This window comes from Glutamicibacter sp. PAEs-4 (genome assembly GCF_051161755.1).
Lineage (GTDB): Bacteria > Actinomycetota > Actinomycetes > Actinomycetales > Micrococcaceae > Glutamicibacter > Glutamicibacter nicotianae.
In genome coordinates this window covers 3,317,060-3,432,070 of the sequence record NZ_CP195017.1, presented here as the reverse complement: position 1 = coordinate 3,432,070, position 115,011 = coordinate 3,317,060, and the positions used below count along the sequence as shown (strand labels likewise).

Annotated in this window: 96 protein-coding genes, 3 pseudogenes and 1 riboswitch; of the genes and pseudogenes, 53 read left to right on the top strand and 46 right to left on the bottom strand. The window is 62.5% G+C overall.

Annotated features, from left to right (window positions below; genetic code table 11):
* Positions 1 to 321: 321 nt before the first annotated feature.
* The 12 genes from ACR9WD_RS16135 to galE all read left to right on the top strand — a co-directional run bounded on the left by ACR9WD_RS16135 (position 322) and on the right by galE (position 16,155).
* A complete protein-coding gene (locus tag ACR9WD_RS16135) occupies positions 322 to 2,061 on the top strand; it encodes a hypothetical protein (RefSeq protein WP_434922434.1) in 1,740 nt (579 codons plus the stop codon).
* 532 nt (positions 2,062 to 2,593) lie between these two features.
* Positions 2,594 to 3,595, top strand: a complete 1,002-nt coding sequence (locus ACR9WD_RS16130) for a LacI family DNA-binding transcriptional regulator (RefSeq protein WP_434922433.1) — start codon at positions 2,594 to 2,596, stop codon at positions 3,593 to 3,595.
* Positions 3,596 to 3,758: 163 nt separating this feature from the next.
* On the top strand, positions 3,759 to 5,372 hold the full coding sequence (locus ACR9WD_RS16125) for a xylulokinase (RefSeq protein WP_434922432.1): 1,614 nt from the start codon (positions 3,759 to 3,761) through the stop codon (positions 5,370 to 5,372).
* A gap of 25 nt (positions 5,373 to 5,397) precedes the next feature.
* Positions 5,398 to 6,114, top strand: coding sequence for an L-ribulose-5-phosphate 4-epimerase (locus tag ACR9WD_RS16120; RefSeq protein ID WP_121867671.1), 717 nt, complete (start codon positions 5,398 to 5,400; stop codon positions 6,112 to 6,114).
* A 7-nt stretch (positions 6,115 to 6,121) separates the two neighbouring features.
* Positions 6,122 to 7,633 (top strand): L-arabinose isomerase, encoded by a 1,512-nt coding sequence (gene araA, locus ACR9WD_RS16115; RefSeq protein WP_434922431.1) that lies wholly within the window; start codon positions 6,122 to 6,124, stop codon positions 7,631 to 7,633.
* A gap of 176 nt (positions 7,634 to 7,809) precedes the next feature.
* Positions 7,810 to 8,979: a multiple monosaccharide ABC transporter substrate-binding protein gene (gene chvE, locus ACR9WD_RS16110; protein ID WP_052253952.1), complete on the top strand. Its 1,170-nt coding sequence runs from the start codon at positions 7,810 to 7,812 to the stop codon at positions 8,977 to 8,979.
* Positions 8,980 to 9,072: 93 nt separating this feature from the next.
* Entirely contained in the window at positions 9,073 to 10,611 is a 1,539-nt protein-coding gene (gene mmsA / locus ACR9WD_RS16105; protein ID WP_038992820.1) for a multiple monosaccharide ABC transporter ATP-binding protein, read from the top strand.
* A complete protein-coding gene (gene mmsB, locus ACR9WD_RS16100; protein WP_038992822.1) occupies positions 10,608 to 11,789 on the top strand; it encodes a multiple monosaccharide ABC transporter permease in 1,182 nt (393 codons plus the stop codon). Before mmsA ends, mmsB begins: the two co-directional genes overlap by 4 nt.
* A gap of 93 nt (positions 11,790 to 11,882) precedes the next feature.
* On the top strand, positions 11,883 to 12,827 hold the full coding sequence (locus ACR9WD_RS16095) for an aldose 1-epimerase family protein (RefSeq protein ID WP_434922430.1): 945 nt from the start codon (positions 11,883 to 11,885) through the stop codon (positions 12,825 to 12,827).
* A gap of 60 nt (positions 12,828 to 12,887) precedes the next feature.
* Entirely contained in the window at positions 12,888 to 14,003 is a 1,116-nt protein-coding gene (gene galT, locus ACR9WD_RS16090) for a galactose-1-phosphate uridylyltransferase (protein WP_434922429.1), read from the top strand.
* A complete protein-coding gene (galK, locus tag ACR9WD_RS16085) occupies positions 14,000 to 15,196 on the top strand; it encodes a galactokinase (protein WP_434922428.1) in 1,197 nt (398 codons plus the stop codon). Before galT ends, galK begins: the two co-directional genes overlap by 4 nt.
* Positions 15,193 to 16,155, top strand: a complete 963-nt coding sequence (gene galE / locus ACR9WD_RS16080) for a UDP-glucose 4-epimerase GalE (RefSeq protein ID WP_121867666.1) — start codon at positions 15,193 to 15,195, stop codon at positions 16,153 to 16,155. The genes galK and galE overlap by 4 nt, the downstream gene beginning before the upstream one ends.
* On the opposite strand, the gene ACR9WD_RS16075 is transcribed toward galE, so the two are convergent.
* Positions 16,156 to 17,184, bottom strand: coding sequence for a Gfo/Idh/MocA family protein (locus tag ACR9WD_RS16075; RefSeq protein ID WP_434922427.1), 1,029 nt, complete (start codon positions 17,182 to 17,184; stop codon positions 16,156 to 16,158).
* A 178-nt stretch (positions 17,185 to 17,362) separates the two neighbouring features.
* On the opposite strand from ACR9WD_RS16075, the gene ACR9WD_RS16070 reads away from it, so the two are divergent.
* Positions 17,363 to 18,238, top strand: coding sequence for an alpha/beta hydrolase family protein (locus tag ACR9WD_RS16070; protein ID WP_434922426.1), 876 nt, complete (start codon positions 17,363 to 17,365; stop codon positions 18,236 to 18,238).
* 13 nt (positions 18,239 to 18,251) lie between these two features.
* Here the strand turns inward: ACR9WD_RS16070 and ACR9WD_RS16065 are convergent, their stop codons facing one another.
* Positions 18,252 to 19,046, bottom strand: a complete 795-nt coding sequence (locus ACR9WD_RS16065; protein ID WP_121867663.1) for a carbon-nitrogen hydrolase family protein — start codon at positions 19,044 to 19,046, stop codon at positions 18,252 to 18,254.
* A 75-nt stretch (positions 19,047 to 19,121) separates the two neighbouring features.
* Positions 19,122 to 20,150, bottom strand: a complete 1,029-nt coding sequence (locus ACR9WD_RS16060) for an aldo/keto reductase (RefSeq protein WP_434922425.1) — start codon at positions 20,148 to 20,150, stop codon at positions 19,122 to 19,124.
* 194 nt (positions 20,151 to 20,344) lie between these two features.
* On the opposite strand from ACR9WD_RS16060, the gene ACR9WD_RS16055 reads away from it, so the two are divergent.
* Entirely contained in the window at positions 20,345 to 20,941 is a 597-nt protein-coding gene (locus ACR9WD_RS16055; RefSeq protein ID WP_434922424.1) for a TetR family transcriptional regulator, read from the top strand.
* A 161-nt stretch (positions 20,942 to 21,102) separates the two neighbouring features.
* On the opposite strand, the pseudogene ACR9WD_RS16050 reads toward ACR9WD_RS16055, so the two are convergent.
* Positions 21,103 to 21,657: pseudogene (locus ACR9WD_RS16050) on the bottom strand (dicarboxylate/amino acid:cation symporter); the annotation flags it as partial.
* A 425-nt stretch (positions 21,658 to 22,082) separates the two neighbouring features.
* Positions 22,083 to 23,336 carry an L-2-hydroxyglutarate oxidase gene (gene lhgO / locus ACR9WD_RS16045; RefSeq protein WP_434922423.1) on the bottom strand — a complete coding sequence of 418 codons (1,254 nt, stop codon included), beginning with the start codon at positions 23,334 to 23,336 and terminating at the stop codon, positions 22,083 to 22,085.
* Between the two features lie 57 nt (positions 23,337 to 23,393).
* Here lhgO and ACR9WD_RS16040 point away from each other — a divergent pair, with 57 nt between their 5' ends.
* Positions 23,394 to 24,122 carry a GntR family transcriptional regulator gene (locus ACR9WD_RS16040; protein ID WP_149597582.1) on the top strand — a complete coding sequence of 243 codons (729 nt, stop codon included), beginning with the start codon at positions 23,394 to 23,396 and terminating at the stop codon, positions 24,120 to 24,122.
* 14 nt (positions 24,123 to 24,136) lie between these two features.
* On the opposite strand, the gene ACR9WD_RS16035 is transcribed toward ACR9WD_RS16040, so the two are convergent.
* Positions 24,137 to 25,615 (bottom strand): NAD-dependent succinate-semialdehyde dehydrogenase, encoded by a 1,479-nt coding sequence (locus tag ACR9WD_RS16035; RefSeq protein ID WP_149597581.1) that lies wholly within the window; start codon positions 25,613 to 25,615, stop codon positions 24,137 to 24,139.
* Between the two features lie 92 nt (positions 25,616 to 25,707).
* Between ACR9WD_RS16035 and ACR9WD_RS16030 the strand changes: the two genes are divergently transcribed.
* The 4 genes and pseudogenes from ACR9WD_RS16030 (at position 25,708) to ACR9WD_RS16015 (ending at position 30,670) form a co-directional block, all read left to right on the top strand.
* Complete coding sequence (locus ACR9WD_RS16030) at positions 25,708 to 27,087, top strand: MFS transporter (protein WP_434922422.1); 1,380 nt, start codon at positions 25,708 to 25,710, stop codon at positions 27,085 to 27,087.
* A 93-nt stretch (positions 27,088 to 27,180) separates the two neighbouring features.
* Entirely contained in the window at positions 27,181 to 28,287 is a 1,107-nt protein-coding gene (locus ACR9WD_RS16025) for a zinc-binding dehydrogenase (protein ID WP_434922421.1), read from the top strand.
* A gap of 119 nt (positions 28,288 to 28,406) precedes the next feature.
* Positions 28,407 to 28,591 (top strand): annotated as a pseudogene (locus ACR9WD_RS16020) (transposase); the annotation flags it as partial.
* A 225-nt stretch (positions 28,592 to 28,816) separates the two neighbouring features.
* Entirely contained in the window at positions 28,817 to 30,670 is a 1,854-nt protein-coding gene (locus ACR9WD_RS16015; protein WP_434922420.1) for an ABC transporter ATP-binding protein, read from the top strand.
* Between the two features lie 22 nt (positions 30,671 to 30,692).
* Here ACR9WD_RS16015 and ACR9WD_RS16010 read toward each other — a convergent pair whose 3' ends face one another.
* Together ACR9WD_RS16010 and ACR9WD_RS16005 are read right to left on the bottom strand one after the other, a co-directional pair.
* Positions 30,693 to 32,414 carry a 3-ketosteroid-delta-1-dehydrogenase gene (locus tag ACR9WD_RS16010; RefSeq protein WP_434922419.1) on the bottom strand — a complete coding sequence of 574 codons (1,722 nt, stop codon included), beginning with the start codon at positions 32,412 to 32,414 and terminating at the stop codon, positions 30,693 to 30,695.
* 134 nt (positions 32,415 to 32,548) lie between these two features.
* Positions 32,549 to 33,322, bottom strand: a complete 774-nt coding sequence (locus tag ACR9WD_RS16005; RefSeq protein ID WP_073707131.1) for an IclR family transcriptional regulator — start codon at positions 33,320 to 33,322, stop codon at positions 32,549 to 32,551.
* 218 nt (positions 33,323 to 33,540) lie between these two features.
* Here ACR9WD_RS16005 and ACR9WD_RS16000 point away from each other — a divergent pair, with 218 nt between their 5' ends.
* From ACR9WD_RS16000 to ACR9WD_RS15985, 4 genes are all read left to right on the top strand, one after another.
* Positions 33,541 to 34,926, top strand: coding sequence for an NAD-dependent malic enzyme (locus ACR9WD_RS16000; RefSeq protein WP_073707130.1), 1,386 nt, complete (start codon positions 33,541 to 33,543; stop codon positions 34,924 to 34,926).
* An 80-nt stretch (positions 34,927 to 35,006) separates the two neighbouring features.
* Positions 35,007 to 36,638: a malate synthase A gene (gene aceB, locus ACR9WD_RS15995; protein ID WP_434922418.1), complete on the top strand. Its 1,632-nt coding sequence runs from the start codon at positions 35,007 to 35,009 to the stop codon at positions 36,636 to 36,638.
* On the top strand, positions 36,635 to 37,888 hold the full coding sequence (locus tag ACR9WD_RS15990) for a DUF6986 family protein (RefSeq protein ID WP_121867658.1): 1,254 nt from the start codon (positions 36,635 to 36,637) through the stop codon (positions 37,886 to 37,888). Before aceB ends, ACR9WD_RS15990 begins: the two co-directional genes overlap by 4 nt.
* Before the next feature lie 10 nt (positions 37,889 to 37,898).
* Complete coding sequence (locus ACR9WD_RS15985; protein WP_434922417.1) at positions 37,899 to 38,735, top strand: bifunctional allantoicase/(S)-ureidoglycine aminohydrolase; 837 nt, start codon at positions 37,899 to 37,901, stop codon at positions 38,733 to 38,735.
* Between the two features lie 868 nt (positions 38,736 to 39,603).
* Here ACR9WD_RS15985 and ACR9WD_RS15980 read toward each other — a convergent pair.
* The 7 genes and pseudogenes from ACR9WD_RS15980 to ACR9WD_RS15950 all read right to left on the bottom strand — a co-directional run bounded on the left by ACR9WD_RS15980 (position 39,604) and on the right by ACR9WD_RS15950 (position 45,019).
* Positions 39,604 to 40,019 (bottom strand): annotated as a pseudogene (locus ACR9WD_RS15980) (Wadjet anti-phage system protein JetD domain-containing protein).
* A gap of 70 nt (positions 40,020 to 40,089) precedes the next feature.
* Positions 40,090 to 40,344 (bottom strand): Txe/YoeB family addiction module toxin, encoded by a 255-nt coding sequence (locus tag ACR9WD_RS15975; protein WP_121867655.1) that lies wholly within the window; start codon positions 40,342 to 40,344, stop codon positions 40,090 to 40,092.
* Entirely contained in the window at positions 40,345 to 40,596 is a 252-nt protein-coding gene (locus ACR9WD_RS15970; RefSeq protein ID WP_038992858.1) for a type II toxin-antitoxin system Phd/YefM family antitoxin, read from the bottom strand.
* A 356-nt stretch (positions 40,597 to 40,952) separates the two neighbouring features.
* Positions 40,953 to 42,008 carry a CobW family GTP-binding protein gene (locus ACR9WD_RS15965; protein ID WP_434922416.1) on the bottom strand — a complete coding sequence of 352 codons (1,056 nt, stop codon included), beginning with the start codon at positions 42,006 to 42,008 and terminating at the stop codon, positions 40,953 to 40,955.
* Between the two features lie 136 nt (positions 42,009 to 42,144).
* Positions 42,145 to 43,359, bottom strand: coding sequence for an acyl-CoA dehydrogenase family protein (locus ACR9WD_RS15960; protein ID WP_073707123.1), 1,215 nt, complete (start codon positions 43,357 to 43,359; stop codon positions 42,145 to 42,147).
* A gap of 9 nt (positions 43,360 to 43,368) precedes the next feature.
* Positions 43,369 to 43,818 (bottom strand): acyl-CoA thioesterase, encoded by a 450-nt coding sequence (locus tag ACR9WD_RS15955; RefSeq protein ID WP_073707122.1) that lies wholly within the window; start codon positions 43,816 to 43,818, stop codon positions 43,369 to 43,371.
* The gene (locus ACR9WD_RS15950; protein ID WP_052253958.1) at positions 43,781 to 45,019 is read right to left on the bottom strand and encodes a CaiB/BaiF CoA transferase family protein; all 1,239 of its coding nucleotides are present in this window, start codon (positions 45,017 to 45,019) and stop codon (positions 43,781 to 43,783) included. Before ACR9WD_RS15950 ends, ACR9WD_RS15955 begins: the two co-directional genes overlap by 38 nt.
* 152 nt (positions 45,020 to 45,171) lie before the next feature.
* Between ACR9WD_RS15950 and ACR9WD_RS15945 the strand changes: the two genes are divergently transcribed.
* Entirely contained in the window at positions 45,172 to 46,083 is a 912-nt protein-coding gene (locus tag ACR9WD_RS15945; protein WP_038992864.1) for a LysR substrate-binding domain-containing protein, read from the top strand.
* Here the strand turns inward: ACR9WD_RS15945 and ACR9WD_RS15940 are convergent.
* The 5 genes from ACR9WD_RS15940 to ACR9WD_RS15920 all read right to left on the bottom strand — a co-directional run bounded on the left by ACR9WD_RS15940 (position 46,068) and on the right by ACR9WD_RS15920 (position 51,986).
* Positions 46,068 to 46,943: a 3-hydroxyacyl-CoA dehydrogenase family protein gene (locus tag ACR9WD_RS15940; RefSeq protein ID WP_038992866.1), complete on the bottom strand. Its 876-nt coding sequence runs from the start codon at positions 46,941 to 46,943 to the stop codon at positions 46,068 to 46,070. The genes ACR9WD_RS15945 and ACR9WD_RS15940 overlap by 16 nt on opposite strands.
* A gap of 10 nt (positions 46,944 to 46,953) precedes the next feature.
* Positions 46,954 to 47,754 carry an enoyl-CoA hydratase/isomerase family protein gene (locus tag ACR9WD_RS15935; RefSeq protein WP_073707121.1) on the bottom strand — a complete coding sequence of 267 codons (801 nt, stop codon included), beginning with the start codon at positions 47,752 to 47,754 and terminating at the stop codon, positions 46,954 to 46,956.
* A gap of 39 nt (positions 47,755 to 47,793) precedes the next feature.
* Positions 47,794 to 49,833 carry a TRAP transporter permease gene (locus ACR9WD_RS15930; RefSeq protein WP_244213526.1) on the bottom strand — a complete coding sequence of 680 codons (2,040 nt, stop codon included), beginning with the start codon at positions 49,831 to 49,833 and terminating at the stop codon, positions 47,794 to 47,796.
* A gap of 11 nt (positions 49,834 to 49,844) precedes the next feature.
* On the bottom strand, positions 49,845 to 51,029 hold the full coding sequence (locus tag ACR9WD_RS15925) for a TAXI family TRAP transporter solute-binding subunit (RefSeq protein WP_434922415.1): 1,185 nt from the start codon (positions 51,027 to 51,029) through the stop codon (positions 49,845 to 49,847).
* A gap of 258 nt (positions 51,030 to 51,287) precedes the next feature.
* The gene (locus ACR9WD_RS15920) at positions 51,288 to 51,986 is read right to left on the bottom strand and encodes a maleylpyruvate isomerase family mycothiol-dependent enzyme (protein WP_038992870.1); all 699 of its coding nucleotides are present in this window, start codon (positions 51,984 to 51,986) and stop codon (positions 51,288 to 51,290) included.
* A 204-nt stretch (positions 51,987 to 52,190) separates the two neighbouring features.
* On the opposite strand from ACR9WD_RS15920, the gene ACR9WD_RS15915 reads away from it, so the two are divergent.
* The gene (locus ACR9WD_RS15915) at positions 52,191 to 53,978 is read left to right on the top strand and encodes a plasmid pRiA4b ORF-3 family protein (RefSeq protein WP_434922414.1); all 1,788 of its coding nucleotides are present in this window, start codon (positions 52,191 to 52,193) and stop codon (positions 53,976 to 53,978) included.
* A 292-nt stretch (positions 53,979 to 54,270) separates the two neighbouring features.
* On the opposite strand, the gene ACR9WD_RS15910 is transcribed toward ACR9WD_RS15915, so the two are convergent.
* The 6 genes from ACR9WD_RS15910 to ACR9WD_RS15885 all read right to left on the bottom strand — a co-directional run bounded on the left by ACR9WD_RS15910 (position 54,271) and on the right by ACR9WD_RS15885 (position 59,874).
* Positions 54,271 to 54,732 carry a DUF3817 domain-containing protein gene (locus ACR9WD_RS15910; RefSeq protein WP_038992873.1) on the bottom strand — a complete coding sequence of 154 codons (462 nt, stop codon included), beginning with the start codon at positions 54,730 to 54,732 and terminating at the stop codon, positions 54,271 to 54,273.
* A 434-nt stretch (positions 54,733 to 55,166) separates the two neighbouring features.
* Positions 55,167 to 55,328, bottom strand: a complete 162-nt coding sequence (locus tag ACR9WD_RS15905) for a hypothetical protein (protein ID WP_434922413.1) — start codon at positions 55,326 to 55,328, stop codon at positions 55,167 to 55,169.
* 138 nt (positions 55,329 to 55,466) lie between these two features.
* A complete protein-coding gene (locus tag ACR9WD_RS15900) occupies positions 55,467 to 56,123 on the bottom strand; it encodes a class I SAM-dependent methyltransferase (protein WP_434922412.1) in 657 nt (218 codons plus the stop codon).
* Between the two features lie 102 nt (positions 56,124 to 56,225).
* The gene (locus ACR9WD_RS15895; protein ID WP_434922411.1) at positions 56,226 to 58,097 is read right to left on the bottom strand and encodes a cytochrome b/b6 domain-containing protein; all 1,872 of its coding nucleotides are present in this window, start codon (positions 58,095 to 58,097) and stop codon (positions 56,226 to 56,228) included.
* 5 nt (positions 58,098 to 58,102) lie between these two features.
* Entirely contained in the window at positions 58,103 to 59,083 is a 981-nt protein-coding gene (locus tag ACR9WD_RS15890) for an electron transfer flavoprotein subunit alpha/FixB family protein (protein WP_038992877.1), read from the bottom strand.
* Positions 59,084 to 59,097: 14 nt separating this feature from the next.
* Entirely contained in the window at positions 59,098 to 59,874 is a 777-nt protein-coding gene (locus ACR9WD_RS15885; protein WP_038992878.1) for an electron transfer flavoprotein subunit beta/FixA family protein, read from the bottom strand.
* A 401-nt stretch (positions 59,875 to 60,275) separates the two neighbouring features.
* Between ACR9WD_RS15885 and ACR9WD_RS15880 the strand changes: the two genes are divergently transcribed.
* Both ACR9WD_RS15880 and ACR9WD_RS15875 read left to right on the top strand, forming a co-directional pair.
* A complete protein-coding gene (locus tag ACR9WD_RS15880; protein WP_434922410.1) occupies positions 60,276 to 61,385 on the top strand; it encodes a hypothetical protein in 1,110 nt (369 codons plus the stop codon).
* 102 nt (positions 61,386 to 61,487) lie between these two features.
* Positions 61,488 to 61,916, top strand: coding sequence for a hypothetical protein (locus ACR9WD_RS15875; protein WP_190264237.1), 429 nt, complete (start codon positions 61,488 to 61,490; stop codon positions 61,914 to 61,916).
* Positions 61,917 to 61,931: 15 nt separating this feature from the next.
* Here the strand turns inward: ACR9WD_RS15875 and ACR9WD_RS15870 are convergent, their stop codons facing one another.
* The gene (locus ACR9WD_RS15870; RefSeq protein ID WP_073707117.1) at positions 61,932 to 62,357 is read right to left on the bottom strand and encodes a DUF1801 domain-containing protein; all 426 of its coding nucleotides are present in this window, start codon (positions 62,355 to 62,357) and stop codon (positions 61,932 to 61,934) included.
* A complete protein-coding gene (locus ACR9WD_RS15865; RefSeq protein ID WP_038992883.1) occupies positions 62,326 to 63,744 on the bottom strand; it encodes an MFS transporter in 1,419 nt (472 codons plus the stop codon). The genes ACR9WD_RS15870 and ACR9WD_RS15865 overlap by 32 nt, the downstream gene beginning before the upstream one ends.
* Positions 63,745 to 63,982: 238 nt before the next feature.
* On the opposite strand from ACR9WD_RS15865, the gene benA reads away from it, so the two are divergent.
* The 6 genes from benA to ACR9WD_RS15835 all read left to right on the top strand — a co-directional run bounded on the left by benA (position 63,983) and on the right by ACR9WD_RS15835 (position 72,614).
* A complete protein-coding gene (gene benA, locus ACR9WD_RS15860; protein WP_149597567.1) occupies positions 63,983 to 65,341 on the top strand; it encodes a benzoate 1,2-dioxygenase large subunit in 1,359 nt (452 codons plus the stop codon).
* An 18-nt stretch (positions 65,342 to 65,359) separates the two neighbouring features.
* Positions 65,360 to 65,890, top strand: a complete 531-nt coding sequence (gene benB, locus ACR9WD_RS15855; RefSeq protein WP_121867645.1) for a benzoate 1,2-dioxygenase small subunit — start codon at positions 65,360 to 65,362, stop codon at positions 65,888 to 65,890.
* A gap of 80 nt (positions 65,891 to 65,970) precedes the next feature.
* Complete coding sequence (gene benC / locus ACR9WD_RS15850; protein WP_434922409.1) at positions 65,971 to 67,527, top strand: benzoate 1,2-dioxygenase electron transfer component BenC; 1,557 nt, start codon at positions 65,971 to 65,973, stop codon at positions 67,525 to 67,527.
* On the top strand, positions 67,524 to 68,363 hold the full coding sequence (locus tag ACR9WD_RS15845) for a 1,6-dihydroxycyclohexa-2,4-diene-1-carboxylate dehydrogenase (protein ID WP_121867643.1): 840 nt from the start codon (positions 67,524 to 67,526) through the stop codon (positions 68,361 to 68,363). The genes benC and ACR9WD_RS15845 overlap by 4 nt, the downstream gene beginning before the upstream one ends.
* A 171-nt stretch (positions 68,364 to 68,534) precedes the next feature.
* On the top strand, positions 68,535 to 69,881 hold the full coding sequence (locus ACR9WD_RS15840) for an MFS transporter (protein WP_434922408.1): 1,347 nt from the start codon (positions 68,535 to 68,537) through the stop codon (positions 69,879 to 69,881).
* Positions 69,882 to 69,929: 48 nt separating this feature from the next.
* On the top strand, positions 69,930 to 72,614 hold the full coding sequence (locus tag ACR9WD_RS15835) for a LuxR C-terminal-related transcriptional regulator (RefSeq protein WP_434923220.1): 2,685 nt from the start codon (positions 69,930 to 69,932) through the stop codon (positions 72,612 to 72,614).
* A gap of 258 nt (positions 72,615 to 72,872) precedes the next feature.
* On the opposite strand, the gene ACR9WD_RS15830 is transcribed toward ACR9WD_RS15835, so the two are convergent.
* Positions 72,873 to 74,228 carry a DUF222 domain-containing protein gene (locus ACR9WD_RS15830; RefSeq protein ID WP_434922407.1) on the bottom strand — a complete coding sequence of 452 codons (1,356 nt, stop codon included), beginning with the start codon at positions 74,226 to 74,228 and terminating at the stop codon, positions 72,873 to 72,875.
* A 348-nt stretch (positions 74,229 to 74,576) separates the two neighbouring features.
* Positions 74,577 to 75,077 (bottom strand): hypothetical protein, encoded by a 501-nt coding sequence (locus ACR9WD_RS15825; RefSeq protein WP_434922406.1) that lies wholly within the window; start codon positions 75,075 to 75,077, stop codon positions 74,577 to 74,579.
* Between the two features lie 208 nt (positions 75,078 to 75,285).
* Between ACR9WD_RS15825 and ACR9WD_RS15820 the strand changes: the two genes are divergently transcribed.
* On the top strand, positions 75,286 to 75,627 hold the full coding sequence (locus ACR9WD_RS15820) for a DUF1801 domain-containing protein (protein WP_233125338.1): 342 nt from the start codon (positions 75,286 to 75,288) through the stop codon (positions 75,625 to 75,627).
* Between the two features lie 99 nt (positions 75,628 to 75,726).
* Here ACR9WD_RS15820 and catA read toward each other — a convergent pair whose 3' ends face one another.
* The 4 genes from catA to ACR9WD_RS15800 form a co-directional block, all read right to left on the bottom strand.
* A complete protein-coding gene (gene catA / locus ACR9WD_RS15815; RefSeq protein WP_254589240.1) occupies positions 75,727 to 76,584 on the bottom strand; it encodes a catechol 1,2-dioxygenase in 858 nt (285 codons plus the stop codon).
* Between the two features lie 193 nt (positions 76,585 to 76,777).
* On the bottom strand, positions 76,778 to 77,056 hold the full coding sequence (catC, locus tag ACR9WD_RS15810; protein WP_038992889.1) for a muconolactone Delta-isomerase: 279 nt from the start codon (positions 77,054 to 77,056) through the stop codon (positions 76,778 to 76,780).
* A gap of 11 nt (positions 77,057 to 77,067) precedes the next feature.
* Positions 77,068 to 78,189 (bottom strand): enolase C-terminal domain-like protein, encoded by a 1,122-nt coding sequence (locus ACR9WD_RS15805; protein ID WP_434922405.1) that lies wholly within the window; start codon positions 78,187 to 78,189, stop codon positions 77,068 to 77,070.
* Positions 78,170 to 79,081, bottom strand: a complete 912-nt coding sequence (locus tag ACR9WD_RS15800) for a LysR substrate-binding domain-containing protein (RefSeq protein WP_434922404.1) — start codon at positions 79,079 to 79,081, stop codon at positions 78,170 to 78,172. The genes ACR9WD_RS15805 and ACR9WD_RS15800 overlap by 20 nt, the downstream gene beginning before the upstream one ends.
* Before the next feature lie 725 nt (positions 79,082 to 79,806).
* Between ACR9WD_RS15800 and ACR9WD_RS15795 the strand changes: the two genes are divergently transcribed.
* The 3 genes from ACR9WD_RS15795 to ACR9WD_RS15785 all read left to right on the top strand — a co-directional run bounded on the left by ACR9WD_RS15795 (position 79,807) and on the right by ACR9WD_RS15785 (position 83,245).
* On the top strand, positions 79,807 to 81,420 hold the full coding sequence (locus tag ACR9WD_RS15795; protein ID WP_434922403.1) for an AMP-binding protein: 1,614 nt from the start codon (positions 79,807 to 79,809) through the stop codon (positions 81,418 to 81,420).
* Positions 81,421 to 81,587: 167 nt separating this feature from the next.
* On the top strand, positions 81,588 to 83,027 hold the full coding sequence (locus tag ACR9WD_RS15790) for a glycosyltransferase family 2 protein (protein ID WP_233125337.1): 1,440 nt from the start codon (positions 81,588 to 81,590) through the stop codon (positions 83,025 to 83,027).
* Positions 83,024 to 83,245 (top strand): hypothetical protein, encoded by a 222-nt coding sequence (locus ACR9WD_RS15785; protein WP_223308829.1) that lies wholly within the window; start codon positions 83,024 to 83,026, stop codon positions 83,243 to 83,245. The genes ACR9WD_RS15790 and ACR9WD_RS15785 overlap by 4 nt, the downstream gene beginning before the upstream one ends.
* Here ACR9WD_RS15785 and ACR9WD_RS15780 read toward each other — a convergent pair.
* Positions 83,207 to 83,902 carry an EAL domain-containing protein gene (locus ACR9WD_RS15780; protein ID WP_149597557.1) on the bottom strand — a complete coding sequence of 232 codons (696 nt, stop codon included), beginning with the start codon at positions 83,900 to 83,902 and terminating at the stop codon, positions 83,207 to 83,209. The genes ACR9WD_RS15785 and ACR9WD_RS15780 overlap by 39 nt on opposite strands.
* A gap of 130 nt (positions 83,903 to 84,032) precedes the next feature.
* Here ACR9WD_RS15780 and ACR9WD_RS15775 point away from each other — a divergent pair, with 130 nt between their 5' ends.
* Entirely contained in the window at positions 84,033 to 85,073 is a 1,041-nt protein-coding gene (locus ACR9WD_RS15775) for a GGDEF domain-containing protein (protein WP_190264225.1), read from the top strand.
* Between the two features lie 9 nt (positions 85,074 to 85,082).
* Here ACR9WD_RS15775 and ACR9WD_RS15770 read toward each other — a convergent pair whose 3' ends face one another.
* From ACR9WD_RS15770 to ACR9WD_RS15745, 6 genes are all read right to left on the bottom strand, one after another.
* Positions 85,083 to 86,573: a SulP family inorganic anion transporter gene (locus ACR9WD_RS15770; RefSeq protein WP_434922402.1), complete on the bottom strand. Its 1,491-nt coding sequence runs from the start codon at positions 86,571 to 86,573 to the stop codon at positions 85,083 to 85,085.
* A gap of 501 nt (positions 86,574 to 87,074) precedes the next feature.
* Positions 87,075 to 88,187, bottom strand: a complete 1,113-nt coding sequence (ald, locus tag ACR9WD_RS15765) for an alanine dehydrogenase (RefSeq protein WP_038992894.1) — start codon at positions 88,185 to 88,187, stop codon at positions 87,075 to 87,077.
* 62 nt (positions 88,188 to 88,249) lie between these two features.
* On the bottom strand, positions 88,250 to 89,740 hold the full coding sequence (locus tag ACR9WD_RS15760) for an NAD-dependent succinate-semialdehyde dehydrogenase (protein ID WP_198934359.1): 1,491 nt from the start codon (positions 89,738 to 89,740) through the stop codon (positions 88,250 to 88,252).
* A complete protein-coding gene (locus ACR9WD_RS15755; protein WP_073707102.1) occupies positions 89,737 to 91,041 on the bottom strand; it encodes an aspartate aminotransferase family protein in 1,305 nt (434 codons plus the stop codon). The genes ACR9WD_RS15760 and ACR9WD_RS15755 overlap by 4 nt, the downstream gene beginning before the upstream one ends.
* 106 nt (positions 91,042 to 91,147) lie before the next feature.
* On the bottom strand, positions 91,148 to 92,044 hold the full coding sequence (locus ACR9WD_RS15750; RefSeq protein WP_073707101.1) for a LysR family transcriptional regulator: 897 nt from the start codon (positions 92,042 to 92,044) through the stop codon (positions 91,148 to 91,150).
* A gap of 24 nt (positions 92,045 to 92,068) precedes the next feature.
* Positions 92,069 to 93,079, bottom strand: a complete 1,011-nt coding sequence (locus ACR9WD_RS15745) for a LysR family transcriptional regulator (protein WP_190264223.1) — start codon at positions 93,077 to 93,079, stop codon at positions 92,069 to 92,071.
* Positions 93,080 to 93,121: 42 nt separating this feature from the next.
* Here ACR9WD_RS15745 and ACR9WD_RS15740 point away from each other — a divergent pair, with 42 nt between their 5' ends.
* From ACR9WD_RS15740 to ACR9WD_RS15720, 5 genes are read left to right on the top strand one after another with little or no spacing between them, the layout of a single operon-like run.
* Positions 93,122 to 94,396 (top strand): M24 family metallopeptidase, encoded by a 1,275-nt coding sequence (locus ACR9WD_RS15740; RefSeq protein ID WP_073707099.1) that lies wholly within the window; start codon positions 93,122 to 93,124, stop codon positions 94,394 to 94,396.
* Positions 94,332 to 95,567 carry a PLP-dependent aminotransferase family protein gene (locus ACR9WD_RS15735; RefSeq protein ID WP_190264222.1) on the top strand — a complete coding sequence of 412 codons (1,236 nt, stop codon included), beginning with the start codon at positions 94,332 to 94,334 and terminating at the stop codon, positions 95,565 to 95,567. The genes ACR9WD_RS15740 and ACR9WD_RS15735 overlap by 65 nt, the downstream gene beginning before the upstream one ends.
* A 17-nt stretch (positions 95,568 to 95,584) precedes the next feature.
* Positions 95,585 to 96,787, top strand: a complete 1,203-nt coding sequence (locus tag ACR9WD_RS15730; protein ID WP_434922401.1) for a M20 family metallopeptidase — start codon at positions 95,585 to 95,587, stop codon at positions 96,785 to 96,787.
* Positions 96,768 to 98,264, top strand: a complete 1,497-nt coding sequence (locus ACR9WD_RS15725) for an MFS transporter (protein ID WP_434922400.1) — start codon at positions 96,768 to 96,770, stop codon at positions 98,262 to 98,264. The genes ACR9WD_RS15730 and ACR9WD_RS15725 overlap by 20 nt, the downstream gene beginning before the upstream one ends.
* Before the next feature lie 2 nt (positions 98,265 to 98,266).
* Positions 98,267 to 99,013 (top strand): SDR family NAD(P)-dependent oxidoreductase, encoded by a 747-nt coding sequence (locus tag ACR9WD_RS15720; RefSeq protein WP_223309005.1) that lies wholly within the window; start codon positions 98,267 to 98,269, stop codon positions 99,011 to 99,013.
* A 177-nt stretch (positions 99,014 to 99,190) separates the two neighbouring features.
* On the opposite strand, the gene ACR9WD_RS15715 is transcribed toward ACR9WD_RS15720, so the two are convergent.
* Positions 99,191 to 100,675: an MFS transporter gene (locus ACR9WD_RS15715; RefSeq protein ID WP_223308827.1), complete on the bottom strand. Its 1,485-nt coding sequence runs from the start codon at positions 100,673 to 100,675 to the stop codon at positions 99,191 to 99,193.
* A 34-nt stretch (positions 100,676 to 100,709) separates the two neighbouring features.
* Here ACR9WD_RS15715 and ACR9WD_RS15710 point away from each other — a divergent pair, with 34 nt between their 5' ends.
* Both ACR9WD_RS15710 and ACR9WD_RS15705 read left to right on the top strand, forming a co-directional pair.
* A complete protein-coding gene (locus ACR9WD_RS15710; RefSeq protein WP_190264219.1) occupies positions 100,710 to 101,168 on the top strand; it encodes a MarR family winged helix-turn-helix transcriptional regulator in 459 nt (152 codons plus the stop codon).
* A 254-nt stretch (positions 101,169 to 101,422) separates the two neighbouring features.
* Positions 101,423 to 102,601, top strand: coding sequence for a glycerate kinase (locus ACR9WD_RS15705; protein WP_190264218.1), 1,179 nt, complete (start codon positions 101,423 to 101,425; stop codon positions 102,599 to 102,601).
* Between the two features lie 15 nt (positions 102,602 to 102,616).
* On the opposite strand, the gene ACR9WD_RS15700 is transcribed toward ACR9WD_RS15705, so the two are convergent.
* Positions 102,617 to 103,465: an SDR family oxidoreductase gene (locus tag ACR9WD_RS15700; protein WP_190264217.1), complete on the bottom strand. Its 849-nt coding sequence runs from the start codon at positions 103,463 to 103,465 to the stop codon at positions 102,617 to 102,619.
* A gap of 184 nt (positions 103,466 to 103,649) precedes the next feature.
* Here ACR9WD_RS15700 and ACR9WD_RS15695 point away from each other — a divergent pair, with 184 nt between their 5' ends.
* The 3 genes from ACR9WD_RS15695 (at position 103,650) to ACR9WD_RS15685 (ending at position 107,318) form a co-directional block, all read left to right on the top strand.
* Positions 103,650 to 104,198 (top strand): hypothetical protein, encoded by a 549-nt coding sequence (locus tag ACR9WD_RS15695; protein ID WP_190264216.1) that lies wholly within the window; start codon positions 103,650 to 103,652, stop codon positions 104,196 to 104,198.
* 405 nt (positions 104,199 to 104,603) lie between these two features.
* Positions 104,604 to 105,665 carry a CdaR family transcriptional regulator gene (locus ACR9WD_RS15690; protein ID WP_190264215.1) on the top strand — a complete coding sequence of 354 codons (1,062 nt, stop codon included), beginning with the start codon at positions 104,604 to 104,606 and terminating at the stop codon, positions 105,663 to 105,665.
* Between the two features lie 291 nt (positions 105,666 to 105,956).
* Positions 105,957 to 107,318, top strand: a complete 1,362-nt coding sequence (locus ACR9WD_RS15685) for a GntP family permease (protein ID WP_190264214.1) — start codon at positions 105,957 to 105,959, stop codon at positions 107,316 to 107,318.
* 107 nt (positions 107,319 to 107,425) lie between these two features.
* Here the strand turns inward: ACR9WD_RS15685 and ACR9WD_RS15680 are convergent, their stop codons facing one another.
* The gene (locus ACR9WD_RS15680; protein ID WP_190264213.1) at positions 107,426 to 107,782 is read right to left on the bottom strand and encodes an SdpI family protein; all 357 of its coding nucleotides are present in this window, start codon (positions 107,780 to 107,782) and stop codon (positions 107,426 to 107,428) included.
* Positions 107,783 to 107,998: 216 nt separating this feature from the next.
* Positions 107,999 to 108,089: riboswitch (SAM riboswitch) on the top strand.
* A gap of 54 nt (positions 108,090 to 108,143) precedes the next feature.
* Here ACR9WD_RS15680 and ACR9WD_RS15675 point away from each other — a divergent pair.
* From ACR9WD_RS15675 to ACR9WD_RS15665, 3 genes are all read left to right on the top strand, one after another.
* A complete protein-coding gene (locus ACR9WD_RS15675) occupies positions 108,144 to 109,376 on the top strand; it encodes an acyl-CoA dehydrogenase family protein (RefSeq protein WP_434922399.1) in 1,233 nt (410 codons plus the stop codon).
* A gap of 25 nt (positions 109,377 to 109,401) precedes the next feature.
* Positions 109,402 to 110,631, top strand: coding sequence for an acyl-CoA dehydrogenase family protein (locus tag ACR9WD_RS15670; RefSeq protein WP_190264211.1), 1,230 nt, complete (start codon positions 109,402 to 109,404; stop codon positions 110,629 to 110,631).
* Between the two features lie 91 nt (positions 110,632 to 110,722).
* Complete coding sequence (locus tag ACR9WD_RS15665; protein WP_038993412.1) at positions 110,723 to 111,649, top strand: LysR family transcriptional regulator; 927 nt, start codon at positions 110,723 to 110,725, stop codon at positions 111,647 to 111,649.
* Positions 111,650 to 111,684: 35 nt separating this feature from the next.
* Here ACR9WD_RS15665 and ACR9WD_RS15660 read toward each other — a convergent pair whose 3' ends face one another.
* Together ACR9WD_RS15660 and ACR9WD_RS15655 are read right to left on the bottom strand one after the other, a co-directional pair.
* The gene (locus ACR9WD_RS15660) at positions 111,685 to 113,034 is read right to left on the bottom strand and encodes an MFS transporter (protein WP_073707086.1); all 1,350 of its coding nucleotides are present in this window, start codon (positions 113,032 to 113,034) and stop codon (positions 111,685 to 111,687) included.
* Positions 113,031 to 114,077, bottom strand: coding sequence for an MBL fold metallo-hydrolase (locus ACR9WD_RS15655; RefSeq protein ID WP_434922398.1), 1,047 nt, complete (start codon positions 114,075 to 114,077; stop codon positions 113,031 to 113,033). The genes ACR9WD_RS15660 and ACR9WD_RS15655 overlap by 4 nt, the downstream gene beginning before the upstream one ends.
* Before the next feature lie 149 nt (positions 114,078 to 114,226).
* Between ACR9WD_RS15655 and ACR9WD_RS15650 the strand changes: the two genes are divergently transcribed.
* Entirely contained in the window at positions 114,227 to 114,610 is a 384-nt protein-coding gene (locus tag ACR9WD_RS15650; protein WP_190264209.1) for a YidH family protein, read from the top strand.
* Positions 114,607 to 114,939 carry a DUF202 domain-containing protein gene (locus ACR9WD_RS15645; RefSeq protein ID WP_190264208.1) on the top strand — a complete coding sequence of 111 codons (333 nt, stop codon included), beginning with the start codon at positions 114,607 to 114,609 and terminating at the stop codon, positions 114,937 to 114,939. Before ACR9WD_RS15650 ends, ACR9WD_RS15645 begins: the two co-directional genes overlap by 4 nt.
* The last annotated feature ends 72 nt before the right edge of the window (positions 114,940 to 115,011 follow it).

Here is a 115,011-nt window from a genome sequence, read left to right as displayed (position 1 = left end):
CTGCATCGCCAGCCTGTGTTGGGATGGGACCACCTCCATTTAGTTGACACATGACCTGCGCCACGCGGCTAGCGTGAATACAGTTTCCTGTTCCCCAACCGGCACATGCTGGCCGCGTGGCTGCGGTTCAAAGTCCACGGGATGAATCATGGAGCCTGTCAGGTGGATGATGTAAGTCCCCACTTAATTGAAAGAAAGAGACTAGGAAAAACACGATATGACTATCCTGAAAGACCAGGCTACTAACAAACAGTAATACCCAATTTTCTAAGTGCAGGATAAAATTCGTCTCGATACTCGCGTCGTAGCATTTGAGGAAAATTGAAAACTAAATTATCTGCCCTAGTCCTCAGCGTTGCACTAGGGCTCGGCACGGTTGTCGTATTGCCGGCGCAAGCCAGCTTGGGGGACTGCACCGTCGAAGGCAGTAGCGCGGTTTGCACTGGGGTTGACCAGCGGTCGCTGCAAGGCAATAGTTCTATTACTGAATTGAGTTTGGTAAATGCGCCGATTAATCGCGATGTCCTGAAAAGTATGACCGCATTAAACCGCCTGGCGTATTACGGTCCGATTGATGTGGACTTGCGAGAATTCTTGAACGCACCAGCCTTAGAGCACTTGGAAGTCACGTTCGACACGAAGCCCATCCGTGTGCTGGCAGGTACTGAATTCAAGCTTCAAACTTTCAAAGGTTTCGACGGCGAACCTTTCAGCTTGGAAATCGGAGACTACTTTACGAGCGACGGATGGACAGATCCGCCAGTCAAGCAGGTGGGGTTTAATACTTTCGTTGCCCCCAGGGCAACGTATATTCGATTCTTGGATGGATACTACGAGGGCCAGCACAAGTCAGACGGACGCAGCCTGCAGTACAACATCCATGTCGGTGAACAATATCTTGTCTCTGCGTACGAAGAATTGTCATGGCTGGGTACGGGGAAGCTACAGGCTACCTATACCCCCTTCGGCGAAGCTTCAATCTTGAATCCGTCGGCAACAACGGTTCCCGTAGGTACTTGGGTGACTGTTGCAGGCAGCAAAACCTCCACCGGCTTCGCCATGAAAACCAAGTGCATTTGGAGCCGTGGCAGCACAATAGTCCAAAAATCAAAAAGTGGAGATTCGGACGGATGCGCTTACAAGCTGAGCAAAGCAGACTCCAGCAAAAAGCTCACAGTCAAAGCAACGCATCATGAGTACTGGGGCGAAACAGAATACTGGCAAAGCACCACGGAAACCTTCTCCAGAATTTTCACTGTCCAGGATCCAATCCTGTTAAAACTGGGGCGGATTGACTCGGCGCAGGTAGGGAAGAAGCTCACTGCTAAGGTCTCCAATGCGCCGTCAGGTGTAAAGTTCAAGTACCAGTGGCTTCGTGCAGGGGAGAGCATTAAGGGCGCCAACAAGTCCACTTACACGCCAACCACTGCGGATTTGGGCAAACGCCTCGCTTATTCGGTCACGGGTTCAAAATCTGGAATGTACCCGGTTGTCCATACCTCGTATGACACCTCCCGGGTCGCAAAGGGAAAATACACTGTCACTAAAGCGCCGCGTATCAGTGGCAAGGCAGTCTATGGACAAACACTGAAGGTCAATCCTGGCACCCGTTCCACCAAGCCGGGAAAGTTTAAGTACCAGTGGCTGCGTGATGGCAAGACCATCAAGAACGCTACGAAGACCACCTACAAACTGGGTCTGTCCGATATAGGCAGGAATATCAGCGTCCGAGTCACCGCCAGCGGTGCCGGATTTGCAACCCAGACAAGCACCACTGGTAAGACCAAGAAGGTAGCCAAGGCGAAGTTCACGGTAAAGAAGGGAGCATCCGTATCGGGCAAGATGAAGGTTGGCTCGAAACTGAAAGCCAAACCCGGTTCGTGGAGTCCGAAGCCCGAGAAATACAAATACCAGTGGTACCGTTCTGGCGCCCCGATCAGCAAGGCCACCAAGTCGGCATACAAGGTGACCTCGCGGGACCGGGGCAAGGTTGTCTACGTGAAGGTCACCGGAAGTAAGAAGGGCTACGCCTCGAAGACCTCAACTTCTTCGGTTAAGTAGCATCGTCAGCGACTGGCCGACAACTACTTGTTCACGTGGTTGTCGGCTTTTACACCCTGCCCGACTCAAGACGGACGATGTAACCTCATGACCAATACGGGGATGAAGTTGCCCGTACTTCGATGAACTATTGGCTACCTCCGAGCACAATCGAATGACGGCACTTTCGAATCATGTCCCACATACTTACTTTTTAAATGTGTGATGTCTCAAGACACCGGTGACACTTGTGTCTCAGGACATCGGTAACAGATCAGACCGGATCACTCTGTCTGCCAGGGTTGAGTGAGACCATCAATTCATAGCAAGTAAACCTTCCCCCTCCGGAAAAGCTGGGGGAGAACCCCCGCAATCTAGCGGATATGTTCCCGGGCAAAGATATATGTCCACCACGTCATATACCACCTCGATGGGTTCATAAGGCCCCGGATTACCCTGCGTGGCAGTAGCCAAACCGCCGGTTTTTGCAATAATGACCGTTGTGAACATTGCTCAGCCCGGTGAAGGGCACCCGAATAATAGGCCTCCGTCAATGGCGGATGTAGCGGCCGTGGCAGGGGTGTCGCACCAGACTGTGTCGCGAGTGCTCAACAACCACCCCAATGTCAGGTCCGGAACTCGCGACCAGGTCATGGAAGCAATCCGCAAACTGGGGTATCGCCGCAATCGAGCTGCCCGTGCTTTGGCGACATCGCACTCCAGCACCGTTGGGATTCTGACCGTCGGCAGCGAGTTCTTTGGACCGCAGTCCACTGTGCAGGCCATCGAAGCCGCGGCCCGCGCGCAAGGCTACTTCGTGAGCGTGACCGCATTGGATCGCTACGACGCTCACAGTGCAACCGAAGCCTTGAACCACCTGGTTGACCAAGGAGTTGACGGTGTGGTGATGGTCGCGCCGTTCGAAAAGGTCATTGACGCCCTGGATGATGCGGCGCTCAAGATCCCAGTGGTGGTTGTCGCCGCCCGCACCAGCGTTCCCGCCTCGGATCCGGCTCGCTACGTCTACGTTGACCAGCGCGAAGGCGCACGCCTGGCTACCGGACACCTCCTGGCTTTAGGCCATCGCAAAATCGCCCATGTCTCCGGGCCGACAGGCTGGTTCGATGCCACTGAGCGGCAAGTCGGCTGGCAGGAAAAAATGCTCGAAGCCAAGGCGCCGATTATAGAAGTGCCCGCCGAATCATGGCTGGCGCCCAGTGGCTACGAGGCGGGCAAGAGGCTGGTTGACTCGGTGCGCGTCGGGGAAGTGACGGCAGTCTTCGCCGCGAATGACTATCTTGCCACTGGCATCCTGCGCGCCTTCTGGGAAGCCGGGCTGGATGTGCCAACCGATGTGTCGGTGATCGGTTTCGACGATCTGCAGATTTCGAATTTCCTCATCCCATCGCTGACCACTGTTCGGCAGCCATTCAGGGACGTCGGGCATGCGGCACTCACGGAATTGCTCGAAGGCGACACCGCGGATAAATCTCCAAAGGTGATCGCTCCAACGCTGGTCATGCGGGCGAGCACGACCCCGCTGAAGTCCCAGTAATTCTGCTCTAGTTGCCCGCATCTCGACAGCGGGTGTTGCGCATCACGAAATGTTAGCGCTAACATTACTTCGAAGTTCCTGCCGGCAATATTCCGAATACCTCGGAGTGCTGCTGGCGATGCGAAGACGCTGCCCACAAGCTGGGCCTCAGGACGGAGAGTTCATGGCCATCGCGCCCCAGGATGCAACTGCTGCCCAGCTCATCACCAGCGGCCAAGCCGTGCTCGGCATCGAACTGGGCTCCACCAACATCAAGGCCAGCTTGATCGGCCCGGACTTCCAGCAGCTGGCCAGCGGAAGCCACCAGTGGGAGAACCAGTTCGAAGACCAGCTGTGGACCTACTCGCTGGATGCCATCCGCACCGGCCTGCAGCAGTGCTTCGCCGCCGTGCTTGCCGACTGCCGCCAGCGCTACGGCGTTGCGCCCAGCAGCTTCGCCTCGATGGGCGTCTCGGCCATGATGCACGGCTACCTGGCCTTTGGCCAAGACGGCGAACTGCTGGTTCCCTTCCGCACCTGGCGCAACACCAACACACGGGTGGCCGCCGAGCGGCTGACCGGAGCCTTCCGTGTCAACATCCCGCTGCGCTGGTCCGTTGCCCACTACTTCCAGGCCATGATCGATGGCGAGGAGCATGTGCCGCAGGTCCGGCACTTTACCACCTTGGCTGGCTATGTCCACACGCTGCTCACCGGCGAGAAGGTGCTGGGGATCGGTGATGCCTCGGGCATGTTCCCCATCGACACCGCGACCGGCACCTACGACGCCGCGATGCTCGACGCCTTCGACGAGATCTCAGCGTCCTACCAGGCCACATGCACCCTGGCCGAGCTGCTGCCGGCAGTCCTGCCAGCCGGCGCGGCGGCAGGAAACCTGAGCGAAGCCGGCGCCCGCCTGCTCGATCCCACCGGCCAGCTGCAGCCCGGCACCCCGTTCTGCCCGCCCGAAGGCGATGCCGGAACCGGTATGGTGGCCACCAACTCGGTGGCCGTGCGCACCGGCAACGTCTCGGCCGGCACCTCGATCTTCGCGATGCTGGTGCTGGAGCGGCCGCTGGCCGGAGTGCACCACGAAATCGATGTGGTCACCACCCCGGCCGGCGACAGCGTCGCCATGGTCCACTGCAATAACGGCGCAAGCGAGATCGGCGTCTGGGCCGCCGTGTTCGGCGAGTTCGCCAAGGCGCTGGGCGTGGATGCCTCCAGCGACCGTATCTTCGAGGCGCTGCTCGGCTCGGCGCTGGACGGCCAAGCCGATGGGGCGGGCCTGCTGGCCTATAACAACCTGTCCGGCGAGCCGGTCACCGGCCTGGAGCAAGGGCGGCCGCTGGTCATCCGCACCCCGGACTCCGCATTGACCCTGGCCAACCTGATGCGCGCCCAGGTCTACGGTATGTTCGCCACCCTGAGCCTGGGCATGAAGGTGCTGGCCGCGCAGGGCGTGCGGGTGGAAAAGCTCAATGCCCATGGCGGCATCTTCCGCACCGCCGGGGTGGCCCAGCGCTTCCTGGCCGCCGCGCTGGACACCGAAGTGAGCGTCTCGGAAACTGCTGGCCACGGCGGGCCGTGGGGCATCGCGGTGCTGGCAAGCTTCCGCCAGTTCATCGAAGCCAACCCGCAGGCCAGCTTGGATTCCTATCTGGACGAGCTGGTCTTCGCCGAGGCCAACACCAAGGACGCGGCCCCATTGCCTGAAGATGTGGTCGGCTACAACGCCTGGCTGCAGAACTATGAATCCGGATTGGCCATCCAGCGTGCGGCCATCGCCGCCCTTTAAGTTCCCAGCAGAAAGCCAAGAAAACATGAGTGAGCTCAAGTCGCTGGCGGATTATCCGCAATCGATGCAAGACGAGGTGGCCGCGGTCCGGCAGGCAGTTGCCAGCCTGCACGCCGAATTGCCGCGCTACGAGCTGGTGGTCTGGACCGCAGGCAACGTCTCCCAGCGCGTGCGCCATCCGCAGATCACCGATGGCAGCGCAGATCTGTTCGTGATCAAGCCGTCGGGGATTTCCTATGACGACTTGACGCCTGAATCGATGGTGGTGTGCACCATCGACGGCCAGCTGCTTGAGGGCGAGCATGCGCCGTCCTCGGACACCGCCGCCCATGCCTACACCTACGAGCACATGCCGGAGGTCGGCGGCGTGGTGCACACCCACTCCACCTACGCCACCGCGTGGGCAGCGCGCGGCGAGGAAATCCCCTGCGTGCTGACCATGATGGCCGACGAATTCGGCGGACCAATCCCGGTGGGCCCTTTCGCCATCATCGGCGACGACTCGATCGGCCGCGGCATTGTCTCCACGCTGCGCGAATCCCGCAGCCCCGCGGTGCTCATGGCCAACCATGGGCCATTCACCATCGGCAAGGATGCCCGGGCTGCAGTCAAGGCTGCGGTGATGTGCGAGGAAGTGGCCCGCACTGTGCATATCGCCCAGCAGCTCGGGGACCCGCAGCCCATCGACCCCGCGAAGATCGACTCGCTCTACGAGCGCTACCAGAACGTCTACGGACAGTAAGGACATCATGGCCAAGGCATATAACGACAAGGAAATCTGGTTCTTCACCGGCAGCCAGGACCTGTACGGCGAGGACACCCTGCAGCAGGTGGCGCAGCAGTCCACCGAGGTGGCGCAGGTGCTGGATGCGTCCGCCGATGTCCCGGCGAAGATCATCTGGAAGCCGGTGCTGAAGGACTCCGAGTCGATCCGCCGCGCGATGCTGGAAGCGAACTCGGATGAGAACGTGCTGGGCGTGATCACCTGGATGCACACCTTCAGCCCGGCGAAGATGTGGATCAATGGCCTGAAGGCCCTCCAGAAGCCGCTGCTGCACTTGCACACCCAGGCAAATGTCGAACTGCCCTGGGATTCGATCGACTTCGACTTCATGAACCTGAACCAGGCTGCGCACGGCGACCGCGAATACGCCTACCTGGCCACCCGCCTGGGCGCCGCGCGCACCACGGTGGTCGGCCACGTCTCCAATCCCGCGGTCACCCGCCGCGTGGGCACCTGGATCCGCGGCGCTGCCGGTTTCAACGCCGTGCAGAACCTGAAGCTGGTCCGCTTTGGCGACAACATGCGCAATGTCGCGGTGACCGAGGGCGACAAGACCGAAGCCGAGATCCGCTTCGGCGTTTCGGTGAACACCTGGGCTGTCAACGACCTGGTCGAGGCCGTGAAGACCGTGGCCGAAGCCGGCATCGATGCGCTGGTCGCCGAGTACGAGCGCGAGTACGACGTGGTTCCCGAACTGCGCGCCGGAGGCGCGCGCCACGGTTCGCTGCGCTATGCCGCTGCCCAGGAAATCGCGCTGGAAGCGTTCCTGTCCAGAGCCGGCGCCATGGCCTTCACCACCAACTTCGAGGATCTCGGCGGGCTCAAGCAGTTGCCTGGCCTGGCCGTGCAGCGCCTGATGGGCAAGGGCTACGGCTTCGGCGCCGAAGGCGACTGGAAGACCGCGGTGCTGGTGCGCGCCGCCAAGGTGATGGGCGAGGGCCTGCCGGGCGGAGCCTCGCTGATGGAGGACTACACCTACGACCTGACCCCCGGCAAGGAGCTGATCCTCGGTGCCCACATGCTCGAGGTCTGCCCGTCGCTGACCACCTCCAAGCCAAGGGTGGAAATCCACCCGCTGGGCATCGGCGGCCGCGAGGATCCGGTGCGCATGGTCTTCAGCGCGGACGCCGCCGAGGGCGCGGTGGTCGTGTCCATGGCCGATATGCGCGAGCGCTTCCGGCTGACCGCCAATGTGGTGGACGTGGTGACCCCGCCAGCTGACCTGCCGAACCTGCCGGTAGCCCGCGCGGTGTGGAGTCCGCGGCCTGATTTCAATATCTCTGCCGAGTCCTGGCTTGCTGCCGGCGGGGCGCACCACACGGTGATGTCCACCGCCGCAGGCATCGAGGCTTTCGAGATCTTCGCGGAGATCGCCGGTGCCGAACTGCTGGTCATCGACGAGGAGACCACACGCCGGAACTTCGCGCAGCAGATCCGCGTCAACCAGAGCTACTACCGCTTGGCGCAGGGCTTCTAGCAGCCAGGCGGGCCCCTTTAATGGGCCCTGCGTGCCCTGTGCTGGGAGCACAAGGCCACTGGGTAAGGAATCTTAATTTATTTTCATCAGAGGGTGGTCGAAGTCACTGTGTTAGCGCTAACATAGTGTGAGTCCAGTCTCATTCGCAGATATGGCAACCTTTCAAGGAGGAAAAGATGGCATGGAATAATTGGACCCGCAAAGCCGTGGCGACCATGGGATCGCTCGCACTGGTCGGCGCATTGGCAGCCTGCAGCGGCAGCGGCGCCGGAGGCGGAGCCGGGGCTGGCGGCGGGGAATCGACCGCCCCCGAGGACATCCAGGTGGGCGTCGCAATGCCAACCGAGACGTCCGAACGCTGGATTGCCGACGGTGAAGCGGTCAAGTCCCAGCTGGAAGAAGCCGGCTTCGAAGTCGACCTGCAGTTCGCGAATGACGACATCCCCACCCAGCAGCAGCAGATCGACCAGATGATCACCAAGGGCAGCGACATCCTGGTGGTCGCCTCCATCGACGGTACCGCGCTGTCCACCCAGCTGCAGGCCGCCGCGGACCAGAACATCCCGATCATCTCCTACGACCGCCTGATCAACGGCACCGAGAACGTCGACTTCTACGTCACCTTCGACAACTACAACGTCGGCGTCCAGCAGGCCACCTCGCTGCTGGCCGGCATGGGCCTGGCCGATGATCAAGGCAAGCGCACCGACAAGAAGGGCAAGTTCAACATCGAGCTCTTCGCCGGTTCGATCGACGACAACAACGCGCACTTCTTCTGGAAGGGCGCCATGGACACCCTCAAGCCATACCTCGATGACGGCACGCTGACGGTCAAGTCCGGCCAGACCAAGATCGAGCAGGCAGCCACCCTGCGCTGGAGCCAGGAAGAAGCCCAATCGCGCATGGAAGACCTGATCACCGCCCACTACCAGGGCGGCAAGACCAAGATCGACGGCATCCTCTCGCCATTCGACGGCATTTCCCGCGGCATCATCACCGCGCTGTCCAACGCCGGCTACGGCAAGTCCATCAAGGACGGCCTGCCGATCATCTCCGGCCAGGACGCCGAAATCGCCTCGGTGAAGCTGATCGACGACGGCGTGCAGTACGCAACCATCTTCAAGGACACCCGCAAGCTGGCCACCCAGGCTGTCGAGGCAGTGAAAGCCTACGCCGGCGGCGGCGAGCCGGAAGCCAACGACACCGAAAGCTACGACAACGGCAAGAAGGTCGTTCCCTCGTACCTGCTGAATTCGGACATCGTGGTCAAGGACAACATCACCTCGCTGCTGGTCGACTCCGGGTACTACACCGCCGAGGAAGTCAAGGCCGGACAGGCCAAGTAGCCGCGCAGGCAGCAACCGCGGTGGCGGGAGGGCAACCTGCGCTCCCGCCGCCGCGGTTCACCGCTCACAGCACACACCAAGGACGTCTGCACTATGGACACCACGATCCTGCACATGCAGGACATCACCAAGACTTTTCCCGGAGTCAAGGCGCTGGACGGCGTCAACCTATCGGTTCGCAAGGGCGAAATCCACGCCATCTGCGGAGAGAACGGCGCCGGAAAATCCACCCTCATGAAGGTGCTCTCCGGGGTCTACCCGCACGGCAGCTACGAGGGCAAGATCATTTTCGAGGGCGAGGAGCTCAAGGCCTCGAACATCAAGGATTCCGAGGCCCAGGGCATCGTGATCATCCACCAGGAGCTGGCCCTGGTGCCCTACCTCTCGGTGGCGGAGAACATCTTCCTCGGCAACGAGACCTCCCGTGGCGGCTTCATCGACTGGAACGAAACCAACCATCGCGCCGCCGACCTGCTGGCCCGCGTGGGCCTGCACGAGCAGCCGGTCACCCCGGTCGGCCAGCTCGGTGTCGGCAAGCAGCAGCTGGTGGAAATCGCCAAGGCGCTGAGCAAGAACGTGAAGCTGCTGATCCTGGACGAACCGACCGCCGCGCTGAACGACGACGACTCCGAGCACCTGCTGAACCTGCTGCGCGAACTGCGCGAGCAGGGCATCACCTCGATCATCATCTCGCACAAGCTCGGCGAGATCGAGGACATCGCCAACACCACCACCATCATCCGCGACGGCCAGTCCATCGAGGCCCTTGACATGGCCGACCCCGCCTCCAACCAGAACCGCATCATCCGCGGCATGGTCGGCCGCGAGCTCTCCGCCCGCTACCCGCAGCGCGAGCCGCAGATCGGCGACGTGGTCTTCGAGGTGCGCGACTGGTCGGTCCAGCATCCGGTCCAGCAGGACCGCACCGTGGTGGAGCACGCAAGCCTCGACGTGCGCGCCGGCGAAATCGTCGGCATTGCCGGGCTCATGGGCGCCGGTCGCACCGAACTGGCGATGAGCATCTTCGGCCACAGCTACGGCCGGAACATCACCGGCACCGTGCTGATGGGCGGCAAGCCGGTGGACACCTCCACGGTGGGCAAGGCCATTGGCGCCGGCATCGCCTACGTCTCGGAGGACCGCAAGAAGTTCGGGCTGAACCTCATCGAGGACATCCGCGTGAACACCACCGCGGCCGGACTGGGCAAGATCTCCTCGAAGGGCTTCGTGGACGGCAACAGGGAAATACAGATCGCCGAGCACTACCGCAAGTCCATGCGCATCAAGACCCCCAACGTCATGGCGAAGGTCGGCAACCTCTCGGGCGGCAACCAGCAGAAGGTCGTGCTGGGCAAGTGGCTGCACACCGCCCCCGAGCTGCTGATCCTCGACGAGCCCACCCGCGGCATCGACGTCGGAGCCAAATACGAGATCTACACGATCATCAACGAGCTGGCCGCGGCCGGCAAGGCAGTGCTGGTGATCTCCTCCGAACTGCCCGAGCTGCTGGGCATCTGCGACCGCATCTACACCCTGGCCTACGGCCGGATGACCGGCCAACTGCCGCGCAGCGAAGCCACCCAGGAACGCCTCATGGAACTCATGACCATCGAGAAGGAAAGCACCCGATGACCATCACAAACGAGCTGAAGGATATCTTCACCAAGAACTTGCGCACCTCGGGCATCTACATTGCCTTCGTGCTCATCGTGGTGCTGTTCACCATCCTGACCAACGGCCTGCTGCTCAGCCCGATCAACATCACCAACATCATCCTGCAGTACTCCTACGTGCTGATCCTCGCACTGGGAATGATCATCGTGATCGTGGCCGGGCACATCGACCTCTCGGTCGGGTCGCTGGTCGCCCTGACCGGCGCGGTCTCCGCGGTGCTGGTGATCAAGAACGACATGCCATGGTGGGCAGGCATGCTCGCCGGCATCGCGGTCGGCGGGCTGTGCGGTGTGTGGCAGGGTTTCTGGGTCGCGTACGTGGGCATTCCCGCGTTCATCGTGACGCTGGCCGGCATGCTGCTCTTCCGCGGCCTGACCTACGAAGTGCTCAACAACGTTTCGCTCTCGCCGTTCCCCGGCGAATACGGCCAGATCGCCGGCGGCTTCCTCAACGGCCTGCTCGGCGGCAACGGCTTCGACCTGTTCACCGTGATCATCGGCGTGATCGCCGTCGTGGGCCTGTTCTACTCGCAGTGGCGCAATCGCGCAGGCCGGGCAAAGTACGGCCAGAGTGTCGAGTCGATGGCCATGTTCCTGGCCAAGAACATCATTTCCGGCGCCATCATCCTCTGGTTCTTCTGGCAGATCGCCACCAGCCGCGGCATGCCGATCGTGCTGATCATCCTGGCCGCCCTGATCCTGGGCTACCACGTGCTGACCACCAAGACCGTCTTCGGCCGCCACGTCTACGCCATCGGCGGCAACCTCTCCGCCGCGAAGCTCTCGGGCGTGAACGTGAAGAAGATCAACATGTGGATCTTCATCAACATGGGCCTGCTTTCGGGCGTGGCCGGCGTGGTCTTCTCCTCGCGCTCCAACGGCGCCCAGCCGGGTGCCGGCAACATGTTCGAGCTGGATGCGATCGCCGCCTGCTTCATCGGCGGCGCCTCGACCACCGGCGGCGTGGGCCGGGTGACCGGCGCGATCGTCGGCGGCCTGGTGATGGCGGTGCTGTCCAACGGCATGCAGCTGATGGGCGTCGGCGCGTCCACCCAGCAGATCGTCAAGGGCGTGGTGCTGCTGCTGGCAGTGGCCTTCGACATCTACAACAAGCGCCGCGCAGGCGCCGGCAACTAGGCTGCGGCTTGCTGCCACGGCCCTCCCGCACGCGATGGCGGGAGGGCCCGCCCATGCCCGATGGTTTCCCAGCACAGCACGAAGGATGACGAAATGGATCGCCAATCAATGCCGCAGCAGGACACCTCCAACGGAACGGTGCTCACGCTGCAAGCCCACGGCTTCACCGCGCAGCTGGCCACGGTGGGTGCCACACTGGTGTCCCTGGACTACGGTGGCCGCCCGCTGGTGCGCGCCTTCGATCCGCGCGGTGAGCGCCCGGTGTTCTCCGGAGCGATCCTGGCTCCCTGGCCCAACCGGGTGATCGACGGGGCCTACCACTGGGAAGGCCAGGAGTTGCAGTTGCCGATCACCGAGCCTGAGCGCGGCCACGCGCTGCACGGCCTGGTGGCCGATACCAGCTTCGAGATCACCGGGCGCAGCGGCAGCTCCGCCCAGCTGCGCACCGTGATCGCGCCGAACCCCGGCTACCCCTATGAGGTGCAGCTGGTGATCGACTACCGGCTGGAAGCCGGCGGGCTGCGCACCATCGCCACCGCCACCAACCTCGGGCAGGGCACCGCGCCCTTCGCCTGGGGTTCGCACGCCTACCTGGTCGCACCGGGCAAGAAGGCGGATGAATGGACTTTCACCCTGCCAGCCGGCAAGGTGCAGCTCACCGACGGCGCGCGCCTGCTGCCGCAGGAGGTGGTTCAGGTGGCTGGCACCGAGCTGGATTTCCGCACCCCGAAGTCGATCGGGGACCTCTTCATCGATCATGCCTACACTTCCCTGGCCGCCGGCGCGGACGGCTTGTTCAGCGCATCGATCACCGACACCAAGGGCCTCGGGTCGCAGATTACCTGGGACGAAGCCTGCCCGTGGGTCCAGATCCACACGGCAGACCGCGATGACCCGGCGCTTGACCGCACCGGGCTGGCCATCGAGCCGATGACCTGCCCGCCCGGCGGCTTCAACTCCGGCCAAGACGTCATCGCGCTTACCCCGGGCGCCAGCTGCGAAGCCAGTTGGCTGATCGGCCCGGTCCAGCCGAGCTAACCCGCAGGCGCGCCCGCCGCGCCGCCTACCTATTTGCACCACCACTAGCCCATTGGAGAGATGGCCATGCCGCAAGGCTCCGCAGCATATGAAGCAGCCCACCGGGTGCACCACCTGGCCGATGGCCGCGAAGCGATCTTCTTCGCCGATGCCAACACTGCCGTGCCCGAACCGGTGGCCGACACCCGGCCGCTGGATCCGCGCGGGGAACCCGGCGAGCTGCGCTACGACCGGCTGACCGGAGACTGGGTGGCAGTCGCCGCCCACCGCCAGTCGCGCACCTACCTGCCGCCCAAGGAAGAATGCCCGCTATGCCCCAGCGCGCACGGGCGCATGAGCGAAATCCCCGCCGAGGACTTCAACGTGGTGGTCTTCGAGAACCGCTTCCCGTCGCTCGGCCCGGCACTGGGTTCGATTCTATCCGCCGCACCGGTGCAGGTTCCCGCCCCGGCCTACGGGCGCTGCGAAGTCGTGGTGTTCACCCCCGAGCACACCGGGTCCTTCGCCTCGCTGGATGACGCCCGCGCGCGCACCGTCATCGAAGCCTGGGCGCAGCGCACCGCCGCATTATCCGCGATGGAAGGCATCGAGCAGGTCTTCGTCTTCGAGAACCGCGGCCAGGATATCGGCGTGACCCTGCACCACCCGCATGGGCAGATCTACGCCTACCCGTACCTGACCCCGACCGCCGCCAAGATGGCCGGCCAGGCGGTGGCCCACCTGGCGAAGACCGGACGCCCCCTGATGCAAGACATCCTGGACTTCGAACGCACCGAAGGCTCGCGCATGGTGCGCCAGGGCGAGCACTTCTCCGTGTTCGTGCCCTACGCTGCCCGTTGGCCGCTGGAAGCCCATCTGGTGCCGCACCGCCACGTGCCGGATCTTGCCGCGCTCAATGAAGAGGAGAAAGCCGAACTGGCAGTGATGTACCGGGATCTGCTGCGCGGATTCGACGCGCTGTACGACACCCCCACACCCTATATTGCCGCCTGGCACCAGGCTCCGTTGGAACCGGAAGCCCGTGCGGCGGCACGGCTGCACCTGCAGCTGACCAGCCCGCGCCGGGCAGCTGGCAAATTGAAGTACCTGGCAGGCTCGGAAGCCGCCATGGGCGCCTTCATCAACGATGTCCCGGCCGAGCAGGCAGCCGCCCGGCTGCGCGAGGTCATGCCATGAGCCGCAGCGGCAGCGCGGAAACCGCGGCACGGGTCAACGCCCTGCGCGAAAAGTTCACCAAAGCCTACGGCCACCGGCCCGAAGGCATCTGGCGCGCCCCGGGACGGGTGAACCTGATTGGCGAGCATACCGACTACAACCTGGGCTATGTGCTGCCCTTCGCCATCGACAAGAACGCGCTGGTGGCCGTGCGCCGCAAGTCGCAGCTGGAGCCGGGCAGCCAGGTGCTGGACTTCGCCTCCACCTACGGGGCAGGCGACGAGCCGCCGATCACCTCGATCACCGTCGATGAGCTGGTGCCCCGGGCGGTGCCCGGCTGGGCTGCCTACCCGGCCGCCGTGCTGTGGGCATTGAACCAGCTCGATGGCGTGCAAATTGGCGGGCTGGAGCTGATGGTGGACTCGGATGTCCCGGTGGGCTCCGGCTTGTCCTCCTCGCATGCCCTGGAAGTGGCGACTGCCGTGGCGCTGGATGACCTCTACGGCCTTGGGTTGTCCAAGGTGCAGATGGCCCAGCTGACCCAGCGGGCCGAGAACGAATTCGTGGGCGCCCCGACCGGAATCATGGACCAGAGCGCCTCGCTGATGTCCCATGCGCAGCACGCGCTCTTCCTGGATTGCCGTTCCATGGAAACGCAGGCAGTGCCGTTGCCGTTGGCGCAGCACGACGCGGTGGTGCTGGTCATCGATACCCGCGTCGAGCATTCGCATGTGGATGGCGGCTATGCCGCCCGCCGTGCCAGCTGCGAGCAGGCCGCCGCGGCACTGGGGGTGGAATCCTTGCGGGAAGTGCACAGCGTCGCGGAATTGGAGGCCATCGCCGACCCGGTGGCCCGGCGCCGCGCCAAGCACATCGTGACCGAGAACCGGCGGGTGCTCGATGCCGTTGCCGCGTTGCGCGCCTCGGACCTGGGCGCGGTAGGCAAGCTGCTGTGCCAGTCCCACGAATCCATGCGCGACGACTACGAGATTTCCAGCGAGGAACTGGACGCCGCGGTGGAGGCCGCCATGACGGGCGGGGCGATCGGTGCCCGCATGACCGGTGGCGGTTTTGGCGGCAGCGCCATTGCCCTGGTCAAGCGCGAGCGGATCGAGCCGGTCAGCCAGGCCGTCCGCGAGGCCTTTGACCACGCCGGCTATGTCGAGCCGGCCATTTTCACCGTCATTGCAGATGAAGGAGCAGGCAGGGCATGAGTTGGCTAGTGACCGGCGGAGCCGGGTATATCGGATCCCACGTGGTGCGTTCGCTGCAGGCGGCGGGGTTCGAACCGGTCGTCGTGGACTCGATGTCCAGCGGAGTGCGCTCCTTCGTTCCCGAAGAAGTGCAGTTCTACCAGTTGAGCATCTTGCAGACCGAGAAGCTCGTGGAAATCATGAAGCGCCACGAGGTTACCGGGGTCATCCACCTGGCCGGCTACAAGTACGCCGGAGAATCGGTGAAGCACCCGCTGCTGGCCTTCGAGCAGAATGCCACCGGCACCGCGCACCTGCTCGATGCCATGGCAACCGCACGCGTGCACAATATGGTCTTCTCCTCCTCGGCGGCCGTCTACGGCACCCCGTCCGAGGATGTGGTCACCGAAGCCACCGGCACCTTCCCCGAATCCCCGTATGGACAGAGCAAGCTGGTGGGGGAGTGGCTGATCCGCGACCAGGCGGTGGCTACCGGGCTGAAGCACACCTCGCTGCGCTACTTCAACGTGGTTGGATCGGGCAGCGCTGAACTCTATGACGCGAGCCCGCACAACCTGTTCCCGCTGGTGTTCCAGGCGTTGAATGCCGGCAAAGCACCGAAGATCTTCGGCACCGATTACGACACCGAAGACGGCACCTGCGTGCGCGACTACGTGCATGTCGCGGATCTGGCGCTGGCGCATGTCCAGGCCGCCAGGAAGCTGGAGGCGGGCGAGGCGTTGGAGCCGGTCTACAACCTGGGTTCAGGTGATGGCGTCTCGGTGCGGCAGATCATGGACGCGGTCGCCGAGGTGACCGGCATCGGCTTCACCGCTATTGAGGAAGCCCGCCGTCCGGGCGATCCGGCGCGCATCGTTGCCGACGGCAAGCTGGCCGCCCGCGACCTGGACTGGAGGATGCGCCACAGCCTGGCGCAGATGGTGCACAGCGCCTGGGAGGCCTCGGCGCAGCGCCGCTGACTAGCCGGTGCGCAATTTGGCGGCGATCGCATCCATGGTCTGGGCAATCGCCAGCGACTCGTCCAGCGGCATGACCGGCGACTCGGTCAATCCATCGGCGATGCACCGGGCTACGTGGGCCGCTTCGAAGCCCAAGCCGGCAGCCGGCGAGGTTTCGGTGAACTCGCGGCTGTCGGCGATCCTGCCGTCGGCACTGCGCAGCACCAGCGCGGAACCGCAGCAAATCGGGCGCTGCAGCTCCAGGGTGCCTTCGGTGCCGGCAATCCACGCGCCCTGCGGCGAATCGGTTTCGATGCTGCTGAAGGCCGTTGCCGTGGAGCCGTCCTCATTGGCGAGCACCGCGGTGAAGGACGCATCGACACCGGTGGGGGCCATGCGTCCCGAAGCGTGCAGAAGCTGCTTGGCAGGGGAGACCATGGCGCTGAAGGCGATGGGATAGACGCCGACATCCAGAAGGGCCCCGCCGCCCAGTGCCGGATCGAAGATGCGCGAGCCGTAGTCGACCTCGAACCTGGCGCCGAAATCAGCCTGGATGGTGATCACCTGCCCGAGCATTCCGGACTCGATGACCTGCGACAGCACATTGCCGATCGGCAGGAACCGCGACCACATGGCTTCCATGGCGAACACCCCGGCAGCCCTGGCCGCCTCGATGATCCGGGAGGTTTGCCGGGCATCCAGGCTCATCGGCTTCTCCACCAGGACATGCTTGCCAGCGGCGATGGCCTTGAGCGCCAGTTCCGCGTGGCCGCTGTGCGGGACAGCGATATAGACGGCATCCACCGCAGGGTCGCTGAGCACCGCATCGTAGGAGCCGCAGGCCCGGGTTCGCCCATCCCCGTAGGTGCGTGCGAACTGCTCGGAGCGGGCCAAGGTGCGCGAACCGACGGCTCCGATCCTGCTGGAGGTCAAGTTGTTCAGCGACTGGGCAAACTGCGAGGCGATCCACCCCGGCCCGAGAATGCCCCAATTCAGCGCGGGAGCCGAGGATGGATGAGGCAGTGTGGATTCGGGCAAGGCTAGTGGCACGTCAGGCTCCGATGGCAGGCAAGATCAGATGGTTGTTTCTACCCTAAGCGGAGGATGGGCCTGGTGGAAGAGCTTTTGGGCTGTAACCAATTGGCCCGGATCGGGCTGGGCTGGCCGCGTGCTTCCCGAACCCGAAGAATCCATTTACTGATCAGTAACATCTGGCTAGGATGGCGGTATGCAGCTTCAGAGCATCACCAGCGAATCAGTGCGCATTCTCGTCACCGCCAAGGACAGCGTCCAGGCCACGGTGTTCAAGCCAGCAGGAGTCCCGAGAGGCGTGCTGGTGATTCATCCGGCTACCGCCACACCGCAACGCTTCTACCGAGCCTTTGCTGAACTGGCTACCCGTTCCGGCCTGCTTGCCGTGACCTACGACTATCGTGGCACCGGGCTGTCCGGTTCGCCTCGGGAGCTGCGCGGCATCCGGATGCGCGACTGGATCCAGCAGGACATCCCAGCCGCCGCGCGGTGGGCGGCCGAGAACTTTCCGGATCTTCCGCACTACGCCGTGGGCCACAGCGTCGGAGGGCATGGGCTGGTCCTGGATTACGGCACCGAAGCGCTGTCGGCAGCGGTCATCGTCGCCAGCCATGTGGCCGCTTCGCGAACCATCTCCCCGTGGCAGGAACGGGCGCGCGTCACCGCGATACTGAATATCGTGGGACCGGCGCTCAGCCGGAGCCTGGGCTACATGCCCGGGCAGAAACTCGGGTTGGGCGAGGACATCCCGACAGCTGCCTTGCTGGAGTGGAGCCGCTGGATCCGGAAACCCAACTACTTCTTCGATGACCCGAGCATGCAGGCCCGGACGCATGCAGCCCGAACCCGGATTCCCATCCTGGCCGTCGGCGCCAGCGACGACCTGTGGGCCTCGCCGCGGCAGATGGACCAGCTGACCGGGCACCTGGTCTCGGCCACGGTCCAGCGCCGGACCTGCACGCCAGATGAGCTCGGGGTGCCAGCCATCGGGCATCACGGGCTGATGCGGCGCGGGGTCGGGGAAGCCGCCTGGCCGGACATGCTGGACTGGCTGGAGGACCGGAAACGCTGAGCCCGCCGCCTGGCTACAGGTCGACCGCGTTGGCCAGCACCGGCAGCTGCTTGCGCGCGACTTCGACCTGATCGAGGTCCAGGTCCACGACCAGCAGTTCGGGCTCCGCGCCGGCCCGGGCGATTACACGGCCCAGCGGATCCACCGCAAGCGAGTGGCCGACGCCCAAAGGCGCCGTGCCGGTGACCGTGCGGCCAACGCTTTGCGGGTCAGCCTGGTCCACTGCCACCACGAACGTGGTTGAATCCAAGGCGCGAGCCTGTGCCAGCGTGGTCCACTGCTCGGTTTTGCCCTCGCCCTGGCCCCACGAAGCGCTGACAATGCAGATCAACGCGCCAGCCTGCGCATGGCGGGTGAACAAGCGCGGGAATCGCAAGTCGTAGCAGGTGGCCAGTCCGATGATCGCGCCCTCGTGCTCGAACTGCACCGGGGACTGGCCGGGTGTCACTGAATCCGACTCGGCATAGCCGAAAGCGTCGTAGAGATGGATCTTGTCGTAATGGGTATCAACCCCATCACCGGCGACCAGCAAGGTGTTGCGTACCCGTCCGCCCTCGCCGGGGGTGAACATGCCCGCGGCGATGGTGATGCCGATCTCCCGCGCCTGCTGGCGAATCAGCGTAGCCCAGGGGCCATCCAGAGCCTGCGCGTATTTGGCGAGATCATGGCCGAAAGACACCTGCATCGCCTCGGGAAAGACCACCAGCGTTGCCCCTGCCTCCTTCGCCTGGCGGGCATGATCGCGCACCGTCACCAGATTGCGCTGGGGATCAGCGGTGCTCAGCACCTGCGCCAAAGCGATTCTCATGGGATAGTCCTTTCCTGTGGCGAACGGGTGGCGATGCGCTACGCTCACGACTCTACGCAGTAGCGATCAGCGAAGCTACATCTGGGCCATCTGGACCTCTTCGCGGCCCTTGGACACCGACATCACGTCCTTCTGGCGCTCGCCGTCCACTTGGGCGGCCAAGGCATCCAGTGCCGACAGGGATTCCGCGGACAAGCGGACATCCAGTGCCTGCAGGTTGTCATCGAAGTGCGCGCTGAAGCGCGTTCCCGGTATCGGGGATACGGCCACATCGAGTGCCCGCGCCTTTTCATAGACCCAGGCCAGCGACACCTGGGCAGTGGAGATGTTCTCGCGTTCGGCCACATCATTGATGACTTGGCGCAGCGGCTGGTTGTGCTCCATGCGGGATGCCTCGAAGCGCGGGAAGTTGCGGCGGATGTCCCCGGCCTCCAGCTGTTCCAGTGAATCCACTTCTCCGGTGAAGTATCCGCGGCCCAGCGACGCGTAGGTCACCAGGCCCACGCCCAGGTCGCTGGCGGTGGGCAGCAGCCAGCGCTCGATGTCGCGGCTGAAAATTGAGTACTCCATCTGGATCGCGGAAATCGGATGCACCGCATGGGCTCGGCGCAACTCTTGGGAGGTCACCTCGGATAATCCGATGTGCCGGATTTTCCCCGTTTCGACCAGCTCCTTGTAGGCGCCGACCGTCTCCTCAATCGGGACCCGGGAATCCACGCGATGGTAGTAGTACAGGTCCACGTGGTCCACGCCGAGGCGCTGCAGGCTCTCGTCCATGCATTTCTTGATGAAGGCGGGGTCGCCGTTGGCGCGTGGATCTCCCGGGTTCTTCGGGCGGACGATACCCGCCTTGGTTGCCAGCGTGACTTCGTCCCGTCGGGTTTTCAGCACCTGGGACAGCAGGGCTTCGTTGTGCCCATCGCCGTAGATGTTGGCGGTATCCAGGAACGTCACGCCGCGATCAATGACGTGGTTCAGTGTGCGCAAGGATTCGGCATCGTCGGCCGCGCCGTAGGGCCCGCTCAGCGACATGCAGCCAAAACCCTGCGCAGTGGTTTCCAGTCCTTGGCCGAGGTCGATGCGGTTTGCGATCTGCTGTGCCATGCTTGTCCTCATCAGTAGTCGGTTTTTCTGTACCAGAGCCTAGCGAAGCGGAAACGGAATGGCCTCACGTTCGAGGAAATATTGAGCCCCGCGAACCGCAACCACCGCGACACACCCTAGCCAAATGTCTGATGACTTGGATAAAGAGACTGCGTCTCACTTTCGCGAATTGATCTCAGAGTAAGATTCTTGCCATGGGCAGCGTGGTTCGCGATCGGGTTCGCGAAAAGATGAAAGTGGAGTTGGCGGAACAGGCCTATGCCGTGTTCGCCGAACGCGGTGTAGAGAACGTCACCGTCCAGCAAGCTGCCCAAGCCGCCGGAATTTCCCGCGCAACGTTCTTCCGGTACTTCTCCTCGAAAGAGGATGCGGTGGTTACCGCGCTGCGTTCCATGACTGGGCACTTCGCCGATATAGCCCGCTCCATGACGTCGCAGCCGGGGGAGAGCTTGCTGGAGCTCTTGCGCCGCAGCTTCGAACCGGCAGTGGCGTTCGCTGAACAGGATCCGGTGACAATGATCAGCCGCATTGAATTGATCCGGAGCACCCCTGCGCTGCGGGCAAGCTGGCAGGAATCCCTGCGTGAGCAGCAGGCGGCGCTGGCCCAGGCGCTCTCGCCGTTCTGCGCGAACCAGCGGCTGGCCGAAACCGCCGCTTTGCTGGGCCTGTCCCTGTACGGCCATGCGCTCGACCGCTGGGTTGGCACCACCGGCAGCACGCTGCGCGAGATCCTTGATGAGGCTTTCGACTTCGCCGCGATGATCGATGACAACTGGGTGGTGAAGCACTAGGAACCGGTGCAAGCTATGGCAAACTACGCACAACAATGGCCGCGGACCAAAGCTGGCGAGTAGAACGGAGAGCGGCCGGCGTGCACTGGAACGATTCCAGTGCACGCCGGCCGTTTCGTGTTCAGGATTCCCGCAGTTTCCCTTGAAGCGTTCGGCTTGCCTCAGTTGCGCACCTCGGCACGTTCGTCATCGAAGTGGCTTTTTCGTGCGGCCGCTGCCGCCTCGGCTTCAGTTGCCGGACGCATATCGAACTTTGGCAGGGCATCCGGGGAAGAGCAGCCACCGAACTTCGGCGAAGGCTGGCCGCCGTTGGCTACGCGGTCCGCTTCCAGTTCTTCCCACTCCTCATCGCGTCCGAGCATGCGGGCAGGGTCCTCATTGGTGATTTCGCCGGCGAAAGCACGCTTCATCGCCTCTCGGTCGAACCGCCCTTCCCATTTGGCAACCACGAAGGTTGCTACGCAGTTGCCCAGCAGGTTCACGGCGACGCGCATCGAATCCATGATGCGGTCTGCGCCCAGCAGCAGGGCCACGCCGGCCACCGGGAAGATGCCCAGGGCCGCGGCGGTCGCCGACAACGCCAAGAACGAGGATCCGGGGACGCCTGCCATGCCCTTGGAGGCCAGCGGCAAGATGCCCAGCGCGGCGAGCTGCTGGCCGGAGCTGAGATTGTGCCCGAATGCCTGCGCCAGGAACAGCAACGAGAATACTTCATATTGCCTGGATGATCTCCCCTCACTCGTCGAAGTAGTCTTCCTGACTGCAAAGCAGTCCAAGCAATATGAAGCTGACGGCCAGCGATTACAACCAGAACGCATATCCAGCGGCTTACACTGTTTCGTTCGTTGTGTTTCCTCCCTCGCAAATAATTCATTAGAAACTAGCTCAGCCACTCCTCGACGTGTGAACCCGGTTCCTCGCCCCAAATACGTCAACCACTGATTCGTGGGTTGAACGTTGGCCAGGATACAAATCCTCCGGCGGAGTCGAATAGGGAAATAACTACTCTTTCTGGACTTGTTTTCGCTGGCTTCCGTGGCCGAGGAAGTGCGTCTCGTGAGCCAGCTACTAGATTCATGTTTGCGCTGTCTCCCCATCTGCCATGAGGTTGTTGAATAGAGCCGGTTATGGCTATCTTGCGTTATCGCCTGTTATCCGATCCCGGAGCGTGCTTGTTAACTTGTTTCAAGTTTTGCCCAAGATTTTCAACGAGATGCTCGGCGATTGCCAGTGAGGAGGTAGCTCCAGGAGAAGGTGCATTTCGTAGGACAGTAACTCGGTCCAAGTGCTCGATGACAAAATCGTCAACCAGATGCCCGTTCTCGTCCATTGCCTGCGCGCGTATTCCGCGTGTGATTGGCGTTGAAACTGCTCCTTCTAAATCTGGAGCGTAGGCTGCGGCACCTGCAAGAAATTTCTTGCGGGAAATCACGGCGCCGACTTCATGGATGGCTGCTTTGATGTTTCCGGAAGCAAATTTCCAGAAGGCTCGGCTGAATGCTACATCAAGTGTGTCTTTAATGCTGATGCGCCATCCATTGTAGTTCTCGCGTCCGAAGGAGAGGAACGCGTTGGGCCCGACCAGCATTTCTCCGTCCACACGTTTAGTCAGATGCACACCGAGGAATGGGTAATCAGGGTCGGGAACCGGGTATACCAATCCGTTCAAGATGTTGCGATGTTCCGGGGCGAGCTTCGAATACTGGCCGAAGAATGGAACTATCTTGGGGTAGGGAGATCCGCCTGCCAATTGAGCCATTCGGTCGGATTGCAGACCTGCGCATACGATCAGGTAGTCGAACTGGTGGGTGGCGCTCTGCCCGTCACGATCGACGGTTACGGTGCAGCGGTCCTCAAAATTAGAGATTCCCTTAACCTCGGTGTTCAATAGGAGATTTGCTCCGCCTGCCGTCACTTCCTCGATCAGTGCTCGGGTCACAGCTGCATAGTCGATGATCGCGGTGTGGGGCGAGTGCAGGGCGAGCCGGCCAACCGCATTTGGTTCAATTTTCCGCATCTCGTCTGGCCCGATGAGTGCCACATCGGGAACGCCGTTAGCCTTGGCCCGCTTGTAGATATCCCGGACCCGGTTCTCTTCTTCCTCAGTGAGGGCAACAACAAGCTTTCCGCACTCTTCGTAGGGAACGTCTCTGGAGATCGCGTAGTCTCGCAGCAGGTCAACACCACGTCGGCACAGGCGCGCCTTCAGACTTCCCGGCTGATAATATAAGCCTGCGTGCACAACACCGGAATTATGTCCGGTCTGGTGTGCTGCAACTTCGTTGGACTTCTCTATGATGGTGATCTGAGCACCAGGATGAACATGCGTCAGTTCTCGTGCCACCGCCGCTCCGATGATGCCTGCGCCCACGACGCCAAACGAATAGTTAGACATGGTATGTCTCTCCTTAGGAATTTTCTTTACTCTTACTTGAACTGGAACAATAGGTAAATGGAATCTGTTAACCGCAATGCCACACTGACTGAACAGGCTGTCGACTCGATCCGGTTGGAAATCATCAAGGGTTCCCTTATCCCTGGGCCGCTATATACAGGTTCAGAGGTAGCTCGGAAGCTCGGCGTTTCGCGTACCCCCGTCCGTGAAGCCCTGATGGAACTCGCGCGTCGTGGCATGGTACGTATTGAAGACAAAAGAGGATTCCGAGTCCTCAAAACCTCGCTAGATGCGTTGCTTCAGGTCTTTCAGGTCCGCATCATGCTTGAGGTTCCGTTGTCCCGACTGGCAACGCTTAATAAGAACGATTCTGCTTCGGCTGAATTCGAATCTGCAGTTGCACAATTTTTGACAGCTGCGGAATCTGGTGACCCTAACGCGGTGTTGCGTGCTGACAGGGACTTCCATCAAACGTTGCTGTCCGGTTCCGGGAACGAAAAAGCTTTAGTCATCCTTCAGGAACAACGCGATTTCGTGCTCAGTACGGGTGTAGGCACCGTTCCCACCTCCCGTTCGGCCATGGAATGCTTCAACGATCACGCCGATATCATCAGTGGATATCGAGAAGGTGATCCACAGGCGGTCGGTCGTGCGGTCTTCCGGCACATTGCCAATACGGCACAAGTTCTGATCCAACAGGAAACTCTGAACTGTCCCGAATTTGCGACGGCCGATGTTGAGCAATCTTTTGCTTGGTTGTCCACGCCTAGCGAGGGCGTCCTTTAGAACCGCAGTGCAGATCACATGCTCAGAGCGATGTACTTTTCAATCTGGTATTCCTTGATCCCGGCGTGACCTCCTTCCTTGCCGAACCCGGATGCCTTGATCCCTCCGAAAGGTGCGGCAGGATCGGCCACGACAGCGCGATTGACTGCGACCATTCCGCTGTCGAGTTTCTCAGCAGCCTTCAGAGCTTGACTTACATCGCGTGTGTAAACATAGGAGACCAATCCGAATGGCGTTTGGTTGGCAAGATCCAGCGCTGCTTCATCGCCTTCAACTTCATAGATGGAAGCGACTGGGCCAAAGATCTCACTGGTGGCGATCGCCGAGTCCGTTGAAGCGTTGGTTACCACAGTGGGATTGACGAAGAATCCTGGACCTTCGAAGGCGCCACCGCCAAAGAGGATTTCTGCGCCTTCCTCAACAGCCTTGCCAAGCAATTGCTGGACGCTATGACGCTGTTTTTCATCTACCAGCGGACCGATATTAACCGAGGCGTCAGTGCCAGATCCCACTTTGAGTTCTGCGACCTTGGCGACAAATCGTTCTTTGAAGGCAGCAGCCACAGACTTCTCAACAATGATGCGGTTGGCAGCGACGCAGACCTGACCGGCATTGCGGAATTTAGCGACCACTGCTCCCTCCGCGGCGGCATCCAAATCGGCATCGGAAAGAACAACAAATGGCCCATTGCCGCCTAGCTCCATTGAAGTGGCCATGACATTGTCAGCGGCTTGCTTCAGTAGAGTCACACCCACGGCAGTGGAGCCGGTGAAACTAACCTTCTTCAGTTCAGGGCGTGACATGAGAACCTTCGACTGCGCGGATGAGGAGCTAGTCGTTACAAGGTTGACCACACCCTGGGGCAGCCCCACTTCGTGCAGAACCTGTACGAACATATGGGTTACCAACGGAGTCAACGCTGCTGGCTTGATAATGATGGCGCATCCTGCGGCTAAAGCCGCCGCGGCCTTGCGAGCACCCATGAAGAGCGGGAAATTCCATGGTGTTACCAAGTAGGACGGACCAACTGGCTGATGGGTAGTGATGATCTTGAAATCACCAGTTGGTGACTCAGTGTAGGTTCCCTGTTGCTGGGTGACGACCTCCGAAAACCACTGAAAGTAGTCTGCCGAGATCTGAACCTCACCGCGCGCTTCGGCCAGCGGCTTGCCCATTTCAAGGGACATGACCCATGCAATTTCTTCCTTGCGTTCCTTGAGCAGTTCGTAAACGGAACGAAGGACGTTGGAACGGTGGCGTGCTGTGGTCTTACCCCAGGCGCCCTGAGCCGCTGTCGCCGCGGAAAGCGCCTCGAGGCTGTCTTCGGTGCCTGCATCTGCCACGGCCGCGATCACGGTTTCATCAGCGGGGTTCTGTACGGAAAAGACCTTACCTCCCTGCGCAGCCCGCCACTCTCCATTGATGTAAAGCCCTAGTGGGAGTTCGATTTCCCCTTCATTCCAAGATATTTTCTTCCAAATTTCGGTACTCATTTGCCACCCTCGTGTTTCTGAAATTAGGACATTTTCACATTAGTCCTGGCAATGCTTCTTGACATACATGTTACATGCAAGCAAGGATTGGTGTGATTCATAATACTTACCTGATGGCAATGTCACAGGAATTCGAGATGGAGCAAAGCATGTCCACCGTTGCACATTCGCATCTACCGCCGGCCAGGCGCGTCGCCGCGGCATCAATGATCGGCACCACAATCGAGTGGTACGACTACTACATTTTTGGCACCGCCGCAGTACTTGTGCTCAACGACCAATTCTTCCCTGCGCTTTCTCCTGCAGCAGGGACCTTGGCGGCGCTCGCAACATTCGCGGTAGCCTTTATCGCCCGTCCATTTGGCGGTATCATCTTCGGCCATTTCGGAGACAAGGTAAGCCGCAAGACTATTCTGGTGTGGTCATTGATGCTGATGGGCATGTCCACTTTCATTGTGGGTTTCCTGCCAAACTATGATGCCATCGGCATTTGGGCTCCTATTTTGCTGGTGCTGCTGCGCTTCCTCCAAGGCTTGGCAGTAGGCGGCGAATGGGGCGGTGCAGTACTCATGGCCTTAGAACACGCTCCGGAAAAGAAGAAGGCTTTCTACGCTTCGTGGACCCAGTCAGGCGTACCTGCGGCTCTGGTGCTTTCCTCCACCATCTTCTTGCTGATGCAGCAAATGGACGAGGCATCCTTCCATGCTTGGGGCTGGCGTGTACCGTTCTGGATCTCAGCACTGTTAATCGTCGTCGGGTTGTTCATTCGCCTGCGCATCACTGAATCACCTGAATTTCTCAAGATGAAGTCCGAGAAGCGTGAAGTCCGTGTTCCGCTGTTCGAGCTCATCCGCACCGCATGGTGGCCACTGATTCTAGGTACCTTGACGCTGGCATCGCCAAACATCATCTTCTACATCTCTTCCGTTTACCTGCTCAGCTACGGCCCAACCCACGTGGGACTAAACCGTGATTCTGTATTCATGGCGTTGATCATCGCTGCATTCATTCAAGTCTTCACTATTCCAATGGTTGCAATGCTTGCCGATCGATTGGGCAAGAAGAAGATTATGCTCGCTGGGGCCGCAATGGTCGCTCTGCTAATCTATCCAGTGTTCTGGCTTGTAAATACCGGCCAGCCCATGGCGGCCCTCGGCGCTATGATCATTGCCCTTCCTATCACCCACGCCACTGCCTATGCAGTCGTTGCAAGCTTCATCCCCGAACTGTTCCAGCCTGAGGTTCGCTTCACCGGCAGTTCGTTGGCCTACCAGATCGGCGGCATCATCACCTCTGCGCCAGCACCATTTATCGCCGAGTACCTAATGCAGAGCACCGGCTCCTCCATGGCCGTGGCCACCTACATCGCGGTGGCTGCCGCAGTCGGTTTCACTGCAATCGCCCTAAGCCGACCGGCAAAGAAGCGGATCGATCGCCCCGAAGCACGTGCATCTTCTAGCGTGACGCCATGACGACTCGGGCGAATTACTGCCACCCAAAAATCAATAACAGCCTTTTCTCTTTTGGGAAGAAGTCCGGGCAAAAACCACAACAGGAGTATTTCCATGCCTAAGTTAGCAGTATTGACAGAATTCAATACCTCGGTTGAATTACAAGAATTCCCAATGCCAGAGGTGGAACCAGGAGGTGCTCTGGTAGACGTAGCCCTTGGCGGAATCTGTGGCACCGATGTTCATCTTCGAACTGGTCATCTTTCCGTCCCGCTTCCAATAGCCATGGGTCATGAAGGCGTAGGGCGAATCCGTGCCCTAGGCAAAGGCTTAGACACCGATGTCGAAGGCGAGCCTCTTGCCGTAGGAGACCGCGTGGTATGGGCAAACAACATCCCCTGTGGCACTTGCTACGAATGCCTTGTCCTTAGAGAGCCGACCCTGTGCCAGAACCGTAAGATTTACGGGATCAATCGGACGGCCACAAACGAACCACACCTACAGGGCGGATGGGCAGAGACAATCTCTCTCGAAGCTGGAACAACTATCATCAAGTTACCCGATACGGTCAGCTTTGAAGAGGCCATTACCCTTGGGTGTGCCGGTCCAACGGCGATCCATGGGGTGGTCGAGAATCTCAGTATCGAGCCTGGTTCGGTCGTGGCAGTTCAGGGCGCAGGTCCTGTTGGGCTGGCCTCTGCCATGTACGCGAAAGCCATGGGCGCGGCCCAAGTTATTCTGCTCGGCGGCCCTTCCTCGCGTATCGAGGTCGCATTGAAGATCGGCGCGGCGGACGTCGCTATCGATATGGATACCTACCCGAGTGCTGAAGAACGTTTAGCCGCATTTCAAGAAATCGCACCTCGAGGCGCTGACATCGTTATCGAATGCGCGGGCGTTCCGTCTGCTGTAGCTGAAGCCATCGACTTGGCCCGACCGAACGCGCAGGTCTTGGTCCTCGGACAGTACACGGATCACGGTCCCACTGCGATCAACCCACATAAGATCACCAAGAAACAGCTAAAGATGTTCGGTTCCTGGGGCTTCTCTCCAGCCCACTACGTTAAGTACATCAAGTCCCTGCCCCATCTGGTGAAGAACCACGACTTAGCCTCGATTCTTTCCACCTACGATTTGGAGAAAGTTAATGACGCGCTCAATGACGTAGCATCTGGCCGGGTCACCAAAGCCGCACTTCGCCCACAAACCAGCACCGACTAACAAGGCCCAGTTACAACGTATTGGCTCTTCCTGATTTAGAGTGAAACCACCTAAACCGATGCCCCGGGGAGTGAGCTGTCATGATGTTGCGAGACACGCGTTCGTAGGAGAATGAGTGCATGTCCAAACGTCAGAAGTTCACTCCCCGGGGTTCCGTGCCGAAGCAGTCGAACTAGTGATTTCGTCCCAGAAGAGCTTGGTCGAGGTCGCAGCGTCTCTAGGCATCAACGAAGGAATCCTGGGCGACTGGGTCCGCGCTTACCGCACCGAGCACCCAGAAGCGGAAGTCGAGGAACGCGGACCTGAGTTCCTCACTTTCTACGCTGAGCACGCCAGCTCATGCACTGAGGGCGAGCTTGGAATTGCCAGGGGCTCCACGCGTGATCTTGCTGCCGCCGGCAAGGAGGTTCTTTCATGCAACCAGACCGGGACGTAAGCTTTGCCTACGTAGAGGCGGGGGGCGCTTACTGAGATCATTGGGTTCAAGCGTCCCACCGATTAACTCCAGCAGGATTGAGAGCACTCGCTAATGAGCATGGAAAGCGCCGCCTGGCATTCGCTATGGAAGCTGTCGGGAGACAAGGGCAAGGCCTACGCTCCCACCACGCCCAAGCGGGTGCTGAAATTTGCCGCTAGCTACAAGTCCCGCCTGCTGGTCTTCGTCATCTTCTCCATCCTGGCCGCCGTGCTGGCCGTGATCACCCCGGTGCTCGCGGGACGGGTGGTCGACGAGATTGTCGCGCAATCCGGCATCCGCACGATCGTCAACCTGGCGCTGCTCATGGCGGTGATTGCGATCCTGGACGCCGTGGTTTCAGTAGTCGTCCGCTGGTTCTCCTCGCGCCTGGGCGAGGGAATCATCTATGACCTGCGCACCGCGGTCTTCGACCACGTGCAGAAAATGCCGGTGGCGTTCTTCTCCCGCACCCGGACCGGTGCGCTGGTCAGCCGCTTGAACAACGACGTCATCGGTGCGCAGTCGGCCTTCGCCGGAACCCTGTCCGGACTGGTCTCCAATACCGTGGCGCTGGTGCTCACCGCGGGCGTCATGTTCACCACCTCGTGGCAAGTCACGCTGATCGCGCTGGTGCTGCTGCCGATCTTCCTGCTGCCCGCCCGCCACTTCGGCAAGTCCGTGGCCCTGCTGCGCCGCGAATCCGCGGAGCTGAACGCGACCATGGGCAACCAGATGACCGAGCGCTTCTCCGCACCCGGCGCCACCCTGATCAAGCTGTTCGGCCGGCCCAAGGACGAGTCCGAGCAGTTCGCGCTGCGCGCCGGCAAGGTGCGCGATATTGGCGTGAAGATGGCCATGCGCCAGTTCTACTTCGTCGCCGCGCTGACCCTGGTGGCTGCCCTGGCCCTCGCACTGGTCTACGGCCTGGGCGGAATGTACGCGGTGCGCGGCGACCTGGCAGCCGGCGACGTGGTGGTTTTGGGCATGCTGCTCACCCGCCTCTACACGCCGCTGACCGCCCTGGCCAACGCCCGCGTGGAAATCACCAGCGCGCTGGTCAGCTTCGACCGCGTCTTCGAGGTGCTGGACCTTCAGCCGCTGATTGCCGATGCGCCGAACGCCCGCCGGCTTGAGGCCGGCGCAGTGCCGGTGAAATTCAACCACGTGGACTTCTCCTACCCGAGCGCTGACAAGGTTTCGCTGGCCTCGCTGGAAGAAGTGGCAGTGCTTGACACCCGCGGCGGCGAAGAGGTCCTGCACGATATCGACTTCGAGATCCCCGCGGGACAGACCTTTGCGCTGGTAGGTTCATCCGGCGCCGGCAAATCCACCATCGCCTCGCTGCTTGCCCGCCTGTACGACGTGGACTCGGGCAGCATCGAACTGGCCGGCCAAGACATCCGCCAGCTCAAGCTGGACTCGCTGCGCTCGACGGTCTCCATGGTCACCCAGGATGGGCACCTGTTCCACGAGTCCATCCGCTCCAACCTGGCCTTGGCCCGTCCGGAAGCGACCGACGAGCAGATCTGGGAAGCGCTGGAGCGCGCCCGGCTCAAGCCGGTGATCGCCGCCCTGCCCGATGGCCTGGACACCGTGGTGGGGGAGCGCGGCTACCGGCTCTCCGGCGGCGAACGCCAGCGCATGACCATTGCCCGCCTGCTGCTGGCAGCTCCCCAGGTGGTCATCCTGGACGAGGCCACCGCCGCGCTTGACTCGTCCAACGAGGCCGCGGTGCAGGCGGCGCTGGGCGAAGCGCTGGAAAACCGCACCGCGCTGATCATCGCCCACCGCCTGTCGACCATCCGCTCGGCAGACCAGATCCTGGTCGTGGAGGGCGGGCGCATTCTTGAGCGCGGCACGCACAGCGAGCTGCTGGCATTGGGCGGGCGCTACAGCGAGCTGCACGCCACCCAGTTCGCGCAGTAGCCGCTCTCGGACGCGAAGAAGGCTAGGCGCTGGCGACCAGGTCGCGGGCCTTCTGCGCTGCATGGGTGGCGATGATGGTGCCGAAGACCAGGCCCTGCCCAATGGTGGCCCCGGCCCCCGGGTAGACGTTGCCGAAGATGTTCGCGGCGGTATTGCCCTGGGCGTAGAGCCCCTCGATGACCTCGCCGGAGGTGCCCAGCGCGCGGCCATGGGCATCGGTCATCACGCCGCCGCAGGTGCCCAGGTCCGAGAGCACGATCTTCACCGCGTAGTAGGCCTTGCCATCCAGTGCGCGCAGGTTCGGGTTCGGCTGCTGGGTCGGGTCGCCGTAGTAGCGGTCGTAGGCTGACTCGCCACGTCCGAACTGGTCGTCGATTCCGGTACCGGCACCCTCGTTGAATGCTTCCAGGGTCTGTTCCAGCACCTGTGCGGGAACATTGATCTTCTGCGCAAGCTGGCCGATGGACGAGGACTTGTTTGCTATCCCGGCCTTGTACCAGGACTCGGGAAGCGCCATCCGCGGGTAGCACTGCCCGGCGAAGATGTAGCTGTCGCGGTAGGCCTGGTCGAAGATCAGCCACATCGATCCCACGGGGTCGCCATCCGCTTCGCGACGCAGGATTTCCTGCCCGAAGCCCATGTAGTCGGTGGATTCGTTGATGAATCGGCGCCCTGACTGGTCCACCATGAATGATCCGGGCAGCGAACGCTCGGCCAGCAGGACCTTCGGCGAGGATCCGGGCTTGAGCGGGGCCACTGCCGGGAACCACCAGGACTGCTGCATGCTGGCCAGCTGGGCGTTGTGCTTTTGCGCCAACTGGATGGCGTCGCCGTGGTTGCCCTTGGCGCCCAGGCTCAGGTCCTCGATGAGCGACGGGCTCTGGTGCTCCTGGCGCATCGCCATATTGTGGTCGTAGCCGCCGGCTGCCAGCACCACGCCGTGCTTGGCGCGCACGCTCACCCGTTCGCCGCCCTGCTCCAGGACCGCTCCGGTGACCGCCGAACCGGTGAATTCGAGATCCACCAGCTTCGCTTCGGTCCAGACCGGGATGCCCGCATCCAGCGCCCCGGCGTACATGCCGCCGGCGATGGCCTGGCCGCCGGCGCTGTAGTTGCGGCCGATCAGCAGCCCTCCGGCACCCTGGATGAGGCGCTTGGCGATGCGCGGGAAGGCCTTGTGCGGGGCCTTGGCAATGAGGTTCATCCACTTGTAGTCCGCGCCGGTCACCGGCATCGGCATCGGGGCGGCCATGGTGGCTGGCTGGAAGCGGCCCAGCTGGCCGCCGAGCTTGTTCAGGTCGAAGGGGCGCGACTCGACCGAGCGGCCCGCGGCGCTGCCTCCCGGTTCTTCGGGATGGTAGTCGCTGTAGCCCTTGGCCCAGAAGAAGCTCAGCTGGGTCATGCGCTCGAGCATCTTCACGGTTTCGTCACCGTGCTGAAGGAAGGCCTTCCAGCGCTCGGCCGGGCCGGAGCCTTCCACCACGGATGCGATGTACTTCTCGCCGCGCTCCAGGGAGTCGACGGCGCCCTCGCGCTTGAGCACCGGGTTGGCGGGAATCCAGAAGGCGCCACCCGAGCGGGCGGTGGAGCCGCCCACGTATTTGGTCTTCTCGGCCACTGCAACGTCCAGGCCCAGTTCCTTCGCGGCCAACGCGGTGGCCAGCCCGGTGCCGGAGCCGATGACCAGCAGGTCGACTTCGTGCTGGTCGATGGTGACGGGTGCAAGAACGGTTTTCGATGCCATGTCGGACTCCTCTGCGCGATGCCGGGCCTCAGCCCTTTTGCCAGCCCACGCTAGCCGAGCAGCTGGTCGCGCAGGCGGTGCAGTCCCGCTGGCAGGGACAAGCGCAGTTCACCGAGGACGGAGGAACCGCCTGGCTAGTCGGCGGCGGCCACCAGCTGGCGGCCGAGCTCGCGGGCGGCTTCCTGCAATACCGGAACGGCCTTCTTCGTGAACTCATCGTCCACGCGGGTGACCGGGCCGGAGACCGAAATTGCCATCGGCGTGGGTGCGCCCGGAACCGGCACGGCGATGCAGCGGACGCCCAATTCCTGCTCTTCCTCGTCGACGGCGTAGCCACGCTCGCGGATCGCCTCGACATCGGTGAACAGCTTGCCCAGGGTGGTGATGGTATTGGCGGTCTTCGGCGGCATGCCCGCCTGCGAGACCAGGCGCTGCACGCGCTCGTCATCGAGCACCGAGAGCACGGCCTTGCCGACCCCGGAGTTGTGCAGCATGGCGCGGCGGCCTACTTCGGTGATCATGCGCATCGAGTGGGCTGACTGGACCTGGGCGATGTAGGTGACCATATCGCCATCGAGCACCGCGATATTCGCCGATTCGCCCAGCTTCGCGACCAGTTCCTTCAGGGCAGGAGAGGCCAGAGCGCCCAGCTGGCGGTTGGCGACCTCGCCGAGGCGGATCAGCCGCGGGCCCAGCGAGTAGCGGCGATTGGGCAGCTGGCGCACGTAGCCCACGCCCACCAGGGTGCGCAGCAATCGGTGGATGGTCGGCAATGGCAGGGGAGTATCGGCGGCCAGCTCGCTGAGCGCCGCTTCGCCGCCGGCCCGCGCGATGACTTCCAGGAGCTCAAAAGCGCGTTCGACGGACTGGACGCCGCCGGTGGTGGACTTGCTGGCAGTCTGCGTCATCTTTGCTCCTTGTGCAGGCAGTGGTTTTCGGAAACGGACTGCGCATTACTTCTACGATGCGAAATCCTTGTCCCAAGAATAGCGCAGAATCGGCCATTTCTTCCACGATCCGATATTAAGCCGTCAAAAAATCGTGCCCCGCGCCACAAAACACTCTTGCATTTTCATTTTGAGGATAATAGTATCCACTATACGGAAAACTTTTACAGGAGGATCAGATGGCAGCACCAAGCCCGGGATATTCACTCACCCTTCGCGTCCAGACGCCTGCGTCGATTACCGCGACCAGCGAACTGGCCGGCGCTGTCGGCTCGGCCGGTGCGCACATCACGGCCTTGGATGTCACCGAGTCGAACCACACCCACATGGTGGTGGACGTTTCCTGCAACACCACCGACGTGGCCCACGGCGAGACCGTGCGCGCTGCACTGGACAACCTCGACGGCGTGAGCGTGCGCAACGTCTCGGACCGCACCTTCCTGATGCACCTGGGCGGCAAGCTCTCGGTCACCCCCAAGGTGGCCCTGCGAAACCGCGACGACCTCTCCCGCGCCTACACCCCCGGTGTTGCCCGTGTCTGCATGGCCATCGCAGAGAACCCTGCCGATGCGCGCAACCTGACGGTCAAGCGCAACACCATCGCAGTGGTCACCGACGGCTCGGCAGTGCTGGGCCTGGGCAATATCGGCCCGGCCGCGGCCCTGCCGGTCATGGAAGGCAAGGCCGCGCTGTTCAAGCAGTTCGCCGATGTCGATGCCTGGCCGGTCTGCCTGGACACCCAGGACACCGACGAGATCGTGAAGATCGTCAAGGCGCTGGCCCCGGTCTACGGCGGTGTGAACCTCGAGGACATCGCCGCCCCGCGCTGCTTCGAGATCGAAGCGCGGCTGCGCGAGGAGCTGGACATCCCGGTCTTCCACGACGACCAGCACGGCACCGCAATTGTCACGCTGGCCGCATTGCTGAACGCGGTGAAAGTCGTGGACAAGAAGATCGAGGACCTGCGCATCGTGGTTTCCGGTGTCGGCGCGGCCGGCAACGCGATCATCCAGCTGCTCATGGCCCGCGGCGCAAAGAACATCATCGCCTGCGGACGCAACGGCGCGATCAGCCGCAACGAGAGCTACACCGATGCGCACCGCATCTGGCTCTCTCAGAACACCAACCCGGAGAACTTCACCGGCACCCTGAAGGAAGCCGTCGTTGGCGCAGATGTCTTCATCGGCGTCTCGGCCCCGAACGTGCTGGACGAAGCGGATATCGCCGCGATGAACGAGCGCGCCGTCGTCTTCGCCATGGCCAACCCGGATCCCGAGGTGGACCCGGAGATTGCAGGCCGCCACGCCGCAGTGGTCGCCACCGGGCGCAGCGACTTCCCGAACCAGATCAACAACGTCCTGGCATTCCCAGGTTTCTTCCGCGGGCTGCTGGATGCAGGCGTCACCGAGATCACCGACGCCATGCTCCTGGCCGCCGCGGATGCCATTGCCGCCCGCGTCAGCGAATCAGAGCTGAACCCAGGATTCATCATCCCGTCGGTATTCGACCCACAGGTCGCCTCCGATGTCGCACTGGCGGTGCAGGACGCAGCCGCTGCCAAGTAGGCGCTGCGCAGCAAGACCCAAGGGTGCATGTCAACGCACCCTTTCAATGGAACAGAGCACAAGAGGTTAAGGAACAACCCATGAGTATTGAAATCACCAGCATCCCCGATGTCGCCGATGCCCAGCAGATCCTCTCCGACGAGGCGCTGGCCTTCATCGAGAAGCTGCACCAGAAGTTCGCCGGCACCCGCGACGAGCTGCTCGCCGCCCGCGGCGTGCGCCGCGAGCAGTTCTCCGCCGCCAAGTCCATCGACTTCGACCCGGAGACCGAAGCCGTGCGCACCGGCGACTGGAAAGTCGCCGAAGCGCCCGAGGCGCTCAAGGACCGCCGCGTGGAGATCACCGGCCCGGCCTCCCCGGCCAAGATGGCGATCAACGCGCTGAACTCCGGCGCCAAGGTCTGGCTGGCAGACCTGGAAGATGCCTCGACCCCGAGCTGGTTCAACGTCATCGATGCGATTTCCAACCTCTCGGCCGCCGCCCGCGGCACCCTGGCCTTCACCGATGCGAAGACCGGCAAGTCCTACGCGCTGCGCACCGACGCCCCGCGCGCTGTCGTGGTGGTCCGCCCCCGCGGCTGGCACCTGCCGGAGAACAACGTGCTCATCGACGGCAAGCCGGCCGTGGGCGCGCTGGTGGACTTCGGCCTGCACTTCTTCCACAACGCGAAGATGCTCGCAGAATCCGGCCAGGGACCGTTCTACTACCTGCCGAAGATGGAGCACTACCTGGAATCGCGCCTGTGGAACGAGGTCTTCACCTTCGCCCAGGCCGAGCTGGGCATCGCCCACGGCACCGTGCGCGCCACCATGCTCATCGAGACCATTCCGGCCGCCTTCCAGATGGAAGAGTTCCTCTACGAGCTGCGCGAGCACGCCTCGGGCCTGAACGCAGGCCGCTGGGACTACCTCTTCTCCATCATCAAGACCTTCCGCGAAGCCGGCGAAGCGTTCATCATGCCCGACCGCTCGGCGGTGTCGATGACCGCGCCGATGATGCGCGCCTATACCGAGCTGCTGGTCAAGACCTGCCACAAGCGCGGGGCCTTCGCCATGGGCGGCATGGCCGCGTTCATCCCGAACCGCCGCGAACCCGAGGTCACCGCCGCCGCCTTCGAGAAGGTGCGCGCGGACAAGACCCGCGAGGCCAATGACGGATTCGACGGCTCCTGGGTGGCCCACCCGGACCTGGTCGAGCTGTGCAAGGAGATCTTCGACGCGAAGCTCGGCGAGAAGCCGAACCAGATCGATCGCCAGCGCCCAGAGGTCGAGGTCAGCGCAGCCCAGCTGCTGGACGTGGCCAGCGCCCCCGGCGATGTCACCGAGGCCGGCGTGCGCGCCAACCTCTACGTGGCCGTGGCCTACACTGCCGTGTGGCTGTCGGGCAACGGCGCGGTCGCCATCCACAACCTGATGGAAGACGCCGCCACCGCGGAGATCTCCCGCTCGCAGATCTGGCAGCAGATCCGCAACCAGGTGGTCGCCGCCGACACCGGCAACACCATCAGCGCGGAACTGGTGGCAGGCATTCTGGCCGAAGAGGTTGAACGCCTGCGCTCGGAGGTCGACAATGAAGAGCACTTCAATGCCTACTACCAGCCGGCCGCAGACCTGATCGCGAAACTGACCAGCGGCAAGGACGAGGACTTCGCAGACTTCCTCACCACCCCTGCCTACGAACTCTTGGAAAAGGAATACGTGACCAAGCCATGAGCAACACCTTCGATGAGTCCACGCTTGCCAGCGTAGAAGCCAAGCTGGCAGCCACCGACCGGTTGCTGGAAACCTCCTACCCGGGAGAAACCGGGGACCGCCAGCCGGTGCACACCGTATATGTCCCGGGGGACAAGTACAGCGCGGATCTGCCGGCAGCCTGGGGCGCCAACGCCCTGGCCGCTGCCGGCAACGCCGCGGGCCTGGCCCAGCTGGCAGCCACGCTGGACCTGGCCGAGCCCGAACGCCTGGGTGAACTGGTGGCAGCGAAGCTGGCAAGCGAACCCATCGAAGATCTGCGCCTCGATTTCGAGGACGGCTACGGCAACCGCACGGATGCCGAGGAGGACGCGGCAGTGCTTGCCGCGGCCGACTCGGTGTCCTCGTCGGTAGCCGCCGGCAAGGCCCCGGCCTGCATCGGCATCCGCTTCAAGTGCTTCGAGGCCCCCACCCGGGCCCGCGGCATCCGCACGCTGGACCTGTTCATCTCGCGCCTGGTCGCCAACGGCCCCCTGCCCGAGGGGCTGCGCCTGACGCTGCCGAAGGTCACCACCGTGGACCAGGTCCAGGCCATGGTCTTCCTGGCCGAGAAGCTGGAGGAAGCCCACGGCCTGGAGGCCGGACGCATCCGCTTCGAGGTCCAGGTGGAAACACCGCAGGTGATCATCGCCGCGGATGGCAGCCACCCGGTCGCCACCCTGATCCATGCCGGGAAGGGCAGGGTCTCCTCCCTGCACTACGGCACCTACGACTACTCCGCCTCGCTGGGCGTGGCCGCCGGCTACCAGTCAATGGAGCATCCGGTCGCCGACTTCGCCAAGGACGTCATGCAGGTGGCCGTGGCCGGCACCGGCGTGGAATTGTCCGATGGCTCCACCAACATCATCCCGGCAGGCGACCCGGAGAACATCGCGGCCGCCTGGGAACTGCACGCCCGGCTGGTCTCCCGCCACCTGGCCCGCGGCATCTACCAGGGCTGGGACATGCACGAGAACCAGCTGGCCACCCGCTACCTGGCCACCTTCGCGTTCTTCCGCGAGGGCCTGCAGGCCGCCGGCACCCGGCTGCGCAACTACGTCCACCAGATCAACTCGGCCATCATGGACGAGCCGGCCACCGCGCGTGCCCTGGCCCGCTACATCCACCGCGGGGTCGCCTGCGGTGCTGTCACCGCCGATGAGGTTACCGAATTGGCCCAGATCACCCTGCCCGAACTCGAAGCGATCGCGCTGAATCGCTCCCACGCCTAAGGACTGCACCATGACTGTTCCAGCCATCCAGAACTCCTCGTCGTACTTCTCGAAGTTCGGCGGCCACCCGCCGCAGAGCGACCTGCTCACCGACCGCGCCATCGTCACCGAGGCCTACACGGTCATCCCCAAGGGCGTGCTGCGCGACATCGTCACCAGCGTCTTCCCCGAGTGGACCAACACCCGCGCCTGGGTGCTGAACCGCCCGGTGGCCGGCGGGGCTACCACCTTCGCCCAGTCCATCGTGGAAGTCGCCCCCGGCGGCGGTGCCGAGAAGCCGGAACCGCAGGCCGAGGTGCAGGGATTCATCTTCGTGCTCACCGGCCAGCTGACCTTGGTCATCGAGGGCACCGAGCATGTGCTGGTGGACGGCGGCTTCGCCTACCTGCCGGCCGGCGCCACCTGGTCGGCACGCAATGACGGTACCGAGACCACCAGCTTCCACTGGCTGCGCAAGCGCTACGAAGTCCTGGCCGGCGTCGCGGCTCCGGGCCCGGTTGTGGGCAACGAACGCGACATCGAGCCTGGCCCGATGCCGGGCACCGATGGCAAGTGGCGCACCACTCGCATGCTGGATCCCGAGGATGTGGCCTTCGACTTCGGCGTGAACATCGTGACCTTTGAACCAGGTGCATCCATCCCGTTCGCTGAAACCCATGTCATGGAGCACGGCCTGTACGTGCTGGAAGGCAAGGGTGTGTACCGGATGAATGGCGACTGGGTCGAGGTCGAGGCCGGGGACTACATGTCCCTGCGCGCCTTCTGCCCGCAGGCTTGCTACGCCGGTGGGCCGGAGAACTTCCGCTACCTACTCTACAAGGACCAGAACCGCCAGATCGCGTTGTAAGCGTTCATTTCCAGAGACTGCCGGGGCCGCACCCCGCGCTGACCCGCCGACTATCGGCGCACCGTGTCCATTTCATGTTCCAGTGATGTTTCCTTTGCTCGGACATGGTGGGCTGACGGCCGGGTCGCGCGGGATGCGGCCTCCGGTTTTGGGTTCCTGGCTGTTGCCTGAGGACCAAACGATTATCAGGACCCATGCACCACAAATATCGGCAATATCGGTTGGCATCCGGGCAGGCGAGGGAAGCGCGAAATCAGCCAACGTTGGCTGTCTTGGGAGTGGGGGCTTATCTCTGCACCCGTGAGGAGCATGAAATCGTCCAACGTTGGACGATTCCAAAGTGGAGGTCATGCACGACAGGCGTGGGCAGCACTTTAGTTGTGTCCGCAGGAAAGACATGGATACGGGTTCGCCTTTCTGCCGGCAAATTCGGACTGGCGCTACGCTTCTGCTGAGATCATGTGTTGATGCTCCACAGGATCGATGACCTGACCCGAGCGTTCGCCAATGGACAGGGCAGCAGGATGAATCATTTGCGTGCCCGTAATCGGTGAAAACATCCGCTATCTGTAATTGCTGGAACTGCAATCTGTAATTGTTGTGCTCCCCGAAGATCAGAAAATCCGAGTGATTCAAGGGATCGAAGGCCGTCGTTTGTAATTGTTGAGATCTGGCCAGCTAATTGTTGGTAACTAAATGTTGCTCCGCTACGACCAGGTCTCCAGTTGTGGTGCGCACCGTCGTGGTGACCTCCCCGCCCAGTCCAGAGCGGTCAGGCACGTCGGTTCGCCGCTCCAAAGCAAGCCGTTTTCCGGCTATCCGCTGAAGATCAGCCGCCACATGTGCGTGCGGTGGTGTGAGTGAAAATTTATGGTTTCAACCTCGCGCTTCTGTGCCGCCGGGGCGGAAGACCCGAGGGGTGTCGCAACCCCCCTAGTTCGATGCCCAACGTGGCCAATGAAGGGTCCCAGGGAATGCGTTCCTGCTCAAGGCGCTGTCCGCCTTGGATGCGCAGTAATTCGTAGGCCTCGACCTCGTTGGGCAGCAAGCCAGTCGGTGCCGCACGGCTCAGCCCCTTGGCATGGGGTGTCGCCAGCTGCGCGAAGAGCTGGAGTGTTCCGGGGTCCATCATCACTGATCGGGCATCGGGCCGCACGCTGCGCAATGACGCCAGGATTGCCAGTCCATCCAGATCAACATCGCCCCAGTACAGCACCTCGATACGCACCACCCAAGGAATCGGAGCACATAGCGTACGTCATAACCGCCGCCGTGCAGAGCGATGACCCTGGGCAGTTCGGGCAGGGACAGCAGCGTCTGCAGGTTTTCTACGATTAGTACGGCCGGACGCCATTCAATAGTGGTATCGGGCTTGAAGGATGATCAAGTCTTCTTCGATCACGATGTAGACCAGTCGGTGTTCGTCGGTAATCCGACGGGACCATGAGTCGGAGGCCCCGTATTTCAGCTGTTCGGGCTTTTCAATCCCTTGGAAGGGATCCGGAAGGCATGCTTCGATCAAGGTGTTGACTCTCTTGATAACGCGCCGGTCGGCCGTTTGCCAGTGGACGTAGTCGTCCCATCCTGCCCGATCCCAGACGAGCCGCACTTATTCGTCCCAGTCGAGTTCGTGGGTCTCTGTTATTCCTGACCGTGCACGTTCGTAGGCATCCAAGAGCCGCCGGGCATTGGCGGGCGAGCGGAAGAGGTACGCGGTCTCTTGCCATGCTGCGTATTCATCTGCTGCCATGAGAACAGCATTTCCCTTGCGTGACACGATTTCGACAGCTTGGCGATCATCGTTGACTTGTTCAATCAATGGAAAGAGCGTCTTGCGGGCTTCGCTTGCACTGATGGACATCTCGGACTCCTTCCACTACTTGCCGGACCACTTAATGGTGCGACTTAACTGCGGTGTGGGGAAGTGCCCGTCCGACTGGAAAGCCCCGTGCAACTGCGCCGTGAGGGGCGGCGCCGCCGCTAAGGGAACGCGCCAATAGGCGTGTAACATCTCCAGTAAGTCCAGCGTAATTAACGGCCAAGTCAGGCATGTTCCTTGGCGATTGAGGTCGTCGCCAGTGTTGCAGCATGGTTCACATTGACATTTGCCGGCGGACTCTTAGGTGGCTCAGGCAGACGTGGAAATTTTCAAGTCGAGTGAGACCGAGGGCCGTAGATGCCCTCGATGCCAACCTGCTAACGTCAGCCCGGCACCAGCTAGAACCCTTCAGCAGCAGGCTCGTCCGCGGCATCTGCTGCATCGCTGCTCAAGATCAGCCGCCGTTCCAACCGGGTGAGATTCCTCGGGGAAGGATCTTCGCGGGCTGGTTCCAAGGCGGCCACCAGCGCTTCGCCGACCACCGTCTCATCCAGTCCCATGCCCACGGCGACCAGCGCGTCATCGGCCGGGTCGCTGTGGGGAGTGGCTTGCGCGAAATGGATCTGCCGGCCCACCATGTTGACCAGGAAGCGTTGCGTGCCGTCAGCGGTGCGCAGCTTCACGTGTCCCTTGAGCCGGTAGGCCGCGGCCGGCGGGTTCTCCAGTAGATCCAGTACGGCTCCTGGGTCTGCCGGCTCTAGGCAGCGCACCGTTACCGCGTTGGCGTGCGGAGCATGCTCGTGGTCGTGGTGCGGGCGGGAGGCGGCTGCCAACGGCAGCTCGTCGATCGGGTCTTCGTCCAAGGCGATGTCGAATACCAGCTCAGGGTCTATGGCGGCGTGCGAGGCCGGGATGATGGCCACGTGCGGGTTGACGTCCCGGATCCTTCCGCTGATTCTGTCCAGGACTGCGTCGCGGTGCTCCGGGGCAATGCGGTCCAGCTTGTTGACCACCACCATGCTGGTCGCGTTGAATCGTGCCGGTGCCATGGCCGCGGTATCCACGGTGTGCTCATGCTCCACCGCGTCGATCACGTCGATGATGCCGCCGAAGCGCACCCCGTGGGCCTTGCCGAAGCGCAGCAGCCGGTCCACGTTGATCGGGTCGGCGGCGCCGCTGGCCTCCACGATGATGGCATCCAGGCGCAGCTTCGGCTGGCCCAGCTTTTCCAGCAGCTCATCCAGGCCGCTGCTGTCGGACAGGCAGCAGACGCAGCCGCCGGCAATGGATTCGGCCGCATCGATCTGGCCGGTGATCAGCCCGGTATCCACGTTGACCTTGCCGATGTCATTGATGATGACCCCTACCCGGGTGCCCGGGCGGGTCAGCAAGCGGTTGAGCAGGCTGGTCTTGCCTGCCCCCAGATATCCGGTGAGCACGATGACAGGGATCAATACAGGCTCCTTTTCAGATCGACAAGCGGGCCGAGTCCATTCTGCCCGTTGAAGCAAGCCAAATGAAGCTGACACGAGTTAAGGCAGCGCGCCGGAGCTTCCAGTAGATTCTGGGCGTTTCGGCACGGTGGATGAGCTACGAGAGCACCGAGCTGCGTGTTCGGGTGAACGCGGAAAGCCCGGTGATATCGCGACCGACAATTAGGGCCTGCACTGAATCGGTGCCTTCGTAGGTCGAGACGACTTCCATGTCGGTCAGATGGCGGGAGACATGATTTTCCAATAGCAGCCCGTTGCCGCCCATCATGTCGCGGGCTTCACGGCACATCGCCAAGGCTTTGCGCGAGGTGGTCATCTTCACCAGTGAAGCCATCGGAGCAGTGAACTCGTCTCGTTCCTGCAGCTCGGCCATGCGATTGCACATCAACTGCATGCCCACCAGGTCCGAGAGCATGGTGGACAGCTTCTCCTGGACCAGCTGGTAGCTGGCAATCGGCGCACCGAACTGTTCGCGCTCCAGTGCGTAGGAAGTCGCCAGCTCGAAGGCGGCAATGCCGTGGCCCAGCGCCTCCCACGAAGCGCCGCCGCGGGTCGCCTTCAGCACCCGGTTCACCGCGGAAAATGATTCGCAGTGCTCCAGCCGGTTATCGGCCGGGATGCGCACGTTCTCGATTTCGATATCGGCCTGCATGATGCCGCGCTTGCCCACCTTGCCCACGATAACCTGCGGGCGGTAGCCGGCCGGGAAACCGTGCTCAGGATCCTTCTCCACGACGAAGGCCTTGACCTTCCCATCGGCCACGTCGCGGGCATACACCACGGTGACATCCGCCTGGTCTCCGTTGCCGATCCAGCGTTTGTGGCCCGAGAGGATCCAGCTGTCCCCATCGCGGCGGGCAGAAGTTTCCAATGATACGGAGTCCGAGCCGTGGGTTGGCTCGGTCAAGGCAAAGGCACCGGTCTTCTGCAATGTGGCCATCTGCGGCAGCCAGCGCTGGCGCTGCTCTTCGTTGCCGAGCATGTAGATCGATCCCATGGCCAGATTCGAATGCACACCGAAGAAGGTGTTGATCGATCCGTCGATACGTCCCATCTCGCGGGCGACGATCCCCGACGCGCGACGCGAAAGGCCGGGGCAGTCGTAGCCCTCGATGAAGGTGCCGACGACGCCGAGATCTTTGAGGCCCGGCAGGACCTGATAGGGGAATTCGGCGCGTTCCCAGTATTCATTGATGACCGGTTGCACCTGGCTTGTGCCGTAGGCTCGCACGCGATCTCGGATCGCCAGTTCTTCGGAAGAAAGGTCCGTGTCGAGCAGGAAGAAATCGGAATGGTTGGCTGGAGAAGTCATGAAGTGTCCTTAGTTCTGTGGTGTCTGATCGGAGAACAGGTTGGCGTGCAGAGTTTCACGAACGGATTCGGGCAAGGTCATCGGCTGCCGGGTATCGCGATCAAGAATCACGATGACCACTTCGGCGCTTACGCAGGAACGTCCTTGCTGGAACAGCTCTTGGCTGACCGTGTAGGAGGTGGTGCCGATCCGCGAAATCCAAACATCGATGGTCGTTTCGGGGCCGTAATGAACGGCATTGCGGTAGTCCACGCTCATGGCGCGCACTACACGCGGTGAGGATTCATCCGGGTTCGCACCCCACCAGTGGTATCCGGCTTGGATTCGGCCTTCTTCCACCAGCGTGAGGATCCGGGCATTATTCACGTGTCCATTTGCGTCCTGGTCGGACCAGCGGATGGGCACTGGAAAGGTTAGCTTTTCAGCGCGCTGCGTTGGTTGCGATACCTGCGAGGTCATAGCCTTCCTTTCCTCGGGTCGTTGATTTGGCTTTGCTGAGCCATTCCAGGACATCTGACCGGTCCTGGTCCAGAGTCGGTGGGGCCTTGTCGTAGCGAGCAGGGGTTCGGCTGAATGTCACCGGGTGCTTGATCAGCGGCACCGTGTCTGCCCCCTGCCCAGCGTGAATCACCGGGTTCAAACCGAGCTTTTGAGCGAATTCCACGCCTTCATCGATGCCGAGCACCGGGGATGCCGGAACGCCATCGAGCTGGAGCAGCTCGAACCATTCGTCAGCGCTCTTCGCAGCCAGCGCTTGTTCCATCAAAGTGCGCAATGGCTCGCGGTTGGCGTTGCGATTCTTGACCTTGGCGAAACGGTCATCGGACGCCAACTCAGACAACCCCAGCCGGGCGATCATCCGCGAGAACTGCGCGTCGTTGCCGCAGCAGATGATGATGTCGCGGTCCGCGGCCTTGAACGGTCCGTAGGGGAACAGGCTCGGGTGGTCGTTGCCCATGCGCGTGGGTACATTGCCACAGGCCACATAGCCGGTGGTCTGGTTGACCAACCCGGAGAGGGAAGCCGACAGCAAGTCGATTTCTAGATGCTGACCCTTGCCCGACTGGGCGCGTTCGTGCAGTGCGCCGAGCACGCCCACGGTGGCTTGCAGGCCCATGACCACGTCGAAAATGGCCACTCCGGCGCGCTGCGGAGGACCGTCCTGGCTACCGGTGACGGTCATCATTCCGGAGACTGCTTGGGCGATCAGATCGTAGCCGGGCATGTGCGCGCCTTCGGCGGTGCCGAAGCCGGTGATGGATGCGTGCACAATACCTGGCCAGCGCTGGGCTACCGACTGCTCATCCAGGCCGAATTGCGCCAGCCCGCCGGGCTTGAAGTTTTCGATGAAGACATCGGCCTGGTCGATGATGCTGTAGGCGGTTTCCAGGTCATCCGGATTCTTCATATCCAGCATGATCGAGTTCTTGTTGCGGTTCACTGAGAGGTAGTAGGTGCTCACGCCATCGCGGGCTGGAGGAACCCACTGGCGGGAGTCATCTCCGGTGGGGCCTTCGACCTTGATGACTGTCGCACCCATGTCGGCCAGCAGCATGGTGCAGTACGGGCCGGCCAGAACGCGGGTGAAGTCGGCGATAACTACGCCGGACAGCGGGCCGCCGGTGGCGGTGGCATCGGGGTTGTTCAGGTGTGACACCATGGGTGGGCCTCGTTTTCTTGCTTCGTGGTTCAGGTGAAGTGCAGTGGTTGCGTGTGGCGGCTCTGCGCCGGAAAAGTACTAGTGCTTGAAGCATCCGGCCATTATGGTGGGGTGGGGAGTTCGGCAGCAAAGCTCGTAGTCAAAGGAGAATTATGGAAGTTGCACAGGCCAGAGCATTTTTGGCTGTCGCCGATCATCTGCATTTCGGCCGCGCAGCACAGCAACTGAGTATGGGCCATGCGCCGCTGAGCAGGATGATCAGCCAGCTGGAACGCACCATTGGTGCGCAACTGTTCGCGCGCACTACGCGTACAGTCGAGCTGACTTCGGCAGGCCATGCGTTGCTGGAGCCGGCCAGGAATCTCGTGGACGCTTCCGAAATTGCCATGGGTACCGTGAAAAGCACCGTTACCGGTGAAACCGGCAGGGTGAAGGTCGGCTTCGCCGGGGCCTCCACCGGAGACCGGGTAGGCCAATTGGCACGCAGCGTACGCCGCACTCACGCGGGCCTGACCTTGGAATTCCATAGTTCGCAGTTCTCCCATATTGGTTTGGAAAGGGTTTTGGACGGTTCGTTGGACATCGCCATCGGACGATGGGACTTCTTGCCCGCCGAAGTGAATTCACGGTTGCTGGTCGTCGAGCAGATCCTTATTGCCTTGCCCGAATCCCATCCGTTGGCCCGCCGCGAGAGCGTGGAGCTCTCGGAACTGTCCCACGAAGGGTGGATCAACCTGCCCGGCGGTTTCAGCGGCGCGTTGCAGAATCGCATGAACTCGTTGTCCATCGCTTCTGGTTTCGTGCCCCGCATCGTGCAGACTGCCCCGGATTCCTGGACATTGGTGGCCTTGGTGGGAGCCGAGATGGGCATCGCGATGAGCCTGGACTCGATTCGCGACAACATCATCTGCGACGGGGTGAACTTCGTTCCGCTGCGTTCTGGCAACACCGCACTGGAAGTGCGAATGATCTGGCAGCGCAATGAGCTCTCGCCTGCGGTGCGCAGCGTGCTCAACGTCGCCGAACGCATCTTCCCGGATCCGCGCAGCTACGCTGACGCGTAGTCGTACCAACCGCGCCCGGACTTGCGCCCGAACCGGCCAGCCTCGTACAACTGCTTGATCTGCGGGTGCGGCAGGCTGGATTCCTCCTTGGTCTGCTCGTACTCGGCCAGCCGGATCAGGTAGACGACATCCAGACCCACCAGGTCCATTAATTCAAACGGGCCCATAGGGTGGCCCAGCGCATCGCGGGCCGCCTTGTCGATATCGGCAGGGCTGGCGATGTCCTGGTCGATCAGGTTCAAAGCTTCCTTGCGCAAGGCATTGAGTAAACGGTTAGCGACGAACCCCGGAATTTCCCGGTTCAGCTGCACCACTTCCTTGCCCAATGACTCGGCCAGCGCGCGGGTGCGTTCCATGGTCTGCGACGAGGTACCTTCATGCGGAACGATTTCCACGCATTTCATGATCAGCGCCGGATTGAAGAAGTGCATGTTGCAGACCTTGTCTGCGCGATGGGTGGCCGCGGCGATCCGCGAGGAGACGATATTCGACGAGTTCGTGGCGAGGATGGTGTGGGCCGGAGCCACCGCATCCAGCGAGGCAAAGATCTGGCGCTTGATCTCCAGATCCTCCACGGCCGCCTCGATGACGAAGTCCGTGGTGGCCACGACGGCATCGCGGTCGGTAGCGAACTGGAGCCTTTGCCAAGCGGCGGCTACATCTGCGGCAGTGCGGCGTGACTTGGCGACATCGCGTTCCAGTCGCGCGCGCAGTTGGGCCGTGGCCTGCTCTAGCGGTGCTTCTGCGATATCCACCAAGGTGGTGCGGTAACCGGATAGGGCGCAGACCGCGGCGATCTGGGAACCCATGGTCCCGGCACCCAGAACGGTGATGTGCTCAATCGGTGTTGACGTCGTCATTTAATGCTCCTTAGCTGATGCGGCTGGCTGCACGGAAGTCGGGCTTGCGCTTGTCGATGAATGCTTGGGTGCCTTCGATCTTCTCGTCGGTGGAGTAGAGCAGGGACTGGGCGAGTGTTTCGAGCAGCAGCCCGGTATCCATGCTGGCGTCCGCCCCATGGGTAACCACTGACTTGACCAGTCGGATGGCCAACGGGCCTTTGCTGCGGATGCGCTGCGCGGTCTGGTGTGCGGTTTCCAGCAGTGATTGCGCATCGGTGAGTTCGGTGACCAGCCCTGCCGTCAACGCGGTCAGGGCATCCATGCGCCTGCCGGTGAGCATCATGTCGATGGCTCGTCCCATGCCGATCAGCCGGACCAGCCGCTGGGTGCCGCCCGCGGCCGGGATGATTCCCAACCCGGTCTCCGGCAAAGCGAACTGGGCATTCTCCGAACAGATGCGGATATCGCAGGCCAAGGCCAACTCATGCCCGCCACCGAAGGCGAAACCATTGACTGCTGCGATCGTGGGCTTGGCACTGGCGGCGATCTGCGAGAATACCGTTTGCATCCGGGCTGCCAGCCCGTCGACCGGGGTGCGCTGTGCGAGCTCGTTGATGTCCGCGCCGGCAACGAAGGACTTGGTCCCGGTACCGGTGAAGACCAGTACGTCGATGCTGTCGTCCTGGGCGATCTGCGTCAGTTGTGCCGACAGCGCGTCGAGGACCTGTCCGTTCATCGCGTTCAGGGCCTCGGGGCGGTTGATGGACAGTACCGCGACGCCGTCGGTGTCCTCGCGCAGGATCACTGGGGGTGTGAAATTCTGCTCCATGGATTCTCTCCTGGTTGTGGGTTTCGAAGTTGATTGCAGCTAGGCGGTGATCTGGGCCTGGCCGGGGGCAGTTTCAGAGCTGCTGCCGGGAAGGCCGGAACCCTTCGAACGCCGGGTCAAGTACGCCATTGCACATGCTGCGGCAATCACGGCCACCGCGATGAAGCGGTAGCTGGTGTCAGGCAGGAAAAGCACGAAGCCTGCAACGGCCAGCACCACCCGCAACACCACCGGCAATTTGGTTTCGACGACCAGCAGCCAGCCGCTGAAGGAGCAGGCAATTGCGGCCACAGCTACGATGCTGAACAGCGTGGAAACGAGGATCTCGGAGGGCCCGGCTTGGGCTACCAGGGCGGGATTCAGAGCGAAGCCGAAGGGCACGACATACTTCACCGCACCCAACCGCATCGCCTCGACGCAGGTCCCCATCGGTGAAGCCTTGGAGATTCCAGCCGCAGCGAAGGCTGCGAGTCCTACCGGTGGGGTGATATAGGAAACCGAGGCCCAATAGATAACGAACAGGTGCGCCGCAATCGGGTCCACGCCCAGCGCGGTGAGTGCCGGAGCCATCACGATGGCCAGGAAGACGTAGGCCGCGGAGATGGTCAGACCCATACCCAGCACGAAGCAGGCGATCGCACCGGCAATCAGGATCAGGATCACGCTTTCGCCCACCAAGGCGATCAGGTCGCGGGACAGCGACAAGGCGACGCCCGTGGCGGACAGCCCGCCGAGGATCAGTCCGACACCGGCGATGATGCCGATGATCTGTGCCAGCGTCTTGCCGGCGTCGAGTATCATGTCGCGGAATTCGACAGCACCGAACTTCAGCTGCGGCTTGGCTATGGCAATTACCAGCAGCAGCCCGACTACCCAGAAGGGAACCTGGGATTCGGAGCCGGCAAAGAAGAGCATCACGGTCAGCAGGCCCAGGGCCGCAATGTAGGGCCATCCCGAGATCAGCGAGGTAATGAACCGGGGAAGCAGTTCCTTACGGGTGCCCTTCAGCCCGTGCATGGCGGCGTAGCCGTCCACCTGCAGGAAGATGCCCAGGTAGTAGAGGAAGGCAGGGATGGCTGCCGCGACGATGATCTGGGTGTAAGGAACTCCTACGAAGGAGACCATCAGGAAGGCCGCGGTGCCCATGATCGGGGGAGTGATCGAACCGCCTGCCGAGGCTGTGGCTTCAACCGCGCCGGCTGTCTTGCGGCTGAACCCGGACTTGATCATCGCTGGAATAGTCATTGGGCCGGTGGTCAGGACGTTGGAGACGGCCGAACCGCTCATCATGCCCATGGCGGCCGAGCTCGTGATCGCAACTTTGGCCGAGCCGCCGCGATAGCGGCCGAACAGCGAGAGCGAGAGGTCGTGGAAGAAATCCGCACCTCCGGTATGCTGCAGTACCACTCCGAAGAGCAGGAAACCGACCAGCACGGATCCGGCGGTCTGGAGGGGCAGGCCGAGGATCGACTCGGAACCCATGGCGTGCAGTTGGGCGAGTGTGTTGATGTCGTAGGTGATGCCCTGCAGGAATCCGATGGGCAGCTCGCCGGCGACCAGCGGGTAGAGGGAGACCACCAGGGCCAGAGCCGCGACGATCCAGCCGGCAGTGCGGCGCAGCACCTCGACGATCAGTGCCCAGAAAATGTAGCTGATCACGGTCGCGCTGGCTGGCGAGACGAAGGCCCAGCCGAACTCGGCGATATCAACACCGTGGAAGGCGAAGAAACCAGCGCAGCCCATGAATGCCAGGAGGAACAGCACGTCATACCAAGGCACCCCGGGGCGCTCGCCGCCGGTGGCTTTGCGCAGTGGCTGGACGATGAACACGATCGGTACGAAACATGCGGTGAGCATGTAGAGGAAGGCATTGGTCAGCACCGCCATGTTGAACAGGTTCCAGAAAAAGACCTGATTCATGGTCACCAGGATTCCGGCGATGGTCAACGCGATGATGACTGATTTCCAGAAGGTAGTCAGCCGGTGATTATGTTCCTCAGATTCGACAGCTGCGGCAGTCAGTGACTGGGGGAGGGAGCTGGAATTAGTGGAGGGAAGACTAGCGGATACAACGCTCACGGGGACTCTCCTTAGTCCGAGGTACTGGCGGAATCGGTGGGGACATCATTGACTGCGGGCAACTTGGGGAAGTTCTGCTTCTTCCACTTGCGCCAGCGTTCCGCGATGTCCGGTTCCCCGGAGTACTTTGACCAAAAATCGGGCCAGGCCTGGGCCAGGAGCTGCTCGCGCTCCAGCAGGGCTTGGTTGCGTTTTTCCAGATCCGCAGTCCACCGGCCAGCCTGCTTGAAGAAGGCCACGCTGCCTTCATGCATGGGGATGACCATGGGGGTGAGCATGACCTCATCCGCGCCGAACTTGTGGGCATCTGGAGTCGCGTCCTTGAACTTGTCGTAGTGCTTGTCCATGCTCGCCAGCAGGGTCTGGACTTCTTGAGCCGGACGATCAGCCAAGGTCACCAAGGGCAGCGAGTATTGCAGGTTGACCGCGCTTTCCCCTGGCTTCATGCCGGCGCCATCGGTGAAGGAACCGGGGATCATCATCGGGGAGAGGTCTTCCCAGGTGGCGTATTTGCTTGGATCGTTGCCGCCCAAATCCATCCAGCGGATGGGGTACTGGGAGGCCAATTCCGAGACGTTGGCGCCAACCACATTCTGGTACATGGTGTCGATTTGCCCGGTCTTGATCGCTTCAATCTGCTCGCTGTAAGCGACATCTACAAGGATCACATCGTCAGTGGTCAGACCGCCATAATTGAGGATTCCTTCAAGCTTTCGGTTCATCGAGGTCGAGGCCACCAGCCGTGGGAATCGCTTGCCCGCCAAATCTTCAACCTTCTTGATCCCCGAATCTTTGCGGACCAGAATGCCGTAGTTGCCAGGGGGTGACATGACTAGGCGCAACGGTTGGGGACCCCAGACTTCAGAGGCGTATTCGTCGTCGCCCTCAAAGGCGTAGTAGTACTCGTCACCGGTGCGTGAGTAGTGGGCGGTGCCGTTGATCAGCGGGGCGAGGCGGCCAATGCCGGTATCGCTAGTCATCAAACGGACCTGCATCCCGACTTGCTGGGTCAAGGTGTTGGCGATGGCAGCTACGTCGTTGTAGGTGCCAGTGCCCACCCCGTAGGTTGACCAGACGGTCTGGTGAGGCAGCCCGGGTACTGCGACCGCGGAGCGGGCGCAAGCCGACAAAGCGCCCAGGGCGGCAGTGGCGGACAACCCGGTTAAGAATGATCTGCGGGTGAAAGCTCGTGGCATTGGATCTCCGATGCAAGAATTCGACGCCGATCATGGGGAACCGGCCTTCGCTGTACTCTCATTGATGCATAAAAAATGTGATCCAATCCACCTTTTCCGTTCATTGTTGTTCTATTAGCAACAATGACGCTTACCTGCGGAAAGGATCTCGGGAACATTCGAGAACGCAAAAAGCCGCTGGCCGTGAAACGATAAACATTTCACGGCCAGCGGCCATTGGTGCTCTAGCCCAGCAGTGCTGGGATTAGTGCCAGCTGTCTACCAGACAGGAAGCTCAGGAATCGGCCCGTCGGCCTCGATATGCCGGGCCTGGCCGCGGGCCAGCCATTCGATCAGGCCTTCGCGGTCCGAGCGCACCTTCAACGCGCCATCGCCGATGACCCATTCGTCGCCTTCTTCGGTCACCAGCGTCATGCCCGGGGCGTTCTTCACGCGCATGGTCCGCACTGCGGCTTCGACGGCGTTCTCCTGGGAATCCGGGTCGGCTTCCTCGATGGTCCAGGCAGTATCCAAGTCGTGGTGGTGGATGACCACCTCGGCGATGCGCAGCGCCACGATGGAGGTCGCCGGAATGATCTTTCCGTGCAGATCCACCTCTTCGACAGCCAAATCGCCGCTGAGCCGTTCGCACTGCTCGGCGAAGTAGGCGGCAGCGTCCTGGAACTTCTTGACCAGTTCCTCGCGCGGCAGGGCCGCCAGCTCATTGATCTCCGCATCGCGGGCCTCACGCGAGGCATAGAGCTCCTGCGGTTCTCCGCTGGTGGCCCAATCGATGAGCTTGACCAGGCTCCGGCCGTTGGAGGCCAGATGCGCGATGACATGCGCACGGCTCCAGCCTTCGCACAGCGAGGCGGCAGCCATTTCTTCGGTGGACAGGGTCTCGATCGTGGCCGACATCATCGCGGTTTCGCGGCTGAGTCGTGACAGGTCCGAGTGCAGGCGGGCAGTGTTGATCATGAAGTCACCCTACCAACGCGGGCGCTGAAGCCGCACTGGTTACGACATAGATACTGAATGCGACTCGATTCATATGCGCACTGTTTGGGCACCAGCTGCTCGGGCAATTCTGATCTGGAAAAACACGCGTCCGGTATCCTTCTCCAGCAACCGGCAGCCACGTAGCCTTGGGAGTATAGGGCAAACGACCAGGAAAGCAGTCCAATGGCGAAGAAAAAGAAGAAGCAGAAGCCCAAGCAGGGGCATCCGGCACGCCTGGAAGCGGGCGTCGTCTCCATGGACCGAGTGAAGGTCGGGCGAGGCCTGGACGCGCTCACCGGGCAGTTCGTGCAGTGGGCCGCCAAATACCGGGATGATCCCGAAATGACGATGATGCTCCTTGCCACGGTGCGTGAAACCTTGGGCATCTATGCCGAAGTTGTCGGCCTGGACAAGGTGACCGATTTCGACCCGCCAAAACTGCTTGCAGTGCTCAGTTCAATGCTTGAATTCGAAGAAGCCGAAGATCCCGAAGCCGCTTCCAGCGGACTGGGAACCATGATCTTCATGGCTTGGTCGGACTACGCAGAGTTCTTGCGCGATTCAGGCCTGTGGGAGCGCGAAGACGAAAGCCTGGAGTGGTTCCTGGAGGCACTGGAAGCCCATGATCCATTCGGCGACGAAGACGACTTCGGCGACAACGATGAAATTGACGAGATCATGGCATCCGATGAAGCTTCGCAGGCTGCCCTGGCAGAGATTGCGGCCATGCCGATCAGCAAGCTGGCCCGTGCTGCCTTGCCTTGGGTCCTTGGCGAAGGCAAGAAGCTGTGGGGCAGCATGCCGGTCGGCGAATTCTTGGAAACTGCTGCAACAGCGCTCGCCGATCACATGCCTGCGGGCGTCGATGAATCGCGCCGGCCCGTGGTGTTGGGGGTAGTGCTCACAGCGATGGAATCAGTCAATGCCATCAAGTTGCCCGACAAGGGCAAGCCTGAACGCGGTCTGATGCACGAAGACATCATGCAGCATGAGGATGCCGACGCCTTCGAAGCGAACTTCTACTTCATCCAGGCCTGCATGGATTTGTTCATGGACAAGCCTGAAAGCATGGACGAAGCCAGCATCCAGGCCTGGGGGCTGGCCGCCTTCTGGATCGTCGGGGGAATCGACGGCACCCCGCATCGCGTGGATGCCCCGCGCGATGACCAGTTCTCGCCGGAGGTCTGGGAAACTGCGCACGTGCGCCTGCGCGAACTGGTCTCGCTGGGCTTGCTCGAAGAGGGCGAAACCTACTCTGTGCCCGCGATTGTCCGGCTTGCGATTACCGACGTTGAGAATGACCTGCTCGATGACGGAGATGAATTCCACGATGCGGAGCTCGACTCGTTGTTCGGACCGGAGAGCGACGAGCCGAAACGCCTGAAGCGCGAGGAGCCCTACACCGGCAAGGTGCTGCAGCTGAAGCTGACCCTCAAGGAGGCCAAACCGCCGATCTGGCGACGTGTGCTCGTGCCGATGGACCTGAAACTCGGCGACCTGCACGACATCATCCAGGCGAGCTTCGACTGGTACGACGGGCACCTGCACATCTTCTACGAGGGCGGTTTCGGCGGAACCTCATATGGTCCAGAGATTGACGACATGGACTACGAGAAGAATGAAGCGGAAACCCTGGTTTCTTCATTGCTGAAGAAGGAAAAAGACCGCCTGGATTACATGTACGACTTCGGTGACGGCTGGGAAATCCGCATTGACGTCGAGAAGGTCCTGGATGCTGCTGATGGCCAGCTGCCACGTTGCACCGGAGGCCGGCGCATGGCCCCGTTGGAGGACAGCGGCGGGGTCGGCGGCTGGGAAGCCAAGCTGGAAATTCTCGAAGACCCGACGGACCCGGAATACGAGGAAGTCAAAGAGTGGCTCTCCGGCTTCGGCGGCGACGAGGAAGACGAAGTTGATCCGGCGTATTTCAGCAAGGAAGACATCAACGCCCACCTGGAGCTCGAGTTCTAGGACTTGCCGGGGCACGCCAAATCGCCCTGCTCGATTCAATTGCATGAATCGGGCAGGGCGGTTTTCCTGGTGCGAGTAGCTCCAAGAGCTTTCCTCGGTGATCTCCTCAAACGTGTAGTAGTTTTCGTCCACGAGCATGCCGTCGGTGCCGTACTCGATGTCCCAGTCGCCCGGTGCGCGGGCGTAGAAGGTCACCATGTGGTCGTTGATGTGCCGGCACACGGTGTCCAGGACCTCGACCTCCACCATCAATTTCATTGTCGCTGGAGCGTCGTTGCCTGAGGAGCCTGTGCTATGCGCGGCCGCCTGGAGGGCCCATGATCAGCATGACGGTGAAGATCAGTGCGACGATCACGACGGCGGTCACGGCAGTCAGAACTGGGCGGCCAACCATCCAGCGGAACAGCGTGTCGATCCACTTGTCATCGTCGGGGTGGTCGCTCTTGGTGGTGCGCCATTCGCCTTCCAGCCGTCCCTGTTTTTCCAGGCGGCGTTCATAAGGAATGGTCAGGTAGGGGACCACCGAGGTGGCCGCGGCCAGTACGATGGATCGCTTGCTCCAGCGCTGGTTGATGCCGACCAGCACGCCGGTGGCGACATAGGAGAGGAAGACGAAACCGTGCACGAATCCGGCGATGGAAACCGGCCAGTCGCCCACCTTCACGACATACTTCAGGATCATGGCGATGATCAGCAGCGTCCAGGTGACTGCTTCGGCCCTGGCAACGATGCGGAATAGGGTGCGTGGTGACATTGCTCGATTTCTGTCCCTCGGAATTGCGAATTAACCGGTTCTCAATTCAGAACCCATCCGAGTCTAGCGGTCATGCCTGTGCGCGTCATTTGAACGTGGGGCAGGCCTTGATCTAAGCCAGAGGCGATAAGAAGCCAACCCGCCAGCAACGGAATATCCGTCGGACGAGATGCCCGTGGCAGTCCGGCTCGGCAATTCGCCCACGCGCTGGCGTTGCGTTCTCGATGGCATGGGTGAACGAGGCATCCGGATGTAGTTCATTGTCGAGATTTGCGTGTTGCGGTACTCGTGGCAGCTCAGCCGAATGATCGCTGCCGTGCCTGCCGGGCTAGTCATGAAAACGCCACGGAGGCCGGGCTGCAAAGTTGCAGTCCGGCCTCCGTGGTGTCAATAAGCAGGGGCGCTTGTCGAACTAGCTGCTTGCGCAGCCGGTCCTAGATTTCCGGGCGGCCGTCCAGCGCGGCCCCATGCGGAGTCGCACCGCCTTCATCGGTCCAGTCCTGGCCAACTTCGTCATTCAATGCAGGGTCGGAAATGCTATCGGGCTCTTCGGCTTCTGCCTTGTTCAGCAGTGCTTCAGGGTTGTTCTCGGTCATGAATCCATCCCTTTCGTTGGTTGGATTGCCAACCTAGCAAGGATCAGCGGACTTCAAAACCTGAATGGCTCCATTTCCAGCAAGCCTTGAGCAATCCAACAGTGCGCGCCAACCGGCTTCACGGCCAGAACCTATTCCTCACGCTATGCGCTGCACGAATACGACGGAGTCTTCCAAGGTTGCAGGATTGCCGTCCGGTGCCATGATGCTGCGTTCGCGGATCTCTGCGCACAGCACCTCCCACTGCTCAGGGTCCAGCTCCAGGGCCGCCAGTTCCTCTTCCGGGCTGGGGAACGCGGGCATCGGGTGATCGGGCTTGCCGGCGAAGGAAGGCATGGAGGCGTGGGACAGTGCCAGCAGATGGCCGCCCGATGCGACCAGCGTTGCCGCCTTGCGCAGGAAGTCGGCGCGGGGGAATTCGAAAGGTGCCTGGAAGAAGCTCAAGGTCACCAGATCAAAGGTCTCCCCGGTATTCCACGCGGCCAGATCCGAGGCAATGAAGCGGGCCTGTCCCGCATCCAGGCCAAGCTTGGCGGCTTCTTCCGCGGCGCGTTTCACGGCGGTGGGCGAGATATCCACACCGGTAGCCTTCCAGCCATTGGCTACCAGCCACAGCACGTCGCCGCCCTCGCCGCAGCCGATGTCCAACGATGTGCCGGCGTCCAGCGGGGCAACCAATTCCTCGATGACCTGGTTGACCCTGCCTGACCAGATCCGCTCGGATTGGCCGTAGTGGTTTTCCCAGAAGGCGACGCCGTCGAGTTGCGTGGTGTGGTGTTCGTGGTGGTGGCTCATCCTTGGTGTTCCCCATTCGTCAGTAAGGCCGTTATTGAAGACCTTACTGACGATGGGCCCCGTACGCGATCAGTTTTGCGCCAGAGGCAAGAACTATTGTTTCTACCTTGCACTGACCTTGCCGAAGAGGCGGGCAATGGAGGCTAGGATCATTAGCCTGCAGGCCAGCCACGCACCGGCGATCACGAGCAGCGAGAGCGCGAAGTAGAGCAGCCCGGCCCAGTTATCCGCGTACGCGGCGGGATCGGTGGACCCCTGGGCCGCATACATGTGGTTCAGGTTGCGCAGCGCCCCGGTGGAGAACACCAGGATCACGTGCACCAGGATGAACAGCACGAAGTACAGCATGGTGGGGAAGTGCAGGGCTCGGGCCACCTCAATCGGGTACTTCTTGGCCAGTGCTGGCATGTTCTTGGGCCAGAATGCGCTCATCCGGTAACCGGTGATCGCCGCTACCGGAGCGGCAATGAACACGGTGGTGAAGTAGGCCAGCTGCTGCAGCGAGTTGTAGTTCACCCAGCCGTTTTCGGTAGGCCAATCCAGCGTCAGGTATTGCAAGGCCGCCGAGATCGCATTCGGGAAGACCTCCCACGATGTCGGGACAATGCGCATCCAGTGGCCTGTGGCGAACAGCAGCACGAGGAACACCAAGCCATTGACCAGCCACAGCAGGTCAAGGCCCTGGTGCAGCCAGAGGTTGATGCTCACCTTCGGGCTGCGCTTCGACGACCAATAGGCAGGCGGCTTCTTTTGATGCCTGACCAGCATGCCCGAGCGGATGATCAGGACCATGAGGAAGAAGTTGAAGAAGTGGTTCCATGCCAGCCAGCCGGGGAAGCCGATGGGTGCTGATTCCGGCAGATGGTATTCGCCCGGGTAGCGTTCCATGAAGGACTCGACCCCATCGATTCCGGCAATGCCGCGGGCAATGAGCACCACGGCAGTGGCCAGGCCCAATGCGGCGAACGCGCCGACGATTCCAGCGAGCACCCACTGCTTGTTGGTCAGCGGACCATGCTTGACCGCTTCCTTCTTGCTCTTTGCCGAGGCCTGGGGCTTCGGGGTGATTGCAGGTTTTGCGGAAGATGCCTTTTCTGCCGCCACTGCTGGCGCCGCCGGAGCCGCAGATTGCTGCATGCCCATGCGGGTACGCGCAGGGGCTGCTGGCGTTTCATCTGCCGTGGCCGAGGGAGCGGCCTTCGCACTGGATGCCTGGGCAACCGGTTCTGCCGGTGCTGGTTCGGCCTTCGCCGGTGCGGCCTGGGCGTCTTCAGCAACGGGAGCTGGCGCAACCGGAGCGGCAACAGCAACGTTTTCTGGGACGCTGGCTGCAGGTTCCGCAGGTTCCGCAGTTGCTGCCGGGGCCGCTGCGGCTACGGGTGCAGCCACGAATGAACTTGGCGGCCAGGCTTCTGCACCAGCGGTCCGCGGAAGTCCGCGGCGAACTGCCGGTGCATCTGCACTGGAATTCGCCGCGACCGGTGCCGCATTCGCCGGGGGAACTGGTTCGCTGGCTGCCGGCGCCGCTTCAACCGGTGATGTCTTCGCCGGTTCAGCGACCGGAGTGGTTGCCGGCTCGGAAGCTGGCACAGCCGCCGACACCTGCTGCGTTGCGGCAGCCGGAGCGCTCGCGGCAACAGGAATTCCTGCAGGAGGCCATGGCTCGCCGCCGGCAACTCGTGGCAGGCCCCGGCGCAGCGATCCAGCTACCGGTACTTGGCCGGCAACAGTCTGCGCGGACGCAGCGCTGGCCGCGGCAACAGCAGGTGTTTCGGCAGGCGTTGGTTCGGCGGGAGCAGGTGAGCTGACGGGCTGTTCGAGAACGGGCTCGGCAACTGGCTCAGCCTTCGTGGGCTCCGCAACGGTTGCGTCAGCGATGGCTACCACGGAAGCGAACAGCTCGGCCGGGGGCCAGGGCTCGCCTCCGGCCACGCGGGGCAAGCCCTGCCGGATGGATTGCTCAGATGCAGTCATGGCAATTACGCCTTGCGTGCTTCAAGCGCGGAAATCAACTGCGGAACGACCTTGAAGACATCGCCGACCACACCGAAGTCGGCGATCTCGAAGATCGGCGCATCGGCGTCCTTGTTGATGGCAACGATGGTCTTGGCAGTCTGCATGCCTGCCTTATGCTGGATGGCTCCTGAGATGCCCAGCGCGACATACAGCTGGGGCGAGACCGCAACACCGGTCTGGCCTACCTGCGCGGCATGCTCGACGTAGCCGGCATCCACCGCGGCGCGCGAAGCGCCCACGGCTGCCCCCAGGGCATCGGCCAGCTGGTGCACCAGATCGAACTGCTCTGCACTGCCCAGGCCGCGACCGCCGGAAACCACGCGAGCCGCGGAACGCAGCTCGGGACGGGTCGATGCCGTTTCGGCAGTTTCCAGTTCCTTGACCTCGATCTCCGGCTTGCCGCTTGCGGCGACCTCCAGTGCGGTGGCGCTCGCCGGCTGGGCTTGGGCGCGCTCTTCGATGCTGCCCACGCGCACGGTAATCACCGGAGCGCCGAAGGTCGGGGCACTGTGGGTCGAGTACGCGCCGCCGTAGATCGAGTGGGCTGCGATGATTCCCTGGTCATCGCGCGAAACGCCGAGGGCATCCACGCTGAGCGCCAAGCGGTTGCGCACCGCGAAGCGTGCTGCCACCTCGCGCGAGGTCAGGGTATGCCCCAGGATCACCGCTTGCGGCTGGACTACGGCGAAGGCCTGCTGCAGCGCGTCAGCCATCGGCGCGGTCAGCACCGGCGACTCGACAACTGCGGTGAGCACCTGCGCGGCACCAGCCTGGCTGGCTTGTTCCGCCAGGGTTTCAACGGATCCTGCCGGGGCGGTCACCAAGGCGACCGGGGTGCCCACGGTGGAGGCTGCACCGAGCAGCTCCGCGTGGTTCTTGGCCAGCGTTCCGGCAGTGGTGGTCTCGAGGAAAACGAGAATTGAATCAGCAGCAAAATCAGTCATGGTTCTCTTTCCGCTCACACCAGGTTGTTCTTGACGAGGAATTCGGCCAAGGCGTTGCCGGCTTCGCCGTCATCGGTCACGATGGTCCCAGCGGTGCGCGGCGGGCGCTGGGCCACCGAAACCATGATGGAACGCGCGGTATCGGCAGGCAGCGCCTCGACGCCCAAGTCCGCCAGGGACAAGGATTCGATCGGCTTCTTCTTGGCTGCCATGATGCCCTTGAAATTCGGGAAGCGGGCATCGGGCAATGCTTCGGTGATCGAAGCGACCGCCGGCAGCGGAGCGCTGACTTTGGCCGCGGCTCCATCGAGCTCGCGCAAGCCGCTGATCGCGCCGTCGGCAATGTCCACCGAGGACAGGGACGTCGCCGCTGGAAGATCAAGCAGCTCGGCCAGCATCACCGGGAGCATGCCGGCCGAACCGTCGGTGGACATGTTGCCGGTGAGGATCAGGTCGTAATTGCCCCGGCGCAAAGCCGCCGCAAGCACCTGCGCGGTGAGCACCAGATCGGCTCCGAGCAGCTCTTCATCGTTGATGTGCACGGCGTCGGCGGCGCCCATGGCCAAGGCCTTGCGCAAGGTGGCCTGGACCGATTCCGGACCCATGGTCAGCACGGTGATATCGGTTCCAGGATTCGCGTCAGCGTGCTTCAACGCGACTTCCAAGGTCCGTTCGCCGATTTCATCGAGCACCACTTCTGAAGCGGCGCGATCAGCCAGGCCGGTCTCCAGATCCAGCAGGCGGTCTTCTCCGGTATCCGGGACTTCTTTGATCAGAACCGCGATCTTCATCATTTTCTCCTCTTATCGCAGCAGTTTCCGCCCGAACCTCCGAGTGCCGGAAGCCATCCATGATTCCGAGTTCCACGGACCTAGGCCATGCTCGCCGCCGAAACTACTAGGAAATCCAAGTTCATTAATGGACCCCGTCGCAGATATCCTGCAGAACTCGAAGTATTGTGTCGTAGGCTACATTCGTCTCTGCTGTTTATCTTGTCTGATCAAGCGCCAATGGTCAATGAAAGTGGACAAGAAAACAGCAAGTGAGCATGTTGAAGGACAAATGGTCTACAGATCGGCGGGGTATCCGAACGCGTTTCTGAGCAGGTGAGCCGCATCGCGCTTTTCGCCCGGTTCCGGGTGGGCACCGTAGGCTTTAACCAGAGACCAATTTCGGAATTAAAGGACGGCTCATGGCCAGCAAGAAGCGTCAAGGCAAGAAGAATTCGGGCGCAGGAAATCCTGCCAAGGCGGCAGTTCGCGGCCGCAGCGTGTTCAAGATCCAAGCTGAAGCGCAGGTCGACGCGCTTCGCGGCGACTACACGGCTTGGGTCGCGGAGCAGGTCCCTGTGTTCACTGCCGAACAGGCGTCACAGGCAGCGGGCATGCAGTCGGACCTCATCGGCCAGATCGCCGGCGAGTACGCCGACAACGCCCGCAGCTCCAACCTGTTCGACATGGACGTCGATGTCTTCGGCGAGACCCTGGCCATGCACCTTGGCAACCTGCCGGAATCATTGGCGCCAGAACCGATCTTCACCACCTGGCTGGAGTACTTCAACTTCGTCGATGACCGCAAGCTCTGGCAGGGTCCAGAGGAAAACCTCGAAGCCCTGCGCGAGATGCTGGAAGACACCCTCAACGGCTTCGCCGAAGGTGATGCGGAACTGTGCGAATTGCTGCGCGGAACCAAGCTGTTCACCCAGGTCAAGGCCTATGCAGAGGCGCTGGCCGAGGGCGTGGACATGGAAGACTTCTCCGCAGAGGCGCAAGCCCCGCGCGCCAAGGTGCTCAACGCCGTTGGCCTGGATGCTGAAACCTTCGACCCTAGCGGTCCAGCGCCACTGGCTTTCAATTACATCTGGAGTGCCGGGCGCATGTCAGTCGTGGAGTCCGACGGCTCGGTGCTGCGCACCGACCCGGACGCCTACGACCTGCTGGTGGCCGGCGAGGAAGCGGGCAGCGCGCAGTTGCTCTTCGAGATGGCTGTCGGCTGTGTCCAGGCGCACCTGAACCCGACCTTCGATGTCACCCTGCGCGATGAAGCCCATTACCTGGTGCTGCGCAACCTGCTGGTCACCGCATCCACCGGACGCGAAGGGGACCTGGAAGGCCTGCGCCGCAACTGCGGCCCGAAGATTTACGATGAGGTGCTGCCAGAAGCTCGGACGGCCATGGATTCCTTGGCCGACTACGGCCTGATTTCCAAGGATGGCGAGCACTACAGCATCGACGAGCGCCTGGTTCCGGTCATCTCTGCCGGCATCACCGAGGTCGAGGTCTTCTTCGAAGAAGCCGAATAAAGCAGTACAGCAAGGCAGCTCAAGGCACCCGCAGCGCTATGGCCCTGCGGGTGCCGAGCAAGGCAAGAAGGAATGCTCTAGTTGCAGATAGGCGGACCTGCCGTGGCCAGGACGAGCGAAAGGCCCACGAGGTGGCTCGCAGCAGTCAGCGGAATCCTCTTCGCGGTGTTGCTGATGATCGTTGATCCCTTGATCGCCGGAGCTGCCTGGTGGGCTGAGCCCGACCTCTGGTTCCCCTTGGCCTTCCCGATGCTTCCTTGGCTTGCCATTGCCGCCGTCATGGCATGGCTGGGCAGCGCCAGCGACCGTTGGCTGCATGCGCTGTTGCTGAGCCTCGTTTCCTTGGCGGCCGGTGTGATTCCGGGCTTTTTCTGGACGCTTCTGCTCTTTGATGCCTTCCCCGAATCCGCCAGCCCGCAGCTGCCGATGACCGTCTCGCTCATCGCCGGCGCAGCAGTGATTGTGATGGGGGCAGTCGCAGGTTCCTGCGTCGCCCTCAGGCGCTTGAGCAAAGCTCGACTGGCCAGATAGCGCCACATCGGCCCGCTATTGCGCCTGGTCGTCCTGCCGCGAGGCGGCAATGCCGATCAGCTTGCGCAGCACGTCCAGGTTGATATCCTCCAGCTTCTTCACGTACACGCAGCCGGCTCCTTCGGTGTACTTGCCCAGCTGCGGCAGCAGCTCGGCCCCTTCGGGCAGATCCTTCAGGCCATAGAGCGACAGCTGGGCCTTGCGCGGCGAGAAGCCAGTCTTGGGCCAGATGCCGGTGGTGCGCGCATTGGCAGGGGAGATATAGGTATAGCTTCCGTAGCCGATCATGCTCGGGCCCCACATCACCGGCTCCTCGCCGGTGGCTTCGCGGAAGATGCGGTCCAGCTCATGGCCGTCAATCCGGCGCTTGTCCGGGGTTGCCGCCTCGATGAACTCCTCAACGCTGGCGTCAGTTGGAAGGGTCTTCTGACTTGTTGGCAAGTGATGCCTCCTCGGGTGCAGCAGGCGATTCTGCCTGGAAAATTGCCGACAGCTTGCGATACTGGCCGGTGCCCATGGCCAGCAGCGCCACCACAATCATGATCAGCCCACCGGCCAGGAAGATCAAGGCGATGCCACGCGCCTCGCCTTGCCCCACCAGCCAGCCGAACTGGGCATCGCCCTCGGGCGAACGCATGAACGGGATGACCAGGTACTGGGCTATTGGCGCGATCAGGAAGGCGGTAATCGGGGCCGCCGCAGCTTCGAGCATCTGGGCGAAGCCGAATACCCGGCCCTGGCGGCGGAAGGCGACCACCTTCTGGATCACCGTTTGCTCCGAGGCTTCCACCGCGGGAATCAGCATCATGTAGAACCAGATGCCCAGCACATACAGCCAGGTCCACTCGCGGATGGTGAAGATCGCGCCGAGGAATCCCATGACGGCCACCAGCAGGAGCATGGTGCGGATCGGGTTGGCACCCAAGCCGAACTTGGCGATGGCCAGGCCTCCGACGATGAAGCCGGTGGACGCCAGCCCGAAGGCGATGCCCCAGGCCTCGACCGGCATGATGGTCAGCCCGTAGGGGTCCATCAGCGCCATATAGGTGCCGCCGATGAAGTTGTTGAACATCGAGAAGATGATCAGGGCGAACAGTCCAGGAATGGCCATGACCGTGGTGAAGCCCAGGCGCAGGTCGCTGGTCTTGGTGCGCCCCTCCTCCTTTTCCGGCTCCTCCTCCGGGATGGAGATGCCCAGCAGGTGCAGCATCGTGATCACCACCAGCATGATGGCGATGGCCAGCGTCCACCCCATCCCCAGCAGCCCGATGGACAGCCCTGAGAACACGCTGGTGACGATGAAGGCGATGCCCTGCACCGTGCCCACCAGCCCGTTGGCATTTGCGTGGCGCTCGACCGGGATCAGCAGGGTGACGGTCGTGGACAGGGCGATGCCGCGCATCTGCTCGACGATCGCGCCGAACAGGATGACCAGGCAGAAGATCCAGAACTGCCACCCGCCGATGTCCAGGATGTCTTCGGTGGGCAGCACGAGGTAGATCAGCCCGGCCAGGCTGAAGGCCACCGCGGTGATGAGCGCGGAGAAGACGAAGACCGATTTCTTGCGGTGGTTGTCCACGATGGTCCCGAAAACCATGGAGAACAGGGAGATCAGCAGCATGAACGCGCCGCCGATGATGCCGGTGGCCATGACGTTCTCGGTTTCCAGGTACACCCAGAAGGTCAACGCGAACCACAGGTAGCTGGTGGTGAGGTTCGCAACGGCGGTATTCACCAGAATGTGCATGAATGAGCGCTGGCCCTGCGGCGGAACCTCGGGGTTGCCGCTGCCGGCCAGCGGATGATCCGTGGGTCCTTCATCGCGCATGGGGAGCCTGCTTTGCAAAAAGTGGGCTGGTGCTCGTATCAAAGAATACGCCGATGCATTGATAGGCAACAGGTGTTGACTCAGACGATCGAAAACATAGTAGTCAGATGCCTAGCCCAAGCCTAGGCATAGCCCTAGTGTGACCGCCCGCACTTTCTGCCAAGGTTGAATCCATGCAAACCGGCTGCAGCGGTTTTCCCCTTTTGACGAGCATTGAATGGACGGAGCACACCACGCCATGACCGAGACCCTGAACGAGGTATCCAGCCTGCTGGATAACGCCCTGGTTGACAGCCCGGAAACCGGAGAGTTCCGCGCCAATCGAAATATCTTCACCGACAAAGAGATCTTCGAGCTGGAAATGAAGCACATCTGGGAAGGCAACTGGGTATACCTGGCCCACGAATCCCAGATCCCGAACATCGGCGACTACTACACCACCAACATCGGCCGCCAGCCCATCATCATCTCGCGCAACAAGCAGGGCGAACTCAACGCCCTGATCAACGCCTGCAGCCACCGCGGAGCCATGCTCTGCCGCCGCAAGACCGATAACCGCACCACCTTCACCTGCCCCTTCCACGGCTGGACCTTCAACAACTCGGGCAAGCTGCTCAAGGTCAAGGACTCGCGCGGCGCCGGCTATCCGGAGCAGTTCAACAAGGACGGCTCCCACGATCTGACCAAGGTCGCCCGCTTCGAGAACTACCGCGGCTTCCTCTTCGGTTCGCTCAACGCCGATGTCAAGCCGCTTCAAGAGCACCTGGGCGAGGCCACCAAGATCATCGACATGATGGTCGACCAGTCCGAGCAGGGGCTGGAAGTGCTGCGCGGCGCCTCGACCTACACCTATGACGGCAACTGGAAGCTGCAGGCGGAAAACGGCGCCGACGGCTACCACGTCTCGGCCACCCACTGGAACTATGCAGCCACCCAGGCCCGCCGCGCCAACGGCGAATCCTCGAATGACACCAAGACCATGGATGCCGGCGGCTGGGACAAGCAGAAGGGCGGCTACTACTCCTTCGAGCACGGCCACCTGTTGCTGTGGACCGAATGGCTGGACCCTGCCAACCGCCCGCTGGCCGAGAAGCGTGACGAGCTGGTCGCCAAGTTCGGCGAAGCCAAGGCCGACTGGATGATCGGCATCTCGCGCAACCTGTGCCTGTACCCGAACGTGTACCTGATGGACCAGTTCGGCTCGCAGATCCGCGTCTTCCGCCCGATCTCCGTGGACAAGACCGAGGTGACCATCTACTGCTTCGCCCCGGTGGGCGAATCGGATACCGCGCGCGCCGCCCGCATCCGCCAGTACGAGGACTTCTTCAACGCCTCGGGCATGGCCACCCCGGATGACCTGGAAGAATTCCGCTCCTGCCAGAAGACCTACCTGGCCACCGCGGCCCAGTGGAACGACCTCTCGCGCGGCCAGGCCCACCAGATCACCGGTCCGGATGAGAACGCCGACAAGGTGGGGCTGAAGCCCATCTCCTCCGGCGCCCGCACCGAAGACGAGGGCCTGTACCCGATCCAGCACGGCTACTGGCTGCAGACCATGCGCCAGGCCGTGGACAACGAACGCGCAGAACAGAACTAAGGCCGAAGGGGCAAACAGATGAGCACCATTGCACTGACCGAGGCGCCGACGTCCAACGGCGCAATCACCACCGCGGACATCGCGCAGTTCCTCTACCAGGAAGCCCGCTTCCTCGACGACCGCGACTTCGACCGCTGGCTGGACTGCTACCACCCGGAAGCCACCTTCTGGATGCCGGCCTGGGCCGACGACGAGCAGCTGACCGAGGACCCGCAGCGCGAGATCTCGCTGATCTACTACGCGAACCGCGGCGGCTTGGAAGACCGCGTCTTCCGCATCAAGACCGACCGCTCCTCGGCCACCTCGCTGCCTGAGCCGCGCACCGGCCACAACATCACCAACGTGGAGATCCTGGCGGTCGACGGGGACAAGGTGGATATCCGGTTCAACTGGTTCACCCTGTACTACCGCTACCAGAATGTGGACACCTACTTCGGCACCTCGTTCTACACCATCGACTACTCCGGCACCGCACCGGTGATCACCGCGAAGAAGGTCGTGCTGAAGAACGACTACATCCACCACGTGGTGGACATCTACCACATCTAAAGCGACACCTCCGTGGGCGGCGGGGCCAGTGCAGGCCCCGCCAGCTCACCCATCCCCGAAATTTGTGAAATGAGCATGCCATGTCCCATCAGGTAGCACTCGCCTTCGAAGACGGAATCACCCGCTTCATCAAGGTCGGCTCGAACGAAACCGTCGCCGACGCCTCCTACAAAGCCCGCATCAACATCCCGCTGGACTGCCGCGACGGCGCCTGCGGCACCTGCAAGGCCTTCTGCGAGTCGGGCACCTACGACGGCGGCGACTACATCGAAGAAGCCCTGACCGACGACGAAGCAGATGCCGGCTACTGCCTGCCTTGCCAGATGGTCCCCGAATCCGACCTCGTGCTGCAGATCCCGACTACCTCGGATGTCGCCAAGACCTCGGCCTCCTCCTTCGAGTCCACGCTGACTGAGATCCGCCGCATCTCCGAGACCACCTACGCCTTCAGCCTGAAGGTGGACAACCGCGAAGAGCTGTCTTTCCTGCCGGGCCAGTACGTGAACATCGAGGTGCCCGGCTCCGGCGGGCAGACCCGCTCCTATTCCTTCAGCTCCGGCCCTGACGTCGAGATCGTCTCCTTCCTGATCCGCATCACCGACGGCGGGCTGATGTCCACCTACATGCGCGATACCGCCAAGGTGGGCGACCGCATCACCTTCACCGGCCCGATGGGCAGCTTCTTCCTGCGCGAACCCAAGCGCCAGTCGCTGCTGCTGGCCGGCGGCACCGGCCTGGCCCCGCTGCTGGCCATCCTGGAGAAGCTGGCCGGCATGGACAACCCGCACCCGGTGCACCTGATCTACGGCGTGAACACCGACATCGACCTGGTGGAGCTGGACGTGCTGCAGGACTGCACCCAGCGCATCGAGGGCTTCAGCTTCGACACCGTGGTGGGTGACCCGGACAGCGCCTCCGAGAAGAAGGGCTACGTCACCAACCACTTCGAGCCGCATCACCTGGCCGAGGGTGACGTGGACATCTATCTGTGCGGCCCGCCGCCCATGGTGGAAGGCGTGCGCCGCCACCTGGAAGCCGAGGGCATCAAGCCGCAGAACTTCTACTACGAGAAGTTCGCGCTGGCAGTCGTGCCCGAGGCGGAGGCCGAGCCGGCCGCACCAGCCGCAGCAGAAGCACCGGCAACGCCAGCAGCTGCCGCCGAGCCAGCAGCCCAGGGCTACGAGATTGGCGAGGAGCATGCCAGCTTCGAAGCGCAGTTCGATGCCCGCATGGCACTGGAACTGGCCGTCGTCGAGCTGACCATGGGCAAGCTGGCCGAAGGCCAGCTGGGCGAATTCAAGGTCCTGGCCGAACTGGCCGGCAAGACCCTGGACGGCGAGAAGTTCGTCAACGCCGAGGAATTCACCGTCACCAATGACGCTTTCCACGAGTTCCTGTTCAAGGCCGTCGGCAACGAGCACCTGCTGCAGGCCTACCGCCGCTTGGACGTTCCGGCGCTGATGGCCGCCGTGCTGCGCCAGGAGCACTGGATCGACGGAGCCGTGGACGCTGACCACTTGGAAATCGTCGCGGCCTTCGAAAAGCAGGACATCGCCGCCGCTCGCGCGGCGATCACCGCGCACAACCAGCACGCCAAGGCCACCATGGCCGCCGCCTCCAAGGCAGCTGCCCAGTGAGCGCCACGCAGAGTCCGGTGAACCAGACCGAGGCCGCCGGGCTGCCCGAATCCTTCCACCCGGGCCGCTTCGCCGGCAAGGTTGTCATGGTCACCGGTTCCGCCCAGGGCATCGGCTGGTCCGTGGCCCGGCGCATCGCCGCCGAGGGCGGGGAACTGGTGCTCGTGGACCGCGCGCCGCTGATCCACGAGGTCGCCGAGGGCCTGCGCGCCCACGGCGCCACCGCGCTGAGCGTGACCGCAGACCTGGAAACCTTCCAGGGGGCGCTGGCCGCGGTCACCGCCGCCAAGGACCAGTTCGGCCGCGTCGATGTGCTGGTCAACAACGTCGGCGGGACCATCTGGGCCAAGCCCTACGAGCACTACGCGCCGGAAGAGATCGAGAAGGAAATCCAGCGCTCGCTCTTCCCGACCCTGTGGATGTGCCGCGCGGTCTTCGAGCTCATGGTCGAAGCCGGGCGGGGCACTATCGTGAACGTCTCCTCGGTCGCCACCCGCGGCATGAACCGCGTCCCGTACGCGGCAGCCAAGGGCGGGGTCAAGGCCATCACCTCGGCGCTGGCCATGGAAGGCGCGGCGAAGAACATCCGCGTAGTCGCCACCGCCCCCGGCGGCACCGAAGCCCCGGAACGCGTTGTCAAGCGCGGCCCGGCTCCGAGTGGCGAGCAGGAAAAGGCCTGGTACCAGGCCATCGTGGACCAGACCGTGGATTCCAGCTTGTTCAAGCGCTACGGCACCCTGGACGAGCAGTCCGCGCCGATCGTGTTCCTCGCCTCCGACGAAGCCTCCTACATCACCGGCTCCACCCTCGCGGTGGCCGGAGGGGACCTCGGCTAGCGAAAAGCGCCACAGCGGCAACGCATCATCAGCAGGCAAACGGCTCGTCTTCACGGCCCGTTTGCCGCATCAGCACCATCAGCACCATCCCGGCCGTGCACTTTTCGCCGGGCACGTATTTTCCGGGGAACAACGAGGTTTCCCGGTCACCGCGAACGAACGGAAAAACACGTGAACACCAGCACCATTTCCCGCAGCAACGCCGCCAGCACCGTGCGCTGGGTGGTGGCCATCGCCGCCATCTCGCTGATCTTCGACGGCTACGACCTGGTGGTCTTCGGAACCATCGTCTCCACGCTGCTGTCCGACCCCAGCCAGCTCGGCCAGCTCGATGAGGCCACCGCCGGCCTGCTGGGCAGCTACGCGCTGCTGGGCGTGATGGTCGGCGCGCTGGCCACCGGCGCGATCGGCGACTACATCGGCCGGCGCAAGACCATGATCACCGGCATCATCTGGTTTTCCGTCGGCATGGGCCTGACCGCGCTGGCGGCCGACACCCTGTGGTTCGGCATCCTGCGTTTCGCCACCGGCATGGGCGTGGGCGCGCTCGTCGCCACCGCCGGCGCGGTGGTGGCCGAATTCGCGCCGAAGCACCGCCGCAACTACTACAACGCGATCGTCTACTCCGGTGTGCCGGCCGGTGGCGTGCTCGCCTCGCTGCTGGCTATGGTGCTCAGCGAGGCGATCGGCTGGCGCGGGCTGTTCCTCATTGGCGCGCTGCCGTTGCTGTTCCTGCTGCCGATGGCCTGGTCCAAGCTGCCCGAATCCCCGCAATGGCTGCTTTCCCGCGGCCGCGTGGACGAAGCCCGCGCACTGGCGGCACGCACCGGCATGCAGCTGGAACTTCCAAACGATGCCGAGGCCGGGCAGGTCAAGGCCGAACGGGCAGGCTTCGCCGCACTGGCCACCAAGCGCTACGCGCTGCCCACCGCGCTGCTGGGCATGATGAGCTTCGCCGGCCTGCTGCTGACCTACGGGTTGAACACCTGGATGCCGGAAATCATGCAGCAGGCAGGCTACGGCAAGTCCCACTCGCTGCTGTTCCTGCTGGTGCTGAACCTCGCGGCGGTCTTCGGCGGGCTGCTGGCCTCGGTGGCCGCCGACCGCGTCGGCCCCAAGCAAGTTGTGGCGCTGACCTTCTTCCTGGCCGCGCTGGCAATGGTGCTGATGACGCTCAAGCTCCCGCTGGTGCTGCTGCTGGCCCTGGTGGCGGCGGCCGGGGTGGGAACCATCGGCACCCAGGTGCTGATCTACGGTTTTGTGTCGAACTACTACCACAGCGCTGCCCGCGGGGCCGGGGTGGCCTGGTGCGCCGGATTCGGGCGGCTGGGCGGAATTTTCGGGCCGCTGCTCGGCGGACTGCTGCTCTCGGCCGGGGTTTCCCCGGGCACCGCGTTCTATGTGTTCGCCGCAGTTGCTATCGTTGGAACGCTGGTCACCGCCTGCGTCCCGCTTACCCGTTCGGCCGCGCCGCGCAGCACGCAAAAAGTGCTGGCTGGTGCCGGAACAGGGGAGTAGCGGCACATCGGAACGCAACGCAGCAACGCAGAAAGGCTGGTGAACGCCATGCTCAGCGCCCAGCAGGCCCAGGATGCGCTCGCCGACCTTTCCCGCGAAGTCCAGCAACGCGGCAGCATGCTTGCCGTGCTCAAGGGGCCGCGGGGCAGCGGGAAGAGCACCATCATCAAGACGCTGCTGACCCGTGTGGCCGGCCAAGCGGTGCAGCTGGTGACGGCCTCGCGCTGGGAGACCGCCCAGCCTGGGGCCGCCTTGGCCCCGTTGCTGCAGCGCAGCCATGCAGGCTCGGCCGGGGCGCTGGGCGAAGCGCTGCTTCAGCACCTGCGCAGGGATGCGCAGCACCCGCGGGTGCTGGTGCTGGAAAACGCGCAGTGGGTCGATGACCTCAGCTTCCAGGCGCTGCACTATGCGTGGCGCCGATTGCGCAATGAACCGGTGCTCATCGTGCTGGTGATGCGCGAGCAGAACCTTGCACGGCTGTCACCGGAAACCCGCGAATTCCTGGCCGACAGCCAACTGAAGATCCTCCAGCTGGAAGTTCCCAGTTCCGCGCATGCCCGCGAGATCGTCTGCGCCCGAACGGGGATCGACCTGCCGCCCACGGCCGCCGAGCAGCTGGTGCACTACACCCAGGGCAACCTGCAAGCGGTCATCGAGCTGGCCCAGGAAAATCCGGAGCAGAGCTGGGAGCAGTTCGACCGCTGGCCGCCTGCCCCGCGCGCCCTGTCCTTGCACGTCATCGAGCTATTGGATGGGCTGGATCCGCGCGCCCGGGCGCTGGTGGAAGCCGCCGCGGTGCTCGGGGTGCAGGCCAGGATCGACATGATCGCCAAGCTGGTCGGGGAGGACGATCCGCTGGAGCCGATCCAGCAGATTCTCGACTCTTCGCTGGCGCAAGCCCACGGCCACAGCGGCAAGGTTCGGCTCGGATTCGAGAGCGCTCTGGTGCAAATGGCGGTCTACCACCAGATCCCGCTGAGCGCCCGCATCAAGTTGCATGCTAGCGCCGCCGACATTGTCGAAGACCAGGGCGAGCGCTTGGGCCACCGGGCTGATGCGAGCATCCTGCCTGACGGCAACCTGTCGCTGGAACTGCGGGACTACGCACGGGCGCAGGGACAGCGGGGCGAGTGGTCGTCGGCCGCCACCGCATTCTTCCGTGCCATGCATTTGTCCCCGGAGCCGATGCGCCGCGACTCCCTGCTGCTCAACGCGGTGGATGCCATAGTTGCCGCGGGCGAGCTGCCGCGCGCGCAAACCTTCGCGCACCAGTTGGCGAGCTTGGAAAGCAGCCCGGAGCGGGACGTGCTTTCCGGATACATTTCCATTCTGCAAGGCAGGGCCAACACCGCGCGGCGCTGGCTGTCGAGCGCCTGGCAGAACGCGGTGCAGGAGCAGGACCACGATGTGATGGCAGTGATCGCGCAACGCCAAGTCCTTGATTCGCTGTGCCGTCTAAAGGGGCAGAAGATCATTGACTGGGCTGAGCAATCGCTTCGCCTGGCCCAGGTCGGCAGCCCGCTGGCCATCGAGAATGCGGCCATCCAAGGGCTTGGCCTGGCAATGATGGGCCGCGCCGAAGAAGGCGAGCAACTCCTGATGGACCTGCTGGCCACCCTTCCGGCAGGAGCCCAGCGCCAGCGTGCGGAAATGTCGCTGGGCTGGGTCTACCTCGCGACCGATCGCGTGGAGCTTGCCCGGCACGAGCTTTCTGCGGCCAGCTCCACGGACTTCAGCGATGGATCGCTGCGCATCTCGTTGTGGGCCAAGGCCTGGTCGGCTCGCGCTGAGTTCCTCATGGGCGACTGGGACCAAGCACTGGAGACGGTTCGATCCGCGCAAGCCCTGCAGGAACGTTCTGAAATCCAGGTCCTGCGTCCGCTGATCCAACTGACCGCGGCGCAGATCCACGCGTTGCGCGGCAATTGGGAGCAGGCTGATCTGCACCTTCGCAAGTCATGGGCTCGTACCGGCAGCTATGCCATCATGGAAATGCCTTACCGGATGGCGCGGGCCGAGATCGCCCGGGCGCAGGCAAACCATGAAGAAGTCGTGCGTACGCTGGAGCCCCTGCTTCGGCTGGACCGCACCCAGGGCATAGACCAGCCGGGCTTCTGGACCTGGCAAGATACATATGCCTTGGCGCTCATACGTTGCGAACGCCTTGAGGAGGCAGAAGCTTTCATTCAGCCGTTGCTGGAGAGCGCTGTCGCTTCAGGCCACCAAACCGGGGCTGCCCGCTTCTTGAGCGTGCAAGGCGCCTTGCTGGCAGCTCGCGGCGATATCGACGGCGCCCGCCTTGTTTTTGAAGATGCCATCCGCCGTTTGGAGGGCGTCGGTTCGGTTTACCACCGGGCGAAAATTGATTTCTACTACGGGCAATGCCTGCGCCGCGCCGGCAAGCGGGCCGAATGCGTGGCTCCGCTGACTCGCGCGCTGGCGCTTTTCACGCACTGCGATGCAACCGTGTACATTGACCGTTGCACGCGTGAGCTTCAGGCAAGCGGTACCGGGATGCTGCGCAAGGAAAGCGCCGACTGGTCGACGCTGACCGCTCAGGAACAAGCCGTGGCCAAGCTGGTGTGCGAAGGCGCAAGCAACCGACGTGTAGCTGAAGAACTGTATATCGGTACCAAAACAGTGCAGTACCACCTGACCAAGATCTACACGAAGCTGTCGGTCTCCAACCGTACAGAGCTTGCTGCTTTGGCACGCTTTGGCCAAGAAGAATAGTGCTTCTTGACTGATAAAAATTTTCATTCACGAACGACAGCCGAGCCATCCGCAGTGCGGCTCGTCCTGCGTGCAGTGACTGAAAATTTTTTCATTCAAGTCGTATCGCTTGAATGGGAGGAAGACGGGACTTGATGCAGGCGGCAGCCAGCTGAGCAACGCGAATCATCGCGGTTGCTCCTGTGGGGTTATGGGTGGTGTGGCGGTTCTAGTGACTGAAAAAATTTGTCACTCAAAATTCACAGCGGGCGACCGGTGCTAGCCGGTCCCAGTGCCGGGCAGGTCTTCATCTTGGCCAAGGCCCAGCACGCGCCGCACTTCGGGGGTCAAATGCACCTTGTGAGCTGCGTCGTCCGATGTTCGCTGCGGGCAATGATCGTTGACATGATCAAAGTTCGCCACGTTGGCTACGCTCTCAGGGATCGTGATTGACCGCAGCCCGTGCGGAGACACCCACGTCTTGGAGCCATCAGGGCAGGCGAAGACCTTCCACCCTAGGGCGTGCTTGAACATCTGATGCTGCTTGCACAAGAGATGGGTGTTTTGCCGGGTCGTGTGGCCGCCTTGCCCAAACGCTTCAATGTGGTCTATTTCTGATCGGTCGGCTGGGCGTCGGCAACCCGGGAAACCGCAATGCTGGTCGCGGTGACGCAGGAAATCGCGCAACCCCTGCGAAGGCCGGTATTTCTTGGGTTCCACGTCAATTGCAGCGCCCGTCCATGGGTCGGTCAGCACGCGCTGGAATGATGGAGCGTCTGCCGCGAGTTCCAACGCTATCCCGATTGGGATGGGTCCGTAGCCTTCCAGATCGGCAAGGGCGCGAGTGGGATTCGCGAGCATTTCCACGGCCGGTATCGTGATGGATACCCGTGGCTTCAGCTGCATGCCCTCCATTCCGGGCCATCCATTCAGATATACGTCTGCAAGGGCGTCGGCCTCAAGCTGGGTTTTGGTGCGCGGATCTTTGGGATCAGTGCTCTGGGCGGCCACCTGCATGATCGAATTGCGGATTGAGTGGATGACATCAGCGCGGTGATGCAACTGCAAGGTGGCCATGCCATCCTCGTCATTCCAGACCTTGACGTTGCGGGCGGCCATTGCGTTCTTCTGCCGGTTCTCGGCAGAGTCGGGGTTCAGCCGGTCATGAAGGCGGCGGGCGCGCTGGTAGACGGTCTCGTCGCTGGCGGTCCTTGCCAGAGGCAGAAGGGTTTGTTCCATGAGCGAGACTTGCCCAGGGCCGAGGTCTTGGGAGTACTTGACGATGTCGTGGGCGGCCTTGGCAGTGATCTCGCCGGCGGCCAGCGCGAGGAGCGTGGCTTTGCAGACATGGCGCAATCCTTTGGCGTGGAACATCCGCTTGCTGACTTTGCGCGGGCTTTCCCTCAACGCGACAGCCGCCTCGGCGATGAGGTTGGAGTTGATGGTCTGTTCGCTTCCACGGTCCACGCCGTAGTATGCGGCGCTCTTTCGGGCTTCAGCTTCTTCCTCTGCCGTGTGGGTATTTTCCGTGGCTATGAAATCGCTGAATGATTCGCTGACCTGTTCGACCGAATCCGCCAGCAAGACGCAGATGACAGCTTCGACGCTGCTCAGGAGGCGCTGGATCTTCTGCAAGCGTTCCATTGCGTCGCCGGGGCCGTTGACCGGGCCGGCATCATAGAGCTCATTGGCAATTTTCTTGAGGGGACCGAAGAACATCTGGTGCTCGCGCTGAGCATCGAACGGGGAGGTCTTGTGCGACTCTGTGCGGGTGCCCGGTGGTCGCAGTGGCAGGCGGTGTTCACCGTCGTTATCTTCTAAATATGCGGGAGTAGTCATGATTTACTTTCCCGCGGTACATCGACTATGTGTTCTGGTTATTTTCGAATTGTGGATAACATCTCGAAAGTTTCTGCGACAAGCTATCCATGGGGATTCTGGTGAAAAATCCCCAGTACCGGGAATGGGGCAGTGGCTGTGGTTTTATCTGCTTGCTTGAGCCAGAGGGCGTGGCGGGCGAGTCAAAGCCGCGCGGAGGCCAAGGATTCCCATGGCAGCCAGCAAGGCCAAGGCGAGGATGCTGGCGATGTACAGGGGCTCTTCCAGATCAGCAGCGGCGCCGGCGTTCCAATCGGCAAAGGTATCGCCCACGGAGTTCATGTTGGCGAAGGATGCGAAGAAATAGGCCGGTGCGCCGAGAGCAACGATCAGGCTCCATGTCCCAATAGCGGCCCAAGCGGGCAGCTTGCGACCGGACGCGATGACGGAAACGAGCCAGGAGATGGCGAGGGCAATTCCGATTGCTGCGAAGACCCAACCTCCGAGCGAATCGTAATCCTGGTCCATGGCGGCCATCTGCACGATGGTCTCATCCAGGGGGATTCTACTGGCTGCGACCACTGCCCAATTGTTCATGAGCAGTGCGCCGTAAACCGCGTAGGCCACGATGATGGCGGCACCGGAGGTGGCTAGAAGCTTGCGCATGCCGGTAGCCTAACACCGTGCAAGCGAAATACTTGGCATCACTAGCAGCTCGTGCGTCGGATGCCGGTATTGCATTGCAGAAGACCGTGAAGCAGAGGCCCCGAATCGGTAAAGTGCATTATGTGCCGATCGGGAAAGCGCAGCGATCGCGCAAGCGACATCACCAAACGCTGCCATGCAGCGCCAATCGTCTATAAGGGGACTAGTAATGATCTTCACCAAGAAGGGCGACGCCGCTGTCCTGGCCAAGCTCAGCGCGGCTCCAGCACCTTATCGCGAGATTGCCGAGCGGCTTCATGCCATCATCGTGCAAAGCGCGCCCTCGCTGGAGCCGATCGTCCGCTGGGGCCTTCCGTTTTATGTCCGGGACGGCAAGGACGTCTGCTACATCAAGCCTGACAAGGACTTCGTTGCCTTCGGCTTTGGCGAAGTGGTGAATCCCGCCTACGAGGACGGCGCGCACATGCATCCGGTTGCCTGGACCATCACCTCGCTGGATGCCGCAACGGAGGACAAGATCCGCGAGCTGGTGAAGAAGGCGGCTGGCTGATTGCGGCAGCGCAAAGGCCCGAAGCCGCCCTCAAGCGCAAGGAAGGCCTCGGCAGGAATATTCCTGCCGAGGCCTTCGCTTGCTTAGCTGCGCTAAGACTTACTTGACTGGGTCGAGCACGAAGTCGTAGGTGACCTGCTTGCCGTTGCCGGATTCGGCTGGCTGCACGTCGAGCATCAGTTCCGGCTTCACCGCGGTGGCGATGTCATCATCGTTGTGCGCGTCGCCCGGGAAGTACAGCTGGGCGGTGAGCAACTCGTGGCCCGGTGCCGAAACCTTCAGGTGCAGGTGGGCTGGGCGCCAAGCGTGCCAACCGGCAGCGGCGATCAGCTGGCCGCAGGCACCGTCGGTCGGAATCTGGTACGGAGCCGGCTGCATGGTGTTGATCTGGAAGTTGCCCTCCTCGTCAGCGATGAAGGTGCCGCGCAGGTTCCACTCCGGGATGCCCGGTGCGAACTGCGAGTAGAAGCCCTCTTCGTCGGCGTGCCACAGCTCGATCTTGGCGTTCTTCAGCGCCGAGCCATCGGTGGAGCGGACCTGGCCCTGGAAGAGCAGGTTGGTGCCCTTCTCGTCCTCGCGCATCGAGATGGTGGCCGGGGAGTTCTGGGTCGGAGCATCAGGCACGTAGTACGGGCCCTCGATCGAGCCCTTGTTGCCTTCGCGGTGGTCGGTAGCGACCTCTTCCACCGAGTGCTCCAGCCATACGTCCAGGAACAATGGCCATTCGCCGTCGTCGCCAACCTTGATCAGCCAGGCCTTCAGCGCGTTGAATTCGTCGTAGGTGACGCGTTCCTCGAGCACGATGTCGTTCGCGGCCTTGATCAGCTTGCTGGCCAGCAAGTTCACGCGCTCGGTGGAGGTTTCGATGCTGCCGAGCTTGCCGGAATTGCGGAAGCTGTCGGTGGCGGCGTTGCCGGACTTGGCTGCAGTTGCCTGATCTGGAGTTTCGGTGGTCATGGTGACTCCCCTAAATTGTGTGGTGTGACGTATGCGGGCCCATGGTGTGACCCCCATCATCTGCGGTGATTGATATTCAATGTAGTGCAGTGTCTATGCCCAGTGAAATACTTATTTGACGGTGATTGAGAGTTCTTGGATATCAATGCATGTGGGCTGGCGCACGGAGAGAACCCGCTGGCTGGAAACCTTCCTAGGCCAGCGAATTCGGGTGCTTGGCCAGCGCGGTGACCTTGATCTTCATGTACGGGTACATCGGGAAGCCGCTGAGGATTTCGTGCAACTCGTCATTGGACTCGACGTTGTACAGCGAGTGGTTCGCGTACTCGCCGACTACGCGCCAGATGCCCTGCATCTTTCCGCTGCGCTGCAGGCTCGCGGAGTACTCCTTCTCGCGGGCCTGGAAATCGGCGACCTGTTCGGCGGTGAGGTGGTCCGGGAATGCAACGTCCATACGGGCGAGGAACAACATGGGGAATTCCTTTAGTTCGAGGTGGAAAGTGCGTGGTCCTGGCGGTAGCGCGCCAGCTTGTATTCGTCGATGGCGGCGCCCACGCCGGGCACGCTGCGCACCGAAATGCGGCCGTCGATGATCTGCAGCGGCTCGGCGAGCAGGTCATCTGACATGTCCAGGAAGTTCGACAGCTCGCCGGCGCGGCGGCTGGTGGCCTCGAAGGCCGCGCCGAAGGTGACGGTGGCCAGCGAGCCGACCTGGGTGTCGATCTGGTTGCCCATGGTGACATCCACGCCCAGTCCGGTGCACAGGCCGAGGATCTCGGTGGCTTCGGTGAAGCCCGAGCGGGCGGTCTTGATGCAGATCGCGTTGGCGCCGCCGGAGAGCAGCTCGCGCGAGGCGTCGCCCGCGGTGGGCGCGGACTCGTCGGCGACGACCGGGATCGGGGAGTGCTCGACCAGCCGGCGGCGGCTCATCGCCTCCTTGGCGTCGCACGGCTCCTCGAGCAGGCTCAGGCCCAGGCCCTCGGTCTGGCGCAGCACCTCCATGGCCTCGTTCGCAGTCCAGCCGCGGTTGGCGTCCAGGTAGATTTCCACGTCCTGGCCCAGGCCTTCGCGCAGCACCCGGCAGGCCTCGATGTCCAGGGCGAGCGGGCGGCGGCCGACCTTGAGCTTGAAGGTGGTGATGCCGTACTGCTCGCCGAAGCGCAGCGCCTCGTCGAGCAGCTCCTGGGCCGGCTTGAAGCCGAGCATGTGGCTCACCCGCATCGAGTCGGTGAAGCCGCCGAGCAGCTTGTGCACCGGGGTGCCCAGCGCCTGGCCGATGGCATCCCAGACGGCGATATCCAGTGCCCCCTTGGCGACCTGGTTGTGGATGGTCCGATCCAGCACCTGGCGGATCTTCGCGCGGTCCATGATGTCCAGGCCGATCAGCTGCGGGGCAAAAATATCCTGCACGATCGCGACGATGGACTTCTGCGTCTCGCCGTAGGTGTACGGGCGCGGCGGGGCGTCGGCGGTGCCGATCACGCCTTCGTCGGTGTGCACGCGGACAAGCACATGGTCGGCGGTGTGCACCTCTCCGCTGGCAAAGCGCAGCGGGTGGTTGTAGGGGATGGCATAGGGGATTGTTTCAATCCGCTGGATTCGCATCGGGGTCCAGCCTTTCTAGGGGGTTGAGCAATGTGCAAAGTTCCAGGAAGTTGCGCACCAGCGCGGACTCGTTGCCGGCTTTCCAAGCGATGGCAAGGTCGACGGACGGTGCGTTGCGCAGCGGCCGGAAAGTGATCCGGGAGCTGTGCGGCAGGTAATGGGTGGTGGGCAGCAGCCCGATGCCCAAGCCTGCTGCGACGAAGGTGAGCAGCGTGGAAGTCTCGCTGGCCACCTGGGCGATCTGCGGGGCGAAGCCCACGCGGCGGCAGGAATCCATGATGATGTTGTTCACCGCGGAGGACGGCGGATAGCAGATGAACTTCTCGCCAGCCAGCTGCTCCAGGTCCAGTTCTTCGTGGGCGCTCAGCGGGTGGTCCATCGGCAGGGCCACGGCCAGATGGTCGCGGTCCAGCAGCATGTAGTCGACCTCGGTGCCGCGCACCGGCGGGCGCAGGATCGCCAGGTCCAGGCGCCCCTCGACGAGCCCTTCGACCATCTGCGGGGTGAGCATTTCGCCCTGGACATTCAATTGGAGGCCGGGCATCTGCTCCGAGCTGGCCTCGATGAGCTTGGGCATGATGCGCGAGGTGGCGCTGCCGGTGGAGCCCAGGCGCAGTACGCCCAGCGCGCCTTCGCCCACCGTGCGCACATCGCGGGAAAGCTGGTCGAGCTCTGCGAGCAGGATGCGCCCGCGGCTCAGCAGCAGCTCGCCGGCGTTGGTCGATTCCACCTTGCGGGTGGTGCGGATCAGCAACTGGGTATTCAACGTCTCCTCAAGCTGCTTGATCTGCTGGGAGAGCGGGGGCTGCGCGATATGCAGGCGCGCCGCCGCGCGGCCGAAATGGCGTTCTTCGGCGACAGCGACAAAGTAGCGAAGTAGTCTCGTGTCCATGGTGCTCCGATCGTCGGACCGCGCGTCGAATGCGCAGAAGACGCTTGCAGGCAACTCTAACGCGGCGATCCAAGAGGGTGAAATACTTATTCTGGGTCGATTGAGAGTCTACAAGTATGAATGGATTTGCCGTACTGGCAGGGAGGGATATGGAAGCGATGTCTTATGGTCCTGCCGGCATCGCGCCGCGGACAGCAACATGGGTAAAGCGGAACGGGGGCACCGGTGTTCTTGTCGCGGTCGGCGCCAGGTGCACGCCTAGGGGCGCTTGGTCGTCGACCGGTAGCCGAGACTAGGTTGGCGTTGAAGTCGACGAGTTCGCCGAGTTCGACGATGGCACCCGGGTATCGATCCGCTGGGACCGGGGATGCGCTATCAGCCTCAACGGAGCCGGACAGCTCAGCGAGCAAGAGCTGCTCGGGCATCTAGAGGGCGCTTTGTTGCCCAACGAGGGCGAATTGAAGACCTGGGCGAACGCCGTTCCTGGCACGAGTATGCGCTCCTGCTGGCGGAGCAGGGTATCAATGCAACTGCAGGGACTGAAAAACCTGCCGTACCTCACCGAGCTGTCCTGCGATCTCAGGGCGCAGGTTCAGGCTTGAAAGTGCAGGTCGCGCCGGTGCTTGGCAGCGGGAAAGGGTGCGGCTAGGGTGTGAATGTGACGCTGGGCACAGGTTTTGTGCCCGCGAAGATTCCGACGAGGCGATCCATGAAGGGGTACGCAGATGAAGGCTTATGCCCAGGGCGAGAGCGAGCCGCAGCTGATCGAAGAGACGATCGGAGCCAACTTCGAACGCACGGCGGCCCGCTTCGGCCCGGCAGAGGCACTGGTCGAAGCTTCCACGGGGCGGCGTTGGAGCTGGAGCGAGCTGGACGCTCAGATCAACCGCCTGGCCAAGGGCCTGCTGGCCGCCGGCCTGCAGGCGGGGGACCGGGTGGGCATCTGGGCGCCGAACTGCGCCGAATGGGTTTTCGCGCAGTACGCCACCGCGAAAATCGGCGTCATCCTGGTCAATGTCAATCCTGCCTACCGCACCCATGAGTACGCCTACGCGGTCAACCATTCGGGGGTGCGCCTGCTGCTGGCGGTCTCCGAATTCAAGACCAGCAACTACCGTGCGATGGTGGACGCGACGCGCGCCGACACCCCTGAACTTGAACGCGTTATCTACGTGGACACCGCGGACTTCGAGCAACTGCTGGCCGAAGGCGAGCGCATCAGCGACGAGGAACTGTCCCGGTGCCTGGCTGCCACCAAGCCGGAGGACCCGATCAACATCCAGTACACCTCGGGCACCACCGGCTACCCGAAGGGCGCGGTGCTCAGCCACCGCAACATCCTGAACAACGGCTACCAGGTGACCGGAATGATCGACCTGGACGAGCACGACCGGCTGTGCATCCCGGTCCCGTTCTACCACTGCTTCGGCATGGTCATGGGCAACCTGGGCTGCACCAGCCGGGGCACCACGATCGTCATTCCGGCCCCGGGCTTCGATGCCGAAACTACGTTGCGGGTGGTGGCCGAGGAAAAGTGCACCGGGTTGTACGGGGTGCCGACGATGTTCATCGCGATGCAGAACCATCCCAGCTTCAAGGACCACGACCTCTCCTCGCTGCGCACCGGCATCATGGCCGGGTCCATCTGCCCCATCAAGGTGATGCGCCGCTGCATCGACGAGATGGGCATGGACGGGGTGTCCATCGCCTACGGCATGACCGAGACCAGCCCGGTATCCTGCCAGACCCGCAGCGATGACGATCTCGAGCGCCGCACCTCCACCATCGGCCGGGTGCACCCGCATGTGGAGATCAAGGTGGTGGATCCGGCCAGCGGCGAAACCCTGGAACGCGGGGAAACCGGCGAATACTGCACCCGCGGCTATTCGGTGATGCTCGGCTACTGGAACGACGAGCAGAAGACCCGCGCGGCCATCGACGAGGAGGGATGGATGCACACCGGGGACCTGGCGGTGATGCGCGAGGACGGCTACTGCACCATCGTCGGGCGCATCAAGGACATGGTGATCCGCGGCGGGGAGAACATCTACCCGGCGGAAATCGAGGAATTCCTCTACAAGCACCCGGATATCGAGGATGTGCAGGTGATCGGGGTGCCCGATCAGAAGTACGGCGAGGCGATCTGTGCCTGCATCCGCATGAAGGCAGGACGCGAGCCGCTGGATGCGGCGGCGATCCGCGAGTATTGCACCGGGCATCTGGCGCATTACAAGATCCCCGCCTATGTGCAGGTGCTGCAGGATTTCCCGACCACCGTCACCGGGAAGATCCGCAAGAACCAGTTGCGCGAGGACGCGACGAAACGGCTTGAACTGTAGCCGCCCGCCGCCAGCCAGGTCAGCGAGCCACAGCGATGCTTTGGGTGGAGGTGAGGTTCAGCATAAATACTGTGCCCGGGAATTTCCTGCATGCTAGTTTTCCAAGTGGCTTCCTTGGGCTAACCTCGGGGTCGACAAGGAATTCTTGACGTAAATGGGGTGCGTGCGTGCAGAAACATTTCAGCCGTTTGGTGGGCATCGGTGTGATCATGATCGTGGTTCTCGCGGCCTCGCTGCTGGTGTGGGCGCTGAGCATCGCCGAACGCCCGGTGGGCATGTGGAACCCGATCGAGGTCCACATCGGAAGGCTCTGGACAACCTTCTACAGCTCCGAACTGCCCGATTTGTCGATCCTGGTTTTCTCCGTTGCCGCCGCGGTGATCCTGGTGCTGCTGGTGGTCCTGGGCGAGCGTCTGGTCACTTGGCGTTATCGCCGGACGCCGATCGAGAAATCGAGCCGGCCGCTGGCGCCCAAGGCGGTGATGGCCCGCACCCGAGGCGTCTACGCAGGACCGGTCACCGTGACCGTGCTGATTCCGGCGCACAATGAAGAAGCTTCCCTGCCATACACCCTGAAAGCCCTGGAGGAGCAGAGCTTTGCTCCATCGCGCATCATCGTGGTGGCCGACAACTGCACCGACCGGACCGTGCAGGTCGCCGGCGAGCACGGGGTCGAGGTGTTCGAATCGGTGGAGAACAAGCACAAGAAAGGCGGGGCGCTGAACCAGGCGCTGCATGCCATCCTGCCCGGGATGGGCGATAACGACTGCGTCATGGTGATGGATGCGGACAGCCAGATCGGCGCGGACTTCCTGGCAACCGCACGGGACCGCTTCACCTGGGACCGCGCGCTGATGTCGGTGGGCGGGCTGTTCCACGGCGAAGAAGGCCACGGGCTGATCGGCCAATTCCAGCGCAACGAATACACCCGCTACCAACGCGAAATCTCGCGCCGCGACGGCCGGGTCTTCGTGCTCACCGGCACGGCCTCGGTATTCCGCGCCTCGGCCCTGCGCGAGGTGGCGGCTGCGCGCGGCAGCGTGCTTCCGGGAACCCCCGGCGAGGTCTATGATACGGCGGCCTTGACCGAAGACAATGAGCTGACCATCGCGCTGAAAACCCTCGGCGCGCTGACCACGTCGCCGCAGGACTGCACGGTGGTCACCGAGCTGATGCCCAACTGGAAGATGCTGTGGGCGCAGCGGCTGCGCTGGCAGCGTGGCGCCTTGGAGAACCTGGGCGCGTACGGAGTCACCGCGCAGACCTCCCGGTACTGGGCGCAGCAGATCGGCATCGGCTATGGCGTGATCGCGCTGTTCAGCTATTTCGCGCTGATGATCATCATGCTGATCTCCATGGACACCTGGGTGTGGTTCCCGTTCTGGATGCTGCTGGGCGCGCTCTTTGCTGTCGAACGCGTGGTCACGGTCTGGCACGGCGGCTGGAGAGCAAGGATCGTCGCCGCGCTGGTGATTCCCGAGCTGGTCTACGACGCCTTCCTTGATCTCGCATTCCTCAAAGGCGTCGGGGATATCGCCTTTGCCCGCAGCGCGGATTGGAAGCATGTCGACCACGCAGGTGCCGCACGGAAGGAAAACATCTCATGATGAATCTCATCGTCCAGATCCCGCGAGGAATCATTCTCCCCGAAAGCGTGCTGCTCAGCGATTGGTTCGCCGTGCTCGCCTCGTTCGTCGCGATCAACACCGTGCTCTATCTGGTCCTGGGCTTGGCCAAGCTGCTGCCGGTGATCCGGATCCGCAGCGCACGGGGACGCGAACGCCGCTCAGAAACCAGGAATATCGATCCCGAGGCGTCCGTGTAGCTCATGCATCGCCACGGGCAGGTCCGCCAGCTCGATGCCGGGGCTGAAATAGAAGCCTTGCGCATAGTCGAAGTCCAGCCTGCGGGCGAGCTGAAGATGCTCGGCGGTTTCGACCCCCTCGACCAGCGTCTTGGCGTTGATCTCGCGGGCGGCCGCCAGCAGGATGTCCACATGCTCGCGGGCCTCGGCCGATGCCAGGTAGTGGATGAACAGCGAACGGTCCAGCTTCACGATGTGCGGCAACAGGCGCAGGATGCGCTCTCTTGTGGCGTAGCCGATGCCTGCATCGTCAACCAGCAACAGGCAGCCGAGCTCATCGGCATTGGTCCGAACTGCATCGCAAACTTCCGGTGCGGACAGCTCGTGCAGTTCCAGCCCCCAGTCCAGCCGGGGATCAAGTTCCGGGGCCGCGCGCGCGAAGGCCTTGATTGCAGGGCCTGAGGCATTCATGGTGAGCAGCAGCCCATCGGGCAGTCCCTGGGCGGCGTGGACAATGCCCTCCAGGGCGCGCAGCTCCAGCGCCAGCAGATTGCCTTCGGCCCGGGCTTCGGCGAAGTGCTCATCTGGCCGGCGTCCGTCGCTGAATCGTGCCAGCGCCTCGAAGCCCAGCAACGCGTCGGAGCGCAGGTTGATCAGGGGCTGGAATGCGAACTTCATGGTCCACCTAGGCTGGTGATGCGGATTGGCAAGATGATGCTGGTTAGGCTGTTGGGTACGAAGGTGATATTACCCTGAAGCTGGCCAGGGATACGCGGTACTGATGAATTCACAAGGAAGCGGGAGCAGCATGCCCAGGACAAGGAACCGGCGGGCCAACGATGACGGAATCTGGTGGAGCCGGCTGCTGCCAGCCAGGCTCCGCAGGATCGAGCGACTGGAAGTTGCTGTCACCGGGATGGTGGCGGCATTCCTGCTGGTGTTCTATCTGGTCAACCTGGGCAATGATTTCAGTTCTCCGCTCATCCAGAAGCTGGCGGTGGCAAGGGTTGCCGGGACCTTGGCCATGGTGATCACCGTGTGGATGCTGCTTGACCGTTTTCCACTGTGGATTGCCTATCTCGGGGCCCTGGCCGAGTTGTCGGCCTTTGTCGCCTTCGTGGGGTTCTCGGTCAACCATGAGCAGATCGTCTTCAGGCTCCAGGAATTTCCGCTCATCGCGCTCTATATGTCCTGGCTCTTTCCGCCGGCGGTCACCCGGTGGACCATCTATCCTGTCATGGCTTTCACGATTCCCTACTCGGTGTTCTTCGGCCCTGCCGTAGGCACCGAGCACCAAAGCGGTCCGTTGAACGTGCTGAGCCTGGTCTTCTTCACAGTCATTGGGATGTTCGTCGGCCACTACGTCAAGCGCCGATTCCGCCAGCAAACCCAGGTTGATGCGCTGACCGGCGCCTTGAACCGCGTCGGGCTGTCGGCGCGTGGAGATGCCGCCTTGCTCGCGTCGCGGAAGTACCGCAAGCCGCTGGCTGTGGCGTTGCTGGACATGGACGGATTCAAGGAGATCAACGACCAGGGCGGCCATGATGCCGGGGACCGCGCACTGAAGGAGCTGGTGCGGCATCTGCGCAGCTCGATCCGTGCCGGAGACCTGGTCTGCCGATTGGGCGGAGACGAATTCGTGCTGGTGTTCCCCAATACGACGATGGGCCAGGCGCAGCTCTTGATGGAGCGCATTGAAGGCTCATCCAAGCTGGCCTGGAGCTTCGGAACGGCACAGGCCCGAGCCGACGACAACCTGAGCACCATGATCCTGCGCGCGGACCGGGACATGTACGCCTCCAAGCGCCAGCGTGCTGCCGAACGCGGCAAGTCCGCAGGGGAAAGCTGAGTCCAGGCCCTAGCCGAGCTTGCCGCCTAACCGGTCCTGCATTTTCTGGCTGGCCTCGTTCAGGCCCTGGATTTCCACACTCTTCCCGTAGTGCTCGTATTTGGTGCGGATCGAGTCCAATGCGGCGACGGTCGAGGCATCCCAGAGGTGCGAATCTGACATGTCGATGATGACCTTCTCGGGGTCCTGCGCGTAGTCGAACTGCATGTACAGGTCGTTGGAGGAAGCGAAGAACAGCTCGCCGTTGACCTTGTACACGGCCGAATCTTCGGTAGTGCTGCGGTCCACGGTGACCATATGCGCCACGCGATTGGCGAAGAGCACCATGGCCGCAAGGATGCCCGCGCCCACGCCGATGGCGAGGTTGCTGGTGATCACGGTGAGCGCCACGGTGATGGCCATGACGAAGGTTTCGCTCTTGGGCATCATCTTCAGCGTGCTCGGGCGGATTGAATGCCAGTCGAAGGTGGTGGCCGAAACCACGATCATCACCGCGACCAGCGCGGCCATCGGAATCCGGGCGACGATGTCGCCGAGCAGCACCGCCAGCAGCAGCATGAAGATGCCGGCGAAGGCGGTGGAGATGCGGGTGCGCCCGCCGGAGACCTTCACTCCCACCATGGTCTGGCCGATCATCGCGCAGCCGCAGATCCCGCCGAAGAACCCGGTGACGATGTTCGCGGTGCCCTGCGCCCAGGACTCGCGGGTCTTGCTCGACGGGGTGTCGGTGATGTCATCGACCAGCTTGGCGGTCAGCAGGGATTCGAGCAGGCCGACGAAAGCCACCGCGATCGCATAGGGCGCGATGATCTGCAGCGTCTCCAGGTTCAGCGGCACGCCGGGCAGGTGGAAGACCGGCAGCGAGTCGGGCAGTTCCCCCTTGTCACCCACGGTCGGAACGGTGACCTTCGCGAAGATGGTGATCGCGGTGAGCACCACGATGGCGATCAGCGGCGCCGGGACCGCCTTGGTGATCTTCGGGAAGTAGCAGACGATGGCGACGCCGAGGATCACCAGCGGGTAGACCATCCACGGGACATTGCGCAGCTCGGGCATCTGCGCCCAGAAAATCGAGATGGCCAGGCCATTGACGAAACCGATCATCACCTGGCGCGGAATGAAGCGCAGCAGCTTGGCCACGCCCAGCACAGCCAGCGTGACCTGGATGATGCCGGCCAGCACCACCGCCGCGAAGAGGTATTCCACTCCGTGGGTGCGCACCAGCGGGGCGACCACCAGTGCCACCGCGCCGGCGGCGGCGGAAATCATCGCCGGGCGCCCGCCGGTGATCGCGATGACCACCGACATGGTGAAGGAGGCGAAGATGCCTACGCGCGGGTCCACCCCGGCGATCACGGTGAACGCGATGACTTCGGGGATCAGTGCCAGGGAAACGACCAGGCCGGCGAGCAGTTCGGTTTTCAGCAGCCGCGGGGACTTGAGGGTGCGCAGCACCGACTGCCGTTGCAGGGGCGTCAATTCAGCGGTCGCGGTACTCACCGGGGCTCCGTTTCGTCAGGTGTCCCAGGGAAGCAAAGTGGGATCTTGTCTACGTTATCGCAGCGGAGGTTGCCTGCGCCCGCAGATGCCGGAGATTTGCGCTACACGAGGCGAGCAGGACGCTTAAATTCGAATTCCCGGCCGAAGACTTCGGCCGGGAATTCTCGATCATCACTCGCACCTTCATGAGGTACTTACCAATATAGGAGGCGAAGCTATGCCGGTGCTGAGCGTCCACTGCAGATTTGGAGAAGACTGTGCCGCCGGTTGCCGGAAATAATTTCAGCGGCCCGCGTGCAGTTCGGGGTTTCGAGAATTGCTGGAAACAGGGAAATGATTTTGGATACAGAAACTGGCACTGTCGCAAGACCGACAGTGCCAGTTTCCGCGTCATCACTCGCACCTTCATGAGGTACTTAAAACTGTAGAACGGCATTCTGTGGATGCAATAAGCATGCACTGCGCGTAGGCCATGCATCCTGATTCCATTGCACCAGCGCTTTAGACCAGCGACGAATGGGATTCGGTGTTCGGCAGGTCCGTGAAGGCTGAAGCGACGCCGGAGTAGGCAATGCGCCCGCCACGGGTATTGACTCCCTTGGCCAAGGCCGGATTCGATGCCAAGGCCTGCTCGACGCCCTGGTTCGCCAGCTGCAGCAGGTACGGCAGGGTGGCGTTGGTCAGCGCCTTGGTGGAAGTCTGCGGCACGCCGCCCGGCATGTTGGCTACGCAGTAGTGCCGGATGCCGTCCACTTCGAAGATCGGATCTTGGTAGGTGGTTGCGTGCGAAGTTTCGAAGGCTCCGCCTTGGTCGATGGCCACATCCACCAGCAGCGACCCGGGCTTGAGCAAGCCCAGCTGTTCGCGGGTGACTACCTTGGGCGCAGCACGACCCGGAACCAGCACGGCGCCGATGACGACGTCGGCCTGAGCCAACTCGTTTTCCAGGGTCAGCGGGTCATTCATCAGTACCCGTGCCCGGTTGCCGAGCAGGTCGCCAAGCTGGCGGATACGCAACGGTGACATTTCCAGGATGGTGACTTCTGCCTGCATGCCCAAGGCCAGTTGTGCGGCTTGGGTTCCGACCACACCTCCGCCGATGACCAAGACACGGCTCGGAGCTACGCCTGGCGAACCGCCAAGAAGCTTGCCCGGTCCTCCTTCGGGACCGGTCAGATAGGTGGCTGCCGCATGCGCCGCCAAGCGGCCTGCGATTTCGCTCATCGGCGTCAACAGCGGCAAGCCAGTGTGGTCCTGAACGGTTTCGTAGGCGATGGATAGTGTGCCGGCATCCAGCAACGCTTCGGTCAATGGGCGGTCTGCCGCCAAATGCAGGTAGGTGAACAGAGTCAGGTCCTCGCGCAGGAAGTGGTATTCGCTGGCAATTGGTTCCTTGACCTTGACCAAGAGTTCCGCGCTGGCCCAAGTATCGGCTTGGGTGGCAAGCAGGGCCCCGGCCGCGGCGTACTGATCATCGCTGAAGCCGGCGTTGTCGCCTGCGCCAAATTCGACGTGAACTGCATGTCCCTTGGCGGTTAGCGCTGCAACACCGGCAGGTGTGATGGCAACGCGTTGCTCGGCAGGCTTGATTTCCTTGACAACTGAGATGTGCATTATTGGACTCTCTTCTTTGTAACTGTAGATGTAGTTGTAGTGGTGTGGGCTCCAAAGCCCGGTTAGCCGGCGGTGGTTCGGCGGGCAATATTGTAGAAGCGCACGGACTGGTATTCCTCTAGGCCTTCGCTGGCTCCTTCACGGCCCAGGCCGGACTGCTTGACTCCGCCAAATGGCGCGGCCGCGTTGGAGGGCACGCCTTGATTGATGCCAACGATGCCGGTTTGCAGTTGGTCGGCGACATTCATCGCGCGGTCCAGGTCCTGGGTGAAGACATAGCCAGCGAGCCCGAACTCCGTGTCGTTGGCCCAGCCCAAGACCTGTTGCTCGGTATCGAAGCGCCGGATCGCAGCAATCGGGCCGAAGATCTCTTCCCCGGCGACGCGTGCGGATGGCCCGACATGGTCCAGCACCGTGGGAGCATAGAAGTGGCCGATGCTGTCGTAGCCGTGGCCGCCCGTGAGCAGCTGGGCGCCCCGCTCCAGGGCATCGTTGGTGAAGTCCTGCATCTGCGAAACGGCTCGGCCATCGATCAACGAACCGATTCCGGATGCATCGCTGAGCCCGGCACCGACCTTTACTTGGGCAAATCGGCGGGCGAGCTCGGCAGCGAACTCGTCAGCAATGCCGGACTGGACGTAGATGCGGTTGGCGCCAATGCAGGATTGGCCGCCGTTGCGCAGCTTGGCTGCGATAGTTCCCTCGATGGCGCGTTCGAAATCTGCGTCGTCGAAGACCAGCAGCGGGGCGTTGCCGCCCAGCTCCATGGAGCTGCGCAGCACATTCTTCGAAGCAAGCTCAAGCAACCTTCGGCCTACCGGGGTGGAGCCGGTGAACGAAACTTTGCGCACGCGCTGATCGGAAAGCACCTCTCTGCTGAAACCCGTGGCATCCGAGGTGGAAACCACCTGGATCAGCTGCTCGGGCACCCCTGCTCGGATGGCCAGTTGAACGGCAAAGTATGTGGTCAGCGGGGTGGCTGTGGCTGGCTTGATGACCACCGGGCACCCCGCGGCCAGGGCCGGCGCGATCTTGCGCGTAGCCATGGCCAGTGGGAAGTTCCACGGGGTGATCAGCACTGCTAGCCCTACTGGGGCGCGTCGGGTGAGGATATCCGCGCCTCCATCGGGGGCTGGTTGGAATTGGCCTGCCGGGCGGACCGCCTCCTCTGCGTACCAGCGCACGAAGTCGGTTCCGTACTTTACCTCGCCCCGCGCTTCAGCCAGCGTTTTGCCCATCTCCCGGGAGATCAGCATGGCGATCTGCTCTCCGTGCTCGATGAGCAGTTCATACCAGTTGTGCAATGCCTGGGCGCGGTGCCGGGGGCTTTGGCGGGCCCAGTCGGCACCGGCCGCATCGGCCCGGCCGACCGCTGCCAGAGCATCTGCGGGTGAAGAATCCGGGACGCGGGCGATCAGTTCACCGGTGGCCGGATCGTGGACCGCGATGCCCTGCGCTGGAGAATCCAGCGTGGCGATGGCTGCATCGGCATTCGCCATGTAGCGGGGATCAGCGGCGGCCAGCTGCGCGTCTTGCTGCGTTGCAGTGTTCACTTGCCGCTCCTTGCATTGATGGCTTCGCCGATGGCGCTGATGAACATGGACAGCTCCTCGTCGGTGACGATGAATGGCGGGCTGATCTGGATGGTGTTCCCGCGCAGCGGGCGTCCGATGAAGCCCAGCTCCACCAGGTCGTCGCACACCCGCTCGGCGGTCAGCGATTCGTGAAGCGTAACGCCTCCCAGCAAGCCGGCGCTGCGCACCTCGGTGATGGCCTCCGTGCGCGCAGCCAACGCGTCCAGTTCGCGGCGGAGCACCGATTCGAGCTGGGCCACGCGTGGAACCAGCTGCTCGCGTTCCAGGATCTCCAGGTGCTTCAGGGCGACCGAGCTCGCCGTTGCATGCCCGGCATAGGTGGCGCCGTGGCGGAAGACCGGGGTGTCGGGCGAGTCGACGTAGAACGGCTCCCACAGGCGCGGAGCGACCATTACTCCGCCCAGCGGGGCGTAGCCGCTGGTCACGCCCTTGGCGAAGGTGATCATGTCCGGTTCGAGGCCGTAGTATTCGGCGGCGAACATCGTGCCCATGCGCCCGAAACCGGTGATGACCTCATCGAGGATCAGCAGGATATCGTTGTCCCGGCAGATTCGCGCGATGGCTTCGAGATACCCGGGGGCTGGGGGATTGACTCCACCGGTTCCCTGCACGGCCTCAGTGACCAGCGCGGCAATATTCTCTGCTCCGAGGCGGTTGACCTGCGCTTCGACCTGGGCTGGGTCGTTGAAAGAGACGCGGGCGGTTTCCGGAACCAGGGAGTCGGTGCCGTAGCCCTCGCGGTTGAATTCCAACCCGGCGATCGAGGTGCCGTAGGCGTGCAGGCCGTGGTAGGCGTGTTCGCGCGAGAGGATAATCTTCTTCGAATTCCGTCCCTCGCGCTGCCAGTGGCGGCGGGCGAGCTTGCATGCCACATCGATGGCATCCGAACCGCCCGAGTTCAGGATGATCTTGGCGCGGTCGATGGGGCTGAGTTCTGCCAGCTTCTCGCCCAGGGCCAGCGCCTTGTCATTCGAATAGCGAGCGAAGATGTGATAGGTCTCCAACTGCAGCATCTGTTCGTAGGCCGCTTGGGCCAGCTCGGCATTTCCATGGCCTACGTTCGCATGCCACAGGCCGGCAGTACCGTCGAAGAGCTTGCGTCCATCCTGGGTGTAGAGCCACGACCCTTCGCCGCGTTCGACAACCAACTGGCGCCCGCTAACCGTGGGCAGATGGGCTTGTGCTGGCCAGAGCGATGGCGCTTCCAGGATGCTCGCGCTGGCCGTCGAGTCCGGCAGCGTCAGATTATTCAGTGTCATTCGGATTCGTTCCATTCCGGTCGTGGATGATTGGGTTGATACCAATCTAGAAATCGAAACCGGTTATGAAAAGCGAAAGATTTCGACAGATTCCTGTCAGTTTTACTTACATGTTGTGGGGCATGTGAAGTTCTGCTTCCAGCGCCCGTTGCACGGCATTCAGCGCCAGATTGTGCTCCGATCCCTTGCGGGTGATGAACAGGATGGTGCGGCTCTGGTCGGCCGGAAGCCAGTTGCTGGGCTGCAGCTGGCTGCTTGTCTCCTGGATGAGCATGTCCGGAAGGAAAGCTGCTGCCAGGCCACGCTCAACCAGACGCAAGTGGAAGAGCACGTCCGAGGAAACATGCTGGACACGGGGTTCGAATCCGCGTTCCCGGCAAACTCGAAGTGCCCATTGTGCAGCAGCGGACTCTGCCGGTTCCATGACCCATGGCAGGGTGGCTGCGGCCTCGGCGTCGGGAATCTGAAGTCCGGTTGGAAGGTAACCGCGGATAGGATCCTGGCCGATGATGGTGGTGTGCAGGCCGTTGGCGCTGCCCGAGGAAGTGCCTGGGAAGGAGTCGGTGACGATCGCGTCGACCTGGCGCGATGCCAGGCGGATAATCGCATCCTCCGGCTCATAGCGCTGGATGCGCACTTCAAGGCCGGGGTGCGTCTCGGCGATGGAAGCCAGTGCGGCTGGAATGGCTGCCCGGCTGATACTGGCGAAAGCTGCCACCGTGACCGCGCCTTGTGCCCGTTGGTGGGAGCTGGCCAAATCGGCTTCGGCCTTTTCCATCGCGGCAAGGACCGCTTCCGTATTGCCCACCAATTCCAAACCTGCCTTGGTCAGCTGCACGTTGCGCCCTGCGCGTTCCAGCAGCTTGACCCCAGTCTCACGTTCGAGCTGGCCCAGCTGCTGGGAAATTGCCGAGTGGCTGTATGACAGGCTGCGAGCCGCGGCGCTCATGCTCCCGCGCAAGCTGACCTCGCGCAGCAGCCGAAGACGATTCAGATCAAGCATGCATTTTCCTCCGAGTGGTTCAATTCAGGCGGCAACGGCCTGCAAGACTTGCAAGAAGCTCTTGACCGCAGGGCGCAGGTCGCTGCCGCGGCGTCCCACGGCATAGATTTCCCGGAACATGGGAGGCGGTGCGGGGCTCTGTGACGGCGCGAAGCGGGTGACGTTTTCCGCGGTTGGGCCCAGTCGGTTGAACACCATGCGGGGCAGGAAAGCGGCAGCAACACCAGCCGCCACCAACTCGTAATGCAATCTGGGATCGGGGGAGTCGAAGAGCACTCTCGGCTCGAACCCCAGCGCACGGCAGTAATTGCGGCTGAACATGTGGGCATCGGTGCCATGTGGTTCAAAGGCCCAATCAAAATCGGCTAGCTCCGCGATGCTCGCGACCGGACGCGGCAGAAAAATATCCAACTGGTCGGTAGTAATCAATGTGCGAACTAATCCAGAGTCCGCTCTGCGTGGCACATGGGTGAATTCATCGACAATGGCAATATCTGCGCGTCGTCCGGACACGGCGTCTAATGCCTCGCTGGGTTCGAGCTGCGTGAACTCAACCACCACGTCGGGATGGACCAGCGCCATGTTCCGCAAGGCATCTGGCAGATAGGTACGTGCGAAAGTGCTGAATGCCGCGAAGCGGATAACTCCCTGGATCCGGCTGCGTCGTGTTTCCAGCTCGGCGCTGGCCGCTTCGAGTACCGAGATCGCCTCATCCACGCTGGCAATCAGGTGTTGCGCGGCCGGGGTTAGCCGGATGCTGCGACCGACCTGTTCGAGTAACGGCAACCCTGCTTCCGCTTCGAGCTTGGCCAATTGCTGCGATACCGCGGACGGGCTGATGCCTAGCATCCGAGCGGTACCCGCGATGCTTCCGCGCAAATGCAGTTCGCGCAGCAGCGTGAGCCTTTTGAAATCTAGCATTTCCTTCTTCCGCCGCAGATGCACCTGCGGTACATCCCGTAAGTTCTGCTTAACGATACGAACAAGATGCACCCACTTTATCTGATTCAAACGCAGTCTTATGGTGTAGATCACAAGAAAAATTCCACTCATTCCGCAAGGAGCAAGAAAACAGAAATGATGCAGCCCCCAACAGGCATTGACAGCCTGGAAATCGCCGAGTTCGCAACCCGGCAACAACGCGTCAAGGAACGCATGGCAGAGCAGGGACTAGAGCTGCTTCTGATCACGGATCCTGCGAATCTCTACTACTTGAGTGGGTACAACGCCTGGTCCTTCTACACCGCCCAGATGATGGTTCTTCCGCTGGATGGACCGCCGATGCTGTACATGCGCCACATGGATGCCCACGGAGCGCACCGCACGGCGAGCGGGGTCGCCCCCGAGCAGATCTTCGGCTACCCCGAGGAAATCGTCCATAGGCCCGACATCCACCCTGGCGATTGGGTCGCCAGGCACCTGCGCGACCTGGGATACGGGCGTAAGCTCGCGGTGGGCTACGAAGGAGATTCCCACTTCTTCTCCGTGCGCATGTACCAGGCCCTGGCTGCAACCCTTGGCGAATGGGAACTGCGCGAGTCCCGCGAACTGGTCAACTGGGTGCGGCTCATCAAGTCAGACTATGAGGTCGAACTGATGCGGATCGCTGGTCGCGTCGCCTCTCACAGCATGCGCGTCGCGCTGGGTGCCTTGGAGCCGGGCCGGCCGCAGAACCACGTGGCCGCCGAGATCATGGCGGCGCAGGCGCGGGGAGTGGAAGGCCACGCTGGGGACTACCCCTCGATTGTGCCAATGCTGCCCACCGGGCCCGGAGCTGATACTCCGCACCTGACCTGGAACGCCGATCCGATGCCCTCGAACGCCCCGATCTCCATCGAGCTGGCCGGAGTGCACCGGCGGTACCACGCGCCGCTGGCCCGCACCGCTGTGCTGGGCAAGCCGAGCAGCGCACTGCAGCGCGTGGCCGCAGCAACTGTCGAAGGCATCGAGGCGGCGTTCGACCAGGTCCGCCCCGGGGCGACACCGGACGCGGTCACGCGCGCCTTCACCCAAGTGATCAACGCCCACGGCTTCGAGAAGGAATCCCGACTGGGCTACTCGATCGGCGTCGGCTTCCCGCCGGACTGGGGCGAGCGCACGATCAGCTTCCGGGCCGGCGAGCACAGCCTGTTGCAAGAGAACATGACCTTCCACCTGATCGCCGGCATGTGGCTCGACGGTTTCGGCTTCGAGGTCTCGGAACCCATCAGGGTCGCGGCCAACGGAATCGAATTCCTGGCCGACCTGCCACGCGAACTGACCATCATCAACCCAAGGAGCTCTTCAAATGACTACACAATCCTTCCTGGCACCGATTTCAACGCGTCTTGCCGCCCGAGCCAGCCAGCTTAAGGGCTCGGTGATCGATTCCTCGACCTCGCTGCTGGCCAGCCAGACACACGACATCGTGCGATTCGCCATGGGTGCGCCCAACGCCGAATTGATTCCCGAAGCCGAGCTCGCCGAGCTCTACCGGCAGCCTGCCACTGGCCGCTACGACTATGCCGCGACCGAAGGGAACCCGGCGCTTATCAAGCAGATCGTTGCCTTCGCCGCTGGGCAGGGACAGGCTGTGGACCCGGAACGGATCCTGGTGACCACTGGCGGCATGCAGGGACTGGACATCGCCTTCAAGCTGATGGTGGACCCAGGCGACCTGGTCATCGTCGAATCTCCTACCTACACTAACGGCATTGCCACAGCCTTGAGCTACCAGGGGCAGATTCTGGAAGCGCCGGTGGATGACGACGGACTGATTGTAGAGGCGTTGCCGGAACTGGTGGCGGCCAGCGGCAAGATCCCCAAAGTGATCTACGTGATTCCGAACTTCCAGAACCCATCGGGACGCACGCTCAGCGAAGCACGTCGCCGGAAGCTGATTGAGCTCGCTGAGCAGTGGGAAGCATTCATTATTGACGACGATCCTTATGGTGCGTTGCGCTTCGCCGGCCAGAAAGTCCCGGGCTTCAGCGAATTGAGCCCGGGCAACCCCCGAATCGTCTCGGTGAGAACCTTCTCCAAGGTGCTGGCACCGGGGCTGCGCGTGGGATGGATGGAACTGGATCCTGCCTTGCGCGATTTGGCGATCAGTGCGAAACAATCCATGGATACCTGCACCAACGCCCCAATGCAGCAGCTGGTGGCGGACTTCTTGGCTCAAGGTCGCTTGGAAACCCATGTGGGGACCTTGCGCAGCGTTTACTTGGAGCGCAAGCAGGCCATGCGCCGGGCCTTGGCCGAAACTTTCGGCGACGATGTCGAGGCCACTGACCCCGAAGGCGGATTTTTCCTCTGGCTGACCTTGAAAGGCCGGTACTCGCAGATCAACACCCAGGAGCTGTTCCCGATAGCCCTGGCACATGGCGTGGCTTATATACCGGGCCCTGCCTTTGCAGATTCTGGAGCCTTCACCGACGCATTGCGCTTGTGCTTCGCAACTTCCACACCTGAACGGATAACGGAGGGAGTGCAGCGTCTGCACGCAGCAATTGAAGACATGCTCCAGCGCGGGGTCGGAGCATGAGCTTGGCGACGCAATCGATGAGCGAACTGGAACGCGTGGTACTGGCCCAAATCGATCAGGAACGGCTGGTAGGCCGATGCGCACAGCTGATCGAAGCTCCCAGCGAGAATCCCGGTGGCAGCGAAGAACGCACTGTCCAACTACTGCGCGGGATGCTCGAAGAGCTGGGGGCATCCGTTCATTTGCAGCAGGTGGCCGAGGGGCGTCCGAATCTCGTGGCCCACCTCGGTGGCGGCAACAGCGGGGGTGGGATCCTGTTCCTCGGGCACAGTGATGTTGTACCTGCCGGAAGCGGCTGGCACGCAGACGCGTTTACTGCCCGGAGGGAAGGCGACAGGCTGATCGGTCGCGGGGCGACGGACATGAAAGGCGGCCTGGCTGCGATCATCGAAGCCATGGCAGCGGTCCACCTGCAAGCACCACAGATCCCGTTGACATTGATCTGCACTGTGGACGAGGAAGCCGACGCGCTGGGAATATCCCACTACGTCAATACGGAACCCTCCACACCCTATGCCGCCTGCATCGTCGCCGAGCCTACCGATCTAGTGGCCATTATTGGCTGCCGTGCGGCAGCGAATATGGAGGTGCGCATCAGCGGATCCAGCGCTCACGCTGGCCGTCCGGCAGATGGCGCTAGTGCCATCGAAGCCGCTGCGAAGCTGGTAGCGCTCATCGGCAGAGACAAGATGCGCCTAGCCAAGAACGGACATCCGATACTCGGCCCGGCAACTTGGAATGTAGGCACGCTGCACGCCGGTCACGGCACTTCCATCGTTCCGGACGCGGCATTGCTGGGCATCGACCGTCGGCTCTTGCCCGGAGAGAACCCGCAACAGGTGCTTGATGAGTTGCTCGCGGCGGCCCGTCTGGAGCTTGACCGCTCGGTGGAACTGGATGGCCAGCAGATCGGGCTGGAAGGAACGGTGCAGATGTTCATGCCAGGTTTCCTGGCTGAGCCCGAGGCGCCGCTGGTGCTCCAAGCCTGCCAGTCACTACGGGACCTAGGGTCTGCCGGAGCCTATGGAATCTGGACGGCATCGTGCGAGGCGGGATTCATTGCCCAGCACCACCTGGTGCCAACGGTTGTCCTGGGACCAGGCGACATTAATTCCCAGGCCCACCAGCCGAACGAAAGTGTTTCCATCCGAGACTTGTGCACCGCGGCAGGCGCTTACGCGCTTATTGCATTGCGCACCTTTGAAGCTTCTCAAGGCTAAGGACAAGACCATGACTACCCAAGCACAGCTGCCCAAGATCCGAAACGAAGCGGATTTCACACCAGAGGAAAAGAAGCAAGCACGCAAATCCGTGGCTGGCTCGGCCATCGGCAATGCGATCGAATGGTTCGATTACGGAATCTATGGATACCTGATCGTCTATATCTCACAGTTGTTTTTCACGTTCGGTGAAGACGCAGGCGCCATGCCGCGAATCCTGGCCTTTTCAACGTTCGCCATCTCCTTTATCGTCCGTCCGCTAGGCGGCATGGTACTGGGACCGCTGGGGGACCGGATTGGGCGAAGGACAATCTTGATATTCACCATTGTGATGATCAGCGTTTCCACCGCTTGCATCGCACTGTTGCCGACCTTCGAACAGGTAGGCTATTTGGCGCCCGCGCTGCTCGTGCTGCTGCGCATGGTCCAGGGATTCTCCGCCGGTGGCGAGTATGCCGGCGCAGCGGTTTTCATGAGCGAACATGCGCCGGATAACAAGCGTGGCAAGTACGGTTCGTTCCTGGAATTCGGAACGCTGGCCGGATTCAGCGCTGCCGCGATCTTGTGCACCATGCTCACGCTGGTGGTGGGCGAGGAAGGCATGATGGCTGGCTGGTGGCGACTGCCATTCGCATTGACTCTGGTACTGGGTGGGATCGCGCTGTGGATGAGGCGGCATCTGGAAGAATCCGAGACCTTCACCGATGATTCAAGCAAGGGGAATACAGTTAGCTCGGCGCCCCAAGCCCTACGCGCATTGCTGGTTGAATATCCGTGGCAGCTGCTCAAGCTCTTCGGTTTCATCGTTCTGGTCAATGTGGCGTTCTATTTGGTGCTGACGTACATGCCCAGTTACCTCACGGCAACGCTGGGCCATGATGCGACCCAATCCAATCTGACTCTCGTGCTCATCCAACTGGTCATGATCGCGTTGATTGTCCCGCTCGGGTCATTGAGCGATCGAATTGGCCGCAAGCCATTACTGGTCACCGCAAGCGCGGGCTTTGTGCTGCTTTCGGTTCCTGCTGTCTATCTGATGCAAGTGGGAGGGCTGTGGGGCCAGCTCGCAGGTATCGGCACTTTGGGTCTTTTGCTGGTCGTGCTGCTGTCCACGATTTCCTCTGCTCTTCCGGCTCTCTTCCCCACCTCAGTGAGGTATTCCGGATTCGCTATCGGGTACAACCTGTCAACAGCAGTTTTCGGCGGGACCGCAGCTGTAGCCAACGAGACAATCATTGGAGCTACCGGCAATGATCTGGTGCCCGGATGGTATCTGATGGGAGCAGGCATTATCGGGCTCGTCTCAGTACTTACTTTCCGGGAAACTGCGGGCCGTTCGCTGCGTGGCAACTTGATTCCGGGCAGTGACGACAGGCTGCGACTAGAGCGCGGGGAGAAACTGGTAGGCGCTTCCAAACGCCGGACCAGGCCGACACCAAGCAAGGAAGCAACGCAATCAAAGGAGATGACGTCGTGAAAATGACCAAGCCAGTGGCGTTGGTGACGGGCTCAACCTCGGGAATCGGTATTGCGATTGCCCGACGCCTGGTCAAAGACGGTTTTTATGTCGTGATCAGTGGAAGGAACGCTGAACGCGGCAAGGATGTCGCGAGTGAACTGGGTGTGAATGGTTGCTTCATCCAGGCTGATCTAGTTGCTTCCGGGGCATCCCAGAGCTTGGTCGACAGTGTGGTGGAGAAGACCGGCAGGCTTGATGTGCTGGTCAACAATGCAGCCATCGATCACACCAATTGGGTTCTGGATACACCCGAAGAAGAGATCCGCGAGGCCTTTGAGATCAATACCTTCTCGGCGATTTTTTGCCTTCAAGCCGCAGGACGCGCGATGCGCGATTTCGGTGGCGGGTCGATTATCAACATCACTTCGCGGTTGGCGAGCATAGGTGTGCCCACAATGAGCCTGTACAGCGCCAGCAAAGGAGCGATGCTGGCCCTGACTAAGGCTGCCGCCGTGGAATTGGCCGAGCATAACATCCGGGTCAACGCCGTGGCCCCGGGGATGACCAGAACGCAGATGTTCAAGGACTGGCTGGCATCCCAAGACGACCCCGAGGCTACCGAGCGCGAGGTATCAGCTGCGATCCCGCTGGGGCGGGTTGCGCTACCGGAAGACGTAGCGGGTGCCGTGGCATATTTCGCTGATCCGGCCAACAGCTATGTCACCGGCACGTCGCTGCCCGTTGATGGCGGTTATCTGGCCAAGTAGAAGTAACAGCAGTTTAGTTCTCCGAAGGAGTTCCTGAAATAAGCAACTCCCGCTGGTTGCCCAGCGGGAGTTGCCCGATCATCACTCGCACCTTCATGAAGTGCTTTCAACTCTAGGGGTGCTTCCTATGCCCCGGCTGGGCTGAAACCTCGGAAACCTTGAATACTGGGAGTTGGGCTAATCGATGCTGGCCAGCGGCTGGGGCGTGCCCACGCTTTCGGGCTTCGGCTTGGCCATGGCGGGAATGCAGGCGGCGATGATCGCTGCCACCACGCAAATGCCGGAGCCAAGCCACAGGGTCGTGTGGAAGCCGGCTTCGGAAGGCAGTACGACGCCATGGAAATCAATGGTCATGTCCGCAAGGACCAGCCCGATGATGGCCGCGCCAGAGGTGGTGCCCAAGGAACGCATCAGGGTGTTGAAGCCATTGGCCGCACCGGTCTCGCTGCGCGGCACTGCGCCCATGATGATGGCAGGCATGGCGCCATAGGCCAGGGCGACACCGCTGTTGATGACCAGGCTGACCGCCAGCAGGCCCCAGGTGCTGGTCATGCCCAGCGGACCGGCCGAGTAGCCGAGCGCCATAATGGCGATGCCCAGCACCAGCGTGAACTTGGGGCCCTTGGCACTGGTCAGCCAGCCGCTCACGGGGGAGAGGACCAGCATCATCAGTCCTGCCGGCGCCATCCACAGGCCGGCGGCCAGGATGCTTTGCCCCAGGCCGTAGCCAGCTTCAGCTGGCATCTGCAGAATCTGCGGCATCACCAGCGAGCTGGAGTACATGCCGAAGCCCACGAAGATCGACGCGATATTCGTCAGCAGCACCCGGGGAATGGCGGCGGTGCGCAGGTCCACCAGCGGGCTGGCGGTCTTCAATTCCCAGAAGCCCCAGATGACGAGGACCACGACGGCGGCAATCAGCAGGGCGAGCACCGGGATCGATCCCCAGCCCCAGGTCGAGCTCTTGGAAACGCCGAGCATCAGGCAGATCAGGCCGATGGACAGGCCGATGGCTCCGATCCAGTCGAAGCGGCAGGTGCTGCGGGTGGTGCCGGCTACCGGGATGAACTTGAGGATCAGCAAGACCACGATCAGCGTGATCGCCGCGCCGATGCAGAACAGCACGCGCCAAGAGGAGAACTGGATGATGGCCGCCGACAGCGGCAGGCCGATGGCGCCGCCAACGCCCAGGGTGGCGGAGACCGTGGCGATCGCCGAAGGCAGGCGCTCCTTGTCGACGAGATCGCGCAGCATGGCAATGCCCAGCGGGACCATGCCGGAGCCGAAGCCCTGCCGGGTGCGCCCGACGATCATCACCGTGGTATTCGGCGCGAGCGCGCAGATCAGGCCGCCGAGGATGAGCGGGATAGCCAGCAAGACCAGGATGCGGCGCTTGCCGAACATATCGCCCAGCCGTCCCGAGATCGGCCTGACCACTGCGGCCGCCAGCAGGGTGGCGGTAATGATCCACGCGGTGTTATCCGGCGAGGTATTGAAGATTTCCGGCAGCTGCGGGATGAGCGGGGCGACCATCGTCTGCGTGAGCGATGAGGCGATGCCAGCGGTGGCGAGAATGCCGACGATGAATCCGGAACTGGTTTTTCCGGCGGGGTGGTTGTGGGCACGGGAGCCTTCCGAAGCAAATATGTAACTTACATACAATATGTATCTTACATATCAAGGGTATGATGGAGAAATGCCAGAAGAACAGGCCGGGATCAAGGACCGCATCGCAGAGATCGAATACGAGCAGATCATGCTCAGCCGCTACACCATCGCCCATCGGCGCCATTCGGGAGGGCTTGACCGCAGCGTGTACCTGCTGATGAGCCGCATTGACGGGCAGGGCCCGATGACCATTACCGAACTGAGCCAGGCACTGCGCCTGGATAACTCGACTCTGCAACGCCAGGTGACCGCGGCCATCAAGGACGGGTATCTGGAACGCATTGCCGATCCCCAGGGAAATGTCGCCCGCAAGATCTGCCTGACCTCGATGGGCGCCGAACGGCTGTCTGATTCCCGCGCGCTGTCCATCGCTTCGCTGGACCAGATCCTGGGCGATTGGAGCTCCGCGGATATCGAGCAATTCGCCAAGTACCTGAATCGCTTCAACAGCTCGATCGAAGAGTACAGCGAAGCCAAAAGGGCTTAAAGAGAAGTTCCCGTTGGGCAATATCCAACGGGAACTTCTACGATCATCACTCGCACCTTCAAGAGGTGTTTACAACACTACTGGCGGTTTCTGTGCCGTCCCTTTGGCTCAGCTACGCATATTCGATGCTTCCGCACAGGCAAGGTACACAGAAGGCCGTTGGGCGAAATGCACATAGATCCACGGGCCGACCGGCACGAAACTTGGTCAAATCTCCATAGGCCCGCGAGCCGCTTCTCCCTATGCTGGGAAGCATGACTCCAACGCAGAAGCCAGCGCCCGCAGCGACCCGTCCGTTGAACGTGGCCATCGTGCCTGATTCCTTCAAAGGCAGTGCGCGGGCCAGCGAAGTGGCCGCTGCCCTGGCTGACGGCTTCGCCAAGGCAGCGGCCAGCCGCAAGCGCGAGGTCGAGATCACCGCGGTGCCCTTCGCCGATGGCGGCGAAGGAACCCTCGAAGCGTTGATCGATGCCTGGGGCACCGAAGCGATCAGCGTGCAGACCACCGACGCCCTGGGCCGCCCTGTCGCGTCCCGGCTGGGACTGTCGGCCGACGGGAAGATCGCCGTGGTCGAAGCGGCCGAAGCCGCCGGCCTGCCGCAGGTCAGCGACGTGGAACGCAGGCCGCTGGAGGCAACGACCTACGGCCTGGGCGCGCTGGTCTCCCGTGCCCTGGAGCTGGGCGTTTCGCAGATCATCTTGTGCTTGGGCGGCTCGGCCACCACCGACGGCGGCAGCGGGCTGCTTGCTGCCCTCGGTGCCAGCTTCCTGGATGCCGACGGCGCGAAGCTGCCCGCTGGGGGCGGAGCGCTGCAGAATCTGGCCTCCATCGACGTTTCGGGGCTTGACCCGCGGGCGGCGAACGTCCAATGGCAGATCGCCTGCGATGTCACCAACCCGCTGATCGGCGCCAAGGGCGCGGCTGCGGTTTTCGGTCCGCAGAAGGGCGCCAGCCAGGAGCAGGTGCAGCTCCTGGATGCAGGCCTGGCCCGGCTGGCCGATGTGCTGGAAGCCGATACCGGGCGCAAGCTGCGCGAGCAGCCGGGCATGGGCGCGGCCGGCGGCTTGGCCATCAGCCTCGGATCCTACTTCCAGGTGGATCTGGTCCCCGGCTGGGATTTGGTGGCGAAAGTGCTTGGCGCCCACGACATCCTCGAGGGCGCGGATCTGGTACTGACCGGGGAAGGGCGCCTGGATTCGCAGTCGCTGGACGGAAAGGTGGTCTCCGGGGTGCTGCAGGCAGCCGGCGAGAACGCCGAGGTGATCGTGGTTGCCGGGTCGGTGGACCTGACCGATGAGCAGCTGGAGGAATCCGGGATCCTGGCCGCTTATTCCATTGCCCCGGGGCCGGCAACGCTGGCAGAACTCTCCGCGCAGACCCTGTCCCTGGTGGAGCGCACCGTGTTCAGCGTGGCGCGCACCTACCTGCGCTAGCCTGCACGTTCGGGGTCAGCCGGCCGTGCGCAGGAATTCCCCGAGGGACATCGGCGGGGTGCCGGTGATGATTTCGACGTGGTTGCTCACCTGTGACATCGCATCGCTGGCGATGGCTGTATAGGTGCTGACCCAGGCATCCAGCTGCCAGTCCGGGGCACCGAAGACCGCGCGCGAGGCGTACGCCTCCTCGATGGTTTCGTTGTGGAACACGATCTGCTTGCCGCCGGCCCCGCTGAGGATGCGTGCCACATCGGCCATGTCCAGGGACTGCGGCCCGGTCAGCTCGTAGGTGGCGCCGGCATGCTCTGCCGGATCTGCGAGCACGGCGGCCGCGGACCGCGCCACGTCGGCCCGGGCGACCGGAACGAAGCGGCCCTCGCCTGCCGGTCCGCGGATGACCCCGTCCCGCCCGGCAAGGTGCGGCATGAGGTCCTGGTAGAAGCTGTCGCGCAGGAAAGTCCAGCGCATCCCGGACTCCTTCAGGTATTGCTCGGTGGCGTGGTGCTCGCGGGCAAGGGTGAACAGCGCATCGGGTGCCGCGGCGGAAAAGGATGTATAGATGACCTGCTTTACCCCGGCCTTGCTGGCCGCGTCGATGAAGGCACGGTGCAGATCCATCCGCTGCGGCCCTTCCGGAGCGGAGACCATGAAGAGCACTTCAACGCCGTCAAGGGCCTCGGCGCTGGCGGACTGGTCGGCATAGTCGAATTGCCGCACCTCGGCCTCGGGCAATTCCGGGGCCTTCGACGGCGTGCGCGCCAGCAGGCGCTGGGCGATCCCGCGGTGGGCGAGCTGATGGGCCACCAGTGATCCGAGCGCTCCGGTGGAGCCGGTGACTGCAATACTTGGCGTGGACCCCATGGCTGCTCGCTTCCCCTCTGGTGCAATGCCCAGTGCCAGCCTAGGCGAAGCGCGCCCTATTCGATACCCCAGCGTTGGGACGACTTCGGCGGCGTGAGGTGTCAGCCGAGGGGTTGAGATCGGCTGTCCCGAGTTACCTCAGCCTGCCGATGTCCTTGCGCGGGTGGATTTCTACGATTGAACCATGAACAAGAAAAGGTACCTCGCTGTTGGCTCCCTGAGCATCATTTCTGCACTCCTACTATCCGGATGCAGTGTCAGCGATCTGTTGTCAGACAAGCTGGATGAGTCAACGACTAGAACTGCGGAATCCTCCAGCAAAGCTGTGGCAGATGGCCTCTTGCCGAACTGGGTTCCTGAAGGCGGAACAAATATCGAACTGGTGCAGCGCAACACAGGCAACGAACGTATTTTCGTGATGGACTACGAAGGAAAACTCAACGATGGCCAGTGCACCGCTCTGAGCAAAGTCGGAGATCCAACCGACGCAGAATTGGCTAAGGCCTACGCTTCCGATCCGCGTACCAAGGATCTGGCAGCAGTCGAAATATCCAAAACTAGAACGTTGGATGCAGACTGGTGGCCAGACGACGCCCAGACGCGTACCACGGATCTCTGCGGACGGTTCTGGGTCCACCAGGCCGATGGAAAACTTTATGCCTTTGCCCCCGACTTGGTTGTCCAGGTGCAGGCCATTGAGAAAGAGCGCGCGGCGGCCGAGAACAACAAGTAGCTTTAAACTGGTCGGCCATGATTCGCAGGCCGCCAAGCCATTCTGCTGTGACTTGGCCGGTAGCTTGCGAATTCATGGTTCGAAGGAAGTCGGTCTCTAGCTGTTGGTGTTCGGAGCTAACCGAGTTGCGTACACAATGCAACCGGCCAGTCCGAGGAAGCTGAGCAGAATCGCAGAGAAACCGAGTAGGCCCGGAAGCTGCTGGCTCCAGGTCATATTGAACGTCACGAGCAGAGCGACCAAAAATCCCCCCGTCAGGTAGCTGACAGCTGAACTCATGATGAACCTTTCGTGGGGAGAACTTGCTTCAGCGAGCCTAGCATCTCCATGCGTGGGAGCCTAGGACCTTGAGCAGCTGTTTTGGACTTCCATGTCCGTATGGAAGGTGGCGGCTAGGATGAAGACATGAATCAAAAGGAGCAACCTCGGCTGGCCAGCGCATTGGCGCAAAAGGTCGTTGATACTATCGCTCCGACCATCAACCGCAACGTGAACATCATGAATGCTCACGGGGTCATCATCGCTTCGACCGATGCCGCGCGAATCGGCACCCACCACGACGGCAGCGCCGAGGCAATCAGCCGCAACGCCATCATCCGGGTCAGCCAGGCTGACGGTTCCGCGGGAACCCTGCCAGGGGTCAATGTCCCTCTGACGCTGAACGGCCAGCTGTGCGGAGTTGTCGGCGTGACCGGTGCTCCGCATGAGGTGGAGCCGCTGGCCGGCCTGATTGCCTTGACGGTGCAATTGCTCTTCGCCCAGGACTACGAGCACTCGCGCAGTGCGCGCCGCGAGACCGAGGCCCGAGACATCATTTCTGCGCTGATCGCAGGCCGCGTGGCACCCGAAGTCATCGACCGCTCGCTGGCTGCCCATGGCTTGCGCGGGCCGAAGTGCATCGAAGCATGGCTCCCGCGAAGCGTCGAGGGTCCGTTGCTCGAAGAACCTGCCAAGGAGCACCACCGCACGTCTTGGATCAGCCTGTCCGGTGCGTACTGGAGGCTGCGCGCAGCCCACGAGCCTGCTTTCGCTGAAGAGCTCTTGAACGAGGAACGTTTCCTTGTGTCCATGCCGGTGGAAACTGCGGAGGAGCTCATGGCCGAAACCGAAGCGCTGCGCGTGCTGCTGGGGTACCCGTCGCTCGTGCCCCGCCATGCCCAGCGCGGAATGTGGAGCCGGGAAATTGCGGTGGCTATCGCCCGCACCCCAGCGCGCAGCCTGGAACATGCCGCCGCTCCGGCGCAACAGCTCAACGAGGAACAAGCCAAAACCCTCTTGGTGGTTTCGACGGCTGCATCGATGAGCCAAGCCGCCTCGGATCTGCATATTCACCGCAACACCTTGGTGCAACGGCTTGAGCGGATCGGCCGGATTAGCGGTGTGGACATCCGGCAGTCCAGCGAGTCACTGAAACTCCAGCATGCGATTTACGCCAGAGAGGCCTTGGGGCAGCTGCATATTTTCTAGGACCTGGGAACTGGGTTGCGGTGACAGTTGTGGCAGTAGCCGGATATTTGCACACATTGACCCAAATCGAAAGTGGGCAAATATGGTCGTGTGCCCATAGGTAATCGGTGCGGGTTTTTCTAGTATTGGCAGGATGATCGATCTTTGCGCCCGAATTCCGTGGCGGCACGGAGGTATCTAGTCCAACAGCCAAGGCTTTGAGCAGCTTTGCCGACGGGGCTGATCCACCGGTTGTGCCATCGTGGGCCGGGAGCAGAGAACTACTGTTTTTGGCAAAGGAGCCAACCCGCCGTGTATGAACTTCTTGTTCTGCTGATCCTTGTCGTGGCCATCGTAATGGTCACGGCACGCTTGAAAATCAGCCCATTCCTCGCCCTCATTGGCGCCGCCATCCTGGCTGCCTTCGCCTACCGGATTCCGCTGGCCGACGTGGCCTCGACGGTCACCACGGCCTTTGGCAGCACCATGGGCAACATCGGTCTGGTGATCCTGTTCGGAACAATGATCGGTGTGATCCTGGAGAAATCCGGTGCCGCGATCTCCATGGCAGATGCGCTGATCAAGGTCCTGGGCACACGGTTCCCCAACCTGACGCTGTCGATCATCGGCTATATCGTTTCAATTCCGGTCTTCTGCGACTCCGGTTACGTGGTGCTCAACTCGCTGCGCAAAGCCATCACCCTGCGCACCGGCGTTTCTGCGCTGGCGACATCCGTCGCCCTGATGACCGGCCTGTACGCAACCCACACCATGGTGCCGCCGACTCCGGGTCCGCTGGCCGCAGCGGAAAGCATCGGGGTTGCCGATAACCTGGGCCTGATCATCGCTGTCGGCTTGCCCGTTGCCGCCATCTCTGCGCTGGCAGGTTTGGCCTACGCCAGCCGTTTCAACAAGTCCAAGTGGACCCCGCTGCCCAGCGAGGGCGATGACGACATCTCCGAACTCGACTACGAGCAGCTGCGCGCGAGCTTCGGCAAATTGCCGAGCCCGGCGTTGGCATTCATGCCGATCCTGGTTCCGCTCGTGCTGATCTGCGCCGCTTCCATTGCGAAGCTGCCTTCGCACCCGTTCGGCGAGGGCATTGCCCTGGAAATCCTTTCCTTCATCGGTACTCCGGTGATCGCCCTGATCTTCGGCTTGATCTCCTCGACCTTCCTGCTCAGCGGCGACAGCAAGCTGGCGGTCTTCAATGAGCAGATGCATGAAGCCGTGCGCACCGCTGCCCCGATCTTGCTGATCACCGGTGCCGGTGCGGGCTTCGGCGCGGTGCTGGCAGCATCGGATCTGACCACGATCCTTTCGGATTCGCTCAGCGGGCTGGGCTTGGGTCTGGCGGTGCCGTTCCTGATCGCCGCTGCGCTGAAGTCCGCGCAGGGCTCGTCCACTGTGTCCATGGTGACCACCTCTGCGCTGGTCGCGCCGATGCTCGGCTCCTTGGGTCTGGGTTCGGAACTGGGCATGGTGCTCACGGTATTGGCCGTCGGTGCCGGTGCGATGGTTGTCTCGCACGCCAACGACTCGTACTTCTGGGTCGTGTCGCAGCTCAGCCGCATTCCGGTGATTACCGCATACAAGACCTTGAGCGTGGCAACAGCCATCCAGGGTACCGCCGCCTTCCTGACGGTATTGCTCCTGGGAGCCGTGCTGCTGTAGCAGGACGCTGACCGCGCAAGCAACAGATCGCACCATCTGCCGATGGTGCGATCCGTTGCTTTAAGCATGTGTTTGAAAGTGGTAGCCGAAGAGCGAAGGCCTGACCGCTAGACGCCTCGAGCGGCCGTGTTCGCCTTGGCAGCCGAGACCATCAGCAACACGATAATGGCCAGATAACCTGCGCCGGTCGTGGCGAAGGCGAAACCGAACTGGCCCAGCATGCAGAGTACCGCTGAGCCGGCTAACGCGGCCCAGCCTGCCCATGCAGCCGCGGCCACCAGCGGCGCAGCCCGCCGATGCCCTGCCAACCAAGCCTCGTTGCTGGCCAAGGTGTGGCGCGTCCTGATGCCGATGGCCGCATTGCGCGCGAGCTTTCCATCCCGGGCCATGGGTGCGAGGAGCGCTGCCACCAAAGTGATGGCCAGCAACCCGAACATGAAGGAGATGACGCTTGCTGGATCCACGTTCCACCTATCCTGCCTATTCGCCGTGAACAGCCATCCTATTCGGAAGCTGCGCAGTTCCCGAGTTCAAATTTCGTCATGCAAGTGTCATATGAAGGCCGCGCAGCCATCGATCAGGCAAGCAGGTGGCTCGAAGATGACGTATTTTGTCCTGCCGTTCCCTCGCATGACAGTGCCCTTCCGTGACTGCTTCCGGCAGTGGTTGACTCGGAGCACAACCCATCCAGAGCGGCTGAGAGACCTGGCTCCGCGACGCCGCAGCAAGTCTGCATCCCGCAGGTAGTGCTAACGCCAGGATCGATGGAATCGCAGGGACCCTGCGTCCTTCGGAACCTGCAACGCAAGGGAGAAGAAGATGACAGTGCAAGATACCGTACAAGACACCGGACTACGCCGAGTTCCCTACTATGGGAACGCCAGCGAAACCGAGCTGGAGCAGTGGCGCGAAGTTGCCCAGCAGGTGGCAGGCACGCTCGCACAAGACGCCCTGGAACGCGACCGCAGGAACCAGCAGCCATTCGCCGAGGTGCAGCTGCTGCGCGAAGCCGGCTTGCTGAACCTTTTGGTGCCTGCAGAATTCGGCGGCGCAGGAGCCCACTGGGAAACGGCATTCGACGTGGTCCGCATCCTGGCGGCGGCCGATGGATCCATCGCGCAGCTGCTGGCCTACCACTACATCAACCAGTCGGGCATTGCCTTCTATGCTCCGGCGGGGGCGCAAGGCAAGTGGTGGCAACGCACCGTGGAAGGCGGGTGGCTCTGGGGCGATTCGGTGAATCCGGTTGACCCGGATCTGACGCTGAGCGTCGAAGGGGATGGGTACCGGCTGAACGGGGCCAAGCGGTTCTCCACTGGTTCCGGTGTTGGCGAGGTCATCGTCATCAACGCGCTGGTCCAAGGCGGGGAATACGACGGGCAGATTCTCGCCTTCGTGCTGCCCCGCGACATCGAAGGACTGGAAATCGTTGACGACTGGGACTACCTGGGCCAGCGGCTCAGCGCATCCAACTCGCTGGAGTACCACAACGTCAGGCTTGAAGCCGAGGACTTGCTCGGATTCGTCACCGACGAACCGGTGTCCACCTTGCTCACCCCGGGCATCCAGCTGGCTTTCGCCAATTTCTACCTGGGCATTGCCGAAGGAGCGCTGGAGCGTGGCAAGCAGATCCTGCTGGGCCGCAAGAACGCCTGGCTGTTCTCGCAGGCCGACACCTACGCCCAGGATCCGATTTTCCAGCGGATCGTCGGGGAGCTCAAGGCCCGCACCGCCGCGGTGGCGGCGCTGACCGAGAAGCTCGGCCGGAAATTCGATGCCTTGCTGTCGAAGGCCGGAGACGTCACCCAGCCCGAGCGGGCCGCGCTGGCAGTGGAAATTGCCGAAGCCAAGGTGGTTTCCACCGAGGTGGGCGTCGAGGTGGCGAACCGGATCTTCGAGGTGACCGGATCATCCTCGACCGCGAGCTCGGTGGGCCTGGACCTGTATTGGCGCAATGTGCGCACCCACTCGCTGCATGACCCGGTGGACTACAAGAAGATCGAGGTCGGCGCGTACTTCCTGCGCGGAGAATCCCAGCCGCTCTCGCTCTACACCTAGAAATTCCCACGGATTGGACTGAACGATGACTGTACTTGCAACTGGCACTCGGCTTGCAGGGCTCAAAGCCCGTTTTGCCCCGCTCTTCGCGGACATCGCGCAGGGAGCTGCCGAACGCGACCGCACCGGCGAACTGCCCTACCAGGCAGTCGCGGACCTGGCTGCCGCCGGCTTCGGCGCAATCCGGGTTCCGGAATCGCACGGCGGGGCCGGGGCGACCCTGCCTGAGCTCTTCGAGCTGTTCGTGGATCTTGCGGCCGCTGATTCCAATATCGCCCAGGCGCTGCGCGCGCACTTCGCCTTCGTCGAGGATCGGCTGGTGGCAGAGCAGGGTCCGGGTCGTGACAAGTGGCTGGCCCGCTTCGCCGCCGGGGAACTGGTGGGCAACTCGTGGACCGAGGTTGGAACCGTGAAGGTCGGCGACGTGATCACCAAGGTCACCCCGGACGGCGAGGGAGGGTTCAAGATCAATGGAACCAAGTACTATTCCACCGGCTCAATTTTCGCTGACTGGCTGGACACCTATGCCGAGCGCACCGACACCGGAAAACGCGTGATCGCCGCGGTCAACCGCCACCAGCCCGGTGTCGAGCTGGCCGATGACTGGGATGGCTTCGGCCAGCGCACCACGGGTACCGGAACCTCCACGTTCACCGATGCGGTGGTGGCCGAGGAAGACCTGATCGACTTCGACACCCGTTTCAAGTACCAGACCGCGTTCTACCAGCAGGTGCTGCTGGCGGTCCTGGCCGGCTCCGCCAAAGCGGCAGAGCGGGACTTCGCCGCCGAACTGAAAGCGCGCAAGCGGACCTTCAGCCATGCCGCAGCCAATGTGGCGGCCGAAGACCCGCAGCTGCTGCAGGTGATCGGCGAGGTCTCTGCTGCATCCTTCGCCGCCGCGGCAACGGTTCAACGCGTTTCGGCGGCGTTGCAGGGAGCCTACGAAACAGCGCTGGCGCTGCACACCGGCCAGGCGAGCGCAGAAGAGGACGAAGCGGCCAATGATGCGGCCGAGTTGGCCAGCGCGCAGGCGCAGGTGGTGCTCACCCCGCTGGTGCTCAATGCCATCACACATGCCTTCGATGCGCTGGCTGCCAGCGCGACGAGCGTGAGCAAGAACCTTGATCGGCACTGGCGCAATGCCCGAACCGCGGGCAACCACAACCCTTGGGTCTTCAAGGCGCGGTTGATTGGCGACCTGGCGGTCAACGGCACCGAGCTTCCACGCGTGTGGGCGATCGGCGCCTCGAAGTAGCTTCCATTTCCGTAGCAGGCCCAGCATTCTTTGCCGATGCTGGGCCTGCTGTTTTGCGCCTGCAGAATCGCCCGCTGGCTAGACTGTGTGGGTGATAAATTACACCCTGCGCCAGCTGCAGTACTTCGTCGCCGTCGCGGAACTCGGCTCCATTTCCGCGGCGGCGAAGCAGTGCCATATTTCCCAGGCCGCCATGTCGCAGTCGATGGACGAGCTGGAGCGCGCCGTCGGCTCCCAGCTGCTGGTGCGCCGCCGGGCGCGCGGGGTGGTGCTCACCGCTGTCGGCACCGACTTCCTGCTGGATTCGCGGGCGCTGGTGCGCCATGCCGAAGAGGTGCAGGACCTGATTGTCGAACGCCAGACCAAGCTCTCGGGCCCGCTGGTGATCGGCTGCTATTCCTCGCTGGCAGCGTTCTGGATCCCGGTGATCTGCGAACGCTTCACCAATGTCCACCCGGACCTGCAGGTGACCTTGGTGGAAGGCGATGGCGCCGAGCTGCAAGAACGCATGCTCAAGGGCCACCTGGATGCGGTGCTCACCCATACCCGCCACCTGCTGCCGCAGGTTTCCTGGCGCCGGGTGATGTCGGGCCGTCCCTATGTGCTGGTGGGCGGGAACCACCGGCTGGCGGACCGCACCTCGGTTGCGCTCGCCGAGCTGGCCGATGACGATTTCGTTTCCCTGGACATTCCCACGGTGCGCGATAACCAGCTGGTGAACCTGCGCATGTCGGGTTTGGACCCGAAGGTGCGCTGGAGTTCGCAGAGCTTCGAGGCGGTACGCGGGATGGTGGCCCGCGGACTGGGCTACACCGTGCTGGTGCAGCGTCCGCCGGTCAACCTGAGCTATGACGGATTGCCGCTGTCGGTGCTGGAGATCGAAGGCGAGGTCGGGGTCAGCGACATCTGCGTGGCCTATACCGCCTCGGAACGCCTGAGCCTGCGGCTGCGCGCGTTCCTGGATTTCTGCGAGGAAACCGGTGCCGAGAAAGAGCGCGAGGCCGGCCGGAACCCATAGGTTCCAGCCGGCTCCGCGCTCCAGGCACCAAGGTTCTAGTGGCTCATCTCCTCGGCTTCGAGGTCGGCATCGCGGCCTTCCTTGATGCCGCGCATGGCCAGCGCGGCGACAATGAACGCGGCAGCCCAGACGGCGCCGGCGATCCACAGCGATCCGCCGCCCAGCAGCACCAGGCCGGCGACGATCATCGGGGTGAAGCCTGCGCCCACGGTGGAGGAGAGCTGGTAGACGAGCGAGGCGCCGGTGTAGCGGATGCGGGTGGGGAACAGTTCGGCGGTGAACGCGCCGAACGGCCCGAAGATGAACGCCTGGATGATGCCGTTGGCCACGAACAGGGCGATGGCGAACAGCCACAGCTGGCCCAGTTCCAGCATCCACATGATCGGCAGGGCGGCCACGGCGCCGGCGAGGATGCCGACCATCATGACCGGGCGGCGGCCCAGCTTGTCGGAGTAGCGCGAGGATACCCAGATGCCCACCACGGTCAATGCGGCACCGATGGCCTTGATGTTCAGCACCGCGGTGCGGTCCAAACCGACTTCCTCGACCACGTAGGAGATGGCCCAGACGGTCATCAGGCCCTGCACGGTGTAGGAGCTCATGCCCACCAGGGTTCCGCGGATGACCGACTTCGGGTACTTCGTGATGACCTCCATGAACGGGGTCTTGCGCTCTTCGGCCTTGTCTTCAAGGGCCAGGAACAGCGGGGATTCGGTGACCTTCAGGCGGATGACCAGCCCGATGCCCACCAGCGCGATGCTGATCAGGAACGGAATGCGCCAGCCCCAGGCCAGGAACTGCTCATTGGGCATGATGGAGACGGCGGAGACCGCCAAGGTAGCCATCACGGCGCCGGCCGGGCCGCCCATGTTCGCGAAGCTCGCGGCGAAGCCGCGGCGTTCCTTCGGCGCGTGCTCGAGAGCCATCAGCATGGCGCCACCCCATTCGCCGCCCACGGCCAGGCCCTGGACGATGCGCAGGGTAATCAGTGCGATCGGGGCCAGCATGCCGATTTGGGCAGTGGGAGGCAGCAGCCCGATCAGCGTCGAGGCGCCGCCCATCATGGCCATCGAGGTGATCAGCACGCCCTTGCGCCCGATCTTGTCGCCGAAATGGCCGAAGATGATGCCGCCCAGAGGGCGGGCCAGGTAGCCCACGGCCAGGGTGGCGAAGGAAGCGAAGATTGCCACGCCTGGGGTCAGTCCCACGAAGAAGACCTTGTTGAAGACCAGCGAGGCCGCGGTGGCATAGAGGATGAAATCGTAGAATTCGATCGCGCTGCCAATGAAGCTGGAGGCCAGGATCCGGCGCATCTGCGGGGAGTTCAGCGAGGGGACCTTCATTGGCGCCTCCACGCTGCTGTGATTATTCAGGGTGCTGCTCATCGTGCTGCCGCCATTTCACTAGTGACGCGGGAAAAGGATATCGTGTCCAGATCGTTGGGCACGCGGTAGTTGCCGGAGAATTTCTCGGCGTGGGCCTCCCAGACTTCCAGGGGTGTGGTTCCGGGGACCAGGTGGTGCAACGCAAGGGTGCGCGCCCCGGCTTCGTGGGCAATCGTGATTGCCTGTTCCGGCGAGGTGTGCGAAGCGCGGTGGTGGTCCATCGAGGCTTGGGCTTCCAAGGTGCCCACCGAACCGTACGCACGTTCCACCCAGTCGAAGTCAATGGCCTCATGCAGCAGCAGGTCGGTGTCCTTCGCCAGGGCCACCAGGTTCTGGCACGGCGCGGTGTCCCCGGAAATGGTCACCGAGCCTTCTGCGGTGTCGAAGCGGAAGGCGAAGGCCGGGGCGATTGGCGGGTGCTTGACCAGGGTTGCAGTCACCGTGACCAGCTCGTCGCGGTAGATCTCGAATGGCGCGAAGTCCGCCGGGGTCGGGTTGGCATTGGGGTGGTACCCGGTGCCGGCAGGGATTTCGATGTCCGAGGCGATGAAGTGGTCCAGCGGGGAGGGGCGCAGCGCGTCGATCACGCGGTCATTCAGGTCAGTGGCGTAGGCCTGCATCAGGTGCTCGAACATCGAAGCGGTGCCCGGCGTCGGATTCTGCGCGAAGACCGGCTGAGGTGGGGTGGTGGCACGCGGGGACGCTGGCGGCAGGGCGCCGCGGTCGCCCGGGCCGATGATGGAAATCGGCGCCTTGCCGGCAGGCAGGGTGAACATTCCGAAGATGGCCAGCGATGCCAGGTCGATGGTGTGATCCGAATGCAGGTGCGTGAGGAAGATGCCGCGCAGGTTCGCTGGGGTGAATCCTGCTTTCATCAGCTGGTTGCCCACGCCGGTTCCGGCATCCACCAGGTAGACGCTCTCGCCCACGACGACGGCGGTGGAAATTCCCGCGCGCTTGCCGGCGTTCTCGCCGGTCCACCAGCGAGGTCCGCCGGCGGTGCCCAGCGTAACGACGCGGGGATTGAGATTGGTGGAGGCCATGGAATGCGCCCTTTCTTTGGTTCAAGTGCTGCATTCCATTCTTATGCGCTGGATCACATTCGTAAAACTGTTTTTATCAACCAACTAAATAGGTTTAGCCGATAATCGGTTGGGTATGCTCATAGCAACGATGCAAACCAAGGAGGGTCATGGCCGAGCCAGAACGCAGCCGGATTTCACGCTGGCTATTGCCGCAGGGCAGTGAGCCCGACCCGCGCTTCACCCTTGCCAACGAGCGCACCTTCTTGGCCTGGATCCGCACCTCATTGGCATTCCTCGCGGGCGGCACAGCGCTGGAGGCCTTCGCCGCAGAGGCCTTCCCGTCGCCAGTTCGCACCTGGCTGGCGGTGCTGGTGATCGGCGTCGGCATCCTGATTGCCGCCGGTGCAGCCGTGCGCTGGGTCCGCGTGGAACGCAGCATGCGCACCGGGCGCCCGCTGCCGATTCCCGCCATTGTCCCGCTGCTGGCCTTCGGTGCAGTGGTGGCCTCGCTGGCGGCCATCGCCATGATCTTCTGGTCCCTCGGCTCGTGAAAGGCGAACCCATCGAGATCGCCGATGCCGGCCTGCAGCCCGAGCGGACCATCTTCGCGTGGAATCGCACGATGGTTTCCTTTCTCGTGGTCTCCGCTGTTTTCCTGCGTTGGCTGCCGCACTACGGCATCGGCATGATCCTGCTGATCGCGGTGTCCTCGTCGATGGCTCTGGGGATCCTGCTCTCGCAGCGTGCGCGGTATCGGCGCATGGCCCTCGGGGTCAAGCACGAGAAGGTCCAGGCGGACGTGGTTGCGGTGCTGATGACCACGCTGGCGCTTTGTGCGCTGGGCGGATATGCGCTGTTCCTGGTGCTCGGCCCGAACTAAGCACGGTGCAACCGCGTGCCGTTGATGCCGCTGCTGAAAGCATCGAAAAATCGCCGGATCCATTTGCCGCCA

Excerpts from the sequence above, each read along its gene's own strand:
- ACR9WD_RS16130 (WP_434922433.1), top strand. The coding sequence starts at position 2,594 with ATGGCGGATGTAGCGGCCGTGGCAGGGGTGTCGCACCAGACTGTGTCG.
- ACR9WD_RS16125 (WP_434922432.1), top strand. The coding sequence starts at position 3,759 with ATGGCCATCGCGCCCCAGGATGCAACTGCTGCCCAGCTCATCACCAGC.
- ACR9WD_RS16120 (WP_121867671.1), top strand. The coding sequence starts at position 5,398 with ATGAGTGAGCTCAAGTCGCTGGCGGATTATCCGCAATCGATGCAAGAC.
- araA (WP_434922431.1), top strand. The coding sequence starts at position 6,122 with ATGGCCAAGGCATATAACGACAAGGAAATCTGGTTCTTCACCGGCAGC.
- chvE (WP_052253952.1), top strand. The coding sequence starts at position 7,810 with ATGGCATGGAATAATTGGACCCGCAAAGCCGTGGCGACCATGGGATCG.
- mmsA (WP_038992820.1), top strand. The coding sequence starts at position 9,073 with ATGGACACCACGATCCTGCACATGCAGGACATCACCAAGACTTTTCCC.
- mmsB (WP_038992822.1), top strand. The coding sequence starts at position 10,608 with ATGACCATCACAAACGAGCTGAAGGATATCTTCACCAAGAACTTGCGC.
- ACR9WD_RS16095 (WP_434922430.1), top strand. The coding sequence starts at position 11,883 with ATGGATCGCCAATCAATGCCGCAGCAGGACACCTCCAACGGAACGGTG.
- galT (WP_434922429.1), top strand. The coding sequence starts at position 12,888 with ATGGCCATGCCGCAAGGCTCCGCAGCATATGAAGCAGCCCACCGGGTG.
- galK (WP_434922428.1), top strand. The coding sequence starts at position 14,000 with ATGAGCCGCAGCGGCAGCGCGGAAACCGCGGCACGGGTCAACGCCCTG.
- galE (WP_121867666.1), top strand. The coding sequence starts at position 15,193 with ATGAGTTGGCTAGTGACCGGCGGAGCCGGGTATATCGGATCCCACGTG.
- ACR9WD_RS16070 (WP_434922426.1), top strand. The coding sequence starts at position 17,363 with ATGCAGCTTCAGAGCATCACCAGCGAATCAGTGCGCATTCTCGTCACC.
- ACR9WD_RS16065 (WP_121867663.1), bottom strand. The coding sequence starts at position 19,046 with ATGAGAATCGCTTTGGCGCAGGTGCTGAGCACCGCTGATCCCCAGCGC.
- ACR9WD_RS16060 (WP_434922425.1), bottom strand. The coding sequence starts at position 20,150 with ATGGCACAGCAGATCGCAAACCGCATCGACCTCGGCCAAGGACTGGAA.
- ACR9WD_RS16055 (WP_434922424.1), top strand. The coding sequence starts at position 20,345 with ATGGGCAGCGTGGTTCGCGATCGGGTTCGCGAAAAGATGAAAGTGGAG.
- lhgO (WP_434922423.1), bottom strand. The coding sequence starts at position 23,336 with ATGTCTAACTATTCGTTTGGCGTCGTGGGCGCAGGCATCATCGGAGCG.
- ACR9WD_RS16040 (WP_149597582.1), top strand. The coding sequence starts at position 23,394 with ATGGAATCTGTTAACCGCAATGCCACACTGACTGAACAGGCTGTCGAC.
- ACR9WD_RS16035 (WP_149597581.1), bottom strand. The coding sequence starts at position 25,615 with ATGAGTACCGAAATTTGGAAGAAAATATCTTGGAATGAAGGGGAAATC.
- ACR9WD_RS16025 (WP_434922421.1), top strand. The coding sequence starts at position 27,181 with ATGCCTAAGTTAGCAGTATTGACAGAATTCAATACCTCGGTTGAATTA.
- ACR9WD_RS16015 (WP_434922420.1), top strand. The coding sequence starts at position 28,817 with ATGAGCATGGAAAGCGCCGCCTGGCATTCGCTATGGAAGCTGTCGGGA.
- ACR9WD_RS16010 (WP_434922419.1), bottom strand. The coding sequence starts at position 32,414 with ATGGCATCGAAAACCGTTCTTGCACCCGTCACCATCGACCAGCACGAA.
- ACR9WD_RS16005 (WP_073707131.1), bottom strand. The coding sequence starts at position 33,322 with ATGACGCAGACTGCCAGCAAGTCCACCACCGGCGGCGTCCAGTCCGTC.
- ACR9WD_RS16000 (WP_073707130.1), top strand. The coding sequence starts at position 33,541 with ATGGCAGCACCAAGCCCGGGATATTCACTCACCCTTCGCGTCCAGACG.
- aceB (WP_434922418.1), top strand. The coding sequence starts at position 35,007 with ATGAGTATTGAAATCACCAGCATCCCCGATGTCGCCGATGCCCAGCAG.
- ACR9WD_RS15990 (WP_121867658.1), top strand. The coding sequence starts at position 36,635 with ATGAGCAACACCTTCGATGAGTCCACGCTTGCCAGCGTAGAAGCCAAG.
- ACR9WD_RS15985 (WP_434922417.1), top strand. The coding sequence starts at position 37,899 with ATGACTGTTCCAGCCATCCAGAACTCCTCGTCGTACTTCTCGAAGTTC.
- ACR9WD_RS15970 (WP_038992858.1), bottom strand. The coding sequence starts at position 40,596 with ATGTCCATCAGTGCAAGCGAAGCCCGCAAGACGCTCTTTCCATTGATT.
- ACR9WD_RS15960 (WP_073707123.1), bottom strand. The coding sequence starts at position 43,359 with ATGACTTCTCCAGCCAACCATTCCGATTTCTTCCTGCTCGACACGGAC.
- ACR9WD_RS15955 (WP_073707122.1), bottom strand. The coding sequence starts at position 43,818 with ATGACCTCGCAGGTATCGCAACCAACGCAGCGCGCTGAAAAGCTAACC.
- ACR9WD_RS15950 (WP_052253958.1), bottom strand. The coding sequence starts at position 45,019 with ATGGTGTCACACCTGAACAACCCCGATGCCACCGCCACCGGCGGCCCG.
- ACR9WD_RS15945 (WP_038992864.1), top strand. The coding sequence starts at position 45,172 with ATGGAAGTTGCACAGGCCAGAGCATTTTTGGCTGTCGCCGATCATCTG.
- ACR9WD_RS15940 (WP_038992866.1), bottom strand. The coding sequence starts at position 46,943 with ATGACGACGTCAACACCGATTGAGCACATCACCGTTCTGGGTGCCGGG.
- ACR9WD_RS15935 (WP_073707121.1), bottom strand. The coding sequence starts at position 47,754 with ATGGAGCAGAATTTCACACCCCCAGTGATCCTGCGCGAGGACACCGAC.
- ACR9WD_RS15925 (WP_434922415.1), bottom strand. The coding sequence starts at position 51,029 with ATGCCACGAGCTTTCACCCGCAGATCATTCTTAACCGGGTTGTCCGCC.
- ACR9WD_RS15920 (WP_038992870.1), bottom strand. The coding sequence starts at position 51,986 with ATGATCAACACTGCCCGCCTGCACTCGGACCTGTCACGACTCAGCCGC.
- ACR9WD_RS15915 (WP_434922414.1), top strand. The coding sequence starts at position 52,191 with ATGGCGAAGAAAAAGAAGAAGCAGAAGCCCAAGCAGGGGCATCCGGCA.
- ACR9WD_RS15910 (WP_038992873.1), bottom strand. The coding sequence starts at position 54,732 with ATGTCACCACGCACCCTATTCCGCATCGTTGCCAGGGCCGAAGCAGTC.
- ACR9WD_RS15905 (WP_434922413.1), bottom strand. The coding sequence starts at position 55,328 with ATGACCGAGAACAACCCTGAAGCACTGCTGAACAAGGCAGAAGCCGAA.
- ACR9WD_RS15900 (WP_434922412.1), bottom strand. The coding sequence starts at position 56,123 with ATGAGCCACCACCACGAACACCACACCACGCAACTCGACGGCGTCGCC.
- ACR9WD_RS15895 (WP_434922411.1), bottom strand. The coding sequence starts at position 58,097 with ATGACTGCATCTGAGCAATCCATCCGGCAGGGCTTGCCCCGCGTGGCC.
- ACR9WD_RS15890 (WP_038992877.1), bottom strand. The coding sequence starts at position 59,083 with ATGACTGATTTTGCTGCTGATTCAATTCTCGTTTTCCTCGAGACCACC.
- ACR9WD_RS15885 (WP_038992878.1), bottom strand. The coding sequence starts at position 59,874 with ATGAAGATCGCGGTTCTGATCAAAGAAGTCCCGGATACCGGAGAAGAC.
- ACR9WD_RS15880 (WP_434922410.1), top strand. The coding sequence starts at position 60,276 with ATGGCCAGCAAGAAGCGTCAAGGCAAGAAGAATTCGGGCGCAGGAAAT.
- ACR9WD_RS15865 (WP_038992883.1), bottom strand. The coding sequence starts at position 63,744 with ATGCGCGATGAAGGACCCACGGATCATCCGCTGGCCGGCAGCGGCAAC.
- benA (WP_149597567.1), top strand. The coding sequence starts at position 63,983 with ATGACCGAGACCCTGAACGAGGTATCCAGCCTGCTGGATAACGCCCTG.
- benB (WP_121867645.1), top strand. The coding sequence starts at position 65,360 with ATGAGCACCATTGCACTGACCGAGGCGCCGACGTCCAACGGCGCAATC.
- benC (WP_434922409.1), top strand. The coding sequence starts at position 65,971 with ATGTCCCATCAGGTAGCACTCGCCTTCGAAGACGGAATCACCCGCTTC.
- ACR9WD_RS15835 (WP_434923220.1), top strand. The coding sequence starts at position 69,930 with ATGCTCAGCGCCCAGCAGGCCCAGGATGCGCTCGCCGACCTTTCCCGC.
- ACR9WD_RS15825 (WP_434922406.1), bottom strand. The coding sequence starts at position 75,077 with ATGCGCAAGCTTCTAGCCACCTCCGGTGCCGCCATCATCGTGGCCTAC.
- ACR9WD_RS15820 (WP_233125338.1), top strand. The coding sequence starts at position 75,286 with ATGATCTTCACCAAGAAGGGCGACGCCGCTGTCCTGGCCAAGCTCAGC.
- catA (WP_254589240.1), bottom strand. The coding sequence starts at position 76,584 with ATGACCACCGAAACTCCAGATCAGGCAACTGCAGCCAAGTCCGGCAAC.
- catC (WP_038992889.1), bottom strand. The coding sequence starts at position 77,056 with ATGTTGTTCCTCGCCCGTATGGACGTTGCATTCCCGGACCACCTCACC.
- ACR9WD_RS15805 (WP_434922405.1), bottom strand. The coding sequence starts at position 78,189 with ATGCGAATCCAGCGGATTGAAACAATCCCCTATGCCATCCCCTACAAC.
- ACR9WD_RS15800 (WP_434922404.1), bottom strand. The coding sequence starts at position 79,081 with ATGGACACGAGACTACTTCGCTACTTTGTCGCTGTCGCCGAAGAACGC.
- ACR9WD_RS15795 (WP_434922403.1), top strand. The coding sequence starts at position 79,807 with ATGAAGGCTTATGCCCAGGGCGAGAGCGAGCCGCAGCTGATCGAAGAG.
- ACR9WD_RS15785 (WP_223308829.1), top strand. The coding sequence starts at position 83,024 with ATGATGAATCTCATCGTCCAGATCCCGCGAGGAATCATTCTCCCCGAA.
- ACR9WD_RS15780 (WP_149597557.1), bottom strand. The coding sequence starts at position 83,902 with ATGAAGTTCGCATTCCAGCCCCTGATCAACCTGCGCTCCGACGCGTTG.
- ACR9WD_RS15775 (WP_190264225.1), top strand. The coding sequence starts at position 84,033 with ATGCCCAGGACAAGGAACCGGCGGGCCAACGATGACGGAATCTGGTGG.
- ald (WP_038992894.1), bottom strand. The coding sequence starts at position 88,187 with ATGCACATCTCAGTTGTCAAGGAAATCAAGCCTGCCGAGCAACGCGTT.
- ACR9WD_RS15755 (WP_073707102.1), bottom strand. The coding sequence starts at position 91,041 with ATGACACTGAATAATCTGACGCTGCCGGACTCGACGGCCAGCGCGAGC.
- ACR9WD_RS15750 (WP_073707101.1), bottom strand. The coding sequence starts at position 92,044 with ATGCTTGATCTGAATCGTCTTCGGCTGCTGCGCGAGGTCAGCTTGCGC.
- ACR9WD_RS15740 (WP_073707099.1), top strand. The coding sequence starts at position 93,122 with ATGATGCAGCCCCCAACAGGCATTGACAGCCTGGAAATCGCCGAGTTC.
- ACR9WD_RS15735 (WP_190264222.1), top strand. The coding sequence starts at position 94,332 with ATGACTACACAATCCTTCCTGGCACCGATTTCAACGCGTCTTGCCGCC.
- ACR9WD_RS15730 (WP_434922401.1), top strand. The coding sequence starts at position 95,585 with ATGAGCGAACTGGAACGCGTGGTACTGGCCCAAATCGATCAGGAACGG.
- ACR9WD_RS15720 (WP_223309005.1), top strand. The coding sequence starts at position 98,267 with ATGACCAAGCCAGTGGCGTTGGTGACGGGCTCAACCTCGGGAATCGGT.
- ACR9WD_RS15710 (WP_190264219.1), top strand. The coding sequence starts at position 100,710 with ATGCCAGAAGAACAGGCCGGGATCAAGGACCGCATCGCAGAGATCGAA.
- ACR9WD_RS15705 (WP_190264218.1), top strand. The coding sequence starts at position 101,423 with ATGACTCCAACGCAGAAGCCAGCGCCCGCAGCGACCCGTCCGTTGAAC.
- ACR9WD_RS15700 (WP_190264217.1), bottom strand. The coding sequence starts at position 103,465 with ATGGGGTCCACGCCAAGTATTGCAGTCACCGGCTCCACCGGAGCGCTC.
- ACR9WD_RS15695 (WP_190264216.1), top strand. The coding sequence starts at position 103,650 with ATGAACAAGAAAAGGTACCTCGCTGTTGGCTCCCTGAGCATCATTTCT.
- ACR9WD_RS15690 (WP_190264215.1), top strand. The coding sequence starts at position 104,604 with ATGAATCAAAAGGAGCAACCTCGGCTGGCCAGCGCATTGGCGCAAAAG.
- ACR9WD_RS15670 (WP_190264211.1), top strand. The coding sequence starts at position 109,402 with ATGACTGTACTTGCAACTGGCACTCGGCTTGCAGGGCTCAAAGCCCGT.
- ACR9WD_RS15660 (WP_073707086.1), bottom strand. The coding sequence starts at position 113,034 with ATGAGCAGCACCCTGAATAATCACAGCAGCGTGGAGGCGCCAATGAAG.
- ACR9WD_RS15655 (WP_434922398.1), bottom strand. The coding sequence starts at position 114,077 with ATGGCCTCCACCAATCTCAATCCCCGCGTCGTTACGCTGGGCACCGCC.
- ACR9WD_RS15650 (WP_190264209.1), top strand. The coding sequence starts at position 114,227 with ATGGCCGAGCCAGAACGCAGCCGGATTTCACGCTGGCTATTGCCGCAG.